The 99,480-nt window shown below is 71.1% G+C and carries 93 protein-coding genes and 5 pseudogenes; 65 read left to right on the top strand and 33 right to left on the bottom strand.

Annotated features, from left to right (window positions below; genetic code table 11):
• On the top strand, window positions 1-629 hold a 629-nt coding region (locus tag HF526_RS13320), incomplete at its 5' end, for a vWA domain-containing protein (protein WP_239028630.1).
• Window positions 630-1,283: 654 nt separating this feature from the next.
• On the opposite strand, the gene HF526_RS13315 is transcribed toward HF526_RS13320, so the two are convergent.
• Complete coding sequence (locus tag HF526_RS13315; RefSeq protein ID WP_420821615.1) at window positions 1,284-2,246, bottom strand: tyrosine-type recombinase/integrase; 963 nt, start codon at window positions 2,244-2,246, stop codon at window positions 1,284-1,286.
• A gap of 343 nt (window positions 2,247-2,589) precedes the next feature.
• On the opposite strand from HF526_RS13315, the gene HF526_RS13310 reads away from it, so the two are divergent.
• The 14 genes and pseudogenes from HF526_RS13310 (at window position 2,590) to HF526_RS13245 (ending at window position 17,160) form a co-directional block, all read left to right on the top strand.
• A complete protein-coding gene (locus HF526_RS13310; RefSeq protein ID WP_169381718.1) occupies window positions 2,590-3,483 on the top strand; it encodes an IS982 family transposase in 894 nt (297 codons plus the stop codon).
• 48 nt (window positions 3,484-3,531) lie between these two features.
• A pseudogene (locus HF526_RS13305) lies at window positions 3,532-3,845 on the top strand (IS3-like element IS987 family transposase); the annotation flags it as partial.
• Window positions 3,846-4,354: 509 nt separating this feature from the next.
• A complete protein-coding gene (locus tag HF526_RS36915; RefSeq protein WP_169381717.1) occupies window positions 4,355-5,077 on the top strand; it encodes a TetR/AcrR family transcriptional regulator in 723 nt (240 codons plus the stop codon).
• 543 nt (window positions 5,078-5,620) lie between these two features.
• The gene (locus HF526_RS13295) at window positions 5,621-6,340 is read left to right on the top strand and encodes an MlaE family ABC transporter permease (protein ID WP_239028629.1); all 720 of its coding nucleotides are present in this window, start codon (window positions 5,621-5,623) and stop codon (window positions 6,338-6,340) included.
• Between the two features lie 28 nt (window positions 6,341-6,368).
• Complete coding sequence (locus tag HF526_RS13290; RefSeq protein WP_169381715.1) at window positions 6,369-7,220, top strand: ABC transporter permease; 852 nt, start codon at window positions 6,369-6,371, stop codon at window positions 7,218-7,220.
• Window positions 7,221-7,227: 7 nt separating this feature from the next.
• Window positions 7,228-8,466, top strand: a complete 1,239-nt coding sequence (locus tag HF526_RS13285; protein WP_169381714.1) for an MCE family protein — start codon at window positions 7,228-7,230, stop codon at window positions 8,464-8,466.
• 3 nt (window positions 8,467-8,469) lie between these two features.
• Entirely contained in the window at window positions 8,470-9,618 is a 1,149-nt protein-coding gene (locus HF526_RS13280; protein WP_169381713.1) for an MCE family protein, read from the top strand.
• 3 nt (window positions 9,619-9,621) lie between these two features.
• Window positions 9,622-10,752 (top strand): MCE family protein, encoded by a 1,131-nt coding sequence (locus HF526_RS13275; RefSeq protein WP_169381712.1) that lies wholly within the window; start codon window positions 9,622-9,624, stop codon window positions 10,750-10,752.
• Complete coding sequence (locus tag HF526_RS13270) at window positions 10,752-12,056, top strand: MCE family protein (protein WP_169381711.1); 1,305 nt, start codon at window positions 10,752-10,754, stop codon at window positions 12,054-12,056. Before HF526_RS13275 ends, HF526_RS13270 begins: the two co-directional genes overlap by 1 nt.
• Complete coding sequence (locus HF526_RS13265; RefSeq protein ID WP_169381710.1) at window positions 12,053-13,336, top strand: MCE family protein; 1,284 nt, start codon at window positions 12,053-12,055, stop codon at window positions 13,334-13,336. The genes HF526_RS13270 and HF526_RS13265 overlap by 4 nt, the downstream gene beginning before the upstream one ends.
• The gene (locus HF526_RS13260; RefSeq protein WP_169381709.1) at window positions 13,333-14,721 is read left to right on the top strand and encodes an MCE family protein; all 1,389 of its coding nucleotides are present in this window, start codon (window positions 13,333-13,335) and stop codon (window positions 14,719-14,721) included. Before HF526_RS13265 ends, HF526_RS13260 begins: the two co-directional genes overlap by 4 nt.
• On the top strand, window positions 14,718-15,350 hold the full coding sequence (locus HF526_RS13255; RefSeq protein ID WP_169381708.1) for a hypothetical protein: 633 nt from the start codon (window positions 14,718-14,720) through the stop codon (window positions 15,348-15,350). The genes HF526_RS13260 and HF526_RS13255 overlap by 4 nt, the downstream gene beginning before the upstream one ends.
• The gene (locus tag HF526_RS13250) at window positions 15,347-16,048 is read left to right on the top strand and encodes a hypothetical protein (protein WP_169381707.1); all 702 of its coding nucleotides are present in this window, start codon (window positions 15,347-15,349) and stop codon (window positions 16,046-16,048) included. Before HF526_RS13255 ends, HF526_RS13250 begins: the two co-directional genes overlap by 4 nt.
• On the top strand, window positions 16,045-17,160 hold the full coding sequence (locus HF526_RS13245; protein WP_169381706.1) for an ABC transporter ATP-binding protein: 1,116 nt from the start codon (window positions 16,045-16,047) through the stop codon (window positions 17,158-17,160). Before HF526_RS13250 ends, HF526_RS13245 begins: the two co-directional genes overlap by 4 nt.
• Before the next feature lie 68 nt (window positions 17,161-17,228).
• Here the strand turns inward: HF526_RS13245 and HF526_RS13240 are convergent, their stop codons facing one another.
• The 3 genes from HF526_RS13240 to HF526_RS13230 form a co-directional block, all read right to left on the bottom strand.
• On the bottom strand, window positions 17,229-17,933 hold the full coding sequence (locus HF526_RS13240; RefSeq protein ID WP_169381705.1) for a hypothetical protein: 705 nt from the start codon (window positions 17,931-17,933) through the stop codon (window positions 17,229-17,231).
• Window positions 17,930-18,598 (bottom strand): hypothetical protein, encoded by a 669-nt coding sequence (locus HF526_RS13235; protein WP_169381704.1) that lies wholly within the window; start codon window positions 18,596-18,598, stop codon window positions 17,930-17,932. The genes HF526_RS13240 and HF526_RS13235 overlap by 4 nt, the downstream gene beginning before the upstream one ends.
• A 182-nt stretch (window positions 18,599-18,780) precedes the next feature.
• Window positions 18,781-20,148 (bottom strand): FAD-dependent oxidoreductase, encoded by a 1,368-nt coding sequence (locus tag HF526_RS13230; RefSeq protein ID WP_169381703.1) that lies wholly within the window; start codon window positions 20,146-20,148, stop codon window positions 18,781-18,783.
• A gap of 139 nt (window positions 20,149-20,287) precedes the next feature.
• On the opposite strand from HF526_RS13230, the gene HF526_RS36340 reads away from it, so the two are divergent.
• From HF526_RS36340 to HF526_RS13195, 7 genes are all read left to right on the top strand, one after another.
• Window positions 20,288-20,719, top strand: a complete 432-nt coding sequence (locus HF526_RS36340; RefSeq protein ID WP_169381702.1) for a limonene-1,2-epoxide hydrolase family protein — start codon at window positions 20,288-20,290, stop codon at window positions 20,717-20,719.
• 19 nt (window positions 20,720-20,738) lie between these two features.
• Window positions 20,739-21,200, top strand: a complete 462-nt coding sequence (locus HF526_RS13220) for a nuclear transport factor 2 family protein (protein WP_211177146.1) — start codon at window positions 20,739-20,741, stop codon at window positions 21,198-21,200.
• Between the two features lie 10 nt (window positions 21,201-21,210).
• Window positions 21,211-22,113, top strand: coding sequence for a TIGR03619 family F420-dependent LLM class oxidoreductase (locus HF526_RS13215; protein WP_169381701.1), 903 nt, complete (start codon window positions 21,211-21,213; stop codon window positions 22,111-22,113).
• On the top strand, window positions 22,110-23,078 hold the full coding sequence (locus HF526_RS13210) for a PDR/VanB family oxidoreductase (protein ID WP_169381700.1): 969 nt from the start codon (window positions 22,110-22,112) through the stop codon (window positions 23,076-23,078). Before HF526_RS13215 ends, HF526_RS13210 begins: the two co-directional genes overlap by 4 nt.
• A gap of 271 nt (window positions 23,079-23,349) precedes the next feature.
• Window positions 23,350-24,261 carry a hypothetical protein gene (locus HF526_RS13205; RefSeq protein ID WP_211177145.1) on the top strand — a complete coding sequence of 304 codons (912 nt, stop codon included), beginning with the start codon at window positions 23,350-23,352 and terminating at the stop codon, window positions 24,259-24,261.
• A gap of 339 nt (window positions 24,262-24,600) precedes the next feature.
• Entirely contained in the window at window positions 24,601-26,292 is a 1,692-nt protein-coding gene (locus HF526_RS13200) for a PEP-utilizing enzyme (protein WP_169381698.1), read from the top strand.
• Between the two features lie 111 nt (window positions 26,293-26,403).
• The gene (locus HF526_RS13195) at window positions 26,404-27,633 is read left to right on the top strand and encodes an acetyl-CoA C-acetyltransferase (RefSeq protein ID WP_169381697.1); all 1,230 of its coding nucleotides are present in this window, start codon (window positions 26,404-26,406) and stop codon (window positions 27,631-27,633) included.
• Window positions 27,634-27,878: 245 nt separating this feature from the next.
• Here the strand turns inward: HF526_RS13195 and HF526_RS13190 are convergent, their stop codons facing one another.
• Window positions 27,879-28,514 (bottom strand): TetR/AcrR family transcriptional regulator, encoded by a 636-nt coding sequence (locus HF526_RS13190; RefSeq protein WP_169381696.1) that lies wholly within the window; start codon window positions 28,512-28,514, stop codon window positions 27,879-27,881.
• Window positions 28,515-28,668: 154 nt separating this feature from the next.
• Here HF526_RS13190 and HF526_RS13185 point away from each other — a divergent pair, with 154 nt between their 5' ends.
• Window positions 28,669-29,505 (top strand): hypothetical protein, encoded by an 837-nt coding sequence (locus tag HF526_RS13185; protein WP_169381695.1) that lies wholly within the window; start codon window positions 28,669-28,671, stop codon window positions 29,503-29,505.
• On the opposite strand, the pseudogene HF526_RS37405 reads toward HF526_RS13185, so the two are convergent.
• Window positions 29,439-29,981: pseudogene (locus HF526_RS37405) on the bottom strand (transposase). The gene HF526_RS13185 and the pseudogene HF526_RS37405 overlap by 67 nt on opposite strands.
• 259 nt (window positions 29,982-30,240) lie before the next feature.
• Between HF526_RS37405 and HF526_RS13175 the strand changes: the two are divergent.
• Window positions 30,241-31,680 (top strand): ISNCY family transposase, encoded by a 1,440-nt coding sequence (locus HF526_RS13175; RefSeq protein ID WP_169381730.1) that lies wholly within the window; start codon window positions 30,241-30,243, stop codon window positions 31,678-31,680.
• A gap of 465 nt (window positions 31,681-32,145) precedes the next feature.
• Here the strand turns inward: HF526_RS13175 and HF526_RS13170 are convergent, their stop codons facing one another.
• Window positions 32,146-32,709, bottom strand: coding sequence for a MarR family winged helix-turn-helix transcriptional regulator (locus tag HF526_RS13170; RefSeq protein ID WP_169381694.1), 564 nt, complete (start codon window positions 32,707-32,709; stop codon window positions 32,146-32,148).
• A 251-nt stretch (window positions 32,710-32,960) separates the two neighbouring features.
• Between HF526_RS13170 and HF526_RS13165 the strand changes: the two genes are divergently transcribed.
• The 5 genes from HF526_RS13165 (at window position 32,961) to HF526_RS13145 (ending at window position 37,914) form a co-directional block, all read left to right on the top strand.
• On the top strand, window positions 32,961-33,536 hold the full coding sequence (locus HF526_RS13165; protein ID WP_169381693.1) for a nuclear transport factor 2 family protein: 576 nt from the start codon (window positions 32,961-32,963) through the stop codon (window positions 33,534-33,536).
• Window positions 33,533-34,276, top strand: coding sequence for an SDR family NAD(P)-dependent oxidoreductase (locus HF526_RS13160; RefSeq protein ID WP_169381692.1), 744 nt, complete (start codon window positions 33,533-33,535; stop codon window positions 34,274-34,276). The genes HF526_RS13165 and HF526_RS13160 overlap by 4 nt, the downstream gene beginning before the upstream one ends.
• Window positions 34,277-34,376: 100 nt before the next feature.
• Window positions 34,377-34,997 (top strand): hypothetical protein, encoded by a 621-nt coding sequence (locus tag HF526_RS13155; RefSeq protein WP_338051451.1) that lies wholly within the window; start codon window positions 34,377-34,379, stop codon window positions 34,995-34,997.
• 30 nt (window positions 34,998-35,027) lie between these two features.
• On the top strand, window positions 35,028-36,521 hold the full coding sequence (locus HF526_RS13150; RefSeq protein WP_169381690.1) for a pyruvate, phosphate dikinase: 1,494 nt from the start codon (window positions 35,028-35,030) through the stop codon (window positions 36,519-36,521).
• A 106-nt stretch (window positions 36,522-36,627) separates the two neighbouring features.
• Window positions 36,628-37,914 carry a cytochrome P450 gene (locus HF526_RS13145; RefSeq protein WP_169381689.1) on the top strand — a complete coding sequence of 429 codons (1,287 nt, stop codon included), beginning with the start codon at window positions 36,628-36,630 and terminating at the stop codon, window positions 37,912-37,914.
• A 111-nt stretch (window positions 37,915-38,025) separates the two neighbouring features.
• Here HF526_RS13145 and HF526_RS13140 read toward each other — a convergent pair whose 3' ends face one another.
• Window positions 38,026-38,766: a glucose 1-dehydrogenase gene (locus HF526_RS13140; protein WP_169381688.1), complete on the bottom strand. Its 741-nt coding sequence runs from the start codon at window positions 38,764-38,766 to the stop codon at window positions 38,026-38,028.
• A gap of 91 nt (window positions 38,767-38,857) precedes the next feature.
• Here HF526_RS13140 and HF526_RS13135 point away from each other — a divergent pair, with 91 nt between their 5' ends.
• Together HF526_RS13135 and HF526_RS36910 are read left to right on the top strand one after the other, a co-directional pair.
• Window positions 38,858-40,051 (top strand): CaiB/BaiF CoA transferase family protein, encoded by a 1,194-nt coding sequence (locus tag HF526_RS13135; RefSeq protein ID WP_169381687.1) that lies wholly within the window; start codon window positions 38,858-38,860, stop codon window positions 40,049-40,051.
• 62 nt (window positions 40,052-40,113) lie between these two features.
• Entirely contained in the window at window positions 40,114-41,844 is a 1,731-nt protein-coding gene (locus tag HF526_RS36910) for a PEP-utilizing enzyme (protein ID WP_169381686.1), read from the top strand.
• Window positions 41,845-41,889: 45 nt separating this feature from the next.
• On the opposite strand, the gene HF526_RS13125 is transcribed toward HF526_RS36910, so the two are convergent.
• Together HF526_RS13125 and HF526_RS13120 are read right to left on the bottom strand one after the other, a co-directional pair.
• Window positions 41,890-43,023, bottom strand: coding sequence for an Rv3169 family protein (locus tag HF526_RS13125; protein WP_169381685.1), 1,134 nt, complete (start codon window positions 43,021-43,023; stop codon window positions 41,890-41,892).
• Between the two features lie 7 nt (window positions 43,024-43,030).
• Entirely contained in the window at window positions 43,031-44,428 is a 1,398-nt protein-coding gene (locus tag HF526_RS13120; RefSeq protein WP_169381684.1) for a phosphotransferase family protein, read from the bottom strand.
• 68 nt (window positions 44,429-44,496) lie between these two features.
• Between HF526_RS13120 and HF526_RS13115 the strand changes: the two genes are divergently transcribed.
• The 4 genes from HF526_RS13115 to HF526_RS13100 are packed head-to-tail and all read left to right on the top strand — an operon-like array spanning window position 44,497 to window position 48,939.
• Window positions 44,497-46,236: a PEP-utilizing enzyme gene (locus HF526_RS13115; RefSeq protein ID WP_169381683.1), complete on the top strand. Its 1,740-nt coding sequence runs from the start codon at window positions 44,497-44,499 to the stop codon at window positions 46,234-46,236.
• Complete coding sequence (locus HF526_RS13110; RefSeq protein WP_211177144.1) at window positions 46,233-47,432, top strand: Rv3169 family protein; 1,200 nt, start codon at window positions 46,233-46,235, stop codon at window positions 47,430-47,432. The genes HF526_RS13115 and HF526_RS13110 overlap by 4 nt, the downstream gene beginning before the upstream one ends.
• Window positions 47,429-48,484 carry a phosphotransferase family protein gene (locus tag HF526_RS13105; protein WP_169381682.1) on the top strand — a complete coding sequence of 352 codons (1,056 nt, stop codon included), beginning with the start codon at window positions 47,429-47,431 and terminating at the stop codon, window positions 48,482-48,484. The genes HF526_RS13110 and HF526_RS13105 overlap by 4 nt, the downstream gene beginning before the upstream one ends.
• Window positions 48,481-48,939 carry a hypothetical protein gene (locus tag HF526_RS13100; protein ID WP_169381681.1) on the top strand — a complete coding sequence of 153 codons (459 nt, stop codon included), beginning with the start codon at window positions 48,481-48,483 and terminating at the stop codon, window positions 48,937-48,939. The genes HF526_RS13105 and HF526_RS13100 overlap by 4 nt, the downstream gene beginning before the upstream one ends.
• Window positions 48,940-48,946: 7 nt before the next feature.
• Here the strand turns inward: HF526_RS13100 and HF526_RS13095 are convergent, their stop codons facing one another.
• Both HF526_RS13095 and HF526_RS13090 read right to left on the bottom strand, forming a co-directional pair.
• Window positions 48,947-49,372, bottom strand: a complete 426-nt coding sequence (locus tag HF526_RS13095; protein ID WP_169381680.1) for a nuclear transport factor 2 family protein — start codon at window positions 49,370-49,372, stop codon at window positions 48,947-48,949.
• The gene (locus HF526_RS13090; RefSeq protein WP_169381679.1) at window positions 49,369-51,114 is read right to left on the bottom strand and encodes an AMP-dependent synthetase/ligase; all 1,746 of its coding nucleotides are present in this window, start codon (window positions 51,112-51,114) and stop codon (window positions 49,369-49,371) included. The genes HF526_RS13095 and HF526_RS13090 overlap by 4 nt, the downstream gene beginning before the upstream one ends.
• 319 nt (window positions 51,115-51,433) lie before the next feature.
• Here HF526_RS13090 and HF526_RS13085 point away from each other — a divergent pair, with 319 nt between their 5' ends.
• From HF526_RS13085 to HF526_RS13070, 4 genes are all read left to right on the top strand, one after another.
• Window positions 51,434-52,861: an FAD-dependent oxidoreductase gene (locus HF526_RS13085; RefSeq protein ID WP_169381678.1), complete on the top strand. Its 1,428-nt coding sequence runs from the start codon at window positions 51,434-51,436 to the stop codon at window positions 52,859-52,861.
• Between the two features lie 96 nt (window positions 52,862-52,957).
• Window positions 52,958-54,499, top strand: coding sequence for an AMP-binding protein (locus HF526_RS13080; protein WP_169381677.1), 1,542 nt, complete (start codon window positions 52,958-52,960; stop codon window positions 54,497-54,499).
• 91 nt (window positions 54,500-54,590) lie between these two features.
• Window positions 54,591-55,844, top strand: a complete 1,254-nt coding sequence (locus tag HF526_RS13075) for an acyl-CoA dehydrogenase family protein (RefSeq protein ID WP_169381676.1) — start codon at window positions 54,591-54,593, stop codon at window positions 55,842-55,844.
• Window positions 55,841-56,980, top strand: coding sequence for a Gfo/Idh/MocA family protein (locus HF526_RS13070; RefSeq protein ID WP_211177153.1), 1,140 nt, complete (start codon window positions 55,841-55,843; stop codon window positions 56,978-56,980). The genes HF526_RS13075 and HF526_RS13070 overlap by 4 nt, the downstream gene beginning before the upstream one ends.
• Before the next feature lie 76 nt (window positions 56,981-57,056).
• Here the strand turns inward: HF526_RS13070 and HF526_RS13065 are convergent, their stop codons facing one another.
• A complete protein-coding gene (locus HF526_RS13065) occupies window positions 57,057-57,629 on the bottom strand; it encodes a MarR family winged helix-turn-helix transcriptional regulator (protein ID WP_169381675.1) in 573 nt (190 codons plus the stop codon).
• Window positions 57,630-57,863: 234 nt separating this feature from the next.
• On the opposite strand from HF526_RS13065, the gene HF526_RS13060 reads away from it, so the two are divergent.
• The 5 genes from HF526_RS13060 to HF526_RS13040 all read left to right on the top strand — a co-directional run bounded on the left by HF526_RS13060 (window position 57,864) and on the right by HF526_RS13040 (window position 62,047).
• On the top strand, window positions 57,864-58,148 hold the full coding sequence (locus HF526_RS13060; protein ID WP_169381674.1) for a hypothetical protein: 285 nt from the start codon (window positions 57,864-57,866) through the stop codon (window positions 58,146-58,148).
• A complete protein-coding gene (locus tag HF526_RS13055) occupies window positions 58,145-59,506 on the top strand; it encodes an SRPBCC family protein (RefSeq protein WP_169381673.1) in 1,362 nt (453 codons plus the stop codon). Before HF526_RS13060 ends, HF526_RS13055 begins: the two co-directional genes overlap by 4 nt.
• Before the next feature lie 49 nt (window positions 59,507-59,555).
• A complete protein-coding gene (locus HF526_RS13050; RefSeq protein WP_211177143.1) occupies window positions 59,556-60,602 on the top strand; it encodes a thiamine pyrophosphate-dependent dehydrogenase E1 component subunit alpha in 1,047 nt (348 codons plus the stop codon).
• A complete protein-coding gene (locus HF526_RS13045) occupies window positions 60,599-61,606 on the top strand; it encodes an alpha-ketoacid dehydrogenase subunit beta (protein ID WP_239028627.1) in 1,008 nt (335 codons plus the stop codon). The genes HF526_RS13050 and HF526_RS13045 overlap by 4 nt, the downstream gene beginning before the upstream one ends.
• Before the next feature lie 129 nt (window positions 61,607-61,735).
• Window positions 61,736-62,047, top strand: coding sequence for an EthD domain-containing protein (locus HF526_RS13040; RefSeq protein WP_169381672.1), 312 nt, complete (start codon window positions 61,736-61,738; stop codon window positions 62,045-62,047).
• Between the two features lie 77 nt (window positions 62,048-62,124).
• On the opposite strand, the gene HF526_RS13035 is transcribed toward HF526_RS13040, so the two are convergent.
• From HF526_RS13035 to HF526_RS36330, 8 genes are all read right to left on the bottom strand, one after another.
• Window positions 62,125-62,586: a hypothetical protein gene (locus HF526_RS13035; RefSeq protein ID WP_169381671.1), complete on the bottom strand. Its 462-nt coding sequence runs from the start codon at window positions 62,584-62,586 to the stop codon at window positions 62,125-62,127.
• 2 nt (window positions 62,587-62,588) lie between these two features.
• Window positions 62,589-63,647: a phosphotransferase family protein gene (locus HF526_RS13030; RefSeq protein ID WP_211177142.1), complete on the bottom strand. Its 1,059-nt coding sequence runs from the start codon at window positions 63,645-63,647 to the stop codon at window positions 62,589-62,591.
• The gene (locus HF526_RS13025) at window positions 63,644-64,771 is read right to left on the bottom strand and encodes an Rv3169 family protein (protein ID WP_169381670.1); all 1,128 of its coding nucleotides are present in this window, start codon (window positions 64,769-64,771) and stop codon (window positions 63,644-63,646) included. The genes HF526_RS13030 and HF526_RS13025 overlap by 4 nt, the downstream gene beginning before the upstream one ends.
• Window positions 64,772-64,773: 2 nt before the next feature.
• The gene (locus HF526_RS13020; RefSeq protein WP_169381669.1) at window positions 64,774-66,420 is read right to left on the bottom strand and encodes a class I adenylate-forming enzyme family protein; all 1,647 of its coding nucleotides are present in this window, start codon (window positions 66,418-66,420) and stop codon (window positions 64,774-64,776) included.
• Complete coding sequence (locus HF526_RS13015) at window positions 66,417-67,208, bottom strand: enoyl-CoA hydratase/isomerase family protein (protein ID WP_169381668.1); 792 nt, start codon at window positions 67,206-67,208, stop codon at window positions 66,417-66,419. Before HF526_RS13015 ends, HF526_RS13020 begins: the two co-directional genes overlap by 4 nt.
• Window positions 67,209-67,300: 92 nt before the next feature.
• On the bottom strand, window positions 67,301-68,236 hold the full coding sequence (locus HF526_RS13010) for an alpha/beta fold hydrolase (RefSeq protein WP_211177141.1): 936 nt from the start codon (window positions 68,234-68,236) through the stop codon (window positions 67,301-67,303).
• A gap of 522 nt (window positions 68,237-68,758) precedes the next feature.
• Window positions 68,759-69,259, bottom strand: a complete 501-nt coding sequence (locus HF526_RS13005; protein WP_211177140.1) for a nuclear transport factor 2 family protein — start codon at window positions 69,257-69,259, stop codon at window positions 68,759-68,761.
• A gap of 29 nt (window positions 69,260-69,288) precedes the next feature.
• A complete protein-coding gene (locus HF526_RS36330; RefSeq protein WP_169381667.1) occupies window positions 69,289-69,843 on the bottom strand; it encodes a nuclear transport factor 2 family protein in 555 nt (184 codons plus the stop codon).
• Window positions 69,844-70,082: 239 nt separating this feature from the next.
• Between HF526_RS36330 and HF526_RS12995 the strand changes: the two genes are divergently transcribed.
• Window positions 70,083-71,321 carry an acyl-CoA dehydrogenase family protein gene (locus HF526_RS12995; RefSeq protein WP_169381666.1) on the top strand — a complete coding sequence of 413 codons (1,239 nt, stop codon included), beginning with the start codon at window positions 70,083-70,085 and terminating at the stop codon, window positions 71,319-71,321.
• An 11-nt stretch (window positions 71,322-71,332) separates the two neighbouring features.
• The gene (locus tag HF526_RS12990) at window positions 71,333-72,418 is read left to right on the top strand and encodes an acyl-CoA dehydrogenase family protein (protein ID WP_169381665.1); all 1,086 of its coding nucleotides are present in this window, start codon (window positions 71,333-71,335) and stop codon (window positions 72,416-72,418) included.
• Window positions 72,419-72,477: 59 nt separating this feature from the next.
• Here HF526_RS12990 and HF526_RS12985 read toward each other — a convergent pair whose 3' ends face one another.
• Window positions 72,478-73,683, bottom strand: coding sequence for a thiolase family protein (locus tag HF526_RS12985; protein WP_169381664.1), 1,206 nt, complete (start codon window positions 73,681-73,683; stop codon window positions 72,478-72,480).
• Window positions 73,680-74,081 carry a Zn-ribbon domain-containing OB-fold protein gene (locus tag HF526_RS12980; RefSeq protein ID WP_169381663.1) on the bottom strand — a complete coding sequence of 134 codons (402 nt, stop codon included), beginning with the start codon at window positions 74,079-74,081 and terminating at the stop codon, window positions 73,680-73,682. Before HF526_RS12980 ends, HF526_RS12985 begins: the two co-directional genes overlap by 4 nt.
• A 312-nt stretch (window positions 74,082-74,393) precedes the next feature.
• Here HF526_RS12980 and HF526_RS12975 point away from each other — a divergent pair, with 312 nt between their 5' ends.
• Genes HF526_RS12975 through HF526_RS12960 form a run of 4 tightly spaced genes read left to right on the top strand, consistent with a single transcriptional unit; the run spans window position 74,394 to window position 78,449 of the window.
• Complete coding sequence (locus tag HF526_RS12975; protein WP_169381662.1) at window positions 74,394-75,311, top strand: SDR family oxidoreductase; 918 nt, start codon at window positions 74,394-74,396, stop codon at window positions 75,309-75,311.
• On the top strand, window positions 75,308-76,534 hold the full coding sequence (locus HF526_RS35335) for an FAS1-like dehydratase domain-containing protein (RefSeq protein WP_338051450.1): 1,227 nt from the start codon (window positions 75,308-75,310) through the stop codon (window positions 76,532-76,534). Before HF526_RS12975 ends, HF526_RS35335 begins: the two co-directional genes overlap by 4 nt.
• Window positions 76,531-77,682: an acyl-CoA dehydrogenase family protein gene (locus tag HF526_RS12965; RefSeq protein ID WP_169381661.1), complete on the top strand. Its 1,152-nt coding sequence runs from the start codon at window positions 76,531-76,533 to the stop codon at window positions 77,680-77,682. The genes HF526_RS35335 and HF526_RS12965 overlap by 4 nt, the downstream gene beginning before the upstream one ends.
• Window positions 77,679-78,449 (top strand): enoyl-CoA hydratase-related protein, encoded by a 771-nt coding sequence (locus HF526_RS12960; protein WP_169381660.1) that lies wholly within the window; start codon window positions 77,679-77,681, stop codon window positions 78,447-78,449. The genes HF526_RS12965 and HF526_RS12960 overlap by 4 nt, the downstream gene beginning before the upstream one ends.
• Window positions 78,450-78,509: 60 nt before the next feature.
• Here the strand turns inward: HF526_RS12960 and HF526_RS37400 are convergent.
• A pseudogene (locus HF526_RS37400) lies at window positions 78,510-78,611 on the bottom strand (hypothetical protein); the annotation flags it as partial.
• Window positions 78,612-78,810: 199 nt separating this feature from the next.
• Here HF526_RS37400 and HF526_RS12950 point away from each other — a divergent pair.
• From HF526_RS12950 to HF526_RS12940, 3 genes are read left to right on the top strand one after another with little or no spacing between them, the layout of a single operon-like run.
• A complete protein-coding gene (locus HF526_RS12950) occupies window positions 78,811-79,449 on the top strand; it encodes a histidine phosphatase family protein (protein WP_169381659.1) in 639 nt (212 codons plus the stop codon).
• 22 nt (window positions 79,450-79,471) lie between these two features.
• On the top strand, window positions 79,472-79,663 hold the full coding sequence (locus HF526_RS12945) for a ferredoxin (RefSeq protein WP_169381658.1): 192 nt from the start codon (window positions 79,472-79,474) through the stop codon (window positions 79,661-79,663).
• 42 nt (window positions 79,664-79,705) lie between these two features.
• Entirely contained in the window at window positions 79,706-80,575 is an 870-nt protein-coding gene (locus HF526_RS12940; protein ID WP_169381657.1) for a MaoC family dehydratase, read from the top strand.
• A gap of 397 nt (window positions 80,576-80,972) precedes the next feature.
• Here the strand turns inward: HF526_RS12940 and HF526_RS37395 are convergent, their stop codons facing one another.
• Window positions 80,973-81,278, bottom strand: a complete 306-nt coding sequence (locus tag HF526_RS37395) for a hypothetical protein (RefSeq protein ID WP_420821614.1) — start codon at window positions 81,276-81,278, stop codon at window positions 80,973-80,975.
• Window positions 81,279-81,330: 52 nt separating this feature from the next.
• Window positions 81,331-81,609, bottom strand: a pseudogene (locus tag HF526_RS37390) (thiolase family protein); the annotation flags it as partial.
• 118 nt (window positions 81,610-81,727) lie between these two features.
• Here HF526_RS37390 and HF526_RS12930 point away from each other — a divergent pair.
• The 4 genes from HF526_RS12930 (at window position 81,728) to HF526_RS12915 (ending at window position 85,588) form a co-directional block, all read left to right on the top strand.
• On the top strand, window positions 81,728-82,294 hold the full coding sequence (locus HF526_RS12930) for a nuclear transport factor 2 family protein (protein WP_169381656.1): 567 nt from the start codon (window positions 81,728-81,730) through the stop codon (window positions 82,292-82,294).
• Window positions 82,295-82,320: 26 nt separating this feature from the next.
• Window positions 82,321-83,076: a 3-oxoacyl-ACP reductase FabG gene (gene fabG, locus HF526_RS12925; RefSeq protein WP_169381655.1), complete on the top strand. Its 756-nt coding sequence runs from the start codon at window positions 82,321-82,323 to the stop codon at window positions 83,074-83,076.
• A 99-nt stretch (window positions 83,077-83,175) separates the two neighbouring features.
• A complete protein-coding gene (locus HF526_RS12920; protein ID WP_338051449.1) occupies window positions 83,176-84,699 on the top strand; it encodes an AMP-binding protein in 1,524 nt (507 codons plus the stop codon).
• A gap of 46 nt (window positions 84,700-84,745) precedes the next feature.
• Window positions 84,746-85,588 carry an SDR family oxidoreductase gene (locus tag HF526_RS12915; RefSeq protein ID WP_169381653.1) on the top strand — a complete coding sequence of 281 codons (843 nt, stop codon included), beginning with the start codon at window positions 84,746-84,748 and terminating at the stop codon, window positions 85,586-85,588.
• A gap of 254 nt (window positions 85,589-85,842) precedes the next feature.
• Here the strand turns inward: HF526_RS12915 and HF526_RS35330 are convergent, their stop codons facing one another.
• From HF526_RS35330 to HF526_RS12890, 5 genes and pseudogenes are all read right to left on the bottom strand, one after another.
• Window positions 85,843-86,160, bottom strand: coding sequence for an SDR family oxidoreductase (locus HF526_RS35330; protein ID WP_211177136.1), 318 nt, complete (start codon window positions 86,158-86,160; stop codon window positions 85,843-85,845).
• The gene (locus HF526_RS12905; protein WP_169381651.1) at window positions 86,157-86,402 is read right to left on the bottom strand and encodes a zinc-binding dehydrogenase; all 246 of its coding nucleotides are present in this window, start codon (window positions 86,400-86,402) and stop codon (window positions 86,157-86,159) included. Before HF526_RS12905 ends, HF526_RS35330 begins: the two co-directional genes overlap by 4 nt.
• 536 nt (window positions 86,403-86,938) lie before the next feature.
• Window positions 86,939-87,380 (bottom strand): annotated as a pseudogene (locus HF526_RS12900) (CoA transferase); the annotation flags it as partial.
• A gap of 127 nt (window positions 87,381-87,507) precedes the next feature.
• Window positions 87,508-88,233: a tyrosine-protein phosphatase gene (locus HF526_RS12895; protein ID WP_169381650.1), complete on the bottom strand. Its 726-nt coding sequence runs from the start codon at window positions 88,231-88,233 to the stop codon at window positions 87,508-87,510.
• 632 nt (window positions 88,234-88,865) lie between these two features.
• On the bottom strand, window positions 88,866-89,456 hold the full coding sequence (locus tag HF526_RS12890) for a TetR family transcriptional regulator (protein WP_169381649.1): 591 nt from the start codon (window positions 89,454-89,456) through the stop codon (window positions 88,866-88,868).
• 42 nt (window positions 89,457-89,498) lie between these two features.
• Between HF526_RS12890 and HF526_RS12885 the strand changes: the two genes are divergently transcribed.
• The 3 genes from HF526_RS12885 to HF526_RS12875 all read left to right on the top strand — a co-directional run bounded on the left by HF526_RS12885 (window position 89,499) and on the right by HF526_RS12875 (window position 93,017).
• A complete protein-coding gene (locus HF526_RS12885; protein WP_169381648.1) occupies window positions 89,499-90,074 on the top strand; it encodes a TetR/AcrR family transcriptional regulator in 576 nt (191 codons plus the stop codon).
• Between the two features lie 269 nt (window positions 90,075-90,343).
• Entirely contained in the window at window positions 90,344-91,978 is a 1,635-nt protein-coding gene (locus tag HF526_RS36905) for a PEP-utilizing enzyme (RefSeq protein WP_169381647.1), read from the top strand.
• 34 nt (window positions 91,979-92,012) lie between these two features.
• Window positions 92,013-93,017 (top strand): hypothetical protein, encoded by a 1,005-nt coding sequence (locus tag HF526_RS12875; protein WP_169381646.1) that lies wholly within the window; start codon window positions 92,013-92,015, stop codon window positions 93,015-93,017.
• Window positions 93,018-93,156: 139 nt separating this feature from the next.
• Here HF526_RS12875 and HF526_RS12870 read toward each other — a convergent pair whose 3' ends face one another.
• Window positions 93,157-94,062, bottom strand: coding sequence for an alpha/beta fold hydrolase (locus tag HF526_RS12870; RefSeq protein WP_169381645.1), 906 nt, complete (start codon window positions 94,060-94,062; stop codon window positions 93,157-93,159).
• Between the two features lie 143 nt (window positions 94,063-94,205).
• Between HF526_RS12870 and HF526_RS12865 the strand changes: the two genes are divergently transcribed.
• Complete coding sequence (locus HF526_RS12865) at window positions 94,206-94,511, top strand: enoyl-CoA hydratase/isomerase family protein (RefSeq protein ID WP_211177135.1); 306 nt, start codon at window positions 94,206-94,208, stop codon at window positions 94,509-94,511.
• A gap of 148 nt (window positions 94,512-94,659) precedes the next feature.
• On the opposite strand, the gene HF526_RS12860 is transcribed toward HF526_RS12865, so the two are convergent.
• Window positions 94,660-95,793, bottom strand: a complete 1,134-nt coding sequence (locus HF526_RS12860; protein ID WP_169381644.1) for a thiolase family protein — start codon at window positions 95,791-95,793, stop codon at window positions 94,660-94,662.
• Between the two features lie 86 nt (window positions 95,794-95,879).
• Between HF526_RS12860 and HF526_RS34600 the strand changes: the two genes are divergently transcribed.
• The 4 genes from HF526_RS34600 to HF526_RS12845 all read left to right on the top strand — a co-directional run bounded on the left by HF526_RS34600 (window position 95,880) and on the right by HF526_RS12845 (window position 99,383).
• On the top strand, window positions 95,880-96,065 hold the full coding sequence (locus tag HF526_RS34600; RefSeq protein WP_211177134.1) for a hypothetical protein: 186 nt from the start codon (window positions 95,880-95,882) through the stop codon (window positions 96,063-96,065).
• Between the two features lie 70 nt (window positions 96,066-96,135).
• Window positions 96,136-96,348 (top strand): hypothetical protein, encoded by a 213-nt coding sequence (locus tag HF526_RS34595; RefSeq protein ID WP_211177133.1) that lies wholly within the window; start codon window positions 96,136-96,138, stop codon window positions 96,346-96,348.
• Complete coding sequence (gene fabG / locus HF526_RS12850; RefSeq protein ID WP_169381643.1) at window positions 96,345-97,100, top strand: 3-oxoacyl-ACP reductase FabG; 756 nt, start codon at window positions 96,345-96,347, stop codon at window positions 97,098-97,100. Before HF526_RS34595 ends, fabG (HF526_RS12850) begins: the two co-directional genes overlap by 4 nt.
• A gap of 399 nt (window positions 97,101-97,499) precedes the next feature.
• Window positions 97,500-99,383 carry a 2-oxoacid:acceptor oxidoreductase subunit alpha gene (locus HF526_RS12845; RefSeq protein ID WP_169381642.1) on the top strand — a complete coding sequence of 628 codons (1,884 nt, stop codon included), beginning with the start codon at window positions 97,500-97,502 and terminating at the stop codon, window positions 99,381-99,383.
• The last annotated feature ends 97 nt before the right edge of the window (window positions 99,384-99,480 follow it).

The raw sequence follows: 99,480 nt of genomic DNA, 5'->3' as shown, positions 1-99,480 counted from the left end.
TGCCCTACCGGTACCGCTCCGACGACATCGACCTGGACCGCACGATCGAGGTGCTCACCGAACGTCCGGTGCCCGAGGACACCGACATCGTGGTCCGGGAACGGATGCGTTCCCGGCGGGCCGCGGTTCTCATCGTCGACGTGTCCGGGTCGATGCGCGGGGAGAAAGTCAAGATCGCCGCGGCCACCGTCGCCGCGCTGTCCGCGGACCTGGGCGGGGCCGGCACCGGCGACCAGCTCGCGCTGGTGGCGTTCTGGTCCGATGCCGCGCTGCTCAAACCGCTGCAGGCCCGGGTGCCCGCCGCGCGGCTGCTCGACCAGCTGCTGCGCATCCCGGCCCGCGGCCTGACCAACGTGGGGTTCGGGCTCACCGTGGCCCACGCCGAGCTGGGCCGTTCGGCGGCGCGGCGGCGCACCGCGATCCTGCTCACCGACGCCGTGCACAACGCCGGCCCGGACCCGCGCCCCCTGGCCCGCCGGTTCGGTGAGCTGCACGTGCTGCTGCAGACCGACGGCGAACACGACACCCCGCTCGCCCACGACCTCGCCCGCCTCGGCCACGGCCGCCTCGCCCCGGTGCACACCCACCGCGACGTCGCCCCCGCCCTCAACCGCCTCCTCGCCCGCTGACACCCGGACCGGGCACACCCAGTCCGCAGGACCTGTGCCGTTGAGGTGAAAGACTCGCTTCTGGCGTTTCGTAGATTCGGTTTCGAATCAAGTATGCCCCTTCTGTCTTCGTCTCATGGGATCATTCTGCTGCGACCAATTTGTCGCTTTTGCCACACAAGGTGATCGGTGCGGGCTTGGATGCGGGTGAGATTGGCGGCGGTGAGGCGGAGGCAGCTCTCTGCAGCGCCGCAGTCGCGGTCACCGGCAAGGTCCGCCTCTCCGATTCCGGAGGTTCACTCCGGTCAGCGTGCTCGGGGAAGACCTACTGCGCGCAGGACATTCTCGGCGAAGACTGGCATGTGTCGTCGATGCCCGGAAGCTCCAGAGCGGGCATGTTCTGCGCGGCAGGACGCAGAAGGACTCGTTGAGAGGGAGCGGTTCGCCGAGGAGGCGGACTGGGCGTGCGTGCCGCGGAGGTCTGGACGCCCCGTCGGTCGCAGCCGTGCTGGACCACACCTCGCCGGGATGCGAAGACGCGGAGGACACGGAGACGTTTGTGGCGTCGCTGCCAGCGCTCCCCGGGGGCACTGCCCTCAAGTCGTTGATACATTGACGCTTCTATTTGTCAGCCTTAGGTTGACAATGTGGGTCCGGCGAGGGCGTCGTCGGTGGTTACGGACTGGTAGCCAGATCGGTAGCCAGTGACCCGCGCAGTCTTGTGCGAGGCGGGGAGAGCGGACGCGATGATTGAGACGTCGTCTCGCGATCCTTGCTGGTCAGGAACCGATTCCTGCGACCGGTCGACGCCGGTGCGACGCAGTCCGGCTTGTTCACACCGAAGAGGTCACTGGTTCGATCCCAGTATCGCCCACCGCCGAACGGCCTGGTCAGAGGCTCATTCCGAGCCAACCGACCAGGCCGTTCGTCGTTGTAGCGCCCCGAGAGGCAGCAGAAGGGCATCACGCGGGCACGAGCGCGTCGCCTGTGTCGTCGTCCGGGTTCTCGTCGTCGAGCGCCCGCAGGATGCGCGAGGAGTCTTCGGTGCGTCGCGTGTAGAGGTCTAGCGTCGTCGACGAGCGCTCGTGACCCATCACACGCTGCACCATGTTTCGGCGGGACCCCGTCGTCGACGAGCCACGTGGCGTAGGAGTGGCGCAGGTCGTGGAAGCGCAGCCCGCCGTCGTGGCTGCGGGCGACGTGCTTGACCGCTGCGGCCTCCGTCTTGAAGGCCTGCCGGTGCCGCTGGCCGTTGTTAGCGGTCCAGGCCGCCACGTACCCGGCGTCGGCGGGGGTGATCGTTCCGAGTAGCCCGGCGCGGACGAGCGCGGGTCGCCAGACGCGGGCCCGGAACAGTGTGCGTCGCAGCGCGCCGCCGACCTGGTTCGCGAACACGAGGTCCGCCGCACCGGGCGGGTAGCGGTCCAGATGCTGGCGAAGGATCGTCACCAGCCAGGCGGGCAGCGGCACGCTGCGGCGTCCGGCGTTGGACTTCGGGTAGGGCTTGAACGACGTGTGGCCGGCGACCTCGATCACGGTCCGGATCACGCGCAACCGGGCCCGGTCGAGGTCGAGCGCGTCCGTGCAGAGCCCGACGGCCTCACCCCAGCGCAGGCCGCACCCGCCCGCCACGGCCACGAGGCCCCGGTGAGCGTGGGGGACGGCGGGAAGCAGACGGCGACGGAACGTCGCGCGTTCGATGACCTGTTCGTCGGTGTCCCGGCGCCGCCGTTTCTGGACCTTCACGTCCTCGCACGGGTTGAAGGCGATGAGCCGGTTCCGCCCCTTGGCGATCTCACGCCAGAACAATCGCTGCACGTCCCGGCGATGCGAGGGCTTCCCCGGCGACTTCATTGGGGACCTGCCCGTCAGCTCCCGCATCCACCCAGCTGGCCTGCCCATCACACCTCCACGACTAGACGAGTAATTCCTAACGTCGGGGCGGCCGTAGACGTGGGCGGAGGGTGTTCAAGATCAGTTTGTGACGACCGACCTGAACACCCTCCTGACCGCACTCTACGTCAAGATCGACGACCATCTGGGCCGTCGCACCCGCACGGGTAGACCGCCCAGGCTCTCCGACGCCGAGTTGCTCACCCTCGCCGTGGCCCAGGTCCTGCTCGGGGTCCGCTCGGAGGCCCGCTGGCTGCGGTTCGTGCCCCGGCACCTGCCCGGCGCGTTTCCGTACCTGCCCGGCCAGTCCGGCTACAACAAGCGCCTGCGGGCGGCGGTGCCGCTGCTCAAGCGCCTGATCCGGGTGCTGGCCACCGACACCGACCTGTGGACCGACCCGGTCTGGGTGGTGGACTCCACCCCGGTGGAGTGCGCCCGCTCGCGCCCGACGGTGAAGCGGTCGAACCTGGCCGGCTGGGCCGGCTACGGCTACTGCGCCAGCCACTCGCGGTTCTTCTGGGGGCTGCGCCTGCACCTGGTCGCCACCCCGGCCGGGCTGCCGATCACCTGGGCGCTGGCCGACCCGAAACTCGACGAACGCCAGGTCCTGATGGCCATCCTGGACCACGACCCCACCCTCACCGGCGACCGGCCCGGGCTGACCATCATCGCCGACAAGGGCTACGTCTCCGCCGAGCTCGACCGCTACCTGTCCGAGCGCGGGGTGACGCTGCTGCGCCCGTCCTACCGCAACCGCACCCCGCGCCCCGGAGAGCACCTGCTCAAACCGATCCGCCAGCTCATCGAGTCGGTCAACGACACCCTCAAGGGCCAGCTCGACCTGGAGTTGCACGGCGGGCGCAGCACCGCCGGCGTCGGTGCCCGCGTCGCCCAGCGCCTGCTCGCACTCACCGCCGCGATCTGGCACAACCGCGCCACCGGCCAGCCCGTCACCCGATCCCTGATCGCCTACGACCACTGATCGAGTTCGGACTTACTCGTCTAGGTGTTGCGACGACCAGTTGAGTCCGCCCAATACACGTCCATCGCCTACGCCGAGCGTCTCGCCGTCGCCGGGCCGCACCGTCGGTCGGGACGGTCGGCGACGCCGATGACAACGCCCTGGCCGAGTCAACCATCGGGCTGTTCAAGACCGAGCTGATCAAACCGAGAGGGCCCTGGCGCAGCGTCGAGCAGGTCGAGATCGCCACCCTCGAGTACGTCGACCGGTTCACCACCGACGACTCCACAGCGCCGCCCGGGGACATCCCGCCCACCGAACTGGAGACGGCCCACTACCGTCAACGAGCACGTCAACCGGAGTCACAGCGCTCAAACCGATAGCCCTCCGGACACGCCGGGGCGGTTCAGTCTGCAGCACCGTCCGGGTCACCCCGGCCAACAGCCCGTTCGGGCCGACCAGTGACACGCCGGGCTGGCGGGCCTTCTCGATCAGCTCGTGGGCCAGTTGGACGTCCAGGCCCGCCGGCGGTGCCGACGGGCCTGCCTGCTCGACGGCCGACTCGCCCGTCGTGCCGATCTCGGTCAACGATGATCCTTCCCGGCCGGAGCTGCCGCTCCAGCCTGCCGGATCACCGCCTCACACACGATCTTGCTGACAGACCCGACCGGGAGGAAGCCGGGCGCGTCGCGGGCCAGGAGGTCTTCCAAGTCGTGGACCTCTAAGGTGCTCGAGCGACGATGTGGTAGGGACCGAAGGCCTCGGGAGCGGCAGCTCGACGAGCGCGGCCGTGACGAATTGCGGGACATAGTCACGGCTGGGGTGGGTCGCTTGGTATGACGACTGATCAGCTGGACCGGCTGGTACCTTCCGACCCGCTCGACACAGGGCCGTGGGGGCGCGGCGTCGGATCGAGGGGGCAGCCACGAGCGGGAGAGCCGAGGACCGCGCGGGCGGAGAGATCGGACGCCGGCGGCGCGCCGCACAGGAGGCCGGCGGCGAGGAGTACGTCACCAAGCGGCGGGAGGTTCTCGACGCCGCCGCAGTCGTCTTCCAGCGCAAGGGCTACCAGGCCGCCACCCTGCACGATGTCGCACGGGAGCTGGGATCGGACCGGGCGACGCTCTACTACTACTTCGCCGGGAAGCAGGAGCTGCTCCGTGGCGTCGTCGACGAGTCCGTCGACGAGATGGTGTCGGGGGTCCGCGAGATCGCGCGGTCGGACGCGACCGCGCGGGAGAAGCTCCGGAACCTCGCGGACCACCTCATGGAGGTCTACGAGTCCCACTTCCCGTACCCGTACGTCTTCATCCAGGAGAACCTGAAGGCGACGTGGCAGGAGAAGTCCGAGTGGGCAGAGCGGCTGACGGCCCGGGTGCGAGAGGTGCAGAGCCAGGTTCGGGGCATCGTCGAGCACGGGATCCGGGACGGCGAGTTCCGCAGCGACATCCCGGTCGAGCTCGTGGTCAACGGGCTCTTCGGGATGGTGAACTGGTCGCACCGCTGGTTCCGGCCGGGACAGCAGCACAGCGGCGCGGACGTGGGACGCGCGTTCGCAACTCTCCTGCTCGACGGTCTGGGCGAAGCCGAGCACCGTCTGAAGCCTCGCGACTGACCATCGCCCTTAGTGACCGGTGAGCGTGTCCCGAACGCCCGAACGAGTTGCTGTGATCGCGAGGATCCTCGGACGGCACCTGAGAGTTGCTCTGGTCGCAAATAGTCGCGTCATCTAGTTTATGCTCGTGAGCGCCACGCCCGACGCTTCGTAGAGCTTGCCGGAGTCGCGTGTCGCAACCGCACGGCCGACTGCGCTCCGTGTCCGCGCAAACCAGCCCGATCGCGTCACGACCAGCGCGTAACTCGCGTGTTGACGGCTCGTTGAGCGTGTCGAGCGACACTCGCGCGGCTTTCGTCACGACGACGTGTCCCTGTCCGTGCTCCACGCCAAAGGAGGCGTCGTGACCAGGCTTCACCTCGGTGACCGGCCCAGATGGTCGAGCGGCCATGTATCACCCTCCAGGGGCGTCGAGTGCAGCTCGACGATTCTGGAGGTCTGATGGTCGCCGAACAGAGTGACGCTCGGCCGAAGCCCATCCCTCGTGGTCATGTGCCGTCCCGCGCGGAGAGGATCGCCAAGCCCATCGGCGGATTCCTGGCGATGGCGGCGGACACCGTCGTCGCCACGTTCAAGCCGCCCTTCCAGTGGCGGGAGTACGTCCAGCAGTGCTGGTTCGTCACGAGCGTGGCGGTGGGCCCGACGATTCTGCTGGGCATCCCCTTTGTCGCCCTGGTGACCTTCCAGTTCAACCAGGTGCTCACCGAGCTCGGCGCGATCGACCTGGCCGGGACCGGCTCCGCCTTCGCCACGGTGACGCAGATCGGCCCGATCGCCACGACCTTCATCATCGCCGGCGCCGTCGCCACGGCGATCTCGGCGGACCTGGGCGCACGGCGCATCCGCGAGGAGATCGACGCGATGGAGGTGCTGGGCATCGACCCGATCCATCGTCTGGTCGTGCCCCGGGTGCTGGCCGCCGCGACGATGTCGATCTTCCTCAACGCGCTGCTGATCCTGATCGGGATCGGGGGCGGCTTCTTCTACTCCGTGTTCCTGCAGGGAGCGAGTCCCGGTGCCTTCATCGACACGATGAACGTGCTGGTGGGCAACGACAGCCTCGTGTCGGCGACCGTCCGCGCCTGCATCTACGGCTGGCTGGGCGCCATGATCGGCTCCTACCGCGGGCTCACCACGTCGGGTGGGCCGAAGGGCGTCGGCAACGCAGTCAACGAGACCGTGGTCTACGTCTTCCTGGCCCTGTTCCCGGTCAACACCTTGTTCACCCAGCTGTCCTACACGCTCGGGTTCGTGAGCAAGTGATCCACGAGACGAGCGAGAGGGAGGTCTGATGGCGAACGTCGCAACGCGCACCGGTGAGGCGCTCAAGCGCGGAGTGGGGGCGCCGTTCAAGGCCCTGGACGACCTGGGCCGCCAGGCCAGCTTCTATGGCGAGGCGGTCCGGTGGGTACCGAAGGCACTCAAGAGCTACAAGCGGGAGCAGATCAGGCTGATCGCCGAGGTCGGGATGAGCAACGGCGCCCTGGCGGTGATCGGCGGCTCCTCCGTGATCACCTTCTTCATCACGTTCTTCGCCGGCCTCAACGGCGGCGTCCAGGCCTACTACGGCCTCAAGAACCTCTCCCTCGAGGCCTTCGCCGGTTTCTCGGGGGCCATCATCGTGCCCCGGCTGTTGGTCCCGATCATCGGTGGCGCCGCGCTCGCGGCCACCGTCGGCACCGGGTTCACGGCACAGCTCGGCGCCATGCGGATCAGCGAGGAGATCGATGCGCTCGAGGTGATGAGTGTGCGATCCCTCCCGTACCTGGTGAGCACCCGCGTCGCCGCGGGCATGATCACGATCATTCCCATCTACGCCATGGCGATGGTCGGCGGCTGGCTCGCGTGGAAGCTGCCGTTCATCATGTTCTACGGGTTGTCGGATGGCACGTACGGCCACTATTTCGACACCTTCATGCAGCCCGAGGACATCTTGTACGCCCTGGTCCAGGCGGTCGGGATCGCGATCGTCGTGATCCTGATCCACACCTACTACGGGTACACCGCGAAGGGCGGGCCGGTCGGCGTCGGCGAGGCGGTTGGCAAGGCCGTCCGGGCCTCGCTGGTCGCCGTCATGGTCGTCTGTCTGCTCGTCGCGACGGCCCTGTACGGCAGCTCCGACACGATCCGGATCTCGGGGTGAGGCGGCCGTGAACTCCTCCGGCCTGTGGGGCCGTACCAAGTACAAGATCTACGCGCTGGTGCTGATCGCCGCGTTCGTCGGCCTGGCCGCCGTGTCGGTCGTCGCCTACAACAAGGGCTTCACCAGGTCTATCCCGGTCACGCTGCAGGCGGACCGGGCGGGCCTGCAAATGCGCCCGGGCAACATCGTCAAGATCCGGGGAGTCGACCTCGGCCGGGTCGAGAAGGTCGTCCCCGACCCCGACGGCAGCGGCGTCTCGATCGTCATGGATCTGGACCCGGAGCTGGCCAAGGTCGTGCCGGTGAACGCCGTCGCGAGCCTCGAGCAGCTGACGGCCTTCGGGAACAAGGCCGTGCAGCTCTCCTACCCGCCGAACCCCTCGTCCGAAACTCTCAAAGCGGGTTCGGTCATTACCGCAAACCATGTGACAACCGAGGTCAACGATCTCTTCGACAAGCTGACCCATGTGCTGAACGTGGCGCAGCCGGCGAAGCTGAACACGGTGCTGGGCGCCTTCGCCGAGACGCTGGACGGGAATGGTGACCGGCTCGGGGCGAGCCTGAGCAAGGCCAACGACTACCTGGGCAAGATCAACGGCGATCTCCCGCAGCTTCAGCGCGACTGGCAGGCCACGGCCGGCTTCGCCAACGTCTACGCAGACGCTGCCCCCGACATCGTGGCCTTCCTCAGCAACCTGGGCGTCACCTCCCAGACGCTCGCCGACCGGACGACCGACGTCCCCGGCCTGCTGCACGGCCTACAGAACATCGGCAACGAGGGCGACGTGTTCTTCGGGGAGAACGCCGAACCGCTGACGACCATGCTGGCGTCGCTGCGGCCGACCACGAGCCTGTTGAAGGAGTACTCGCCGGCGCTGACCTGCTTCCTGCAGGGCGCGGCCGTGTCCTGGGACAAGGTCTCCCGGGTCGGCTTCAACGAGACCGGCGCGATGTTCACCGCCACCCTGGCGCTGGGGGCGAACACCTACCAGTACCCGCGCGACCTGCCGCGGGTCGGGCCGGGTGCGATGAAGGGGCCGGACTGCCACGGGCTGCCGAACGTCGGTCAGCAGGATCTCACCAAGCTCGACGAGACTCCGGACCCGCCCAACCACTTCTCGCCGACCAACACGCCGCAGCCGTCGGACCCGCCGGTGCTCGTGCAGATGTTCGGCCCCGACGCGCTGCTGCCCGGCGCCACCGGGAACCAGGGCAAGCAGACCCCCGGCCAGACAGGGGGGCGCTGAGACATGGCACGCAGGGATAACGCTCTCGCGGTCGCCGGACCGCTGACGAAGAGCATCATCTTCGCGATCATCGGCTTCCTGATCCTCGCCGTGCTGTGGATCCAGTTCGGCCAGATCCGGTTCAACAGCCAGAAGACGTACTCGGCGATCTTCACCAGTGCCTCGCAGATCCTGCCGGCCTCGGCGGTCACGGCGGCGGGGGTCAACGTGGGGCGCGTCGACGACGTCGAGATCGTCGACAACGACAAGGCCAAGGTCACCTTCACGATCGACGCCTCCGTCGGGCTGACGGACGGCACCGAGGCCACGATCAAGTACAAGAACCTGACTGGTGACCAGTACCTGGACCTCACCCCCGGTGCGGGCTCGACGACGCCCCTCGCCGACGGCGCGACGATCCCGGATTCCCGAACCAAGCCGGCGCTGGACCTGGACGTGCTGCTCGGCGGCTTCAACCCGCTCTTCCAGGGTCTGCAGCCGGACCAGATCAACCAGCTGTCCAACGAGCTGGTGAACGTTCTGCAGGGCGAGGGCGGCACGATCAACTCCGTCTTTGAGCACGCCGCCTCGTTCACGGGCTCGCTGGCCCAGCAGGACCAGGTGATCGGCAGTGTGATCACCAACCTGAACACCGTCCTGGGCTCGCTCGACAAGCACCAGGCGGACCTGTCGGCCACGGTGGAGAAGGCGCAGACCCTGGTCAGCCAGCTGTCGACGGACCGCCAGCAGCTCGTGACGGGGCTGCAGAAGACCTCGGACCTCGCCCAGGGCATCGGCGACATCGCCAACGCGCTGCGCAGCGGACATGACACCTACACCGAGCTCGGTCGCGCGGCGAAGGTCTTCACCGACCAGACCCCCGAGTTCGACCGCATCCTGCGGCTCCTGCCCGGCGCCTACCTGCGCATGGGCCGGGCCAGCGTCGGTGGCGCGGCCTACAACCTCAACGTCTGCGCGGTCACGCTTCGGCTCACCGGTCCGGACGGCAAGCCCTACTTCACCCCGCAGATCGGTCCGAGCGACAACAGCCTGCGGTGCAGCCGTGACGACGTCGCACCGCTCGAGGGGTCCGACGGCACGCCGACCCAGTACGGCGGCCCGCCGAACCCCTGGGACGGCCAGGCCGTCGCTCGACCCGGGAACGGAGGCTGAGAGATGAAGATCCCCCGATTCCGCGAGATCAACCCGCTCCGCACCGCCATCGTCGGGGTCAGCGCCATGGCCGTGCTGATCGCGGGCGCGTTCGCGATCCCCTCGTTGCCCATCGTCGCCGGCCCGACGTACGAGGCGGACTTCAGCGAGGCGGGCGGCATGCAGGTCGGCGACTACGTGATGGTGGCCGGCACCAAGGTCGGCGAGGTCACCGACATGGAGCTCGACGGGGACAAGGTCCACGTCAGCTTCACGGCCAAGGGCGTCAACCTGGGTGACCAGACGTCCGCGCAGATCAAGACCGCGACGCTGCTCGGCAAGCGCTTCCTCGGCCTCACCCCGGCCGGGCCGGGAAAGCTGGACGGCACCATCCCGCTGTCCCGCACCACCTCGCCGTACAACATCTCGGACACCCTGAACACCTTCACCCAACAGGTGAAGGACTTCGACAAGCCGAAGATCGAGGAGGCCCTGAACGCGTTCTCCGACGCGTTCAAGGACACGCCGGTGAACTTCGCCGCGACGATGCAGAACGTCAGGGCGCTGTCGGACACCATCAGCTCCCGGGACGCGGCCCTTCGCGAGCTCCTGGCCCACGCCAACGCCGTGTCCGGAGTACTCAACGACCGCACGGCGCAGTTCCAGTCGCTGATCGTGGACGGCAACTCCCTGCTCGCGGAGCTCCAGGAGCGCCAGCAGGTGCTGGACGAGATGTTCGACAAGATCAACTATGTGGCCGAACAGGCTCGCCAGTTCGTCAACGAGAACAACCAGCAGCTCGGCCCGGTGCTCGACGAGCTGAACGGCATGCTGGGCACGATCCAGGACAACGACCAGAACATCTCGCTGGCCCTCGAGCGGCTGGGCAGCTTCGTCGGCGGCCTGGGCGAGGGCATCGCGACCGGGCCCCGGTTCAACGCCGAGGTCTACCTGGGCACCCAGGTCTTCAACTACACCGACCTGCTCCGTCAGGTCGAGAACCCGCAGGCCCCGCGCCTGCCGGGAACTCCGGGCCTGCCCGGGCTCGGCCCGCTCCCGAACCCCCTCGACGCCCCGCCGAGCGGCGCGGGTGCGAACCAGCCGAACCCGCAGCCCCCGACCCAGACCCCGCTGATCCCGTTGGGAGGCAACTGATGGCCGGCTCGACGACGGCGGCCCTGAAGAAGGTGCCGCGGCTGGTGGGCGTGCTCGCCGTGGTCGTGGTGCTGCTGGTCGCGGGTGCCGCGGCGTACATCCTGCTCGGCGGCGGGACGAAGACGGGCACGGCCTACTTCACGCAGGTGAAGAACGTCTACCCCGGCGACTTCATCCGCATCCTCGGCATGCAGGTCGGCAAGATCGACGCCGTCACCCCGGAGACGAACCAGGTGCGGGTCGACTTCCACTACGACAGCAAGTACACGCTGCCCGCGGACGTGAAGGCGGCCGTCGTGTCGCCCACGCTGGTCGCCACCCGCTACATCCAGCTCGCGCCGGCCTACACCGGCGGGCCGGAGTTCGAGGACGGTGGCGTCATCCCCATCGAGCGCACGGCGTCGCCCCTGGAGTTCGACGACCTCAAGAAGCAGCTCGGGGACCTGTCGGACGCCCTCGGCCCGAACGGGGTGAACAAGGACGGCGCACTGAACCGAGCGCTCGACACGATCGACGCAAACGGTCGGGGCCAGGGCCAGAACTTCCACGACATGATCGAGTCCCTCTCGAAGGCGGCCAAGACCGTCGCGGACGGGCGGGATGACCTGTTCGGGACGGTCCGCAACCTGGCGGCCTTCTCGGGTGTGCTCCGACAGTACGACTCGCAGATCGTGGAGTTCGACAACCGGCTCGACGACGTGTCCGGGATCCTCGACCGCAACAGCGACGCGCTCCGTGACCTGCTGCCGAAGCTCGACGACGCCGGCCACAAGGTGGACGACTTCCTTGCCCAGCACGGCGGCCAGCTCACCGACACGGTGAACAAGGCCGGGTCAATCACCCGGACGCTGGCGGACGAGCGCGACAACATCGCCAACGTCCTGCACATCGGCCCCAACGCGCTCACCAACTTCAACAACATCTGGGACCGGCGGCAGCAGGCCGTCGTCGGCAGCCTGGCGGTGAACAACTTCTCCGGTCTCGGCGGCCAGGGCGACCAGCTCTGCGCGATCATGACCCAGGCCGCTGCGGCGGACATGAAGAAGGGCCAGGAGATGTGTGTGCAATACCTGGGCCCGGTCTTCAAGTACCTCGCGGTCAACTCGCCGCCGGTCAACGTCAACGACCCGGTCGAGGTCACGGGCGGGACCAGCCCGACCTACGGCGACGTCGCGAACGGCACGGCGGACACGAACCAGTCCCCGAACGGGACAAACTCCGACCTGCCGCGCTCGTCGACCGCCAACGGCAACGACCGGACCTACTCGGGCGGCCTGCTCGGGATCCTCGGAGGGGGGCGATGAGCGTGCGGCAGACACCACGGCGGCCCCGGCGGGTGCTGCTGGCCGCCACGGCGGTCGCGACGACCCTGGTGATGAGCGGGTGCTCGTCCTACAAGGGCATCAACTCGGTGAGCCTGCCGGGCACCGTGGGGACGGGCAAGGACTCCTACCAGGTCACGATGAAGCTGGACAACGCGGCGAACCTGGTGCCGAACTCGCCGGTGATGCTGAACGACGTCAACGTCGGCACCGTCACCGACGTGTCGCTCGACGGCTGGACGCCAGTCGTGACCCTCAGCCTGAAGAACGACGTGAAGCTGCCCGCCAACGCGGTGGCGAAGCTGGGCCAGACGAGCCTTCTGGGCAGCCAGCACATCGACATCGGGCCGCCGACGGACGTCGCGCCGGAGGGGAACCTGCCCCCCGGCGGCCAGATCGAGGAGGACCGGTCCTCGCGCTACCCGCAGACCGAGGAGGTCCTCGCGGCCGTCGCGCTTCTACTCAACGGCGGCGGCCTGCAGCACGTGCAGACCATCACGACCGAGCTCAACCGCGCGTTGGGCGGACGCGAGCAGGACGTGCGCAACCTGCTCGGCCAGCTCGACACCTTCACCGGCGGGCTGGACAAGCAGAAGAGCGGCATCATCGCGGCCATCCAGGGCCTCGACCGCCTCGGCGGCACCCTCGGGCCCCAGATGGACCAGGTCGACCACGCCCTGCAGGTGCTCCCACAGGGTCTGCAGACCCTGAACGAGGAGGAGCCGGACCTGGTCAAGGCGCTCGACGCGCTCGGTCGGGCCTCCGACTCGATCGCCCCGTTCGCCAAGGACGGGTCCGAGCAGCTGCGCGGTGTTCTCAACGAGCTCCGCCCGGTCCTCAAGGGCACGGCCGACGCGCAGGGCGACGTCATCACGGCGCTGAAGCTGCTGCCCTTCGTCGTGTTCCCGCTCGACGAGATCCCGTACGCCTTCCGAGGTGACTACGTGAACATCCTTCTGACCCTGGACCTGACGACCGAGCAGCTGGACAAGATGCTGCTCGCGGGTACCCCCGCGGCCGGCGCGCTGGCCGGGGTGACCAAGGCCGTCGCAAACACGGACCTGCGGCAGAACCCGGCGATGCAGGCGAACAACCCGCTGCTCCCGCAGGCGCTGGGCGCCCCCGCCGCTCCGGCCCCGGCCGCCCCGGCTCCCGTCGGCCCGGCCCCGGCGCCCGCCCAGTCCAGCGGCACGCCGCCGACCGGCGACCAGGGCGGCGGCGAGCAGGGTGGCCTCCTCGGCGGGATCGGGGCTGACCGGTGATCACTCCCTACGTGCGCCGGCAGCTGATCGCGTTCGGCGCGCTCACCCTGGCCGCGGTGCTCGTGATCGTCTTCGTCTACGCGCAGGTGCCGACCCTGCTCGGGTACAAGCAGATGAACGTCACCGCGATCTTCCCGGACGGGGCGGGCATCTACCGCAACGCCAACGTGACCTCCCAGGGCGTCGGCATCGGCAAGATCACCGACATCCGACTCACGCCGGACGGCGTCGCGGTGACGATGCGCCTGGACTCGGACGTGAAGGTCGAGGCCGACGCACGCGCCGAGATCCACAGCGTGTCCGCGGTCGGCGAGCAGTACGTCGACCTCGTTTCCGACAAGCCGGACGGGCCCTATCTGACCGACGGTGCGGTCATCCCCATGAACCGGACCCAGGTGCCGGTGCAGATCGCGCCCGTCCTGGACAAGGCCCAGAACCTGCTGGCGTCCATCCCGGACCAGGGCCTGGAGACCTTCCTCGACGAGGGGGCCAAGGCCTTCCACAACCTGGGGCCGGACTTGCGCACCCTCTCGGACAGTGCCCAGCAGTTGCTGGACACCGCGGACGCGAACTACACCCAGACGTCGCAGCTGATCCGCGACATCGGGCCGCTGCTCGACACCCAGAACCAGGCCGCGGACCAGGTGCGCGGGTACTTCGCGAACCTCGCCCACTTCACGGGCGTGCTCCGCGACGGCGACCAGTACATCCGCTCCGGTTTCCCCGCCGTCGGCCATGCCGCGAACAGCGCTGCGGACTTCCTGCGGGAGAATGAGAACGGCGTGCCGATCCTGGCGTCGTCGACCACGACGCTGGGTCAGGTGCTCGGGGTGTACCGGCCGGGCATCGAGCAGGTCCTCGTGACCTACCCGGTGGTCATCGGCTGGGAGCAGCTCTTCGCCGCGGACACCCCGAACTACGGGTTCCACGTGGCGGCCGAGCTGGAGGTGCACCAGAACTGCTCCACCGGCTACCAGCCGCAGATGGCCCGCAACCCGCAGGACGTCAGCGACGCGGAGGCCGTGCCCGGGACCTATTGCAATGTCCCGCACGACGACCCCCGCGTCGTCCGGGGCGCGCGCAACATCCCGTGCCTCGAGGGCGACACCCGCAAGCGCGCGGCGTTCGTCCAGCAGTGCCTCGGCGAGGCGTCGGACGAGCCGGTGCCGGGCAGCGCGGGCAGCGTCATCGCGCCGGGCAACCCGCTCGGCTCGATCGACCTGCCGCAGCGCGGCCCGCTCACCCCGCCCGACACACAGGAGCCCAACCCCCTGGCCGGCACCCGGCGCGACGAGCCGCTGTCGATCTTCGGGGTCCGGGGTTCGCACGACGATGGAAGGGACCAGACATGGCAGTCGCTGCTGACCGCGCCCGTCGGTCGATGACAGCCCCGCACGACGACGTACCGACGGAGATCGCCCCCACGGTGGACGCGCCCTCGGACGGGCATCCGACCGAGGTGCTCCCCGTCGCCGACGGAGAGGGGACGGTCGCGAAGGAGGTGTCGGCCGACGAGTCGACGCCGGGGCGCCTGCGCTGGGTGCTCCCCACCGGCATCGCCCTGTCGGTCGCTCTGGTGGCCCTGCTGACGTTCGGCACGATCTTCGGGGCCCAGACCGTCCGCGGCTGGCGCCTGGAGAGCACCCGGTCGGACGTGGTGGCCGCGGCCAAGCAGGTCGCCGTGAACCTGACGACCTTCGACGCCGACACCGCCGAGGCGGACGTCAAGCGTCTCCAGGACTCGACGACGCCGGACTTCGAGAACGGGTTCGCCCAGGACGCCGACGCCTTCGTGAAGGTGATCAAGGACGGAAAGGTGAAGATGACGGGGCAGGGTGCCGAGGCGGGCCTGCTCACGTTGGACGGGGACAAGGCCACTGCGATCGTGGCGGTGAAGGCGCAGGTCTCGACGGCGCAGAACCCGCAGCCCGACCCGCGGGACTACCGGATGAGCATCAGCCTGGTGCACCAGGACGGCCGTTGGCTGGCGAACGGAGCGGAGTTCATCGCATGAGTGTCGGCGAGGACATCGACGTGCGCGCACCAGCGCGCGACCACGAGTCCGACGGCCCCGAGGCGGCGGACGAGGGAACCACCACGAAGGAGCGCCGCACCCGGCGGCGCAGTAGCCGCGAGGACGGGGCCGGAATCGCCCGCAGAGCGACCTGCGCGGTCACGGGGCTGCCGCGGCGGGCGACGGCCCTGGTGCGACGCATCGTCGCGGCCATCCGGCGACACCCGGTCCGCACCGTGCGGTTCCTGGGAATCGTCGTGGCCGTGGTCGCCGTCGCGGTCGGCGTGCTCGGCTACGAGGCCCACCAGTACTCGGCGACCGCCCAGGCCCGGGACGAAGCGTCGGCGAAGGCCGAGGACGCGGTGGTGAAGGTGCTGTCGTACAACTTCCGCACCATCGACCAGCAGGTCTCCGACACCGCGCCGCTGCTGACCGGGAAGTTCAAGGACGACTACGCCTCGCTGGTGCGGGACGTCGTCACCCAGCCGGCCAAGGACCAGCAGGTGGCGATCCACACGGCCGTGGTGCAGGACTCCGTGGTCTCGAGCTCGCCCGACCAGGTTGTGCTCCTGATGTTCGTGAACCAGCAGGCCGACTCCGGCGCCAAGGCGAACCCGGTGCTGACCGGAAGCCGGCTGCGGGTCACGATGGACCACGTCGACGGCAGCTGGCTGATCTCGGAGTTGACGCCGGTATGAGCGGGGGAGTCGAGGTCCGCGTCGAGGGGCTGACCAAGTCCTTCGGCATGGCGAACATCTGGTCGGACGTCAGTTTCACGATGCCGAAGGGCGAGATCAACGTTCTGCTCGGCCCGTCCGGCACGGGCAAGTCGGTGTTCCTCAAGTGCCTGATCGGGCTGCTCAAGCCCGAAGCCGGGTCCATCTTCATCCACGACATCGACCTGGTGCGCACCAGCGCCGAGAAGATGTACGAGATCCGCAAGCTCTTCGGCGTCCTGTTCCAGGACGGCGCGCTGTTCGGGTCGATGAATCTGTACGACAACATCGCCTTCCCGCTGCGTGAGCACACGAAGAAGTCCGAGCCGGAGATCCGTCGGATCGTCGCCGAGAAAATGGAGATGGTGGGGCTCGCCGGGGACGAGATGAAGCTGCCCGGGGAGATCTCCGGCGGCATGCGCAAGCGCGCGGGCCTGGCCCGGGCGTTGGTGCTCGACCCGGAGATCGTGCTCTTCGACGAGCCGGACTCCGGGCTGGACCCGGTGCGCACGGCGTACCTCAACCAGCTGATCGTCGACCTCAACGAGGCCACGGACGCGACGTTCCTCATCGTCACGCACGACATCAACACGGCTCAGACGCTGCCGGACAACATCGGCATCATGTACCACAAGCACCTGGCGATGTTCGGTCCGCGAGAGCTCCTGCTGACCAGTGAGGACCCGGTGGTGGCGCAGTTCCTCAACGGCCGTCGCGAGGGGCCGATCGGGATGTCGGAGGAGAAGGACGCGAGCGAGAAGGCGGCGGAGCAGGGAATCCGGATCACGGTGCCCCCGATGAAGCCGCAGCTGATGCCGTCGAACCGCCGCAGGCGGGCGGCCGAAGACCGCCGGCTGGAGAGGGTGATGGGCATGCTCCACGAGCTCCCGCCGCGCGCCCAGCAGGCGATCGTCGACAGCCTGGCCGATGCCGACCGGCAGCGCTACGGCCTGGTCGGCGCCGGTGCGCCGGCATCGGGAGGGCCTGCCGCTCCGAGCAGTGGGCGGCACCTGTTGCGTCCGCCGGCGCCGCCGATGCCTCCGCGACCGCCGAACGGAGGATGGCGCGGGCCGATGAGTGGGCCGCCGCGATAGCACCACGAGATATGACGAAGGGGCCCGGCCGGAGATCCGGCCGGGCCCCTCGTGGCTTTCCGGGTCCGTCAGATCGGACGGAAGTCGGAGACCAACCAATGGCCGTCGACGTGCTGCAGGTCCATGCGCATCCGGCTGCTCTGCGCACTCGGGTTCGGTTGCGCCGGTGTGGTGCGCCGGGTGTTCATGAACAACAACACCTGCGCGTGGTCGGAGTCCGAGGAGATGATCCCGGCCTCGGCGACGTCGGCTGTCATCGTCGCCTGGTCCTGCTTGACCATCGGTGCGACCGACTCTGTCGCAAGGCGCGTGAAGTCGTCCTTGAAGGAGCCCGTCAGACCGTTCCCGACCGTGGCCAGGTGCTGATCGACGGTGTCCGGGGCGTAGGACAGGAGTTCCGATGCCTCCCTCTTGGCCGTGTCGAGCGCCGCAGCGGTCGCGCTCTCCTGGGACGCCGTGGCCGAGGTGATCCAGAGGGCCGCACCGTCCGCGATCAGCAGGGCCACGGCGACACCGGCGAGACCGAGGCGGACCCTGCGCCCACCGGGAAGCCGTGGACGCCGCTTCCGCGGCAGCTCGACGACCGGTAGCTCGGCCGCGCCCGTTCCCGTCGGGCGCGTCTCGTCGGTGGTTGCGTCGTCCGGCCACCGCGCCGGCTCGGGCGTTTCGACATCGCCGGATTCGGTGCCGATGCTCTTGCCGGTGTCACCGGTCGTGCCGATGTTCTCGTCGGTGTCGGTCGTGTCGGTCGTGTCGGTCGTGTCGGTGCTCATGGGAGGAACTCCACGTCGGAAGTGAGCCAGCGACCGCCGACATGCTGGAGCTCGATGGCCATTCGGTAGTCGGCGGGGGACTGTTGTTGCGGCGACTGCGCCGACGTGATGTGTGCGCTGGCGGCGACGAGGACGCGGGCGCCGTCGTCGTCGACATGATCGGGCGCGACGGCGACGACCTCGCCGTTGCTGGTGACGCCACCCTGCTGCAGGAAGGCGATGAACGCCTGCTGGTCACGGGTCATCTGGTCGTGGAAGTCACCCGTGCTGCTGTCGACCAGGGCCTGGACGCCCTGGTCAGCCCGGTCGTGGCTCAGCGTGGTGAGGGCCGTGGCGGTGCGGGTGGCGGCGTCGACGGCCTGGGCCCGCAACGCCTCCTGATGGTTCTGGTCCGCCCAGCGGACACCGAGCCCGGCACCGCCCGCGGCCAGGAGGACCACCGCGGCGCCCAGTAGTGCCGTGCTGCGTCGCCCACGTGAGGACGGGCCGGAGCCGGCTGTGCGGTTCGCCGGCTCCGGGCCCGCCTCGCCCGCAGGAGAGGGGGATCCGGGCGAGGTCTCGGGTGCGTCGGTCGCCGCTGCGGTCGCCGCCTCGTCGGTTGCGTTGTCGGTCGTCGCGTCCTCGGGTGGGGAGTCGGTCGTCGTGGTCCCGTCTGCCGATGGCACGGGGTGCTCCTCTCGGGGCGACCCGGTCCCACGAGACCCCGCCCGGGAGCGGGGCGGGACGAGTCGCCGGTCGTGGCGACGTCACGGTCGCGGGGGCGGCCTCGTCGCGCTCCAAAACTGCCCGGGGGGCAGTTGCGTCTCCACTGGAGTCAACGAACGAGTTGTGTCCCGGGTGCGGGCAGCTAGCCGACCGGACCGGGAATCGTCGTCGGGTCGAGCTTCGAGGAGGTCCTGCCCTCAGTGATCCAGCGCTCGACCTTCTCGCGGATCGCGGGAGCGGTGAGGAGCTCGGGCTTGAAGTAGTGCCCGACGTACTTGACCGCGAGGCTGACCTCGGCGTCCTCGGTCGCGAGCTCGGACAGCGCTTTCTTGAACGCCGCCGCGTCGGCCGAGGGCGGCTCGATCCCGTCCAGCTCGGCACCCTCGTAGGCGGAGTCCGTGCCGACGACGATCCCGAACACGGTCTCGATGGTGGCCGTGAAGTTCCCCTGGATGCGGCCCGCCAGGCCCGGCTCGCGCAGGTCCGACACGTCGGCGAGGGTGTCCGCGAGCAGGACCGCCTCCACGGCGGCCAGCGACATGCCCTGCCCGTAAAGGGGGTTGAACGACATCACGGCGTCGCCGATCGCGACGAAACCCTCCGGGCGGCGCTCGAGCCGTTCCCAGAGCCGTCGGCGGCTGCCCGGCATGCGGTACGCGACGACGTCGCCGACGGGCTCGGCCGTCCGGGCGACCTGCCCGACGACGGGGCTCGCGGCCCGGTCGACGAACTCCAGTAGCGACGGCATGTCGCGTGGCGGGTCGACGTTCATCATGCTCAACGCCGACACCAGGTGAAGACCGTTGTCGCAGGGCACCACCGAACCGCCGCGGAGGTTGCGCGGGTGCGGGTGCGACAGCACGCCGGCGACACCGGTCGGCAGCGCGTCCTCCGGTAGCCGCACCGGCACGGTGGTGTACCCCACGTAGGAGCGGAGTTCCTGCTCGCCGGGGGCGTCGTAGCCGAGGTCGCTGATCCACGTCGGCGCCTTGGACGAGCGGCCGCTGGCGTCGATCACGAGGTCAGCCGGGACGTCGTCCGCCCCTCGGAGCGAGACGCCGACGACGCGGGTGCGGTCCTCGTTCGCGACCAGCCCGGTGACGTTGCCCTTGAGTACCGTGACGTTGGGGAGGGTGAGGACTCGCTTGCGGATCACCCACTCGATGAGCGGGCGCCGGGCGCACACGACCTTCGCGTCGCTGGGTGCCCGTCCGGTCCAGCCACTGGCGGTGTAGACGGCGAGATCGCCCGGCCCGTCGACCAGGGTCCCTCCGGCCTCCTGGAGCTCGGCGACGATCCCGGGAAGCAGCCGTTCCATGTTCTGCTGGCCCACGGCGAGCAGCGCGTGCACCTGCGTTCCCTGCGGCACGCCGCGTCGGTGCTCCGGGCCCGCCGGCAGGTCGTCCCGTTCGACGATCGTGACGGCCTCCGACGCGGGACTCGCGGCTGCTGCGGCGAGCAGTCCTGCGATGCTGCCGCCGACGATGACAGTGGTCTGGCTGGTGCCCACGCTGGCTTACCTCCGAGCGGCGCCGGCGCTGCGACGCGCCGATGGACGAGTTGTCAATCATTTACCGCGCGACTATCGTACGACGTCACCGGGGGCTCCCCGCAACCCACCCGATCAGTGCCAATGGAGGTCACGTCCGGTGAAGCTCAGTCCCGCCACCGAACCCCGGAACGAAGCCGAACGCGTGGTCGTCGGCTTCCTCGATGCCTGGGGTCCGGGGGCCTGGCCGCACATGCTCGAGTGCTACGACACCTGGATGACCGACGATGTGTCCTGGGAGAACACCGGTTCGCCGCCCTGCAAGGGCAAGGCCGAGGCCATGGAGTTCCTGAGTGTCCTGCACGAAACTCTGGAAATGGAGTACTGCACGGCGGAGCTCCACAACGTGGCCTCGCGCGGGAACATCGTCTTGACCGAGCGCACCGACCGCGTGCACCTCGCCGATGGCACCGTCGCCATCGAGATCCCGATCATGGGCACGTTCGAGGTCCGCGACGGCAAGATCGCCCGCTACGCCGACTACAACGCCGATTCCCCCATCAGGGAACGCTTCCCCCGGCACAACGTCTGAGGCGAGAGGACCCATCGACGTGGACGACAACCTGCGCGCGGCCGTCGAGCGGCTGGTCGCGATCGAGGAGATCCGGCAGCTCAAGGCCCGCTACTTCCGGTTCGTGGACACCAAGAAGTGGGACGAGTTCGCCGGCCTCTTCACTGACGACCTGAAGATCGACTTCGAGGAGTCGACGAGCAAGCCGCTGACGAAGGACCAGTTCGTCGCGTCCGCCGAGCGGCACTTCACCGGCGCCATGTCGGTGCATCACGGGCACGTCCCGGAGATCGAGATCATCGACGCCGAGCACGCGCGCGGCATCTGGCCGATGTTCGACCTCGTCGAGACCCCGCCGGAGAGCAGCTACGACTCGCACACCGGATGGGGGCACTACACCGAGGAGTACCGCAAGGTGGACGGGAAGTGGCTGATCTCCCGGACCCGGCTCTCGCGGCTCAAGCGGGTCGTCCTCGACAAGCAGCCGTCGCCGACCTCCTGAGGAGACCCAGATGACCACTGTCGGTCTCGCACTTCCGCAGCTCGGCCCGGTCGTGAGCGGACCGTTGCTGCGGGACTTCGCCCAGGAGGCGGAGCGGATGGGGTTCGCGCACCTGTGGGTGCAGGACCACTTCCTCTACGCGGTGGAACAGGAGGGCGACTACGCGGGCAGCGCGAGCAGCCAGCCCGCGGTCTACCAATCGGTGTTCGGGCCCACCGAGGTCCTCGCCGCCGTGGCGACCTGGACGAGCACGGTCGAGCTCGGGACGAGCATCCTGGTGGGCGGCAACCACTGGCCGGCGCAGCTGGCCCAGCAGCTGTCCACCGTGGACCAGCTCAGTGGCGGCCGGCTGACGACCGTCGGCCTCGGTGTCGGCTGGTCGCACGAGGAGCACCGCGCCGTCGGCGTCGACCCGACCACCCGTGGGCGCCGGATGGACGACTTCGTGCCGGTCCTGCTCGCCTGCTGGGGCGAGGACCCGGTCGAGCACCATGGCCCGTTCTTCGACGTGCCGCGCAGCATCATCCGCCCGAAGCCGGTCACCCCGCCCCGGTTGATGTCGGGCATGTGGTCGGCGAAGGGCCTGGCGCGCACGGCGGCTCAGTACGACCTCTGGAACCCGGGTTCGATGCCGGTCGCCCAGGCCGTCGACCTGCTGGGCTCGATCAACGCCCAGCGGCCCGCGGGCCGGGATCCGGTGGGCGTGTTCTACCGGGTGGGGCTGGAGTCGACCGCGGGCAAGCGGATGACCGTCGACGAGGTCGCGCAGCGGGTGTCCGAGTGCGCGGCGGCCGACTTCGAGGGCGTGATCGTGGAGACCAACTTCTGTCGCGAGATCGAGGCGCCGGAGGACTGGCTGAAGATCCTCGCGAGCCTCGGGCCGGTGCTGGAGGCCGGCGGGGTACCCGAATGAGCCCGGACGCGGCCGTGCTCACCGAGCGGCTCACCCTGACCGTCGAGGCGACCCGCACCGTCTCCGAGGACGTCCTGCTGGTGGAGCTGCGCCGTACCGACGGTGGCGACCTCCCGCCCTGGGATCCCGGGGCGCACGTCGAGGTCGAACTCCCCTCGGGCCTGCGCCGGCAGTACTCGCTGTGCGGTGACCCGGACCGGCGCGACCGGTACGAGATCGCCGTGTTGCGCGAGCCCGAGGGCCGGGGTGGCTCGATCGAGCTGCACGAGGTGGCGAGCCCCGGCGCGGAGCTGTGGATCGGCCTGCCCCGCAACAACTTCCCGCTCCGTCCGGCCGTGCACTACCTGTTCGTGGCCGGCGGTATCGGAGTGACCCCGATCCTGCCCATGGTGGCCGCGGCGGAGCGGGCCGGGGCGACGTGGCGGCTGGTCTACGGAGCGAGGACGAGTCGCAGGTTGAGCTTCCTCGACCGGCTGGAGCAGTACGGCACCGAGCGGGTCGATCTCTGGCCGGAGGACGAGCGCGGCCGGCCGAACTTGGTCGCCGAGCTGGACCGGACCGACCCGAGCACGCTCGTCTACGCGTGCGGCCCGGGCGGGATGCTCGACGCCGTCGCCCTCGCGTACGCGCAGCGCCCGGACGGTCGGGCCCTGCACGTCGAGCGCTTCGGCGTGGACCAGCCGGTCGACGTCACCGGCGACGAGATCGAGGTCGTGCTGGCCCGCTCCGGCCACACGCTCACCGTGCCGGGCGAGCAGAGCATCCTGAGCGCGGTGCGGGAGGTGCTGCCGCGTACCCCGTACTCGTGCGAGGAGGGATACTGCGGGGAGTGCGAGACCCCAGTCCTCGAGGGCACCCCCGATCACCGCGACACCTATCTCAGCGACGACGAGCGGGAGGGCGGGGAGACCATGATGCTCTGCGTCAGCCGATGCGCCGGCCGCCGCCTGGTACTCGATCTGTGACCACCGCCGGGACGAAAGTACTCCAATAATAGATGGTCTAGTGATTGACATCTTTTATGGTCGCGGTCATAGTCGACGCGCCGGGCCGGATCGGTCCACATAGGCTGGTCGCTCACCACGGCGGTGAGAAGGCGGCGCGCCCGGCGGGATGCCAGGAGGTTGCGGGTCAGTGACGACTACGGCGACGACGCAGACGGATCCGGGCGCCGGGCGCGCGACAGGGGGTGACGCCGGCAGCCGCGGACTCTCCCGACGGGCGACCCTCGTGGCCGTGGCCGCGGCCCTGCTGTTCGTGGCGGCGGCCCTGCTGATCACGGGGCTTCGCCAAGGGCCGGTGCTCGGCAGTCCGGACTTCACCATCGACCCGGATTTCGGCATCCCGACCCCGCCGCACGACACCCCCTACCGGTCCACCGCGAACATCGTCGCCACGGCGGCGATGACCCTGGTGGGCCTGACGGGCGTGCTGCTGGGCATCCGCGAGTGGGTGAAGACGCGGTCGTGGCTGCCGCTGATGATCGCGGTGAGCGGTGCCTTCATCGCGCTCCCCGAGGTCTTCTTCGACGTCATGGGCGCGGTGTACTTCCCGTGGAGCGAGACCAACCACGCGTACACCATCCTCGGGCGGGAGATGCCCTGGTGGATCGTGGCAGGGTGGTTCGGCTACGGCGCCTTCAACTTCTTCACCTTCAAGGTCCTGCTCTCGAACCCGAGGACGAAGGTCCTGTGGCTGATGTGGGGCGGGGCGGCCGCCGGCGACGTCGTCTTCGAGGAGATCCTGCTCGCCACCGGCGTCTACCACTACTACGGCAACCAGCCGCTGATGATCACCCCGCAGCTGCCGTGGTGGTGGATCCCGTGCAACTCGGTCGGCGTCTTCCTGGCCGCGTCGATCGCCTACCGCTACCGGGAGCAGATGCGCGGCTGGAAGGCGCTCGGGATGATCGTTGTCACCCCGATGTCGGTCGGGGCGGTGTACGGGTTCATCGCCCTGCCCTCCTGGATCGCGACCAACAGCACCCTGCCGTGGCTGCCGACGCAGCTCCTGGGCCTGCTGACCATCGCGCTCGGCGTGGTCGCCTATTGCCTGATCCTGCACAACGTGCTCGGCCGCCCGCCATTCGCGATGGACTTCGTGCCGGGTGAGCGCGAGGCGCCGGCCGTCGGGTCGGCGAACGCCTGAGTCTCCGGCCCGCCGGTCGTGTCGCCACGTGGGGTGGCGGGCGACGTCGGCGGCGCCGGACGGCCCGGGTCGACCTCCCGGTGGTCGATCCGGGCCTCGCCGTATCGGCGGCGGCCGTGCGCGGTGCGCAGGCCGTCGTCCTCGGCGAGCAGGTCATCCGGTCCGAATGGACCCTGGGGGAATGGCCGGCCGGCCGTATCCCCGGCGAGGGCGGGCAGTTGTACCCGATGCGTGCGTGCTCGTTAGTTTGTCGCTAGAGTAGCTGCCCACCCGGAGGGCGTGGCCCTCCTCACGGTTACCAGGTGATCCCGGTGCGGGACCCAGCATGGGAGTACATCGATGTCCACCCTTGTCACCGATCCGATCCGCGGGACGAGCGAGCCCGGTCGGTACTGGACGACCACGAACCTCGGCGAAGCCGTCCCGGACGTCATGACGCCGATGTGCTGGAGCGTCTGGGGTGAGTCGGCCGAGCTGGGCTGGCTCTACTCCATGTACGCCTTCGGCGTGCTGCCCTCGAGCAAGGTCGTCGTCTCGCCGGACACCAACGACCACGGCCTCGCCGTCTTCTACGGCCGTCAGGCCCTCAACGTCGACGCGATCCGCAAGATCATGGCCGACCTGCCGGGGGTGAACCCCGACGACTTCGAGCGGGACCTGATGGGGAGCGTCCGCGCGGACGCCCCGCAGTACAAGGGCAGCCTCAAGCGCCTGCCGGTCATCCTGGTCAAGGCGCCCAAGGCGCTGCGCAGCACCGGTGGCGAGCTGCGGCGCAAGCACGACGAGATCTACGCCTGGTGGCTCCGCGAGGTCTACGGGCCCTCCCGCGGGCAGGGCACGCCGTCGGGCCGCCCGATCGAGCGGCTGACCGAGGCCCGCGACCGGTTCGCCGACGTGTTCAAGACGCACTGCGTGTGGCGCTTCATCTTCCAGGGGGCGCAGAGCGCCATCACGGACGCCGCCGCGAAGGCCGGCGACCCCGCGCTCGCCACCCAGGTGATGTCCGGGGTCGGCGACGTCAACGAGACCCGCATGTCCGACGACCTGTGGCGGCTCGCCCATGGCGAGCTCGGCGAGGACGAGTTCCTGCGGACCTGGGGCTACCACGGCCCGAACGAGGGCAACCCCTACACGGTCGTCTGGCGCGAGGACCCCTCGCGCGTGCACTCTCTCGCGCGTTCGTACGCCAGCCGCAAGAGCGAGCGTCCGCGCGACCGCGAGGAGCGCGCGAAGCAGGCGGGCAAGGCCGCCGAGGCGAAGCTGCTCGCGGCCACCTCCGCCACCCAGCGGCCGGTCATGCGCTGGCTCGTCGCCCGGTCGCGCAACATCGTGCGGACCCTGCAGGTCGGCAAGGCCGGCTACCTGATGACCCTGGACGGCGCCCGTGCCGCGGCGCGGGCGTTCGGCGAGGAGCAGATCGCGAAGGGGAACTTCACCGACCGGGACGACGCCTTCTTCCTCACCGTCGAGGAGTGCGTGCAGCTCGACGCCGGGCAGCTCCCCGGGGTGGCCGAGATCGTCGCTGAGCGTCGCCGCACCCGCGAGGTCTACAAGGCGATGAAGCTGCCCGTCGCGTTCCGCGGCATGCCCGAGCAGGTCGCCGCCGACGAGCCCGAGGACGACCAGGAGAAGGCCGCGGCCGACCGCGCGGCCGGCCGGACCGTCGAGTTCTCGGGGGCGGCGTCCGGTGGCGGGCGCGTCGAGGGACGCGCGCGCGTCGTGCTCGACGCGTCGGCGGACGTCGAGCTCGAGGACGGCGACATCCTCGTCTGCCGTTTCACGGACCCGGGCTGGGCGCCCCTGATGTCGCTGGCCGACGCGCTCGTCATCGACATCGGCGGCTCGGCGAGCCACGGCGCGGTCGTCGCGCGGGAGCTCGGCATCCCGTACGTCATCGGCACCGAGATCGGGACCGCCGCGCTGCGCGACGGCGACCGCATCCTGGTGGACGGCATCGAGAACGTGGTCCGCGTGCTCGCGCCCGCCGGGGACCCGACGTCCGGCGAGCTGACGGGCAACGCGGCCGGGTGAACCGCGTCGGACGGTGATGCCCGGCCGGCCGCCCCTCGCGGAGGCCCTCGACCCACAAATAGTCGATAGTTAGACTACTGTTGTCGTCGACGACGTCGGAGGGAGCGGCCGGTGGCCGAGGCACTGATCATCGATGGGGTGCGGACCCCGCGCGGCAAGGGCAAGCCGACGGGCGGCCTGCACGAGGTCCACCCGCAGGAGCTCCTGGCCCAGATCCTGCGCGCCCTCGCCGACCGGACCGGCATCGAGCCGGCGGACGTCGAGGACGTCGTGGTCGGCAACGGGGACCAGCGGGACGACCACGGCGATGACATCGGCCGGCTGGCCGTGCTCGCGGCCGGCTGGCCGGTCACCGTTCCGGGTGTGAGCCTCAACCGGTTCTGCGGTTCGGGGCAGCAGGCGGTCAACTTCGCCGCCATGGGCATCGCGTCGGGGTTCCAGCACCTCGTCGTCGCCGGTGGGGTCGAGTCGATGTCCCGCTACCAGCCGCGGCGCGGCGGGGGAGTCCTCGACGGCGGCAACCCGGCGATCGGCGCGAAGTACCCGCTGGTCCCGCAGGGTGTCTCCGCCGACCTCATCGCGACGATCGAGGGCTTCGGCCGCGTGGACGTGGACGCCTTCGCGCTGCGCAGCCAGGAGCGGGCGGCCAAGGCGATCGCCGAGGACCGGTTCGCCGGCAGCCTGGTCCCCGTGCGCGACCCGGACGGCACGGTCCTGCTCGACCACGACGAGCACCCGCGCCCGCAGACGACCGCGGAGTCGCTCGCGGCGCTGGAGCCGGTGTTCGCGCGCGCCGCGGCCAAGGTCCGCGAACCCTCCGGGCTGTCCTACGACCAGATGTGCATGCAGGTGTACCCCCAGGTCACCGAGGTCGCTCACGTCCACCACGCCGGCAACTCGTCGGGCGTGGTCGACGGCGCCGGCGCCCTCCTGCTCGCCTCGGCGGACTATGTGAAGGCGCACGGGCTGAAGGCGCGCGCCCGGGTGCGCAACGTCGCCGTCGCCGCGGCCGAGCCCGTCATCATGCTGACGGCGCCGACGCCGGCGTCGCAGGCGGTGCTGGCCAAGGCTGGGATGACGGCGGCCGACATCGACCTCTGGGAGATCAACGAGGCCTTCGCGGCCGTCCCGCTGAAGGTGATCCGGGACCTCGGGGTGGACGAGGACAAGGTCAATGTCAACGGCGGGGCGATCGCTCTCGGCCATCCGATCGGTGCGTCCGGGCCGATGCTCCTGCAGACCGCGCTCGACGAGCTCGAGCGCCGCGACCTCGCGACCGCGCTCGTCACGATGTGCACGGGCGGGGGCATGGGCACAGCCACGATCATCGAGCGGGTCTAGCTAGCCTAGTCCTCACCGAGTTTGGCCGCCAGGTGCATGGCTGCGCGGAGGTCGGTACACCGTCGATGACGGCCGGTCGATCACTCGAGAAAGTCCGCGCATCGACTGTCCGACACTTGGGTTTGGCCTTGTCGGCGTTTCGCTGGTCCGGAATCTGGCCGGTGCTCACCGCCGGCACTTCGCTCGGCAGCCGTCCACGGCCCAGGTGGCTGGCGGTCCGGGCGGCTGGCCAGTCCTTCTCGTCCTCACCCGGCCGGACCGGTGTGCGCGCGGAGGGACTCCCGTAGCCGCTCGCCCCAACTGCGCAGCTCCACGGAGAAGTCGACCGCCTCCGGCTCCAGGGTCCAGCGGAAGCCGAGGCCCAGCCCGTAGGTGACGATCCGATCCGCCTCCCGGTCGGGGTCGAGATCGAGGCGGATCGAGCCGTCTGCTTGGCCTGCGCGGAGGGCCTCGGCGACGGCACCGCGTTGGTAGGCGATCCACTCGCGTACCCAGCCGCTCAGTCCCTGGATGGCGCCGACGGTCTCGAAGCACACGACGAAGAGTGCCCGGAGAAGCTCGGGCTGCTCCTTCGACTCCCTGGCGAGGTGGTCCCACAGGTCCAGCAGCCGCCCCAGTGCGGTCTCGGACGAGCCGGTTCCACTGCCGAGGAACATCGGCTCGAACTCGTCGCGCATCAACGACTCCAACAGGGCCTCCTTGGAGCCGTAACGCGCGCGGACCATCTCTCGGCTGAACCCCGCGCGCTCCCCGATCTCCGCCGCCGTGGTGCGCCCGAATCCCTTCTCGGCGATCAGTGCGACCGCGGCGTCGAGTAGGCGCCGGGAGGACTCCGCGGAGCGCTCCGCCTGCGACCGACCACGGGACCGTTTCGCGACCATGACCCCATCCTCCCAGGCAAAAGTGTTGTTTGCGAACAAACATATGCGCTACCGTTCCCGGAACCGGCGTGCTGATCATCACTGTGGACGGACCTCACCAGTCGTCCGCGGCAGCCGCGGGGGCGTTCTCGTCAATGCAGACAGGGAGAGTCCGATGCAGCCTCCGTATCAACCCCCGATCCCGTATGGCCTCACCCCCGCGCCCAGCGCCTCGAACATCGTGATGATCATCTTTGGCGTCCTCGCCCTCGGGCTGATCGTGGAGGCTGTGCGTGACTGGCGCCGCCGCGGCCAGCCGCTCATGCTGGTGCTGGTGGTCGCGGCCGTCGTCACCAATCTCGACGAGGGCATCGCCGACCACCTCGGCTTCGTCTGGTACAGCGACATCGACCAGGACGTCTGGTACCGGTCCTTCGTGCCGATGCCGCTGTGGATGGTGCCCGCCTACATCGTGTTCTTCGCCGGCCTGACCACGGTCGTGATGCGGTCAATCGACGCGCGGGTCACGCGCAAGTCCTTCGTGCTGACCGCGGTCGTCTGCTGGGCCGTCAACCTGGCCATCGAGGTCCCGTTGATGTCCACGGGCGTCTACACCTACTACGGGGACAACCAGCCGTTCTCGGTCAACGGCTTCCCGCTGTACTGGCTGGTGCTCAACGCCACCGGCCCGCTGATCGCCGCGGCCGTCCTGTGCCGGTTCCGGGCGTTCTTCACCGGTGCCCGACTGCTCCTGGTGATCCCGCTGCTGCCCATGTGCTACGCCGCGTCGCTGGGTGCGATCGGGTTCCCGATCTTCAACCTCCTGCACTCGGCCGCGCCGCAGTGGGCCGTCGAGGTGGGCGCCCTGATCACCATCCTCCTCGGGCTGAGCGTCTGGTGGTTCGTGATGGAGCTCGCCGCGCGTGACGGTCGGTTCAACGCCTACTACGCGCCCGCCGGCTCGCAGGCGCAGGCCGTGGAGGTCGAGCCCCGCACGCACGCCGCCGCCTGACGGACCGCCCGACGGTGCGGCCCGGTGTCCCGCACGCGGGCGCCGGGCCGCGCGGCGCTGTCCGGCTTCGGCTCGAGCGGTCGGACATCTCCCTGATCCTCGTGGCGCGACGCCCACCGGCGGGTGACTCGCCGCGCCGTGGGAAGCGCGGGATCGCGACCGGGGTGACGTGTGCCTCCGCAGATCAGGCCCGTCACGTCGCCGAGCTGCTGCAGCCGCGCCAGGATCCGGGCCCAGGTGCCCTCACGCTGCCAGCGCCGGAACAGCCCGTAGACCGATTGCCAGGACCCGTACCGCTCGGGTACGTCCCGCTACGGAGTACCGGCACGGGTCCGCCACCGGATCCCGTCGATCAACTGTCGCCTGGTCAACGTCGGGGGCCGCCCACGCCCACTCACTGCAGGTAGGAGCGGCTCGAGCAGCTGCCACTGCGCGTCGGTGAGGTCATGACGAGCACCCGCGGGTACGGTGCCCACGAGGTCTCCGGATGGATGGTCTCCTTGGTCGTTGATCCACTTACCGGAGACCTCACTCGTCTCCGCTCGCCGACACGCCACCCGCGGCTGGCAGTGATCGACTTCCTAAACACGGCCTAGCTACTTCGACCTGAAGAAGTAGCGGTCTGTGGGGCTTCTGACCTGCGTGGATGTGTCGGCGCGCCTCCCGCGATCACCATCGAGTGAACGGACGGGAGAATCGGTCTCGTAGGGCGGTGAGCTGGGGAAACGGGGTGTGATGCTGCGGACGCGGGCACTCGAGGTGAGTCTGTGGGAGGCGGTGCTGCCCGCGGAGGTGCTGCGGCTGCCCGAGGAGCTGGCCCGGGTCGACGCGCTGCTGGACGACCCGGCGTTCTTCGCCCCGTTCGTACCGTTGTTCGATCCGCGGCTGGGTCGGCCGTCCACGCCGATGGAGGTCTACCTGCGGCTGATGTTCCTCAAGTTCCGCTACCGGCTCGGCTACGAGTCCCTGTGCCGCGAGGTCGCCAATTCGATCACCTGGCGGCGGTGCTGCCGGATCCCGCTGGACGGGCGGGTGCCGCACCCGACCACGCTGATGAAACTGACCACCCGCTGCGGGGCCGCCGCGGTGGATGGCTGCAACGACGCGCTGCCGGCCAAGGCCGCCGAGGCGAAACTGCTGCGCACCTCGCGGCTGCGCGCGGACACCACCGTGGTCCCGGCCGACGTGGCCTACCCGACCGACTCTGGGCTGCTGGCCAAGGCGGTGCGCCGAATCGCCGCGGCCGGGCGCCGGGTGCAGGCCGCGGGCGGCGCCACCGGACCAGGGGTCCGCGACCGTAGCCGCGCCGCCGGGCGGCGGGCCCGGGAGATCGGGGCGAAGCTACGGCTGCGCGGCGCGCAGACCCGCGACGAGGCCCAGGCTGTGGTCCGCCGGATCACTGGTGAGCTGGCCGGGCTGGCCGAGCGCGCCGCCGCCGACGCCGAACTGTTGCTGGTCAACGCCCGCCGAGCGCTGCGCCGAGCCCAGGCCAAAGCCGCCGAGCTCGCCGCGGCGGGGCTCCATGATGCGGCCGGTGGGCGCCGCCGCGGCCGGCTGCGGCGGGCGGTGAACGACCTGACCGGCCTGCTGGCCGCGACGCGGCGGATCGCCGACCAGACCCGCCAACGCCTGTCCGGCACCACCCCAGAGGGGGCGGCCCGGCGGGTCAGCCTGCACGACGCCGACGCCCGCCCGATCGCCAAGGGCCGGCTCGGGAAGCCGGTCGAGTTCGGCTACAAAGCCCAGGTCGTCGACAACGACGACGGGATCGTGCTCGACCACACCGTCGAGCTCGGCAACCCCGCCGACCCGCCGCAGCTGGTGCCCGCGATCGGCCGGGTCATCGCCCGCACCGGGCGGCGTCCGCGCACGGTCACCGCCGACCGTGGCTACGGCGAAGCCCGAGTCGAGAACGACCTGCACGACCTCGGGGTGCGCACCGTGGTCATCCTCCGCAAAGGCAGACCCGGCAAGGCCCGCCAAGCCCACGAACACCGCCGCGCGTTCCGCAGAACGGTCAAATGGCGAACCGGCAGCGAGGCCCGGATCAGCACCCGCAAACGAGGCTACGGGTGGGACCGCACCCGCCTGGATGACCTCGAAGGGGCCCGGGTCTGGACCGGACACGGGGTCCTGGCCCACAACCTGGTCAAGATCTCGGTCATCGCCGCATGATCGACCCCTGAACAGAGACCGACATCCTCCGGCGGCCACCCCGCCTCGTCCTGAATCAGAGCGATCGGCCTTCTTCAGGGCGAAGTAGCTAGCCACCGGGCACCCCGCAGCTTCCGCGGCGACGTGGCGCGACCGGCCGGCGATGGTCGTGGTCCCCGTCGGGCCGGGAGCCGTCCTGCGCGGAGCTGGACGACCGGTCGATCCGGCTGAAGACCGGCTTGCCGGGCACGCGGGCGTCGCGGACGGGGCCGTCATCGGGGTCGACGACCCGATCTGGGTCGGCGGGTCCATGCCTCGTGGTGCCGACCGCGGGCGTCGAACCGGGACCCGGCCTGGCGGCGGAGCTGCTCGTCCACGTCAGGGCGGTGCTGCCGGGCCCGCAGGCCCCGGCACCCTCGGGTTCGTGACGGAGCTGCCAGGGGGCGAGAACGGCAAGCTCTACACGAGGGAGATCGCCCGCCGGGCCTAGCGACCGCGGCCCACCTTGGCGGGGGTGTCGGTGTCGCCGGCCGCGAGCCGGAGCTTGGCGAGCACGTCGACCAGGTCCTGCTGCTCGTCGACGGTGCTGCCGGAGAAGCCGAAGTCGCATTCGCGCAGCGAGTCGGTCGCCTCGCCGATCAGGGCCCGCCCGGCGCTGGTGATCGACACGAGGGTGGCGCGGCGGTCGGTGGGGTGAGGGCTGCGCTCGATCAGGCCGCGGTTCTCCAGGCGGTCGGTGGCCAGGGTGGCGGTGGTCGCGTGCACGATGAGGCTGCGGGCGAGCTGGCTGATCAGCCGGGTGCCGGTCTCGCTGAGCTGCAGGGTCATGAGCAGCATGTAGTCGGTCAGGTTGAGTTTGTGCGGCCGGAGCGCGGCCTCGACCGCGTCGACCATGATCCGGTGGAACCGCAGGACGGAGCTCATCGCGATGAACGCGTCCTCGTGGTCGCCGAGCCCGTGCCGGCGCCAGAAGTGACGTGCCCAGTCGACCGGATCGGTGGGCGAGCTGGTCTGCGCACGGCCCTGGCTCGCCTTCTGGCGGGGTGGCATCACGACTCCCGTGGTTCCTGTGGTGACACGACGGAAGCCGCGTCATGGACAGTCTAGATCCCGACGATGACGGGAGACCGGCAGCGAAGCGGGCTGGCGAGTTGCGCGGCATCTCAGTGGTCCGGCGCGGTGCGGATGAGGTCGTGTGACAAATAGTTGACAACTCGGGTTTCGCCTCGACACCCTGTCGAGGACGCGGTCCCGACGGGGACGCGCTCCGATCGGACGACGTCGTCAGGGGTGTCGAGAGCATGACGTTCGTGGAGGGTGCCGGCCCGGATCGCTCGGGTTCTGGGGACCACGCGGTCTCTCCGGAGGAGTACCAGGCGGTGGTGCAGGTGCTGCATCGTTACTGCCGCGGGGTCGACCGGATGGACGCCGGCCTGACGCGCTCGTGCTTCACGCCGGACGCCGAGCTGGTGTACGGCGGGGTGTACCGGGGCGAGCCCGCGGGGTTCGTCGACTGGCTGTGGCCGGTCCACGCCGCGATGATCGCCCACAGCCACGACGTCACCAATGTGATCGTCGACCGGCGTCCGGACGGATCACTCGGGAGCGAGGCCTACGTCGTCGTGACCCTGCGGATCGACGATGGCGGCGAGGTCGTGGACCTCGTCAGCCACGGCCGGTATCTCGACGAGTGGACTCTCGGACGGGATCCGCGTATCACCCGGCGGCGCTACGTGTCGACGCTGTCCGCGGCCCGGCCCGTCACGCCGCGGGACCTCTCCCGGCACTTCCGGGTCGGGCCGGGTGCCCCCGTTCTGCGGGCGGCCCGGGACGCCGCCGACCCGTCCTACGATCTGTTCGCGGGGGAGGCGCAGTGAGCGGGGACCTGGCAGGCCGCCGTATCGCGGTGACCGGGGGGTCCTCCGGAATCGGTGCGGCAGTGGCAGCCGAGCTACGGGCGCGCGGGGCCCGCGTCGGCATCATCGGCCGCAACGCCGAACGCCTGGCAGCCGTGGCCGACGCCACCGGGGCGGTACCCAGAGCGGCCGACGTCGCCGATCACGGCGCCGTCCGTAGCGCCGTGGAGGGGCTGGCCGAGGAGCTCGACGGCCTCGACGGCCTCGTGAACAACGCCGGCGCGATGTTGCACAGCCGGGTCTCGGAGGGCCGGGTCGACGACTGGTCCGCCGTCGTCGGGGCCAACGTCCTGGGCGTGCTGCACGCCTCCTCGGCCGCCATACCCTTCCTGCGCAAGGCGGCACGGCAGGGTCCGGCGGACCTGATGACCGTGACGTCGGCCGGCGCGGACCGGGTGACGAGGCCCGAGTTCGCGGTGTACATGGGCTCCAAGGCCGCGGCGCGCCACATCACGGAGGGCCTGCGGCTGGAGCTCGCCGGCGACCTCGTGCGGGTCTCGATGGTGAGCCCGGGGACGACCGACACGGAGGGGCACGGGCCCGGTATCGCCGACCCCGAACTGCGGCAGCGCGTGATGGCCCAGAAGGCCTCGCTGGGGCTGCGGCCGACCGCGGTCGCCGCGCAGGTCGCCGCGGTGCTGGCGCTGCCTCCCGGGGTCAGCATCCGGCACCTCGAGGTGCGCCCGTTCCCGGGGGATTGACCGTGGTCGCGCCGTGCCGGGAGACCCCGTGGACACCGCGTGACCGACCTACTACTCTAGTTCACGACAATTGTGCGATGGAGCATCAATGGAGGGTCGCGTGTCCGAGCTGGCCGAGCTGAGCCTACTGCAGGCGTTGCGACTCAAGGGGCGTGTGGCGCCGGAGGCGGCGGCGGCCGCGACGGGTGTGAGCGAGGCCGAGGCCGAGGCCGCCTTGCAGGGGCTGACGGCCCGGGATCTGGCCTCCCAGGCGAAGGCGTCGTTCCGTATCACTGCGGCGGGCAAGGAGAGGCTCGCGGAGTTGCTCGACGCGGAGCGGGTCGCGGTCGACCAGGGGGCGCTCGAGCCGGCCTACGAGGACTTCGACGAGGTCAACTCCGACCTCAAGGCGGTGGTCACGGCCTGGCAGCTCAAGGACGGCGACACCCCGAACGACCACACCGACGCCACGTACGACGCCGGGGTCATCGAGCGCCTGGCGGCGCTGCACGAGCGCTTCCAGCCGCTGCTGGGGCGGATCGTCGAGATCGCGCCCCGACTGGAGCCCTACCGCACCCGGTTCGCCTCGGCGATCGAGAAGGTGCAGGCCGGCGAGCACTCGTTCGTCGCCCGCCCCATCGCCGACAGCTATCACACGGTCTGGTTCGAGTTCCACGAGGAGCTCATCGGCCTGCTCGGGCGCACCCGCGCCGAGGAGGCAGCCGCCGGTCGGGCCGTCTGAGCCGGACGGGCGTGAAGGAGGGAATCACAGATGTCGCTGCTGTGGACGGGCGAGCACCCCGATCTCGACCGTGAGGTCGTGGGGGGCAAGGCCTACAGCCTCAACTGCATGCACGTCCTCGGGCTGCCGGTCCCGCCGGCGTTCGTCCTCACGACGGACGAGTGCACCCGGTACGCCGCGAACGGCGGACTCCATGATGATGCGGTGGACAGTGTCCGGGCGGCGGTCGCCGAACTCGAGTCACGCACGAGTCGCAAGCTCGGTGGCACCGAGAACCCGCTGCTGGTCTCGGTGCGGTCCGGAGCAGCGCGGAGCATGCCCGGGATGATGGACACGATCCTGAACCTCGGCGTGAACGACGAGGTCGAGCACGCCTTGGCGCGGCTCACCGGGGACTCCGCCTACGCCGCGGACACGCATCGCCGCTTCCGCGAGCAGTTCGAGCGGGTCGTCGGGATGGCGGCGCCGGCCGATCCGTGGGAGCAGTTGCTCGCCGCCATCGGAGCGGTGTTCGCCTCGTGGCGGTCGCCCCGCGCCGTCTCCTACCGCAGGCACCACGGGATCTCCGACGACGGTGGCACTGCCGTGACCGTCCAGGCCATGGTCTTCGGCAATCTCGACGACCGGTCCGGCACCGGCGTGCTGTTCTCCAGGGACCCGCTGACGGGCCACCCCGAGCCGTACGGCGAGTGGCTGCCGCGGGGACAGGGCGAGGACGTTGTGTCGGGGCGCTTCGACCCGCTCCCGCTGGCCTCCCTCGCCGAGGGCATGCCGAGCGTGCACGACCAGCTCCTCGAGGCCGCCCGCGCCCTGGAGGAGCACGGCCGGGACGTCCAGGACATCGAGTTCACCGTCGAGGCCGGCAAGCTCTGGCTGCTGCAGGCGCGCGCCGCCAAGCGGTCACCCGACGCCGCCGTCAAGCTGGCCGTCGCGCTGCACGACGCCGGCGTCGTCGACACCGACGAGGCGCTGGCCAGGGTGACGCCGGCCCAGGTCGCCGCCGTCTGCAAGCCGCGGGTCGCCGCGGAGGCGAAGGCGGGCGCCACGCTGCTCGTCAAGGGTGAGGCTGCCTGCCCGGGCGTCGGGGTCGGCCGGGTGGTCCTCGACGTCGAGGAGGCTGAGGAGCTCGCCGACGACGGGATCGAGGTGGTCCTCGCCCGTCCGACGACGGATCCCGACGACGTCGCGGGCATGATCGTGTCCAGCGCCATTGTGACGGAGATCGGCGGCTCCACCTCACACGCCGCCGTGGTGAGTCGCGAGCTCGGCACACCCTGCGTCGTCGGGGTCGGCGCGGGCAAGCTGGCTGCGCTCGCCGGCAAGGAAGTGACCGTCGACGGCTCGTCGGGGGAGGTCTTCGAGGGCAGGCTGCCGATGGCGCCCTGCGGTGAGGCGGACAACCCCGATCTGGCCAGGCTCCTCGCCTGGGCCCGGGAGCGGGTCCCGGGCCACGAGGGCACGCCGGCGGAGATCGTCGCCGCTGCGCAGCAGGCGCGCCTCGAACCGGTCTCCGCGACCGGCTGAGGGGCCGGCGACGTCCGGGGTGCGGACCCGCCCCTGCCCCGGGCGTCATCTTCAGGCACGACCGAGAGACGACCCGCGCCGCGGTGCGCGGTCACGGAGGATGACCATGACAGTGGCCGAGTCGACCTTCGACGAGGTGTTCGCGCTCGAGCCCCGGGCCGTGCGGTGCCCGTTCGGGGCCTACCAGCAGACGCGGGCGGAGAACCCGGTTTTCTGGTCCGACCGGGTCCAGGCGTTCGTGGTGTCGCGGTACGAGGACATCGCCGAGGTGCTGCGCGCACCGGAGAAGTACTCGTCCTCGGTCGCCAGCGGACCCCGCTCGGTGACCCCGCTGGCCGCGCAGCTGCTCGAGAACCCCGACACCCCCGCCAAGCTGCGCGCCCAGGCGGAGCGCCGGATGCAGATCAGCAAGGCGACCGTACTGCTCTTCTCGGATCCGCCCAACCACGTCCGGCAGCGCAAGCTCGTCAACAAGGGGTTCACCGCGCGTCGCATCAACGGCATGGAGGAGGAGATCCGGGGCGTGGCGCGTGGCCTGGTCGACCGCTTCGCTGCCGACGGCCGTGTCGAGCTGGTCTCCCAGTTCTCGATCGGGCTGCCGATGACGGTGATCGCCGATCTCGTCGGCGTGCCGCAGGACATGCACGACACGTTCAAGCGCTGGTCGGACAACTTCACCGCGGGCACCGGGAACTTCGGCCTCACCTCGGACGAGGTGGCGGACATGTTCGACTCGGTCGACCAGTTCTACGACTTCTTCACCGAGCAGGTCGAGGCCCGCCGTGCGGAACCGCGCGACGACCTGCTGTCCGACCTGGTGGCCGCCCGGATCGGCGGGGAGGAGCCGCTGCAGGTCAACGAGATCCTGCAGATGCTCGTCCAGTTCCTGGTGGCGGGCAACGAGACCACGACCAACCTGGTCACCTCGATCGTCTATCGGCTGGTGACCGACGCCGCCCTGATGGCGAAGGTCCGCGAAGACCTGTCGCTGGTGCAGCCGCTGGTCGAGGAGGTGCTGCGGGTCGAGTCGCCGGTCCAGGGCATGTTCCGGCGGGCCACCGAGGACAGCGTGATCGGCGGGGTCGAGATCCCGGAGGGCAGCATCCTGTGGCTGTCGTACGGCTCGGCCAACCGCGACGAGTCGCAGTTCCGGGACAGCGAGCAGATCACTCTCGGGCGCTCCGACCCGCAGCCGCATCTGGCGTTCGGCCGTGGCGAGCACTTCTGCCTCGGCGCCGGCCTCGCCCGGCTGGAGGCTCGCGTGGGCGTGCAGACCCTCCTCGAGAGGCTGGACGACATCGCGCTCGACGGCTCCGACGAGGACCTCGCCTACCTGCCCAACTTCATGCTGCGCGGGATCCGGAAGCTACCGCTGACCTTCACCGCCCGCTGATCATCCGGTGTGTCCTGCCGCCCCCCGTCGGGAGGGCACACCGGAGTCCAGCGCCTCCTGGTGAGGAGCACCCGGTCCGGTCGGCCTCGCCGACCGGACCGGTCGCCGTTCTCAGCCCTGCGCCTTCTGGAAGTACGGGATGGTCCCGATCGTCAGGCCGCCGTCGACGAGGAGGGTCTGGCCTGTGACGTAGCGCGAATCGGAGCGGGCGAAGAAGGAGACCGCCGCGGCGATGTCGTCCGGGTAACCGAGCCTGCCCGCGGGCAGTAGTTCGGCGGTGCGGCGCTCCCGCTCGGGGTCGCTCTGCCGCGCGGCCGAGCCCTCGGTGGTGATCCGGCCGGGGGCCACGGCGTTGACCCGGATCCGGAGCGGGGCGTACTCCACCGCCGCCAGCTCCGTGAGCGACCGGACGGCTGCCTTCGAGGGCGAGTACATCCCGGTCCCGGGTACCGGGAGGGTGGCCGACATCGAGGCGATGTTCACCACCGAGCCGCCCTCGCCGCGGGACAGCGGCTCCGCGAGCGCCTGGATGCACAGCAGCGAGCCCAGGACGTTCACGTCCATGACCTTGCGGAACGACTCCGGGGTCACCCGGGCGAGCGGTTCGAAGAGGTAGATCCCGGCGTTGTTGACCAGGACGTCCAGGTCGTCGAGCCGCTCGGCGAGCGCACCCACCGAGGCGGGGTCGGTCACGTCGCACACCGCGGCGGTGCCGCCGACCTCGGCCGCGACCTTCTCAGCCGCCGCCTCGTCCCGGTCCGCGACGACGACCGTGAAGCCGTCGTGCGCGAGCCGCTGCGCGATGCCGCGCCCGATGCCCTGTCCTGCTCCGGTGACCACTGCCTGGGGCACGATCGCACCTCTCGTCGTCGAGTCGTTCTGGCCGCCGAATCATCGCATAATCTACTATCGCTTCGTAGATGTTCTGGGGAGCGGAGTGCACATGGCGGAGCTCGACGACGCGCAGCGCGGCCAGGGATCGGGGCCGCTGTGCGGACTGCGAGTGGTGGAGATCGGTGGGATCGGCCCCGGGCCGTTCGCCGCGATGCTGTTGGCGGACATGGGGGCGGACGTCATCCGCATCGACCGGCCGGGCCCACCGGCCGACGACCGGACGACGGTGGCCGACGTGCTCCAACGCGGACGCCGGTCCGTGGTCCTGGACCTCCGCCGTCCCGAGGGAGTGGCCGCGCTGCTGGACCTCGCGGCGTCCGCCGACGTGCTCATCGAGGGCTTCCGGCCCGGGGTGATGGAACGCCTCGGTGTGGGGCCCGAGGAATGCCGAGCCCGTAACCCGAGGCTCGTCTACGGACGGATGACGGGGTGGGGCCAGGAGGGCCCGTGGGCCGGAATGGCCGGGCACGACGTGAACTACATCGCCCTTGCCGGTGCCCTGCACCCGCTCGGCCGCGAGGGCGAGGCCCCCGCCGTCCCGGTCAACCTCCTCGGCGACTTCGGCGGCGGATCCCTCTACCTGGTCGCCGGCGTACTGGCGGCCCTGTGGGAAACGGCCCGGTCGGGGACGGGGCAGGTCGTCGATGCCGCTGTGGTGGACGGCGCGGCATCGTTGACCACGATGCTGCACGGGATGCTCGCGGTCGGCTCGTGGCGCGACGAGCGAGGGGTGAACCTGCTGGACACCGGACGCCCGTGGTACGACGTCTACGAGACCTCGGACGGCGGCTGGATGTCGGTCGGCCCGCTCGAAGTCCGCTTCTACAACGAATTCGCCACTCTCCTCGGGCTCCCCGAGGACCTGGTGCGCAGGCCCCGGGCGGACGAGTGGCCGCGGCTACGCGCCGCGATCGCCGAGGCGTTCGCCGCCCACACGCGCGACCACTGGGAGGCCGTGTTCGCCGGCACCGATGCCTGCGTGGCGCCGGTGCTCGGGCTGAAGGAGGCCGCGGAGCATCCGCACCTGGCCGCGCGCGGGACGTTCGTCGAGATCGAGGGCGTGCGGCAGCCCGCACCCGCCCCCCGGTTCGACCGGACACCCGGTGCGGTCCAACGCCCGCCCGCACGCCGTGGCGCGCACACCCGCGAGGTCCTGGAGGGCTGGGGTGTCGGCGGCGTCGAGGGCCTGCTGGCGGCCGGGGTGGCGGTGCAGGAGGACGCCACAGTGGAATCCTCCGCTTAGTCTATTGCTCGATAGTGCATGAGTAGAGCACGGTGATGCCTCTCAAAGAGGAGGAATGACCCGTGGTCGACATCTCTCGTCCCTGGGTGGTGGACTCGCCGCTCAGCACCCGGTTCCCCGTCTACACGCGCGCGAACGTCGGTGAGGTCTCGCCCAACGTCGCCACACCGCTGTTCTGGAGCATGATCGGCGGGCTGCCGTCCGAGCGGGAGTGGAAGAAGGCACTGGCCGAGTTCGGCGCTTTCGACGAGGACGAGTTCCGCCGGGACGTCATCGACATCCAGGGCATGGTGCACGGGTACGTGTACCTGAACCTGTCGAACCTGCGGGTCTTCGGGGTGCGGATGCCCGGGGCCAGCGCCGAGCTGATGGACCGGACGTACCTGGGTGCTCCCTCGCAGGAGGCCCCGTACGTCCCGCACCCGGACGACGCCGCCCCGCAGTTCACCGACCGCATCCTCAAGACCGTCGGCGAGGTGTTCGCCGTCGAGTCGCGGCCGGACGTCGAGGAGGGGACGCGGGTGGCCGCCCGGCTCCGGGCCGAGCGCCCCGAGCTGGCGTCGTTGTCGGAAGCAGAGCTGGTCGCGCGGCAGCGGGCGATCATGGCCGACCCCTACGCGGGGCAGCTGCGCACCCACCTGAAGATGGTCTACGAGTCCTCGCTGGTCACCGGGGCGTTCGACGAGGCCCTGGCCCCGCTGAACGACCCGACGATCGCGGTGCGCCTGTACGGGGGCCTCGGCAACATCGCATCGGCGGCCCCCACCCAGGCGCTGTGGAATCTCAGCCGGATGGTGGCGGGGTCGCCCGAGTGGACGGCGGCGTTCGACGAGGGGGCCGACGGGCTGCTGGAGCGGCTGCGCAGGGGCTCCGACGCCGGGTTCCTCACGGCGTTCGACGAGTTCCTCTACGAGTACGGGTCACGGTCGACCAACGAGTGGGAGGCGGCGCCGGCGACCTGGGAGACGCATCCCGCGATCCCGCTTGCGCTGATCGACCGCATGCGCCTGCAGCCCGCCGACCGTGAGCCGCGGCAGCAGGCCGAACGTCTGCGCGCCGAGCGCGAGCGCACCACCGCGGCGGTGCGCGAGCGGCTCGCCGAGGAGCCCGGACAGCTCGGCCGGTTCGACGCGGCGCTGCGGTCGGTTTCGGTGTTCATGCCCGCGAGGGAGCAGAGCAAGACCAACGTCATCCGGATCCTGCACGAGGCGCGCCTGCCGATGTGGGAGCTGGGCCACCGCTACGTGGCGACGGGGCACTTCGACCGCCCCGAGGACGTCACGATGGTCCGCGAGGACGAGCTGGACGCCTTGGTCGCGGACCCGGCCTCGTTCCGGCCGGTGATCGCGGAGCGCTGGGAGTGGTACCACGCGCTGAGCGAGCTCGAGCCGCCCTTCCTGATCAACGGGGAGGTCCCGCCCGTCACGACCTGGCCGCGCAAGAAGGATCCGGCGGTCACCGTGGTTCGCCCGGGTGACGTGCTGACCGGCCTGGCGGCCTGCCCCGGTGCGGCCACCGGTCCGGCCCGGATCATCGAGGATCCGGCGGACGCGGCGGAGCTCGAGCCGGGGGAGATCCTGGTCGCGCCGATGACGGACCCGGGGTGGACGCCGCTGTTCACCTCGGCCGCCGCGGTCGTCGTGAACGTGGGCGCGCAGCTGAGTCACGCCGCGATCGTCAGCCGGGAGCTGGGCATCCCGTGCGTGCTGGCCGTGCAGCACGCCACGAAACGGATCAGGACCGGGACGATGCTGACCGTCGACGGGACCGCGGGCACCGTCACGGTGCACTGAGCGGCACCGGATCCGGCGCGGGCGCCCAGCGCCCGCGCCGACCGGTCAGGCCAGCCCGTGCCGGGGCAGCGCGCCTCGGGTGATCACAGGCAGGTGGCCCATGCCGGGGCGGCCGTCGACCGTCAGGGTCACCGGCTGCTCGCGGTGTCCCGGGGGGACGGACACCCCGTCCTGCTGCACGTCGTCGGGCGGCACGAAGGTGTACACGTCGTGCTCGGCGACCTCGCCCCGCCAGGCGCCGAGGCCGCGCCGGTCGAGGTACCCGCCGTCGTAGCCGGTGCCGGAGTAGGCCCAGGCGTGCAGCCGGGGACGGGCCGTCACCTTCAGCGCGCCGCCGTCGGCGAGCCCGACCGCGAGCCGGACCTCGGAGTACGCCCGGCTGCCGGCGACGAAGTCCACCTCGGCCTCGACGTCGATCACCGGGATGCGCACTCCGGTCGGCTCGATGAGCTCGCCGTCCGTGGCCAGCCTGTGGCCGTCGGCGTCCTCCCGGTACTGCAGGGCGAGGAATCGGCCGTCGACCTCGCCGAACAGCACCAGGTGCAGCATCGCCGCACGGGGCGCGGTGGGCATCTGGGCCTGCGTGCTGGGGTCGCCCTGGGACCGCTCGAAGCCGCCGACGCCGGGGCGCAGGCCCCAGGAGTGGTCCCGCGCGCCCCACCAGTCCTCGACCGCGATCCGCCCGCCGCCGTGGTCGATCCACCCGTTCCACCGCCCCACCTGGTCGTAGCGGGTCATGTCCTGCAGCACCCGCCCCGCCGGCGCGTCGAAGTGGTGGGCCTCGAGGTGCGGCGCCGACGCGGAGGTCCAGGTCAACTCGGCGGCGAGCGGGGAGTGCTCGGGCCGGACGACGAGCTCGATCCGCTCGAAGGGCTCGGCGACCCGGACATCCAGGTCGCCGACCCCCATGCGCTCCACGTCGGAGTCGAGGGCGCGCGCGAAGCGGGCGTTGTGCTGGCGGTCGCCGGCCTGGATCGCGACGTATCCGTCGCAGCTGCCGGTGTTCTTGTAGAAGGCGACGCCGGCGATCAGGCCGGCCGAACCCGCCGGATCGGCGGCGCAGAGCCAGTAGCGGTCGAAGAACCGCACGTCGGAGCTGGCGGCGTGGCGGACCGGCCACGGGGTCTGGTGAAGCAGGGCCTCGTCGGCGGCGGCGAGGGCGTGATGGCGGTGGGTCATGAGGTCCTCAGCGCTCTCCGAAGGCGGTGGTCAGGGCGTTGTCGAGGAAGCGGGTGCCGAGCAGGAGCCCGGAGACCCCGTCGGAGAGGCGGCTCGGGTCGAGCACGAACTTGGTGCGCAGGCGCAAGCAGCTGGTGGCGCGCCAGAAGTCCTGCCACACGGTGAAGAACCGCAGCTCCTCCTCGTCGACCGGGCGCCCCCCGGCGGCGAGGTAGATCTCGAGGAACTCCGGCCAGTCGAGTAGCTGCCGCACGCTGGGCCGGACGTAGGCGAGGTCCTCCGCGGGTTGCCCCCGGTGCGCCATCTCCCAGTCCAGCAGCGCGGTCACGGCCCCGTCCGAGACGAGGACGTTGTGGAATCCGACGTCACCGTGCACGAGGACCGGCGGCCTGCCCAGATCGGGGATGTGGGTGCGCAACCAGGTCAGCAACGCCCGGTGGAGCACGATCCCGGGGGTCACCGGCACCGCCTCCGCCGCGCCGTCCACGATCGCCTCTCGCTGGTCGAGTGCGGCCCGGACGTCGTCACGGGAGGCCATGGGGGGCCGCGGGGTTCCGCCGAGCCCTGCGACGTCGAGGGAGTGCAGGTGACCGAGCAGCCGGGCGAGCTCGCGGGCGCTCTCGGCGGTCGCGCCCGACGTCGGGCCGGTCACGGTCCCCACGGTCTTCCCGGTCAAGCGCTCGGTCGCGAACAGCGGCCCCCCTAGCGGGTTGTCCGCGGGATCGATCCAGAGGGGACGCGGGGCGGGGATGCCCCCGTCGGCGGCGAAGCGCACCACCTCGTACTCGCCGGGCAGGGTGTCGGCGGCGCGGCCGGCGGCCACCTTGCGGACGACGATCTCGGAGGTGCCGTCGGCTCCGCGTAGCTGCACCAGCAGCGTCTCCTTCGAGAAGCCGCCGGTGAGCACGCGGACGGCGGTCACCTCCCGGGAGTCGCCGCGTGCCCGCAGGTACCGCTCCATCGCTGCGGGGTCGACCGTGCCCGACTGCTGCGGCTCGGGGAGCTCGATCCGGTCACGGTCGGGGAGCTCGCCCAGCTCGGTGCGCCGGGCCTCGTTGACCGCCCGGCGGGTGTCCTCCCCGTCGGGATCGTCCGCGACGAGCGCGGCCACCGCCGTCGGTAGCATCGTGACGCTCCCGGGTGGACAGTACGGGCCGGGTGCGTCGTCCGGGGTCCACGATCCGGCTGCAGCGGCGGCGCGGTGCCGGCGGGCCGCCACCTCGTCGTCGAGCGCGGCGCGGTGCAGCAGGGCGTCGGCCACCTCGAGCAGCAGACCCAGATCGTGGGGAGTGTTCGCGTCGGCCGGGCGGCGCGCGGCCACCTCGTTGCGCACCGCGCGCACGACGGCCGCGGAGGCGGATCCGGGTGCGGCCGCCGGCGCGGCGGCGCTGGACCTCGCCGTCATTTGTCTAAATCTAGACTATAGATCGCGCGATCAGTAGGCTTCCGAGCTCCGGAAACAAGGGAGTTCCGATGGTGGACATCACGAAGCCGTGGGTCGTCGACACGCCGCTCAGCGAGCAGTACCCGATCTACACGCGGTCCAATGTGGCCGAGGTCGCGCCGAACCCGGCCACCCCGCTGATGTGGACGTGTATCGGCGGGCTGCCCGGCGAGCATGAGTGGCGACGCGCGCTCGTCGAGTTCGGCGCCTTCGACCTCGACGAGTTCGACCCCGACAGGATCGAGATCCAGGGCCTGGTGCACGGGTACCTGTACCTGAACGTCTCGATCCAGCGGATCTTCGGCGTGCGCATGCCGGGCGCCAGCCCGGACCTGATCGACCGGACCTACTTCGGCAATCGCCACGTCGTGCGGCCCTACGACCCGCGGCCCCAGGACTCGGACCCGAAGTACACCGAGCGGATCATGGCGAGCATCGGCCGGCTGCTCTCCGGCGAGGGCGTCAGCGGCTTCGACGACGACGCGGCCGCCGCGGCCCGCGTCCGTGAGGAGCGCCCCGACCTCGCGTCGGCCTCCGAGCGGGAGCTGCTGGAGCGCTTCTCCACCGTGCTCGACGGACCCTACCGGCCGGTGGCGCGCAAGCACTACTCGCTGGTCTACGAGTCCTCGGTGGCCACCGGGATGCTCACCCAGGCGCTCGCGCCGCTCGAGGACCCGTCGCTCGAGGTCCGGCTGATCAGCGGCTACGGCGGCGTCGACTCCGCCGCGCCGTCCTACGCGTTGTGGGACCTCTCGCGGCTCGTCGCCGCATCGCCCGACCTGACCGCCGAGTTCGCGGCCGGCGCGAAGGGCGTCGCGGAGCGACTCCGCTCGCTGGGCACGCCCGAGGCGGACCGCTTTCTGGAGGAGTTCGCCACCTTCCAACGGCGGTTCGGCTCCCGCGGCACCGACGAGTGGGAGATCTGCCCGCAGACCTGGGAGACCCATCCCGAGCTGCCGCTGGGCATGGTCGACCGGATGCGCCTGCAGCCCGACGACCGGGCTCCCGGTCTGCGGGCCGCGCAGCTGCGCGCGGAGCGGGAGGAGCTCGAGGCACAGGTCCGCGAGCGGCTGGCCGGCACGCCCGAGGCGCTCGCCGCCTTCGACACGGCCGCCGCGCTCGTCGCGCGGATCATGCTGACCCGGGAGCGGAGCAAGACCACGGCGGTCCGGCTGATGCACGAGGCTCGGATGGCCGTGCAGGAGCTCGGCCGCCGGTACGCCGCGGCGGGGCACTTCAGCCGGCTCGAGGACATCAGCATGGTCCGCCGGGACGAGTTGGAGGCCCTGGTGGCCGACCCGGCGTCGTTCCGGGACGCGGTGGCCGAGCGTCGCGCCTGGTACGAGCAGCTCGACGAGCTCGACCCCCCGTTCATCGTCGACGGCACCCCGCCGCCGGTGTCGACCTGGCCGAAGAAGAAGGAGCCCGCGGTCGAGGTGGCGCGCAGCGGGGACATCCTCGCGGGCCTGGCCGCGTGCCCCGGCGTCGTCACGGGGCCGGCGCGGATCGTGCACGACCCGGAGGACGCGGCGGAGCTGCAGCCCGGGGAGATCCTGGTCGCGCGGATGACGGACCCGGGGTGGACGCCGCTGTTCGTGTCGGCGGCGGCCGTCGTGGTCAGCGTCGGCGCCACCCTCTCGCACGCCGCGATCGTCAGCCGGGAGCTCGGCATCCCCTGCGTGGTCGGCGTCGAGCACGCGCAGAAGCGGATCGCGGACGGCACGATCCTCACGGTGGACGGGACGGCGGGGCTGGTGACGGTGGCATGAGCGGCGGCATCTACGACACGAACGACGTGCTGGGCCCCTACGACGAGCTCCCGGTCCACCAGACCTCGCAGCCGCTGTCGGTGCTGTCGAACACCGATCCGGGCTTCGACGACGGCTACTTCTTCGGGGTCTTCTCCGCCGATGCCCGCACGTTCCTCTATCAGGGCCTGCGGATCAACCCGAACACCGACGTGGTCGGCGGGTACGTCGGCGTGATGCGCGACGGCATCCAGCGGACGGTGCGCTTCAGCCGGACCTGGCGTGAGCTCTGCGACACCACCGTGGGCCCGTACTCGCTGCGCGTGCTCAAGCCCTACCGCGACATCCACTTGCGGCTCGACGACAACGAGTCCGGGCTCGCGATGGACCTGCACTGGCTGGGGTCCTCGCCCGCCTTCCTCGAGGCCCACCACCTGGCGACGAACCGGGGCCGGCCGACCACGGACCAGAGCCGGTACGCGCAGGCGGGCACGGCCCGCGGCTGGATCTCGATCGACGGTGAGCGGATCGAGGTCGAGCCGGGCTCCTGGTACGCGAGCCGGGACCACTCGTGGGGGCTCTACCACGAGCGCCCGCCGCTGGCTGCGGACCCGCGCTGGCTCCCGCCGAAGCAGGCCGCCGGGCGCCGCCGGGCGCTGCGCTTCTGGACGCTCTTCGGGGCGGGCGAGCTGTCGGGCTTCTACGGCATCCACGAGGCGTCCGACGGCTCGCAGGCGATGATGAACGACACCTTCGGCACCCCGTTCGAGGGCCGGCTGCACGTGGGCTGGGACCGCGAGGTGATCGACCTCGTCGCGGGCTCCCACGAGCTGGAGCTGGTGCCGGGGACCCGCCGGCTGCGCGCCGGCCGGGTGCACCTGATCGCCGCCGACGGGGGCAAATGGACCCAGGAAGTCGAGCCCGTCGGACCGCCGTGGGTCACGGCGACCATCGGCTACCAGGCCGGCAGCTGGCGCGACGGCGGCTCGATGCGCACCTACCACGGGCCCGGCGTGTCGCTGGAGTGGGACGAGTTCGACTTCGCCGAGCAGCCCTTAGACCACACGATGTACGACGGCACCGAGTACAAGGGCCTGCACGGCAAGGAGTACCTGTCCCGGATCACCACCACCGCGCCGGACGGCCGGCAGTGGGTCGGCGCGGGGCACACCGAGCTGTTCCTCGACGGGCCGTTCGCGCCCCTCGGCCTGACGTGAACCGGCTCGACGATGTCGGGTTCGTCGACCGCTGGTTCCGGCACCGGGCGTCGGAGCTCGGCGAGCGGGAACCGCGGGTCGTGGCGGTCCGGCGGCTCTCCCGCGGGGTCTCCCGGCAGACCTGGGAGGTGCGCGCCGAGACGGCCGGCGGGATCCGGACCTTCGCGGTGCGCCGCGACCACCGGGACGGCAGCATCATCCCGACCACGCTGCGGACGGAGTACGAGGTCTACCGGCTGCTCGGGCCCACCCCGGTGCCGACCACGGACGCGCTGTGGTTCGAGGACGACTCCGCCTGGCAGCCCGACGGCCGCCCGGCCTACGTCCGGACCATGGTGGACGGTGACTGGCGGCTGCCCTTCCTCGCCTCCGACGATCCGGCGCACGACGATGTGAAGATCGCCGCGTCGAAGGAGCACCTGGCCAGGCTGGCCCAGGTGCACGCCCTGGACTGGGCGGACCTCGGCTTCGGCGAGCTCTTCCCGGTGCCGGAGTCACCCGCGGACTGCGCGGAGAACCTGATCCGCACCTGCCTCAGGCAGCTGGCCGAGTTCGGCGCCGAGCCGAGCCCCGTCCTGGCCGAGGCCGTCGCGCGGCTGCGCGCCCTGGCCCCGCGCCGCGACGAGGTCCCGGTGCGGCTGTGCAAGGGCACGAACGGGCACGGCGAGGAGGTCTGGCGGGACGGGCGGATCGTGGCGCTGAGCGACTGGGAGCTGGCCGCGATCGGGGACCCGGCCTACGACTTCGCGCAGATCCAGGAGATGGTGCCGGAGATCGTCCGCGACGGCCGCCGGGTCTGGGGCTGGCCGGAGGCCCTGGAGCACTACCGCGCCTGCGGCGGGGCCGACGTCACGACGGACCGGATCGACTTCTACCGGCAGTGCTACGGGCTCCTGCAGTTCGTCTACACGCAGCACGCGGCCGCGCAGGTGCGCCGGATGGACCATCCCGACCTGCGGTTCGTGTGGAACGCCGTGGAGGTGGGCTTCCGCAGCGAGCTGCGCCTGGCCCGGCTGTTCGGGATCGAGCTGATGACGGAGGCGATCGCGTGATCCACCCGACCTCGGACGACATCCTGGGGGCGATCGTCGACGCCGTGGAGGGGACCATCGCGCCGGCCTGCGCGGGCGACGACTACGCGTCGAGCTTCTGCCGGACCGTCGCCCAGATGCTCAGGTCGGTCCGGGTGCGCGCGGCGGCGGAGCAGGCCGCGCTCTCCGAGGACAACGCCGAGTTGCGGGCGCTGCTGGCCGGGCAACGGGAGCTCCCGGACGAGGTCACCGACCTCGTCCGGGCTGCTGTCGAGGCCCTGCCGGAGCCGGTGTACCCGCCGTTGCCTGAGCTGCAGGCGGATGCACTGCGGCTGCGCCGCGCCCTGGCCGCCGTGATCGACGCGGTGCCGGACGAGGACCACCCCGTCCACAAGACGGCGCGCGAGCACCTCGCCCGCCGGCTCGAACGCGAGCGGGAGTGGCAGCAGGACGCCTACACCGGCCCGCGCCGCTGAGACCGGGTCAGCCCTCGGAAGGAGCGCCGGTCGCGGCCGCCTTGCGCTCCTTCCAGGCACCCAGGTCGGCGTAGTCGCGGATCTCGGCGATCAGCCCGTCGGCGAGCCGGAGGACGCCCACGCACTCGATGGGGGCCTCGTTCTCGCCGAACCAGAACCGGTCGACGCGCTCGAGGAAGACCAGGTCCCCGTCGACGGAACTGGTCACGATGTCCCAGCGGACCCGGTCGGCCTCGCCCAGGACCCGCTCGAACACGGCCTGCAGTTTCTCCCGGCCCTCGACCGCCGGGTGCGGCATCGCGAGGAAGTAGCGGGCGTCCGGGGTGAAGCAGCGGGCCACCGCGTTGGCGTCGCGGCCGGCGACGGCCTGCAGGAAGTCGCGCACGACCTGGGGGAGGGTGTCCGGGGCGGCGGGGGAGAGGATCTCGGTCATCGGGTCTGCTCCTTCACGTACATCTGGTCGATCTGGTCGGCATAGCGCCTGCCGACGCCCTGGCGGCGCATCTTCCCCGTAGCGGTCAGCAGGTCGGAGGCGAGCGGCCAGGGCTCGCCGACGACCAGGTGCGCCCGGATCCGTTCGGCACCCGGCAGCGCGGCGTTGATCTCGTCGATCGCGCGGTCGATCTCGGCGCGCACCTCGGGCAGCGCCGCGATCTCCGCCACCCCGGCACCGGGCCTGCCGTGCTCCGCGGCCCAGGCCGCGGCCGCCTCGGGGTCGAGGCTCAACACGGCCGACAGGTGCGGCCGCCCATGCCCGACGACCATCGCGTACCCGACGAGCGGGATGCGGTTCAGCCGCTCCTCCAGCGCCCCGGGGCTCACGTTGTGCCCCGACGTGGGGATGATGACGTCGTTCATCCGGCCGCCGAGCACGAGGTTCCCGCCCTCGTCGAGCAGGCCGAGGTCACCGGTGTGGTACCAGCCCTCCGCGTCGAGCACCGCGGCCGTCGCGTCCGGCCGCCCGTAGTAGCCGCCGAACACCGCGGGCCCGCGGACGAGGATCTCCCGGTCGTCGGTGAACCCGATCTCCATGCCGGGGAACGGCGTGCCGCAGGTGCCCAGCACGATCTCGTGCGGGTTCCAGGCGCCCATTCCGCAGGTCTCCGTCTGGCCGTAGCAGTCGGCGAGCGGGAAGTCGTGGTCGAGCCAGAACTGCTGGACGTACCGGGGGAGCGGTGCGGACCCGACGATCGCCACCTCGATCTCGGCGAGGCCGAACTCGCCGAATACCCCGGCGAGCAGCGCTCGCCGCTCGGCCGGGCGCAGGGCGGGATCGGCCGCCTTGTCGCGCAGCGCGGGTTCCCGCTCGAGGCGGGCCTGCACGCCCTCGTAGAGCCGCTCCCACATCCGCGGCGCGCCGAACAGCATGTGCGGGGAGGTCTCCGCCAGCACCGCCGGCATCGCGGTGAAGACCGGGCAGCAGTGCACGACGCTGCCCTGGGTCATGTGCAGGTAGTGCGTGGCCAGCCGCTCCCCGATGTGCGCCATCGGCAGGTAGGAGAGCTGCCGGCGCCCGGCGAGCGAGACGCCCATCCGCTCGCCGAGGGTCCAGGCCGCGAACGTCAGGTTGGCGTGGGTGAGCGGCACGCCCTTCGGGTTGCCGGTCGTTCCCGACGTGTAGAGCATCGTCGCGGTGTCGTGCGGGCGCGCCCGTGCGTCGTCGAGTGTCACCCCCGGGCCGTCGAGCGTGTCGAAGGCGATCACGCGGGGCTGCCGGGTGTCGTCGTCGACGCCGATCAGCCGAACCGCCGGAGTGTCCGGCCGGGCGAGCGCCTCGCGGGCGCGGACGAGGTCGGCTTCGTTCTCGGCGATGCAGGCGACGGCGGAGCAGTCCCGCAGCACGTGGGCGAGCGCGTCGACGTCGGGGGAGAGGTAGACCGACACCGGGATCGCGCCGAGCAGCAGGCATGCGACGTCGGCCAGGTAGAACTCGGGCCGGTTGCGCAGCAGGAGCAGGACGTGGTCACCGCGTCCCACCCCGAGCGCGGCCAGGCCGCCGGCGACCCGCCCGGCGCGCCGGGCGTACTGCTCCCAGGTCATCTCATGGCGGTCGGCTTCCGAGCCCCAGCGCAGGGCAGAACCCGTGCCCTGCTCGCCCACGGTGCGCCGTAGCGCGGTCAGCAGGGTGTCGTCCGGCGAGCGTTCCGGGTGGGTGAGCGCATTTGACGTCGGCATCGCTGCCCTCTCTGACGTGCGGGCCACCGGCCACGATCGCGGAAGTGACCGGACACGGTAATGAATCGAGGCCTGAACGGCGCAGGTGGTCAGGGTGGCGGATCCGCTGTCCATGCAGAGCCGCCACAGATCGTCGTTGTGGAACATGGGGGCGTTGATGCCACTGGGCAGCACGGCGCCGACCCGCAGGTGATGCGGGCCGAGTTCACGAGCCGTGGTGTGCATCGGCACGAGCCGGCCTCCTTGCCGCACCGGATCCTAAGCTCTATCAATAAACTATCGATAGATCTACAGTGCCGGTGCTGAGAGGAGCAAGGGGATGGCTGACGATACCGACGTCGACGTCGTCGTGATCGGGTCCGGCGGGGCCGGCCTGTGCGCGGCCCTGATGGCCTACGAGAACGGCGCGAGGGCGATCCTCGTCGCCGAGGCCGAGGATGTGGTGGGCGGCTCCTCACGGCTCTCCGGCGGGGTCGTCATGGGCAGTGGCAGCCGGCTGCAGAAGGCCGCCGGGATCGAGGACCACCCGGACGACCTGCTGCACGACTACATGCAGCTCAACCAGTGGGACGTCCACCACGGGCCCGTCTCGACCTTCACCCGGCGCAGCGGGGAGACCGTCGACTGGCTCGCCGACCACGGTGTCCGCTTCTTCGACCGCCTGATCTTCGGCGGCGACGAGCGCAAGCCCCGCTCGCACTGTGTCGACGGCGCCGGACAGGCCGTCATCGACGTCCTGCATTCCCGGTGCCGCGAGCTCGGCATCGACATCGCGCTGCGCCGCCGGGTCGACCGGCTGATCGTGGAGGACGGGCGCGTCATCGGGGCACAGGTCGGGGAGGATCGGATCACCGCAGGGGCGGTCGTGGTCGCCTCGGGCGGATTCGGGGCGAACCCGGAGCTGCTGGCGAGCCATTTCCCGGCGGCCTGGCACGAGGGCTTCACCTGGTACATCGGCTCGGACGGGGCCCAGGGCGACGCGCTGGGGTTCGCCGAGCAGGTCGGTGCGCAGGTCGTCGGCCGAGACCGGGGGCTGCGCACGCTCACGCCCGCGTTCGGCCGTCTCAACGAGGCCTTCCTGCCCGGCTGGACGGTGCTCCTCGACCCCAGCGGCCGCCGGTTCGCGGACGAGACCGCGCCCTACGGGATCCTCGACGGTCTCGTCGGCGCGCACGGCAACGCCGGGTTCGTCGTGTTCGACGACGCGGCGCTGCGACCCCCGCCGGAACTCGCCGAGCGCTACCGGGACTCCTACAAGCAGGTGTGGCCCAACCACCCGCCGTTCCGTTCGCGCAACTACAACGCCGACATCGTCGACGAGATGGTGGGCAAGCAGCGGATCGCCACCAGCGACACGCTCGAAGGCCTCGCGGACCTCATCGGCGTCGACCCGGCCGTTCTCGTGGGCGAGATCGAGCGCTACAACGGCCACGTCGAGGCGGGCGAGGACCGTGACTTCGGCAAGTCCGGCAAGTTCCTGATGCCGATCGGCACCCCGCCCTTCTATGCCGCGGCGGTGCGTCCGGCGACGGTCAACCTCACGGGCTGCGGGCTGCGGATCGACGGCCGCGGCCGCGTCCTCGACGCGCACGGCGGGGAGATTCCCGGCCTGTTCGCCGCCGGCGAGTGCACCGGCGGGGTGCTCGGCACGCGGTACATGGGCAGCGGCAACGGCATGGCGAACGCGCTCACCATGGGCCGGGTGGCCGGCGAGAGCGCAGCGTTGAGCCTCGGCTCCTCCTGCTGAGCCACGTGTGCCTGATCGGACATTGTCGTCTCGATAGTCGATGTCTAGAGTATTTGCGGACGGGGTTCCCGCCCGCCCGAGCGACGAGGGGGTCTGATGACGTTCGCGGCAGAGCTCGCGGCCGCCCGGCCGCAGGAGACGGCCCTGCGCGATGCGGACACCGCACTGACCTGGGCGGAGGTCGACGAGCGCCTGCGTCCCGCGGTGAACGCGTTGCTCGCGGCCGATCTCGGCCCGGAGCGCAGGATCGCCGTGTTCGCCGAGAACTCGGTCGAGACGGTGCTCGCCTACGCCGCCGCGACGCTCGCGGGAGCCTCGGCGGTGCCGGTGAACTTCCACCTCACGGCTGAGGAGGCGGCGTACATCCTGGAGGACTCGGGCGCCCGGGCCGTCCTCGTCGACGCGCGGACGGCTCGGTCGGGACTGGAGGCGGCCCGCCGGGCCGGGATCGACCTCGTCACCGGATGGTCCGGCGCCGCTGAGGTCGAGGGGGTCGCGGACTGGCTCGCGCTCGGCGCGGCGGCGGGGTCGGACGAGCCGCCCACGGACATGGCGCCCCTGCCGACGTTGGTCTACACGTCGGGAACGACCGGGCGGCCGAAGGGCACGGAACTGCCACCGACGTCGTTCGTGGGCGGGGCCGACGTCGCCGAGCACGTGCACCGGCTCGCCGGAGCCGGGCTCGCCGGCTACGGCCGCCACCTCGCCGTCGGTCCGCTGTACCACAGCGGACCGCTGACTGCGACGCGCCTCTTCCTCGGCGGCGCCCCTGTCACCGTCCTGGGCCGCTTCGACGCCGAGGCCGTGCTGGCGGCGATCGACCGCGACCGGGTTGCGTCGGCGATCATGGTGCCCACGCACTTCCAGCGGCTGCTCGCGCTGCCCCCCGAGGTCCGGTCGCGGTACGACCTGTCCTCGCTGCGCTACGTGCTGCAGGTCGGCGCCGCGTGCCCGGCCGAGGTGAAGCGCGCCATGATCGAGTGGTGGGGGCCCCTCCTCTGGGAGAGCTACGGCGCCAGCGAGGTCGGCTCGACCTGCCGGATCAGCTCGACCGAGTGGCTCGAGCACCCGGGGTCCGTGGGTCGTCCGGTGGATCCCTTCGATGTCTTCGTGGTCGACGAGTCCGGCGCGCCGGTCCCGGCGGGGGTCGAGGGGCGGCTCTACTTCCGGGACGGTTCGGGCCGCGGCATCGTGTACCACCGGTCCGGCGCTGCCGACCCGGGTCTGCCGGCCGGCCTCGCGGCGCCCGGGACCTTCACTCTCGGCGAGGTCGGCTACGTCGACGAGGCGGGCTACGTCTACATCACCGACCGCTTCTCCGACACGGTGGTCTCGGGTGGGGTGAACATCTACCCGGCCGAGGCCGAGCAGGTCCTGGCCACCCACCCCGCCGTCGCCGAGGTGGCGTGCATCGGGGTCCCGCACGGGGAGATGGGCGAGCAGCTCAAGGCGCTCGTCGTGCCGTCCGATCCGGCCGCGCGGCCGGACGGGGCCGAGCTCGTCGCGTTCTGCCGCGAGCGGTTGACGCACTACAAGTGCCCCCGGTCGGTGGAGATCGTCGAGACCCTGCCGCGCAGCGCCATGGGCAAGCTGGACAAGAAGGCGTTGCGCGTGCGGTACGCGGCCGCGTCCGTCTGAGGTGCGGGGCGGCGGCATCGGTCGCCACCGAGTATTGTCTAGTACTTGATTATCGGGTCGGCGACCACCGGCCCCGACGGGAAGGTCGTTGATGACCGAGGACGTGCTGCAGAACCCCCGAGAGGCGGCCGCCCCGGCGCCGCCGTCCCTGGAGGAGTTCGAGGCCGAGGCCGTCGCGTTCCTGGAGCGCTCGGCCCGCCGCCGTTCCGGAGGCGGCATTCCGGAGTGGGGCGAGGGCGACGATCGCGTCTCGCTGTTCCGCGGTGCCACCGCGGCCGAGGCCGAGGAAGCCCGCGACTGGCGGCGGACCGCCTTCGACGCCGGTTTCGGTTGGATCACCGGTCCGGTCGAGTGGGGCGGCCGCGGGCTGCCCGGCCGCTACGAACGGGCCTACCTGAGGCTCGAGCGCGCCTACGAGGTGCCCTCCCGCTCGCCGCTGGGCGTGAGCCTGGGCATGGTCGGTCCGACGCTCACCGCGTTCGGCGGCCAGGTGGCCAAGGAACGCTGGCTGCGGGCGATCTACCGGGGCGACTCCGTGGGCTGCCAGCTCTTCAGCGAACCGGGCGCCGGGTCGGACCTGGCCGCGGTCAGCACGCGGGCCAGGCGCGACGGCGAGGAGTGGGTCGTCAGCGGGCAGAAGGTCTGGACGTCTGGCGCCCACTTCTCCGACGTCGGCCTGCTGATGACGCGCACCTCCCCGGGGCCCCGGCACGGCAACCTCACGGCTTTCATGATCGACATGCACGCGCCCGGGGTGGACGTGCGGCCGCTGCGCCAGATGACGGGCGGCGCGGACTTCAACGAGGTCTACCTCGACGAGGTCCGGGTGCCCGACGCCTACCGGCTGGGCGAGGTCGACGGCGGCTGGAAGGTGGCGCTCGCGACGCTGATGGCCGAGCGCGGCGCGATCGGCGGCTCGGCGGGCGGCGGCAGCGGTCTGTTCAAGCTCGAACGGATCGTCACGATGCTGCGCCAGCTCGAGCGCTCCGACGATCCCGAGGTGCGCCAGGCCTACGCCAAGGTCCACTGCGGGGTCGTCGCGGCCAAGCAGATGCGGGCCCGCGCCGAGGCCGCGGCCAAGGCGGGGCAGGTCGGCGCCGAGATGTCGCTGTCCAAGCTCGCGCTGACCGAGAACCTCGCCGCGCTCGCCCACCTGGTGAGCGTGGCGCTCGGTCCGAAGCTGCTCGCCGACACCGGGGAGTGGGGCACCTTCGCCTGGGCGGAGTTCGTCCTCGGGGTCCCCGGCTTCCGGCTGGGCGGCGGGACGGACGAAATCCAGCGCAACATCGTCGCCGAGCGTGTCCTGGGTCTGCCGAAGGAACCGGCGGCGAAGGGGCGCTCGTGACCGGGCCGGACGTGACGCGAACCCTCGGCGTCGGGATCGTCGGGCTCAGCGCGAGCGGTGGCTGGGCCGCGGGCGCCCACGTGCCCGCGCTGGCCGCGGTACCGGGTTACGAGCTCCGGGCGCTGTCCGCGAGCTCGGCGGACACGGCGCGTGTGGCGGGGGAGAGGCACGGGGTCGGGCGCACGTTCGGCTCCGCAGCCGAGCTTGCCGCCTGCGAGGACGTCGACCTGGTCGTCGTCACCGTGCAGGCGGCCCGGCACCGCGAGCTCGTCCTGCCGGCGCTCGAGGCGGGCAAAGCCGTCTACTGCGAGTGGCCGCTCGCCACCTCCGAGGAGGAGGCGGCGGAGCTGACCGACCTCGCGGCGGCGAGGCGGGTCCGCACCGCCGTCGGGCTGCAGGCCCGCTCGTCCCCGACCATCCGCTACGTCCGTGACCTCGTCGCCGACGGCTGGCTCGGCGAGGTGCTCTCCACCAGCGTCGTCGCGTCGGGCATGTCCTGGGGTGCGGAGTACGACCCGCGGACCTCCTACCTGCTCGACCGCACCGGCGGCTCCACGATGCTCGCGATCCCTTTCGGTCACCTGGTCGACGCGCTGTGCGCCTGCCTCGGGGAGTTCACCGAGGTCAGCGCGCTCTCCGCGGTCAGGAGGCCCGAGGTGCGCGAGGCGGGTACCGGCGCGCGGGCCGCCATGACGAGCGAGGACCAGGTCGCCGTGCACGGGTTGCTCGAGTCGGGAGCCGTGGCGTCGTTGCATTTCCGGGGCGGCCGCTCCCACGGGACGAACCTGCACTGGGAGATCAACGGGACCGAGGGAGACCTGATCGTGTCCGGGCCGCACGGGCATCTGCAGCTCGCACCGGTCGCGCTGCGCGGCGCCCGGGCCGGGGAGGAGCTCCACGAGCTCACCGTTCCCGCGCGCTACTTCACGGTGGCGGGCTTCCGGGAGCGGGCCGGACACCCGGCCGCGAACCTCGCCGCCGCCTACGCCACCCTGCGCGCCGAGCTCGACGGTGTGCCGGTCGAGCCGAAGGACGCGGTGCCGGATTTCGCCCACGGCCGCCGGCGGCACCGTCTGCTCGACGTGATCACCCGCTCCGCCGCCACCGGCCGCCGCCTCCGCATGGACGAGGACTGAGCGTCCGCGCTCCGCAACCCGCCACGATCCGCCAACCCGACGACGACGTGTCGGCGGCCATGAGGGGCCCCGGGAATCAGCGGGGTGGGGGGATGGGCTCGGCGGGGATCGACCCGAGCTCCCCGTCACCGGCGCCGGACCGCAGCCGGGCGAGCAACTCGGTCAGCGTCCGCTGGTCCGCCTCGGCCTCCTCGTCGTCTCCCTCCCCCACGCCGAAGCCGATGGTGCGCAAGGTGTCCGTCGCGTCGCACGCCAACGCCCGCCCGGCCTCGGTGATCGTCACGAGGGTCGCCCGCCGGTCATCGGGGTGCGCTTCGCGCGTGATCAGCCCACGCCGGGCGAGCCGGTCGGTGGCCAGCGTCGCGGTGGTCGCATGTACGAGCAGGCTGCGGGCGAGGTGACTGATCAGCCGCGTGCCGCTGTTGCTGAGCAGGAGCGTCATCAGAAGCATGTAGTCGGTGAGGTTGAGCTCGTGCGCGCGCAGGCGGGGTTCGATGCGGTCGACCATGATCCGGTGGAAGCGCAACGTCGAGCTCATCGCGAGGAACGGGCTCCCGTCGCCGAGGCCCTGGCGCACCCAGAAGTGTCGCGCCCAGTCGATCGGGTCCGCCGGTGGGTCGTCGGTCGCCCTCGGCCGCTGAATCACCATCACTGCTCCTGTCGTCACCGGCTTCGCGCCGGACTCCGGCGTCCCGACGTCCCTCGCGGGTGGCGAACACAACTCTAGAGCAATACTGTTGAGTGAACGAGTTTCCGTGCGGCGTCCCCCATGGGTCTCGCATCGCCGGGTCGAGGAAGCTCGCATCCATGATGGTCGCGTACTAGAGTATCGTCTGAGTGCGGAGCGCACGAGGGTGCCGAGGTCGCGCACACGGAGGAAGCCATGGTCTACCGCTTGCGGCATCCGTTCAGCGGGCACATCTACGCCGCGATCGGGGACGGCCTCGTCGAGGTCGACAAGGCGGGGAAGCGCGGGGTCTTCGACCGCTACGGCTGCTGGCAGTCCGGCGAGGTGCGCAGCGCCGACGTCGAGATGTGCCGGTGGCTCGGCACGCACGAGAACGCCGTCACCTCGCGGCATGCCGCGGGGTTCACCGAGGAACGGGACGGCGAGGCCGCCGTGGAGGCCGACCCGTCCTCCCACACGAAGGAAGGGGAGGCGCTGTGACAGGCACGCTGCCGCAGGCCCGCGAGGACCGCTCGCCGGGCGCCAGCTACCAGGACCTGGTCGCGGCCGACACCCGCGAGGTGCCGAAGTTCCTGACGATCGAGACCGAGCCCGACTACGGGGTCGCCGACATCCCGGCGCACTTCTACTGGTCGCGGGAGATCGCCGCGCTGGAGAAGGAGAAGATCTGGCTGCGCACCTGGCAGTTCGCCTGCCGGGAGGAGCTGATCCCGAACATCGGCGACACCGAGGTCTACGACATCGCGGGCATCTCCGTGCTGATCGTGCGCACCGCCCCCGATGAGATCAAGGCCTACTACAACGCCTGCCTGCACCGCGGACGCCAGCTCCGCGAGGAGGCCGGCAACGTCCACGAGCTCCGCTGCCCGTTCCACGGCTTCTGCTGGAGCCTGGAGGGCGAGCTCGCCCACGTCCCCGCGGCCTGGGACTTCCCACACGTCAACGGCGAGAACTTCCGCCTGCCCGAGGTCGCGGTGGGCACCTGGGGCGGGTTCGTGTTCGTCAACCTCGACCCCGAGCCCGAGCCGCTGATGGACTACCTGGGCGTGCTTCCCGAGCAGCTCGACCGGTGGGACTTCGAGGGCCGTTACACCCAGGCGCACGTCGCCAAGGTCCTGCCGTGCAACTGGAAGGTTGCGCAGGAGGCCTTCATGGAGTCGTTCCACGTCGTGACGACCCACCCGCAGCTGCTCCAGGGCATCGGCGACGCCAACTCGCAGTACGACGCCTGGGACAACGTCAGCCGGGCGATCACACCGCGCGGCACGCCCAGCCCGCACCTGACGGTCCAGCCCACCGAGCAGGAGATCTTCGACGCCATGATGGGACTGGGGCTCGACGACGCCCCCGTCATGACCCTGCCGGACGACGCCCGCGCCCGGTCCGTGATCGGTGCCGCGACACGCAAGAAGATGCACGACAGCGTCGGCGACTTCGCCGAGGAGCTGTCCGACACCGAGTGCGTGGACACGTTCTTCTACACGGTGTTCCCGAACTTCCACCCGTGGGGCGCGTACAACCGCACCTGCTACCGCTTCCGGCCGCACGGAGACGACCCCGAGCAGTCGGTGATGGAATGCCTGGTCCTCTCGCCGTTCCTCGGCGAGCGTCCCGAGCCCGCACGGGTGCGCTGGCTCTCGCTCGAGGAGTCGTTCGTCGACGCCCACGATCTCGGCCCGCTGGCCCGCGTCTTCTTCCAGGACGAGTACAACATCGGCTGGGTGCAGAAGGGCCTGCACACGATGGCCCAGAACAAGCCGGGTGTGACGTTCGGGCGCTACCAGGAGACCAAGATCCGGCACTTCTACCACGTCTACCGCCGGCGGCTCGGCGTCTGACGCCGCTTCCCGCGAGTGCGCCCCGACCCAGCAACGAAGGAGATCCGCAGTGTCAGAGTCGACCCTGGAAGCGACGCGCGCGGCGGAGGGGGGTGAACGGCCCGACGCCGACGCCCTCGAACGCATGTACCGGCTGATGGTGGTGACCACCCTGGCCGACGAGCGCTCGGTGAAGGAGGCGAAGGCCGGCAAGCTGCAGGCAGCGTTCTACCCGGTCCGCGGCATGGAGGCGGTCTGCGCCGCCTACGGCGAGGCCCTCCGCGCCGACGACCGGATCGTGTCCACGTACCGCAACCTGGGCGACGCGCTCGCCAAGGGCGCCACGCTGCGGTCGATCATGGCCGAGTTGTACGGGCGCGTGGACGGGATGAGCAAGGGAAAGGGCGGCCCGATGCACCTGCACGACGCCTCGGTCGGCTTCATGGCCACCACCGGGATCGTCGGGTCGGGCCTGCCCATCGCGGTCGGCCTGGGGCTCGCTGCGCAGCTCGACGCGAGCAGCGAGGGCGCCGAGAGCAGGGTCGTCGGGGTGACCTTCGGCGACGGCGCGACCTCGATCGGCACCACGCACGAGGCGCTGAACCTGGCCGCCCTGTGGAGCCTCCCGGTGGTGTTCGTATGCCAGAACAACCAATGGGGCGAGCACACGCCGATCGCGGAGTACACCGCGTCGACCGAGCTCGCGGACCGTGCCCGGGCGTACGGCATGAAGGCGGTCAAGGTCGACGGCTTCGACGCGATCGCCACCTGGCGTGCGCTGCGTGACGCCGTGGAACACGCCCGTAGCGGTGCCGGCCCCGTCTTCGTCGAGGCCGTGACCTACCGGCTCACCGGGCACAGCGGCACCGCCGACTACAGCTACGTCCCGCGTGAGGAGCTCGACGCCGCCCTGGCCCGGGACCCTGCGCCGACCTTCCGGCGCTGGCTGGCCGAGGAGGGGCTGGTGACGAACGAGCGGCTCGACGAGCTCGACGCGGAGGCCGCCGAGTACGTCGACGACGCGTTCGCATACGCCGAGGCCAGCCCCGCACCGGGTCCTGACGAGCTGATGGCCGACGTGTTCGCCGACAACACCTGGGTGAGGGGGCTCGCATGACCGCGACCATGGATGCCGCGACCGGGACAACCGAGACGGCCGAGATGACCCTGGTCGCCGCCGAGAACTCGGCGCTGGACCTGGAGATGGCGCGCGACCCGAAGGTCGTCCTCCTCGGCGAGGACATCGCGGACCCGGCCGGCGGGGTCTTCAAGGTCTCCAAGGGCCTCTCCACCAAGTACGGCACCGCACGGGTCCGCGCGACGCCGATCGTGGAGCAGAGCATCGTCGGTACTTCGGTGGGCCTGGCTCTGGGCGGGTACCGGCCGGTCGCCGAGATCATGTTCTTCGACTTCATCACGATGGCGATGGACCAGCTGGTCAACCACGCGGCCAAGTTCCGCTACATGTCCGGCGGCGCGACCCCGACTCCGATCACGGTCCGCACCGTGGTGGGCAGCAGCCGCTTCGGCGCGCAGCACGCGCAGTCGCTCGAGGCGTGGTTCATGCACACGCCGGGCGTCAAGGTGGTGATGCCGTCCTCGGCCGCCGACGCCAAGGGGCTGCTCACCGCGGCCATCCGGGACGACGACCCGGTGCTGTTCATCGAGCACATCAACCTGGCGTACGGCCGTAAGGGCCAGGTTCCCGTCGGCGAGCACGTCGTGCCGATCGGTAAGGCCAACATGCTGCGCAGCGGCGACGCCGTCACGCTGGTGACCTACGGAGCCCAGGTGCCGATCGTGCTCGACGCAGCCGAGCAGCTGGCGGCCGACGGCATCGAGGCCGAGGTCATCGATCTGCGCAGCCTGGTCCCCCTCGACATCGAGACCGTTCTCGAGTCCGTCGAGCGCACGCGGCGCGCGGTGGTCGTCCACGAGGCGACCCGGTTCGCCGGCCCCGGGGCGGAGATCGCGGCCCAGGTCAACGAGCACCTGTTCGGCGAGCTCCTGGCGCCGGTACAGAGGCTCGGAGCAGGCTTCGTGCCGATTCCGTTCTCGCCGAGCCTGTCGAACTTCCCGACCGCGGCGGTCGTGGTCGAGTCCGTGAAGTCCATCCTTTGAGCTGATCGGCGTGAGGACGCCCGCCCGGCCCGGGACGCAGGGGGCCGACCCTCCCTGTCCCGGGCCGTTCCGCTATGTCGCCCGGACCGGGCTCGTGCTGCGGTCCGCCGTCACCGTCAGGAGTCCCGCATGGCCCGTCATGTCCTGGTCGTCCACACCCGCCCCGTCGAGGGCAAGGACGCCGAGTTCAACGAGTGGTACGACACCGTCCACCTGCCCGATGTGCTGAAGGTCGACGGGTTCGTCGCCGCGCAGCGCTACCGGGCCGAGCCGTCGGTCCACGGTGAGCTGCCGGAGTTCCCGTACCTCGCGATCTACCAGGTCGAGGCGGACTCCCTGCCGGACGCGCTCGCGGCGCTGAGCACCGCGGCGAAGTCCATGGACATGGGGGACTCCCTCGATCGCAGCGGGATGGCCACCTACGCCTACACCGCCATCTGAACGCACACGGGAGAGGGGCCGGGATCTCGTCGATCCCGGCCCCTCTCCGCTGCGTTCTCCGCCCCGCGGAAGGCTCCTCAGCTCCCCAACCGCTGCAGGATGTGCATCCGCAGCTCGCGGCCGGACTCCTCGGGCCCGGCGTCCGGATGGTCGCGGCCCCAGCGGGCCAGCGCCTCGCCGGCCTCGACGAGCAGGGCGGCGTCGGCGTCGTGGCAGGCGTTCAGCTCGGCGAAGGTCTCTGCTGAATCGTCCTGGGCCGAACCGTCGCGGGCCGCGCCGATCCGCGCGGCCAGGTCCGCGAACCGGTCCGCCCGCTCGGGGTCCGCCTCGATCCATTCCCGGACCTCGGTGAGCAGACCCCTGATCTCCCGGTCGCGGCGGCGGACGTGCGCCCACGCGTCGTTCCAGTCGATCTGCGCGAGCACCGCACGGATCTCGCGGAGCCGGCTGCGGGCGTACTCCGAGCCCACCTCCGGCTCGACGACGTCCTTCAGGATCGCGCGGATTCCGGCGATCGTCTCCGACGGCGTCGGGCGCATCGCTACCTCCCCCCCGTGGCGAGGATCCCCGCCAGCACCTGGCGGATCACGCCGTCGGCCGGCGCGGCCGGCCGGTCCGTCGCCCCCGTGCAGTAGTTGCGCACCCCCGTCAGGGCGATCACCGCGAGCCGGAAGGCCGACATGACCTGCCAGAACACCAGCGCGTCGCGGTCGACCTCGATGCCGGTGCGCTCCGTGTAGCGACGCAGGAAGTCCTCGACCTCCCAGCTGCCCGGGATGAAGTGCTCGCGGGCGTACAGCGGGGTCGTGTACCAGCCCAGGTCGTCGAGCGGGTCGCCGAGGTGGGCGAGCTCCCAGTCGAGCAGCAGCGCCAGCTCGCCGGAGTGCACGAGCACGTTGGCGGGCCGGAAGTCGCCGTGCACGACCACCGTGCGCGCGGGGCGCGGGGGCAGGTGGTCGCGTAGCCAGGCCGCCGCCGCGCGCAGGGCGGGTTGCGGCTCGAGCTCCTGAGCGTCCAGCTCCCGTTCCCAGCGGGTCAGCTCGTGATCGGCCGGGTCGGGGCCGGGATCCTCGAGGTCGCCGCGGATGCCCGTCGCGTCGACGTCGACGAGGTGCAGGGTGGCGAGCACCTCGCACAGGCGCTCGGCGAGGGCCCGCTGGCGGTCCGCGCCGAGCCTCAGCGGATCCGCCGAACGCAGCACCGCCCGGTGCGCGGCCCCCTCGTAGCGCTCCACGATCATGGTGGGGCGCAGGAGGTGCTCGCCGCTGTCGTCGAGCCAGTGCACGACGGGGGAGGGGACGGGGGTGTCCACGAGGCGTCGCAGGAGCCCGAACTCCGTGGCCCGCTGCGTGTCGACGACTCCGGCCGGGGGGTCGCGCCGCATCAGGAGCTGATGCACCGAGCGCGTCCCGTTCGTGACCCAGGCGGCGTCGAAGGGCCAGTTCTCCCGTGAGCTCCCGGTCCCGGAGCGCCGCAGACCCCAGACCTGTGGCTTGGCATGGGGCGGCAGGTTGCGGCGCAGGAAGGCTTCGAGCGCACCCGACACCTCGCCCACACCCGGCTCGGCCGGACGCGTGCCCTCCGCGGTCCCGCGGGTCACGCCCGTCCCTCGCGTCGCGGCGGGATGGCCTCCTGGTAGCGGGGATAGCCAGGGAGCACCATGTACTCCATGATCCCGTAGCCGACCTGGCCCTCGTGCCGCACCTCGACGAGGTGGTCGCTCCCGGCCTTGGCGTAGCGGTAGAACTGGTCGCGGTCGGTCAGGTCCCAGGTCTCGTGCTCGAGGCTGTCGTCGCCCTTCCAGTGCCCCTGGTACCAGCCGTTCCAGCCCTCGTACCCGCCGCCGCGCAGGTGGGCGCGGCCGACCTGGGCGGTCAGGTCGAAGTCGAGCTTGCGGCCGGAGCCGAGGCTGAGCGTGATCCGGCCGCCCTCCAGCGTGGGCGCCGCCGCACCCTCCACCCAGCGCAGATCGTGGTCGAGGCCGACGATCATCTCCTCCTCGTCCGGGGCGCCGAACGGGCGGGAGATGCCGGCGGAGAGGTGCAGCGGGCGGCCGGGCTCGGCCTCTTTGAGGTAGAAGTGCAGCCCGAACTCCGGGAGCTGCAACGGGCAGAACATCAGCATCGTCCACTCGGGACGGGCCCCGGGCGGGGCGCCCTGGGCGCGGGGGAGGGGCCGGGTGCCCCACGAGTGGTCCCGCTCACCCCACCACGTCTCGGGGGTGAGCGTGCGCTCGCCGCCGGGCCCGGTGAGCGTGCCGGAGGCGCGACCGAGCTGGACGTAGCGGATCGCGTCGTGCGTCACGCGGGTCCGGCTGACCTCGAAGTGCCGGCCCTCCAGGACCGGTTCCAGGCGGCTGGACCAGGTGATGTCGAAGGCGAGGCCCGACGGGTTGTCGTCGAGGATGAGGCGCAGCTCCTCGAACGGCTTGACCACTTCCACGCGCAGCGGGCCGATGTGCATCACGTCGTTGCGCGGCGAGAGGGCCCGCGCGACCCGCACGTTGGTCTGGGTTCTGCCGTCGGACAGGACCGCGAAACCCTCCTGCACGTCCTGGTTGGGGTACTGGCCGAGGCCGACCGACAGCACGGTGTCCTTCGCCGCAATGTCCTGCAGGCTGATCCAGTACCGCTCCCGCCAGCTGGGGTCGCTCGACCCGACCATCGCGTGCGGGTAGGCGACCTGGTGGGTGAAGTACTCGTCCGGGGGGCTCAGGCGCACCATCGTCAGCCTCGCTTCATCGCGTCAGGATCGGAACCGGCGCCGGCTGCGGCCGCGAACTCGGCCTTCAGCGCCTTCTTGTCGGTCTTCTCTCCGGCCAGGGTGGGCAGCCGCTCGGTCCGGATCGACCATCGGGTCGGGATGGCGAAGTAGGCGAGCGTGCCCTTCAGGAACTCGCGCAGGCCCTCCGGGCTCGGCGCCACGCTGCCCTCCCGGTGCACGACCACCGCGGCGAGCTCCTCGCCGAGGTCCGGGTGCGGCGTCCCGAACACCGCGACCTCCACGACGTCGGGGTGCTGGGCCAGGGCCAGCTCGACGTGGGCGCAGGCGATGTTCTCGCCTCCCCGGATCACGATCTCCTTGCTGCGCCCGTCGAGGTAGAGGTAGCCGTCGGAGTCGAGGTGACCGAGGTCGCCGGTGTGCAGCCAGCCGTCGGCGTCGACCGTGCCGTCGTCGATGCCGAGGTAACCGAGCATGACGGTGGGGCTGCGGACGAGGATCTCGCCGGTACCCGCCTCGTCCGGTTCGTGGATGCGCAGCTCGGCCACCGGGTAGGGCCGGCCCACGGTACTCGGCCGCTGGGCGAGGTCGCGGTTCCCGGCGACGGTCAGGAAGCCGCCGGACTCGCTCATCCCCCAGGTGTTGCCGAGGCCGCGGCGCTCGAGCTGGGGGAGCTGGCGCGCCATGCGTTCCAGCAGGCTCGCCGGGACCGGCGCCCCACCGAGCGGCCACGAGCGCAGGCTGGAGAGGTCGTAGGACTCGAAGTCCGGGTGCTCGAGCACCCGGATCGCCATCGTCGGCACGCCGCCGAAGCTCTGCACCTTCTCGGTCTCGATCAGCCGCAGGATCTGGGCGGGGTCGAACCTGCCCTCGTTGAGCACCAGCTTGCCGCCGATGATCAGGTTGGTGAGCAGGTTCGAGATGCCGCCGATGTGGAACAGCGGGGTGCAGACGAGTGTCACCGGCTCCGGCGCGTCGCCGTCGAGGTCGGTGGGCAGGCGCCGCGAGCGCGCCAGCAGGTTGTGCTGGTTGGCCACCACCGAGCGGTGCGAGAGCACCACGCCCTTGGGGGCTCCGGAGCTACCGGAGGTGAAGATGACGACCGCGGGCGCGTCCTCGTCCGGGACCGGCAGGCCCCGCGGGACGGACTCCAGGTCCGCCAGGGGCTCGCCCGCGTAGGCGGCGGCCAGGTCGGAGATCGGGACGGCGCCGTCGAGGCCGTGCGCGGCGGGGTCTGGGAAGTCCGAGAGGACGAGGGCGGGCCCGCTGACGTCGAGCGCGTGCCGGATCTCGCCGTCGCCCCACCAGCGGTTGCCGAGGATCGGCACCGCGCCGAGCTGCCAGCAGCCCCACAACGCCAGCACCCAGTCCGGGCTGTTGTAGCCGATGACGAGCACGTGGTCGCCCGGCCCGACGCCGTGTCCGGCCAGGATCTCGCCGGCCCGGGGGATCGCGGCGAGGAACTCCGCGAAGGAGATTCGTCGCTCGCCCTGTACGAGGTAGGTGCGCTCCGCCCAGCGCGACGTGCCGGACAGCATCTCGCCCAGCGAGCCGGGCCGCGGCTCGAGGACAAGCCCGGGATGCCCGGCGTACTCGGCCTCGACCGCCGTCGAGCCCCAGATCTCGGAGAGGGCCTTGGCAGGCGCCGTCATCGTCCACTCCAGACTCCGGGCCGCTTCTCCTTGAACGCCGCGACCGCCTCGCGCAGGTCGCCGGTCGAGGCGCTGATCGCCTCGAGGTAGAACGCGGTGTCGAAGGCCTCGTCGACCCGGGCGCCGAGGACCTTGTTCAACGCGCGCTTGGTCAGCTGCACCGCGACCGGGGGCAGGGCGGCGACCCGCCCGGCCAGCTCCAGCGCGGTGGCCCGCACCGTGTCCGCGGAGTCGACGAGCTCGGTGACCAGGCCGAGCGCGTGCGCGTCCTCCGCGAGCAGCGGCTCACCCCAGAGCAGATGGCGCTTGGCACGGATCAGCGGGAGGTTGGTGGGCCAGGTGACCACGCCGCCGTCCCCGGCGACCAGGCCGAGGTGGACGTGCGGGTCGGAGATCCGGACGCCGGGGGTGGACACGACGGCGTCACCGGTGAAGGCGATGCTCGTGGAGACCCCGAAGGTGTGCCCGTGCAGGGCCACGACCAGCGGCTTCGGAAAGTCGGCGAAGGCGCGGAAGGCCTGGCGTCCCTCGTCGACCTGGTGCAGCAGGACCTGCAGGTCGGAGTTGGCGTCCAGCATGGACTGCATGTCGCCGCCCGCGGAGAAGGTCCTGCCGGTCGACGACAGGACCACCGCCCGGACCTCCTGGTCGGAGCGCAGCTCGTCGAGCGCGGGGACGATCTCGGCGAAGAGATCGTGGTCGAACCGGTTCTGCAGGTCCGGTCGGCAGAGCCGCAGCTCGCCGACCGGCCCGTCCTTGCTCAACTCGACTGTCGTGTAGCGCGTCATCGCGTCTCGAGGCCCTTCGACTCACCCTGCGGCAACCAGGCCGCCGCTCTCACCAGGTCACCCTAGACACCTTCGACCTGGATAGTCTAGTTCTAGAGTACATGCCTCGACGTGGCGGCGGACCTGACCGCGGCGGTCGCCGCCTCCTGCGCGGACAGCACCGCGCGCAGCGCCCTGACGAGCTCCAGGGGGCGGTCGAGCATCGGGTGGTGTCCCGCGGCGGGCAGCTCCACCAGATGGACCTCGCCGGGTGCGGCCCGCACGAGCGCGGCGACCATCTCCTCGTCGACCACGCCCTCGGAGCTGCGCAGGAAGGCCAGCGGCAGCGTCGGGTCGATCCCGGCCACGAGCTCGCGCAGCGTCGGGGGCAGGCCGAAGGTGCCGTCACCGGACTTCCAGGTCCATCCGCCCTCGACGGCACGGAGCGACTGGGCTGCGACGTGCGCCCGGACGTAGGGCAGGGACTCCTGCGGGGGGATCGTCCGGAACCGGTCGACGGCGGCCTGCGCGGTCGCGTGCACGCGCGGTGCGCGCCGGGGCGAGCGGGCCTCGCGGATGTTCGCCGACACGGGGTAGACCTGTGAGTCGATGCACGTGACGCCGGCGGCCGGGCCGAGGGCGGAGGCGGCGACCGCCACCCGCCCGCCCATGCTGTGGCCCACGAGGTGCGGGGCCCGGAGGTCCTCCGCGGCGGCGACCGCCCGGATCTCGCGGGCCCACTGCGCGATGCTGTAGACGGGGCGACGGCCGCTGTCACCGTGCCCGGTCAGATCCACCGCGACCACCCGGCCGCCGAGCTGTGGCGCGACGTGATCCCACCATGCCGAGTGGCCGCCCGCACCGTGCACGAGGATGACGCCCGGCCAGGAGTCCCCCCAGACGCGGTAGTGGACGGTCGCCCCCTCCAGTGCGACCTCGTGACGGCACGGTCGCTGCGCGAGGGCCGCCTCGAACCAGGCGGGGGGCTGCGAGGTCAAGGTCTCCTCCTTCAGGTTGCGCAACGGGACGTCGTGCACTGGAAAGTCCACTTTTAGATTATAAAATTCCGGGGCTGGAGATCGTTGGCCGTCGCGCAATCAGCGGCCTCGGCGGCGTGGACTCGGCCGAACGGGCCGACGGGTGCCAACGCGTCAGACCTCGCCGGGCCCGGCTGGGAGACCGATCCGGCCGTCCCTCTCACCGTCGTCGACCGGTTGCGCACCCGCCTCGACGCGGACGGCCCGGAGGTCGCCGGCAGGCGCCAGGCAACGAAACGCGCCCGCGCACAGCACGAGCTGCCCGCCGCGGCGGGCCCGGAACGGGACGTCGTGGCGGCGGCGCTGCGCAGTGCGCAGGTGTTCCTGGTGGGCCGCGACCGAACGAAGCTGAACACCGGCGATCGTCAGTCGCGAGCCGGGCTCGCTCTGCCTCGTCTCGGCCCCGGACGCCGGCTGACGGATACCCGACGGCGCCTGCGTCGAGGCCGACGGCGGGCGGGGACGGTGCGGGTGTTGGCGCTGCCCTGACTGCATCTGCACCGCGGGCCCAGGCCCGCGTCCGGGCGGGTGTCGTCAGGCGTAGCCGGGGTCGGTGCGGTCCCGGCGGCCGGTCAGCATCCCGGATGGGAGCCCCACCATCCGGCCCTGGTGCTCCACCTGCCATTCGGCCACGACTCTGCGGTGGGCGATCCGCCAGCCCACGGGCGGGCGGTTCTCGAACTTGTCGACGTAGCGGCAGCCGAAGACCCGCAGCGAAGGGCCCGCGTCGGTGTCCAGTGTGTGGTAGGCGATGCAGTAGGCCTCGGACCGTGCGGTGTCGCCGTCGACGTCCACGCTCAGATTGGTGATCGTGTGCATCGTCGAGGTGAAGCGGTCGCGCAGCAGCCCGAGGACCCAGGGGACGTACTCCGCCACCGTCCCGCGGAACAGTTCACCGTGGTCGTCGTGGCCGTCGTCGTGGTAGGCCGAGCGCACCAGGTCGCCGTCGCAGCGGTCCACCCCGCGGCAGTAGCGGAGGATCGCGTCCTCGATCTCCCGGCGCGCATGCAGCGCATCGTTGCCGTCGTCACCCACCGGGGGCCTCCTTCGTCGCGAATGCGTGGTCAGTTGGGCAGGCCGAGGTGGGGGAGCTCGCCAGGCCCGAGCCGGCGGACCAGGCGGGTCGGCTCGGCCTTGTAGGTGTCCTCGCCCATGACCAGGCTGTCCGGGGTCATCACCCACACCACCAGGGCTCGGTACTCGACGAGGTAGCGGGCCTCCGGTTCCAGGTCCCGTGCCACCCCGTCCGCGACCAGGGCCGCGCCCCGGTAGGCGTGCCGGAACACGCCCTCGGTGACCACGGCCTCGTCGTCGACCATGACTCGGTCGATCGCGAACTCCAGCCGGTTCTTGCCCTTGGCGAAGGAGGCCTGGTACATCGTCCGGACCGCCTCCTGGCCCTTTGGACCGTCATGGTCCGTGGCGCCCCAGACGCGGTAGTCGGGCTCGGGGACGAGGGTGGCCATCGTCGCGTCGAGATCGCCAGCGACCTCCACGACGAGATGGCGCAGGACCGTCTGCAGGTGCGCGCGCCGGCGCGGGTCGGGCTCCTCGGCTGCCCGCGTGGTGAGCAGGTCCCAGCTGGCCGCAGCGTCGGCCCTGACGGTCGGGGTGTCCATGTAGATCACCCTAGGCATCGGGATGGTCTAGGCATAGAGTTCACCGGTTGGCGCCGGTGGGCGCATCGGCGGGCCGACGGAGGTGGCCCAGGCCTCGAGGATAGTCTACTGTTCGAGTATTCGGCGGCCGAGCCCTGCCGTCGGGCGCGTGGACGCGGTGCAGCATCCTGGCCGGTCTGCGGACCCTGTGCCGGTGGCTCGTCCGCACCGTGCCGGTCCTGGGAGTCGAGGGGCGAAACGTGGATCTGAACGACAGCGCCGAGGCAGCGGAGTTCCGCGCGGAGGTGCGCGACTTCCTGGCGGAGGTGCTCCCCGCGGGATGGCAGGGGGTGGGCGCGCTGGGGGAGACCGAGCGTGCCGAGTGGCTGCCCACCTGGCGGTCCGCCCTCCTCGACCGCGGCCTGCTCGTGCCGAGCTGGCCGAAGGAGTACGGAGGCAGTGGGCGCGGGCTGGTCGAGGAGTCGATCCTCGCCGAGGAGCTCGCCCGGGTGGGAGCCCCGCGGTTCCCGCTGCCGACGGACCCGTCCGGCTTCGTGCTGATCGGCCCCACGATCCTGCACTGGGGCACGCCGGAGCAGAAGGACTTCTTCCTGCGCCGCACTGTCTCCGGTGAGATCCGGTGGGCCCAGGGCTACTCCGAGCCCGAGGCGGGCTCGGACCTGTTCAACGTCCGTACCCGGGCGGTGCTCGACGGCGACGAGTTCGTGGTCAACGGGCAGAAGATCTGGCAGACCGCGGGCATCCACGCGAACTGGATCTTCGCGATCGTCCGCACGGGGACGCGCGAGGAACGCGCCAAGGGGCTGTCGTTCCTGCTCGTCGACATCGACCAGCCGGGCGTCGAGGTCCGGGGCATTCGCTCGATGGCGGACGACACGGAGCTGAGCGAGGTCTACTTCACCGACGCGCGCACCCCGGCGACGAACGTCGTCGGCGAGGTGGGCAAGGGTGCCATGGTGGCGTTGACCCTGCTCGGGTACGAGCGCGGCGCGGGTGGCGTCGCCGCGGCACTCGAGGCTCGGCTGGAGCTGGAGCGCCTCGTGGAGCTGGCGCGGTCGACCGGGAAGCACACCGACTCCGCAATCCGGCGCCGGATCGCAGCTTGCTGGAGCACCGTGCACGCCCTGCGCTGCCTCGCGCTGCGCACCCTGACGACCGGCGCCGCGGGCGACCCGCCCGGCCCCGAGTCGTCGATCACCAAGCTGGTGATGTCCGAGTACCGCAAGCGGGTCACCGAGCTCGCGCTCGACGTGGTGGGCGGCGCGGCGCTGACCCTGACCGGCGCCCCCTCCGCCGCCTCGCTCGGCCCGCAGCCCCGCGGAGCGGACCCGCTGTCCTCCGCGGGCTGGGTCGGTGACTTCCTGCACGCGCGGCCCGGGACCGTCTATGGCGGGTCCTCGGAGATCCAGCGCAACACCATCGGCGAACAGGTCCTGCGGCTCCCGCGCGAGCCCCGCGTCACGATCGCCCCGGCCTGAGAGGAACCACTGTGGATCTCGCGCTCTCCGAGGAGCAGAACGACTTCCGCGGCGTCGTCGCGGAGTTCCTCGCCGACCGGCTGGGGGACGGGCACGCTCGCGAGTTCGTCGACCACGGCGGGCAGTACGACGCCGGGCTCTGGAAGTCCATGGCCGGCGAGCTCGGCCTGGCGGGTCTCGCCGTCGAGGAGGAGCTGGGTGGCTCCGGGGCCGGGCTCGTCGAACTGGCCCTGGTGTTGGAGGAGGCGGGCCGAGCCCAGCTCTGCGCGCCGCTGTTCGCCACCACGGCGCTGGCGCTGCCCGTGCTGCTTGCCGCCCCGGCGGGCGAGGCTCGGTCGGAGCTGCTCACGCAGATCGCGTCCGGTGAGACCACCGCGACCGCCGTGTTCGACGCCGTTGCGCCCGCGTTCGCGGACGGGCGCCTCGACGGCACCGTCTCGCCGGTGGTCGACGGCGCCACCGCGGACCTGATCGTTCTGCCCGCCCGGAACGGGGACGAGACCGTGCTGGTCGCGGTCCGACGGGCCGCGGACACGGTGCGGGCCACGACGCTCGAGGCGCTCGACCCCACCCGCCCGCTCGCCGAGGTGACGTTCGCCTCCGCCGCCGCCCATGTCCTCGCCCGTGGGGCTGAGGCCGAGACCGCGCTGCGCCGGGCCCGGGCGACCGCGATCGCCCTGCTCGCCGCCGAGCAGCTGGGCGGGCTGCAGGGCACCCTCGACCTCGCCGCGGAGTACGCCCGCTCGCGGGTCCAGTTCGACCGGCCGATCGGCGGGTTCCAGGCGGTCAAGCACAGGCTCGCCGACATGTACGTCGACCTCGAGCTCAGCCGCTGGACCGTCTACGTCGCGGCAGGCGCGTTCGCCTCGGGACCGGAGGACCCGGCCGAGGCGGAGGAGCTCGCGGCCACCACCCGGGCCGTGGTGTCCGAGGCCTTCCAGCGGTCCACGGCCTCCCTGCTGCAGGTGCTGGGCGGCATCGGCTACACCTGGGAGCACCCCGCTCACCTGCAGTTCAAGCGCGCTGCCGCCTCCGCTCGGCTGTTGGGCACGATCGACGAAGTCCTCGACGCCGTGGCGGACCGCATCGGGCTCTGACGCCCGCCGACGAGAAAGGGGCCGCCGGAGAGATCTCCGGCGGCCCCTTCGTCGTCGTCCTAGCGGGCCGGGGCCTCCAGGATGTGCACCGCACAGGCGGAGGCGAGCCCGATGACGTGGGTCAGGCCGACCCGGGCGCCCTCCACCTGTCGGTCACCCGCCTCGCCGCGCAGGTGGGTGACGACCTCGAAGAGGTTCGCAACGCCCGTCGCGCCGAGCGGGTGCCCCTTGGACAGCAGCCCGCCGGAGACGTTGACGGGCAGCTTGCCGTCCCGCCACGGGGCGCCGGAGTCGATGAAGTCGCCCGCCCCGCCCGGCTCGCACAGCCGCAGGTTGTCGTAGTGCAGCAGCTCCGCGGTGGCGAAGCAGTCGTGCAGCTCGACGAGGTCGAGGTCGTCCGGTCCGATGCCCGCCTTCTCGTACGCCGCGTCGGCGGCCATCCGGGTCAGCGTGTTGACGTCGGGCTGTACCTGGTCGGTCTCGGTCCACGGGTCCGACGTCATGATCGACGCCGAGATCTTGACCGCTCGCCGCCGGATGTCCGGGTCGAGGGTGCGCAGCTTCTCGTCGGAGACGAGCACGACCGCGGCGGCGCCGTCGCCGGTGGGGCAGCACATCGGCAGGGTGTTCGGGTACGAGATCATCTCGGCGCCGGTGATCTCCTCGAGGGAGAACTCCTTGCGGTACTGGGCCAGGGGGTTCAGCACCGAGTGTGCGTGATTCTTCTGCGCGACCTTCGCGAACTGGGTGGCGGTCACGCCGTGGGCGAGCGCGTACTCGGTGCCGGCCTGCGCGAAGACGCCGGGCATGAGCCCGGTGCCCAGCACGCCCTCGGTCTTGAGGACCGAGCCGTAGCGGCCCTTCGGCTCGTAGACCTTCTTCTCGGCGCGCGGCTTGGCCGCACCGCCGATCATGCCCATCTTGCCCATCTTCTCGACGCCGACGGCGAGGCCGATGTCGGTCTCGCCCGCCTTGATCGCCATCATCGCGATGCGCACCGCGCTCGCGCCCGTCGCGCAGGCGTTGACGACGTTGAAGACCGGGATGCCGGTCTGGCCGATCTGCTTCTGCAGCCGCTGGCCGTTGTGCGAGTTCGCCTCGTACACGTTGCCGAGGGCGAGGACGCCCATGTCGGCCATGGTCATGCCCGCGTCGTCAAGTGCGCCCAGCGTCGCGTCGGCGGCGAGGTCGAGGAGGTCCTTGTCGGCGAAGCGCCCGAAGGGCGTCATCGACGTGCCGATGATCCAGACGTCACCGCTGCTCATGCCTGTGCTCCCTGCTCCTCGCGCGGGCGATACCCGAAGGCGACCGCCTCCGTCCCCTCGTCGTCGGTCCCGGCGACGTAGGTCTCCAGCTCGACCGGCATCCGCGGGGTGACTGCGTCCGGGTCATCGACGCCGCGCAGGTTCGCCTTGACCACGCCGCCGCCATCGAGGTCGACGATCACGGAGACGTAGGGCCGCTTCACCCGGTGCACGAACGTGAACGCGCGCACGGTGCCCTGGTTGGACAGGTCCTTGCGACCGAACTCGCGGCCGAAGCACTTCGCGCACGCGTTGCGGCGGTCGAAGTACAGGGCGCCGCAGGAGCTGCACGCGCGGCTCGTCAGGTGCGGCGTGTCGCCGAGCTCGAGATAGTCGACGACGGGGATCTGTTTCGGCATCCTTGCCCGTCCGTTCTGGTGGTGAAGTCCGTGGTGCCGGGTGCCACTCCCGTCGACACTCGACGCCTGAATGGTAGAGGACTAGAGTATATCGGGAAAGTAGCCCTCCCGAGGTGCGTGGGAGTCACCGTCGTTGCAGGATCCAGCGCGGCGCGGCTCCCCGAAACTCTAGAGGGCTACTGTCAAGGCAACGAGCAACGAGCACGTAGATCCCGCTGCACGGCCGGCATCCGTCGCGCTGGGCGGGCCCGCGTCAGGCAGCGACGACGCCGCCGGTGTCGCCGCCTCGCGGAATGACGACGAGGAGTTCGAATGGGGAGTCTGGACCAGCTGGTCGCCGTGGTGACGGGCGCAGGGCGCGGCATCGGGCGCGAGCACGCGCTGTTGCTGGCCGCCGAGGGCGCAGCCGTCGTCGTCAACGACCTGGGCGGTGCGAAGGACGGCACCGGCGCCGAGGGCAGCCCTGCCGAGCAGGTCGCCCAGGAGATCCGCGACGCGGGCGGCCGGGCGGTCGCCAACGGCGACGACGTGTCGGACCCCGCCGGCGCACAGCGCATCATCGACGCCGCGGTGACCGAGTTCGGCAAGCTCGACATCCTGGTCAACAACGCCGGCATCCTGCGCGACCGGGTTCTCGTGAACCTCGCCGAGGAGGACTGGGACGTCGTGGTGAAGGTCAACCTCAAGGGGACCTTCCTGCTCACCAAGGCCGCCGGCAACCACTGGCGCGAGCGCAGCAAGGGCGGCGAGCAGGTGCAGGCCGCGGTGGTCAACACCACCAGCGAGTCCGGCGTGTTCGGCAACCCCGGCCAGGCCAACTACGCGGCCGCCAAGGCCGCCGTCGCGTCGCTGACCCAGGTCGCGTCCAAGGAGCTGGGCCGGTACGGCGTGCGCGTCAACGCCATCGCGCCGCAGGCGCGCACCCGCCTCACCGAGGGTGCGTTCGGCGACGCCCTGGCCGCGAAGGAGGGCGCCTTCGACCGGTGGGACCCGGCCAACGTCTCGCCGTTCGTCGCCTTCCTGGCGAGCCCGGCGTGCGAGCTGACGGGCGAGGTCTTCATCGTGGGCGGCAGCCGCGTCCAGCGCGTGCGGCCGTGGGAGCGTGACCCGGAGTGGAAGTTGCAGACTGAGGGTCGGTGGACGGTCGAGGGCCTGGCGAAGGCCGCTGCCGACGCCGGTGTGCCGCAGGGCGACAAGTGGACCGCCAACCCGGGCAAGGCCGCCAAGTGACCACGACCGAGGAGAAGACCGACCGCTCGCCGGAGCCTGCCGGCCCCGCCGAGGCGCGCATGCCGGAGGCGGTGATCGACGACGCGATGATGGAGTCGATGCGCGCCAAGATCGGCGTCGACCTGCGCATCGCGCACTCGGTGAACAACGAGGAGGCCACCCGCATCGCGGTGGCCAAGTTCGCCGGCGGTATCGGCGACATCAACGAGCTGTGGACCGACGCCGAGCGCGGCCGGGCGTCGGACTACCGCGGCCCGGTGGCGCCACCGTCGTTCGTGATCGGCTGCTTCTCCGGGATCCAGTTCGGCTGGCCGGGCCTGGGGTCGTTCCACTCGTCCACCGACATGGACCTGCTCGCGCCGATCTACTGGGGCGACACGATCACCGCGGCCTGCCGCTACGACGGCTTCACGGGCCCGCGTCCGTCGAAGTTCGCCGGGCGGATGGTGACCGACCACTTCACCAACACCTACCGCAACCAGCACGGCGAGACGGTCGCGGAGATCCGCTGGCAGGTGGTCAACTACGAGCGGGCCACCGCCCGCAGCACCAAGGGCAACCGCAAGCCGCTGACCATCCCGCACCCCTGGACGCCGGAGGAGATCGAGAGGGTCGAAGCGCAGGTCCTGGCGGAGAAGCCACGCGGCGCCGAGCCCCGCTACTACGAGGACGTCCAGGTCGGCGACGCGCTGTCGAGCCTGACCAAGGGCCCGATCGGGCTGACCGACGAGGTGGCGTTCATCGCCGGCGGCGGGACCCCGATCCCGCGGCTGAAGGCGCACGCGTCGTCGTTGGTCGACTACGCGGCGCACCCGGCATGGTCCTTCCGCGACCCGGTGACCGGGGCGCAGGAGCCGATCTACGCCGTGCACTACAACCAGGCCGCAGCCAACGCGATGGGCGTCGCCTACCAGTACGACGTCGGCTTCCAGCGACAGTGCTGGCAGATCCAGCTGATGACGCACTGGGTGGGCGACGCCGGCTGGGTGAAGCACCTCGAGTCGCAGTACCGCGGGTTCGTCTACCTGTCCGACGTGGTCGAGCTGGGTGGCGAGGTCATCGGCAAGGAGGTGTCGCAGGACGGGGAGCACCTCGTGCACGTCACGACGTTCGCCCGCAACCAGCGCGGCGACGACGTGATGCCGGGCAAGGCCACTGTCGCGCTGCCCTCGCGCGAGTCCACGCTCACCCCCGTCGCGCGCCGGGCCCGGGACACGTCGTGAGCCTGCTGAGCGAGGAGCAGGTCGAACTGCGCGCCGCGGTGGCCCGCTGCGTCGAGCGCAGCGACGGCCCCCGCCCGTACCTGGTGGGCGAACCGGGCACCGAACAGCCGTGGGACGCCGAGCTGTGGCGCGTCCTCGGCACCGAGGTCGGCGTCGCGGGGCTGGTCGTACCCGAGGAGCTCGGCGGATCGGGCGCGCGGATCGCCGATCTGGCGGTCGTCGCCGAGGCGCTGGGCGGCGGGCTCGCACCGGTGCCGTTCTTCGGCACGGTGGCGCTCGCCACCTCGGCGCTGCTCGTGCACGCCGGGGACGAGGTCGCGCGCGAGGTGCTCGGCCGCATCGCCGCGGGCGACACGACCGCCACGCTCGCCTACTGCGAGGACCCCGGCTCCTGGGAGATCGACGAGGCCGCGGCCGCCGCGGCCACCGTCGCGACCCGCGAGGGTGACGCGTGGCGGGTCACCGGGCGAGGCGCGTTCGTCGTCGACGCGGCGACCGCGGACGTGGTCCTCGTGCCGGCGCGCACCGAGGCGGGCATCGGGCTGTTCGAGGTGGACGGCTCCGCGGACGGGGTCACCCGCCGCCAGTCGGCCTCGCTGGACCTGACCCGGCCGCTGGGCTCGATCGAGCTCGACGGCGCCCCGGCCCGACTGATCGGGGCGGAGTCGGGCGCGGAGGCCCGGTTGCGCACGGCGCTCGACCTCGCCCTGGTCGTGCTGGCCGCCGAGCAGGTCGGCGGCATGCAGCGTTGCCTGGACGGCGCGGTGGAGTACGCGAAGCAGCGGGTGCAGTTCGACCGGCCGATCGGCAGCTTCCAGGCGATCAAGCACAACCTGGTCGACGTGCTGCTGAAGGTCGAGATGGCCCGCTCGGCGGCCGAGGCGGCGACCGCCGCGGCCGACGCGTACCTCGCCGAGCCGGGGGAGGAGACCGCGCGTCGGCTCTCTGTCGCCGCCAGCCTCGCCAAGTCGACCTGCTCCGACGCGTTCATGCACACCGCGGAGGAGACCCTGCACGTCTACGGCGGCACCGGCTTCACCTGGGAGCACGACGCGCACCTGCACTACCGCCGGGCGAAGGCGTCGGAGCTGTTCCTCGGCACCGCGGTCCAGCACCGCGAGCGGCTCGCCGTGGGGGCCGGGCTGTGAGCGAGGCCGAGGAACTGGTCCTGGTCGAGCGGGCCGAGGGTGTCGTGACGGTCACGCTGAACCGGCCGAAGCGGAAGAACGCGATCACCCGCGGGCTCGTCGAGCAGCTGATCGCCGCTCTGGAGGAAATCGCCCGGACCCCCGAGGACCGGGCCCTCGTTCTGACGGGCAGTGGCGGCGCGTTCTGCTCCGGAATGGACCTCGCCTCCCCGCTGGAGCCGGACGTGCTGACCTTCATGCAGCGGATCGGGTACCTGTGCGGCCTGCTGCACGACCTGCCGCGGCCTACGATCGCGAAGGTCGCGGGCCCGGCGATGGGGTTCGGCTGCAACCTCGCCTTCTGCTGCGACCTGGTCGTGGCGGGGGAGGGGGCCGTCTTCGGCGAGATCTTCGCCCAGCGCGGCATCGCACTGGACGGGGGCGCGTCGTGGTCGCTGCCGCGGCTGATCGGTCTGCAGAAGGCGAAGGAGCTGGTCTTCTTCGGCGAGCAGGTCACGGCTCCGGAGGCGGAGCGGATCGGGCTGGTCAACCGGGTCGTGCCGGACTCCGCGCTCGACGAGGCGGTGGCGGAGTGGGCCCAGCGCCTGGCCGACGGCCCGACGTTGGCGCTGTCGATGATGAAGGCCTCGCTGAACAGCTCGTTCGAGACCGACTTCCGCCGGGCGCTCGAGGGCGAGGCGCTCAACCAGTCGGTGGCGTTCCGCACTGCGGAGGCCAAGGAGGCGGGCAAGGCGTTCATGGAGCGCCGCGAGCCCCGCTTCCGCTGACACCCACGACCCAGGCTCCGGGCCCGCGGGTCCGGAGCCTGTGTCGTCTCGTACGGCGGCTCAGCCGACGGTGACCGTCCCGGTGCTCCCGCCGACCGTGATGACGGTGCCGGAGGCCGGCCGCTGGGTGGCTCCCGTGCAGGACAGCACGCATGGGATCCCGAGCTCGCGGCTGCGATGCCATTTAGTCCATGACTGGACTGTCTACGCATGGAGGCCCTCGATATCCGCGAGCCGCACGTGCGGCGGGGCGTGAAGGTCGTCCACGGGATGGTGCGGGCCTGATATAGTCTAGAAGTCGAGTATTCGGCCGCGGTGTCCGGCCGGCTCGGCGCCCATCCCGGTGACCGGAGAGGACGACATGGAACTCACCCTGGTGCGGCACGGCGAGCCTGTCCGCGGGGCGGATGCGCAGGCCCGGTTCGACCCGGGGCTCAGCGAGCGCGGCCGGGCCGAGGTCCGACGCGTGGCGGAGTTCCTCGCCGGCGAGCACCACGACGCGGTCTACGTGTCACCGCTGCGGCGCGCCCGGGAGACCGCGGAACCGATCGCCGAGCTCACGGGGCTGCAGCCCGTCGTCGAGGACGGTCTCGCCGAGTTCGACCGCAAGGTCGGCTACACGCACTTCGAGGACCTGCGGGACAGCGGCGACCCCCGGTACGCGGCCTACCTCGCCGCGGACCTCAGCCCCTGGGAGACGGACGCCGAGACCTTCCGCCGGGAGATCCTGGCCGCGGTCGACGGCATCGTCGAGCGGCACCCCGGGCAGCGCGTCCTGCTCGTCACGCACGGCGGCGTGGAGAACGTGTTCCTCGCCGCCCTGCTCGACATTCCCGGGATGGCCTTCCACGCGCCGGCCTACGCCTCGATCAGCCGTGTGCTGGCCGGTTCGGGCGGCCGCCGCACCCTCATCAGCATCAACGAGACCGGGCACCTGCGCGGCATCCGCGCCGAAGGCTCCGGCGAACAGCCCGCGCCAGCCGGCTCGGTGTCCCGGTGACCCCGTCGAAGGAAGGACGACCATGAAGGTCAGCTCCGTTCCGGACCGCTGCTGCGGGTCCGGGGTGTGCGTCGAGATCGCCCCCGAGGTCTTCGACCTCGACGACGACGGCTTCGTCCAGGTGCTGGCGGAGGCGCCGGCACCAGAGCACGAGTCCGCGACGCGCGACGCGGCCACCAGGTGCCCGACCATGGCGATCGTCGTCGACGACTGATCCTCGCATTCCAGCCATCCGCACGACCACGACGAGGTGACCATGGGCATCAAGGCGGACAGTCTCGGCGCCACCGCCGGACCGAAGGACGTCAGCTGGACCGACCGGGAGACCCTGCTCTACGCGCTGGGTCTGGGAGCGGGCCCCGAGGACCTGGCGTTCGTCACCGAGAACTCGCACGACCTGCCGCAGCAGGTGCTGCCGACGTTCGCGGTCATCGTCGCCGCCGGATTCGACGCCCTGCCGAAGATCGGCCGGCCGAACTGGGGTCGGATGCTGCACGGCTCGCAGGAGATTCGGGTGCACCGGCCGCTGCCGGCCGCCGGCTCGCTGGCGGTGACCTCCGAGATCGGCGAGCTTCAGGACAAGGGCGAGGGCAAGAACGCCGTCGCGTCACTGATCGGCCGCGGTGTCGACCCGGAGACGGGCGAGCTCGTCGTGGAGACCGTGACCACGCTGGTGTTCCGCGGCGAGGGCGGGTTCGGCGGCGAGCCGGGGGCGAAGGCCGATCCGGTCGTCATCCCGGACCGCGCGCCCGACGCCCGGCGCTCCCAGGAGACGGACGCGCGGCTCCCGCTGATCTACCGGCTCTCCGGGGACCGGAACCCGCTGCACAGCGACCCGTGGTTCGCGCGCGAGAAGGCCGGTTTCCCCGGTCCGATCCTGCACGGGCTGTGCACCTACGGGATCGCGGGGCGTGCCCTGGTGGCGGATTTCGCCGACGGCGACCCGGACCGGATCGGTTCCATCGCGGCCCGGTTCACCTCGCCCGCCTTCCCCGGCGACACCCTCACCACGCTGATCTGGAAGCTGGACGACGGGACCGCCGTCTTCCGCACCGAGGCGACCGGCCCGGACGGGGCCGAGCCGCGCGTGGTGCTGGACGGCGGCCGGGCCACCCTGCGCGGCTGACCCCGGCCGGGGGTGGGGCTTGGCGGTCCCGCCCCCTTCGATCAACCGCCCGGCTCGCGGAGCAGGTCCCGGATCGTGGCTGCCTGCTCGGCGCAGCCCAGGTGCGCCACGTAGGCCGTCCCCCTTCCGGATCGACCCGCTAGTCACTCTAAGCCTGGATGGTCGGGTGCGCGTGTATCGGTTCTCGCGCTCGACGTCGCCCGGTCCCGAGGCGGCTGTCTGCGCACAGCCGGATCGTGCCGGAGACGTTCAACGCCTGTGGCGTGGCGGTCGATGTGGCGGAGAGGTGCTGCGGGTACGGACGTGCTCCTCCTGCAGTGCCAGTGGGCCTCGTCGCCCGTGGACGGGCGGCGCCTCAGTGCCGCGTCACGGCGCCGGGCACCGGGCTGCCTGGGCGTCATGATGACGACGAGCCGGTCCTGTGCGCTCTGTGCATCCGCCTGCACATCGGCCTCCGACTTCCGGTGGCCCCTCGGCCCGTCCACGCCCTCCCGAGCTGTCGCCGCCGGAAAGTGAAGGAATGGCTGGTGGAGCCGGGGTCCCGGCTCCGACCCGGGGTCGCTCGGAGCAGCTCGAGGATGGTCGCGTCGGCTATCCCGCCGCCCTCGCACATCGTCTGGAGGCCGTACCGGATGCCGCTGTCCGGCATGTGATGGACGAGCCGCGTGGCCAGCACGGCACCCGACCCGCCGAGCGGGTGCACGACGGCGATCGCCCCGCCGAGCGGGTTGGTGCGCTTCGGGTCGGCGCCGGTCTCGGCTGGAGCCGCACTGCCGGTCGACGATCGTGGCCGGGGTCGACGCGGGCCAGCCGGCGGCGAGGACGGCCGTGCGGCCGATGTTGTTGGTCTGCTCGCCCGTCTGCGTGACGCAACCCCGTGCCACGTCGTCGATCACGCCGGGCTCCACGCCGGTGCGCTCGACCAGCTTGCGCAGGACGAATGCGGAGAGCTCGGCGGGGTGGACGTCGGCCAGCCCACCTTTGCGGCGACCCACCGGGGTCCTGACCGCACCGACGATCACTGCAACACGCATCGCTCGTACCTCCGTGGGTCCTGACGTCCCGCAGGTCGTTCACCCAGGAAGTAGGTAGCTGGATTGTTTGCGACTAGAATATTGGCGGCACCCGGTCGACGACGAGGTGAGGTGTGACATGACCACGGCCACCGAGCTGCATCCCGCGGCGAAGGCGAGCTGGAAGCTGCTCGCGGACCGCGTCGAGCAGGAGCGCGACCCCCGGCACCGAGCCAACCTCGAGGTCGTCGCCAGGCACGTCGAGGAGGAGGTGCGAGGCGACATGGACGCACTCATGGCCACGCTCGTGCCCGAGCCGCAGTACCGGATCTGGGGCGCGTCGTCGTCGACCGGACCCAAGGGACACGCCGAGGTGGTCGCCCATTACCAGGCGATGTTCGACAGCGGCAAGAGCAGGCTGGAGTACGAGGTGACCCGCGTGGTCGTCGATGACGACACCGTCGTCACTGAGGGCATCTTCCGGCACGCCTACACCGGCGCCACCCTGGCCGGCCGGGTCGTTGCGGCGGACGAGGTCGACCTCGAGCGGTGGTACCTCGTCGAGTACCACGCCCTCGTCGTCTGGCCGATCGGTGCGGACGGGCTGATCGAGGGCGAGGAGATCTACGCCGGCGAGCCCCCGCGCATCGTCCGGGCCCTCGAACCGGGCGAGTGCCCGCACCTGGGACCGGTGGACCGGTCCTGACACCACTCGACCAGGAGGGAACCCTCATGAGCGTTGCCCGCGTAGGGATCGTCACCGGCGCCGCCCGCGGAATCGGAGCGGCGACCGCGCACCGCCTGGCGTCCGACAGGGTGGCCGTGGCGGTCGTCGACCTCGACGAGCAGGCCGCCAAGGCGACGGTCGACGCGATCGCCGCCGCCGGCGGGCGGGCGCTCGCCGTGCAGGCGGACATCTCCGACGCGGCGCAGGTCGAGGCGGCCGTCGCACGCGTGGCCGAGGAGCTCGGTGCCCCGACGATCCTGGTCAACAACGCCGGGATCACCCGGGACAACCTGCTGTTCAAGATGACCGAGTCGGACTGGGACCAGGTCATGGGCGTGCACCTCAAGGGTGCGTTCCTGATGACCAAGGCCGTGCAGAAGCACATGGTCGACCAGCAGTGGGGCCGGGTCGTGAACATCTCATCCATCGCCGCGCTCGGAAACCGCGGGCAGGCGAACTACTCCACGGCCAAGGCGGGTCTGCAGGGGTTCACCAAGACGCTGGCCATCGAGCTCGGCAAGTTCGGCGTGACGGCGAACTGCATCGCTCCCGGCTTCATCGCGAGCGAGATGACCAAGTCGACGGCGGAGCGGCTCGGCGTGGACTGGGAGAAGTTCGTGGCGGCCAACGCGAAGCAGACGCCCGTGCAGCGGGTGGGCGAGCCGGACGACATCGCCAACGCGGTCTCGTTCCTGGTGGCGGAGGCATCCGGCTTCGTGTCCGGGCAGGTCCTCTACGTGGCCGGCGGCCCGGTGTCCTGAGCGCGGCCCGTCGAGATCCGGGCCCCGTCATCGAGCGGACTTGAATTCTCGACTTCCCGACCATCCCCGACAGCGACGAGCGACAGCGAGGTTGCCGACGTGTACCCCGGTACGCACGCCCGGACACGACCGAATCACCCTGCCATGATCATGGCCGGTTCCGGTGTGACGATTACCTACACCGAGCTCGACCGGCGGTCGAATCAGCTGGTCCACGCCCTGCGCGATGCCGGCTTGACCCTCGACGACACCGTGGCCGTGGTCGCGGAGAACCGGCTTGAATGGGCGGAGCTGATCTGGGCCGCACAGCGGTCGGGCCTCTGCCTGGCTCCCGTTCAGCGCCATCTCCGGGCGGATGACCTGGCCGCTGTTCTGGCCGAGGCCGGTGCCCGGGCCGTGGTCACCACACCGGTGCATGCGGATGCAGTGCGCGCCGCCCTCGACCAGCTGCCCGGCGTCACGGTCCGGCTGTGCATCGGTGGCGCACCGGGTTTCGACGACTACGCAACCACGATCGACCCGTACCCGGACGGCCCCGTGTCCGACGAACGGCTCGGCAGCCGGATGATGTTCAGTTCCGGTACGACCGGCCGCCCCAAGGGCATCCGGCACCCGCGGCTGGACGTCCATCCCGCCGACGCGCCACCCCACCTGGGCGGCTACACCGAGCTGTTCGGATTCGACGCCGACACGGTCTACCTGTCGCCCGCCCCGACCTACCACACGGCGCCGTTCCGCTTCGTGCTCGCCGTCCAGCAGCTGGGCGGCACCGTCGTGTGCCAGGAGTCCTTCGACCCCGAGGGCGCCCTCGCCGCGATCGAGCGGTACCGCGTCACGCACGCACAGTTCGTCCCGACGATGCTGACCCGGATGGTACGGCTGCCGGCCCTCGCGCGGGCGTCGTTCGATCTCTCGTCACTGCAGGTGGCCATCACCGGGGCGGCGCCGTGTCCGGCTGAGCTGAAACGGCAGATCATGGAGTGGTGGGGTCCGGTTCTGCACGAGCTCTACGGGGCGTCGGAGAGCTACGGCAACTGCCACATCGGCCCGCGGGACGGGATCGATCGGCCGGGGTCGGTCGGCCGGGCGCTCGTGGGACGGATCCACATCCTCGACCCGGACGACGCCGACGGTCCGGATCTGCAGGTCGGCGAGGTCGGGCAGATCTGGTTCGAGGGGACCCAGCCGTTCCACTACCGGGGTGACGAGGACAAGAACCGTATGGCACGCAACGACCGGGGCTGGTCCACCGTCGGCGACCTCGGCCGGACCGACGCCGACGGTTACCTGTACCTCGTCGGCCGGCGCGATCATGTGATCATCTCCGGTGGGGTGAACGTGCATCCGCAGCAGGCGGAGGAGCGCCTGGCGGAGCACCCGGCCGTGGCCGATGTCGCGGTGATCGGTGTGCCCGATGACGATCTCGGACAGCGGGTCCATGCGCTCGTCGTACCGTCCCTGGACGCGGTCGCGGGCCATGAGCTCGGTGCCGCGCTGCTGGGGTTCGCCCGGGCCGGCCTCCCGCGCCCGATGTGCCCCCGGTCGATCGAGTTCGTGAACACCCTGCCCCGAGGTGAGAACGGCAAGCTCTACAAGCGCGCGCTGAACAGTGCGACGCGCTGAGGACCGACGGCCGCCCCTCCGGAGGCCGCCGAACAGCGGAGGAACGATGCAGGACCTGGCAGGTAGAACGATCATCATGTCCGGCGGGAGCCGCGGCATCGGCCTCGCGATCGCGCTGCGCGCGGCCCGCGACGGAGCCAACGTCGCGATCCTGGCGAAGACCGCCGAGCCGCACCCGAAGCTGGAGGGCACGATCTACTCCGCCGCGGAGGAGATCGAGGCGGCCGGTGGCAAGGCGCTGCCGGTGGTCGGCGACGTTCGCGAGGAGGCCGACGTGCAGCGCGCGGTCGACGCCACCGTCGAAGCCTTCGGCGGGATCGACATCGTGGTCAACAACGCCTCGGCGTTGAACCTGGCTCGTACGACCGAGCTGTCGATGAAGGCCTATGACCTGATGCAGTCGATCAACACCCGGGGCACGTTCCTGTTGTCGAAGACGGCTATCCCGTATCTGGCGCAGGGTACGAACCCGCACATCCTGACCCTGTCCCCGCCGCTGGACCTGCGCCCCAAGTGGGCCGGGCAGTACCTCGGCTACACGCTGTCGAAGTACGGGATGAGCCTGTGCACCATCGGGCTCGCCGAGGAGTTGGCCGATCGGGGCATCGCGGCGAACTCGCTGTGGCCGCGCACGCTGATCGCGACAGCGGCGGTGCGCAATCTGCTGTCGGATGCGGCCGACCGCACGCGGAGCCCGCAGATCGTGGCCGATGCGGCGCACGCGATCCTCGTGCGGGACAGCCGCACCTGCACCGGCAACACGTTCATCGATGACGAGGTGCTCGCGGCCGAGGGCATCACGGACCTGTCGCGCTACCGGTCGGTCGAGCGCGACGAGGACCTCGAACTCGACCTGTTCGTGGACTCGGCCGCTCCCGCGGCCCACTGAACCCGATCGCTGCTGCCGGGGCTACTTGGCCCGCGCCGGTTTCGGCGGCGTGTCCGTGTCGCCAGCGGTGTTGGCGGTGTCGTCGCCAGTTGGCCCCAGATCAGCGGGCTGGTGAGGCGGCGGGCGGGTTCGATGGCCAGCCGGTTGAGTAGGCGGTGGATCTCGTTGCAGGTCAGGGCGATCAGCCCGGACGGTGTCGGATGGCGGGCGCCGCCACGAGATCCACCGGCGGGTTTGGTGCTCATCGAGCCCGGTCAGGCCTTCGCGGCGGGGGAGACCAGGTACCGTACGGCCTGCGCGACGTCCTCCGGTTGCCCGGGGGCGGCCCTGCGGTCCGTCGAGCCGGTGCGCAGGTCCGTGCGTTCGAGGTCACCCACCAGCTTGTCCCCGCCACCGTGGTCGACCTGGATGCTGCCGACCCGGATCGCGTTGCAGTGGACGCCGAGGTGGGCGTAGCCCCACGCGACCGAGCGGGTGAACGCCTCGAGCCCCACCCTTGCCGGCCGCGTAGGTGTCGAACCCGGGCATGGCCAGCAGCCGGTGATCGGGAGATCGGGCGTTCGCGTGGTCACGAACTCTCCTCGGGGATCAGGACGACCTTGCCGCGGATGCGACGGCCCTCGAGCAACCGGTGCGCCTCGGCTGCATCGACCAGGGGCAGGGTGCGTTCGACGTGCGGAGTGAGCCTGCCCGCGTCCACCTCGGACACGAGGGTGCGCAGGTCCTCGGATGAGGAGTGCAGGCCGAAGAAGGCGTAGCGCAGCCCGCGGGCGACGACCTGCGCGCCGCGGGCCACCGCCAGCTGCACCGCCATGTGTCCCACCCCGCCTGGACCCGCTCGACCTGCTCCGGCATTGCGCGGCGGAGCCGCCCCCGGTTCATGGTGCCGCGCTATCTCGAGTTCGTCGCCGAGCTGCCACGGACCCGACCCAGAAGATCCAGAAGAGCGTGTTGCGGCAGCGGTGTGGGGCCGGGCACCTGGGACCGTCGGGCGGCGGGGGTCGAGCTGCGGCGGCTCGTCCCCCGACCCCGGGAGGACGCGGCAGCGCTCGCCGACTGAGGACACCTTGCCTGCGCCCGCTGCCGGACGAGGCCCTGAGCGTACATGGAATACGTGAGAATCGGCATTACGTAGAGCCGTCGAATTCTTTTACTCTCGACTCTGGATCCGTCGAGAACTGTTTGTCGCCCTCTGTGATGCAAGTCATGCACGGAACAATTCTCCACGAGCATCGCGGCAATTCTCGGAGATCGCCGAAAAGAGTCGATCGATCATGACCGAACTGCTGAACTTCGTGGTTCTCGGCGTGGGCGTCGGGGCGATCTACGCCCTGATCGCGCTGCCCGGGCCGGGACCGTGGGGCGCTGACCCGTGAGTCCCACCACGTCCAGGGCGCCGGACAGGCCGATGAGTTGACGTCGTGCCCGGCCCGGTCGGCGAGCGGGCCGTCCTGGCCCCACCCGGTCATGCGGCCGTACGCGAGGCCAGGGTTGACGCGACGGCAGTCCTCGGGCCCGATGCCGAGCCGCTCGGCCACCCCGGGCCGGTTGCTCTCGACCAGCGCGTCCGCCCGCTCGACCAGCCGCAGCACCGTCGCGGCGCCGCGCGGAGCCTTGAGGTCCACGATCACGGACCGGCGCCCCGCGCGAGCGGCAACGGCGTCTCGAGACCACGGACCGGGCGGTCGACCCGCACCACGTCCGCACCCATGTCGGCGAGCATCATGCATGCGAACGGCGCCGGTGCCAGCCCCGCGATCTCGAGCACCCGAATTCCATCGAGTGGGCCCAAAAAGGCACCTCCGAACGCCGATTTTCCGGACGCGCGCCGTGCATTGTGGGGAACCGGGGCAGAGGTCCGAGCGTAACTTTCCGAGGCGATCACGACAATGTGCGGAATCGTCGGCGTGAACGGTCAATCAGCCGAGCTTGGCCCGCAGTCTCTTGACGGTCTCCTCCGAGAGTCCGGCGGCCCGGAGCGGAGCGAGCGGGGACCCGTGCTTGCGCGCCATGACGTCGAGGAAACCGGACATCGCCGCGGGCGGCGCCTCGAGCATCACGCCGTGGATCCGCGACAGCCCGATCGACACGCCGACCTCCTTGGCGATGCGGTGCATCGTGGGGAGGTTATCGTTGGTGCGGCCGAAGTCCTCGACGATCGCCGCGGGCTCGGCGCCGATCGCGGTCAGCACGAGGGCGATGACGATCCCCGTCCGGTCCTTGCCGTGGCTGCAGTGCACCAGCACGGGCGCGTCCGCGTCGGCGATGATCCGCAGCGCGTCGACGTAGGCGGCGGTCGAGGCGGCGACGCTGCGCGAGTACAGCCGGCCCATGCCGGCCGCGTCCGTGGGCAGGCCCTCGTCACCGAGCGCGTCGTAGAGGGTCAGGGGTACGGGGTGGTGGACGACGTCCTCCCGGACGACGAACGTGCCGAGTGTCCCCGCCCGCTCCAGCTCGTCGGCGTGGCGCAGGTCGATGACGTGCCGGATCCCGAACTCGGAGGTCAACCGGTCGCCCGAGACCCGGTCCCCACGGCCTGGGTCGTCGCTGCGGTAGAGCAGGCCGGGATGCACCGTGCCGCCCCCGACGAGGGGGAGACCGCCGAGGTCCCGCACGTTGCAGGGGAAGGTGAGGGGCGCGGTCATCCGGCGTTCCCGGCAGGCCTCGACATGGGCGTTCCCTTCGGTTCGCGGGTGCTCCCAAGTCTAGCCGCGATGGTCAAGGACACGAGTAGTAGCGCTCGTCTATGCCTGCGCCGCGGCCCTTCCGGGAGGCAGGATCCTGTCTCCTGAATCGAAGGTGCGGACCACGAAGGCACAGCTCACAGCCGTTCTGTCAGGCGCTCAGTCGCAAGTGTTGACTCTCGCCAACGGCCGTCACTACGTTGCTGAGCACTCGACCGATCGAGCCCTCTGACGCAGGGTCGAGGTCACGTACCGGTCCGCTTCGGACCTTTCGCGGTGAAGAAGCGACGACGCTCATGACAGCGGTTGACGACACCACGACCCGGCGGGACGCACGGGCCCCCGCCGAGGACTGGCTGGTCCGTTCGGACGCGCGCTCACGGCTGGCGGCGACCCGGAGGCCGCCGCCGCCCTGTTCGCCCTCGCCGCGAGCTGGCGGGACCTCCCAGGGTCCGGTGGCGGTGGAGAGGACGCCGACGATCGAGTCCGTGCGCGACGCCTGGGCGGCGATCTCCGCCGCGGAGCCGCTGGAGATCCTGGCCGACGTGCCTTCGGCGGGCCGGAGCCTGCAGCGCGCCCTGGGAATCTGACGGTCACACCTCGGCGGTCAGCAGCCTCTCCATCATGGAGGCCACGGCCTCGGTCATCTCCTCCGGCGTCGCCTCGGGGTAGAGGTCGCCCGCCAGCCAGTGCAGGGCGGCCACGTTGCCCGCGAGCACCGCCGTGCGTGCCGCGATCCGCTCCGTCGGGTCCGGCTCGCCCGCGTCGGCACGGTACCGGGCCGTGCCCGCCACGTGGCGGGCCACGAACTCGTCCCAGAGGCGCGCGATCGTCGGTGTGGTGCCCACGCTGAAGAGCCACAGCAGCCGGGCCCGTTCGGGGTGGGCCCGCGCCCAGGAGAACACGGTGCCGAGGATCTCCCGCAGTCCGCCCACGGGTGGGCCGTGCCGGTCGACCGCTGCGTCGACCTCGTCGCGTACCCGGCGGAACGCGGCGTGGAAGAGATCGTCCTTGCCGGGGAAGTGGTAGTAGAGCGCGCTGACCGCGAGCCCGCACTCCTCGGCGACGTCCTCCATGGTGACCGCGGCGTACCCGTCCCGACCGAAGCGTCGCACGGCCGCCTCGACCACCTCGTCCACCCGGGACGGACGGTTGGCGGGTCGGGCGCCGGGGGCCGCGGTCACGCGCCGACCGCCGTCCCTGGCCCTCGGGGCACAATGCGGCCCATGCGGAGTCCTAGTGGTCGCGGGGCGCACCGCCCGTCGCGGCGGGAGTCCGTCCTCGCTGCCGGCCTGGCCGAGTTCACGCAGCGAGGCTACTCGGCCACCGCCATGGGTTCGATCGCCGAGCGGGCCGGCATGTCGACGTCGTCGATCTACTACCACTTCCCGTCGAAGGACACGATCCTGCTCGAGCTGCTCAATCGGGCGGCCACATCGCTCCGGGAGACCGTCGCCGCCGTCGACCCGGGAGTGAACCGGACGGACACCGCGCGCCGGACGGCCGCCGCGTACGTCGGGTGGCTGATGCCGGACCCGCGGCGAGCCCTGCTGCTGCTCGGCAACGGTGTCGGCGGCACCGCGACGGTGGAGGCCGACCGTCGCGCGCACGACGTCGCGCTGACGCGGGCGGTCGCCGACCTGCTGCGGCGCGCCACCCCCACGGATGTCGACCTGCTCGTCGCCGCCACGGCGCTCGTGGTGCTCTTCGGCGAGCTGGCTCGCACCCAGGTCGACGACCCCGTGCCCGAGCCGCGGCTGAGGGCCGTCGCCGAGCGACTTGCGGCGCGTCTGGTCCCCTGATCCGGGTCCCTTCTTGCTTCGGCGTGGCGGGCGCCCTATCATCGGCCGCAGCACTTACTGGAGAAGAAATTCAGTAACTATCTCCGGCCGGTCTGGATGAGTCGTCGATGCCGCTGAGCTGCGGCATCGATCGGATCGCTGCGCGGTAATCGATTTTCCGTCCAATTCCGTCTTTTCCGAATCCGCTGCTCGGCACTTCTCAACGTGGAGGAGAAACGTGAACCGATACCGTTCCGGCCGCAGGCCGGGCCTCCTGGACGGCCCCCGGCGTGGGTGATCTCGACGCGGTCCCCGATCCCGTCCTGGCCGACACCGTGCGCGGCTCGTCCGAGCCCGACCGGTTCTGGACGCTGGCCAACACTGGTGAGGTGACCCCGGGCATCCTCTCGCCGCTGGACTGGAGCGTCTGGGACAACTTCGAGCTCGCCGTCCGGCAGGCGTGGTGCGACCTGGGGATCATGGCGCGGTCCGAGGTCTTCCTGCCCACCGATCCGAACATCCGCCAGACTGCGACCTTCTACGGCAGGCACGCGCTCAACGTCGACTACGTCCGCCGGCGGATGGGGTCGATCCCGGGTGCGTCACCGGACGACTTCGAGCGGGACACCTGTGGCAGCGTCCGCACCGGGCTGGCCACGGAGAAGCAGTCGAACCGCAGGCTGCCGTTCATGCTGGCGAAGCTGCCCGGCGCGTACCGCCGCTTGGACAGCGAGCTGCGCGCGCTGCACGTCGAGACGAAGTCCTGGTGGACCCGGGAGGTGCTGCACGGGCGCGCCGCGGGCGACCCCGTCGCCGACCTGCGGGCCGCCGGAGACCGCTTCCGCGCCACGATGCGCCTGCACATCCGGGTGCGGACGTTCATCACCGCGGTGCAGGGAGCCCTGGTGGACCTCGCGGCGTCAGCCGGTCACCCGGAGCTGGCGCTACCCCTGTTCGCGGGGTACGGGGACGTCACGGAGCTGTCGCTGGCCCGGGACATGCGCAGGCTGGGCCTGGGCGAGATCACCCCCGCGGACTTCGTCGCCGACTACGGCTACTACGGCCCCAACGAGGGCATGGTCTGGACGACCCCGTGGCGGGAGAACCCGGACGCCCTCCTCCCGAGGGCCCGCGCTCTTGCCGCCCGAGAGGACCCCGAGGCCCGGGAGCGCGCCGCCGTCGCCGCCAGAGTGGACGCCGAACGGCAGATCCTCGCCGCGATCGGGGCCGCGCGCCGCCCGCTCGCCCGGATCCTGTTCCGCCAGGCCGCCCGCCAGGTGCGCAACCTGGAGCTGGGCAAGAGCACCTACCACATGGCGATCGACGGCTGCCGGGCTGCGGCCCGCCGCGCGGGCGCCCGACTCGCGGCCGATGGCGTGGTGGACGACCCCGAGGACGTCTTCTTCTTCACCCTTTCCGAACTCGAGCAGCGCCCACCCGCGCGGGCCCGCGAGATCGTCGAGTACCGGCGGGCGTGCCGGAAGGAGTACGAGGCAATCGAGCTGCCGATGACGTTCACCGGTATGCCGGAGCCGCTCCTCGTCCCGGCGGACGCGGAGGATGTGGACGAGATCGTCGGCATCCCGGGCAGCGCCGGCGTCGTCGAGGGCCGGGTGCGGGTGGTCCACGACGCCGATGAGGGCGATGACCTGCTCGAGCCGGGGGAGATCCTGGTCTGCCGGGTGACGAACCCGAGCTGGACCCCGCTGTTCGCGCTGGTCGACGGCATCGTCATCGACATCGGCGGCCCCAACAGCCACGGCCCGATCATCGCCCGCGAGCTCGGCGTGCCGTGCGTGATCAACGTCGGGACGGGGACGACCGCGCTGCGCGACGGCGATCTCGTCCGCGTCGACGGCTCCGCAGGCCGGGTCACCCTGCTGTCCCGCGCCGGCCGGCCGGTGCAGCCCGCGACCTCTGTCTGAACCACCCATCCATCCATCTCAGGAGGACACACCCGTGCCACTGTTCGGCGATTTCGACCATCGAGTGGTCGTCGGCTCGTTCACACCCGATCCGGAGCGGATGCAGGTGGATCAGGAGCAGCACGGCCTCGGCCTTCAGGCGACCTGGCTCTATGGCTTCTTCCACGACGAGGACGGCCTGACCTACTGTTGCGAGCGCAAGTTCGTCGGGTCCTTGACCAGTGGGTGCTTCGTCATGACCCAGAACGGCGACCCGAGCCGCGAACTCGACGTGCACCCGGACTCCGGGCGCAGCGCCCGAGGCGAGCTCCGACGCGTGCTCGGCGGCGTCGAGCGGAAGTGGTCCGACCCGGTCTTCCAGCGGCTGCCGAAGGGCACCCTGCCCGAAGGCGAGCAGCCGATGACCCTGCACTGGACCGGCGACCGGCTCACCTACGACGAGGGTGACATCCTGCAGCTCGAGGGCGAGAGCGCGGGCAACGGCGTGCAGTTCTTCGTCCCGTCCCGGAAGCTGCCCCTGCTCTACACCTCGACCTGCTACTGGATGACCGGCGAGTTCCAGGGAAAGCGGGTCCAGGGTCCGATCTGGTTCGACAACGGCTACTGGCGGCACGGCATGGAGTGGAAGGAGTACGGCTACTTCAACGACCTGCAGATCATGTGGGGCGTGTTCTGCAACAAGTTCGCCGACGGCGGCTACGAGTGGGGCCACCTGGTGATGGGCCGCGAAGGCTTCACCCCGGGCGTGGTCGTCGAGGGCGACCAGGTGGCCGCCATGACACCGACCCTCGACGCCCGTTTCGACATGGACGGCGACGACTGGCCCAACTCCGCGACCTACGACGTCGCGGGCACCCAGTACGAGTTCGTCGGTCCGCAGACCGGGCGGATGACTGAGTTCTCCGAGTCCCGGTGGGCCAACTATCGGGCGCAGTACGGGCAGATCCGCCGGATCGGCGACGAGCGCGAGCTCGTCGACGGCCTGACCTGGCTCGAGGGCTTCGGCAACCGGGTGACCGAGGACGGCCTGCGCAAGTAGCGCTCAGCCGGCCGCGACGAGTCTCCGCCGCCAGTGACGAGGAGGGCGGCGGAGACTCCCGGTCCATCGGGAACTTGGACCGTGAACCGGATCGTCGCGCCTCCGCTCGTCCGGGTTCATTCTGTAGGCCGCGGCGAGGTCAGTGACGCAGCGCACTCGGCAGGGCAGCGACCCGCTCCTCGAGGAACCGCCGCAGGCCCCCGCTGAACACGTCGTTGTCGTCGCCCGCGACCATGTGTCCTGCCCCGCTGACGTCGATCTGCTCGGAGTGCGGGATCAGCGCACGGAGTTCGGCCGCGGACGCCTCGCTGACCACCCTGGACCGCACGCCACGGACGAGCAGCGTGGGAACGGAGATCCGGCGTGCCGCCTCTCGGGCCCGTCTGGACCGGTGCTCGTCGTCCGGCCGCTCCCGGCTCGGTTCGTCCCTGCCGTCGACGAACCGGGGGTCCCAGTGCCAGTACCAGCGCCCCTCGCGCAGGCGCAGGTTCTTGCGCAGGCCGTCGGTGGAGGCGGGCCGGGGTCGGTGCGGGTTGTAGGCGGCGACGGCGTCCGCGGCGTCCTCGAGCGAGGCGAACCCACCCAGACCACTGCGCATGAACGCCATGATCTCGGCGACGCCCTCCGGCTCGATCCGCGGCGTGACGTCGACCAGGACGATCCCGCGGGCGAGTCCGCAACCCTCACCCTCGGCGAGGAGCGCGGTGCTCCCGCCGAGCGAGGCGCCGACGAGGACCGGCTGGACGTCGAGCGCGGTGACGACCGCGCGCAGGTCGGCGACCAACGCGTCCATGGAGTAGTCGCCGTCGGCCGCCCAGCCGCTGTCGCCGTGCCCGCGGGCGTCGAGGGCGTAGGTGCTCCACCCCGCTCCGGCGAGTGCGCGGCCCGTCGTCCGCCAGGAGTGCCGGGTCTGGCCGCCGCCGTGCAGCAGGAGGACCGTGCCGTTCGATGGCGTACCGGAGGGCGGGTCCCAGCGGTCCGCTGCGAGGGTGATTCCGCCCGCGCCGGGGAAGGCGACCGGGTCGGCTGTGGTGGAGTCCGGCATGGAAGAAAGTCTAGAAGTAGATGGTCGTGGGCCCGGCCGGTACGTGACGAGGTCGTCGCCGATGGGTGCGTCCATACAGCGTGGGTGCTGGTCAGCATCGAGAGGCGTTCCATCAGAGAAAAGTCGTGAGTTAGAGTTTCGACGTGACGGACGACGACCGACCCGCGGTGAGCACGTCCCAGGACGAATCCGGGCTGCTGACGATCACCCTGGACCGCCCGCGGCGTCGCAACGCCCTGTCGCCCGCCGGCGTGCGGGATCTGTGCGCAGCCCTCGACGAGACCGACGATCGGGACGAGGTCCGCGCTGTCGTCCTCACCGGTGCGGGGTCGGCGTTCTCGGTCGGTGCCGACCTCAGCGGCGGCGGGGGCACGTTCGGATCGCGCGGCGGGAGCGGTGGCGCGCGGGACTGGCCTGCATCTGGTGGGCGGGCGAGTCCCAGGGACTGATCCGGGACATCCCGACCTGCGGCGAGCTGATCCCCCGCATCGTGCCGGACGCCGAGGAGATCATCGTCGGGCGGCTGGGCGGGATGGTCGGCGCCACTGTGTAGGCGGCCGGCGGGCCGGTGGGGAACACCCGCCGGCCCGTCGTGCATCACACGAGCTCGAGGATGGTCGCGTTCGCCATCCCGCCGCCCTCGCACATCGTCTGCAGGCCGTAGCGGATTCCGTTGTCCCGCATGTGGTGCACGAGCCGGCTGGCCAGCACGGCGCCCGAGCCGCCGAGCGGGTGGCCCACGGCGATGGCGCCCCCCAACGGGTTGGTGCGCTTCGGGTCCGCACCGGTCTCCGCCAGCCAGGCCAGCGGGACGGAGGCGAACGCCTCGTTCACCTCGAACGCGCCGATCTCGTCGATCCCGAGCCCGGACCTCGCGAGCGCCTTCGCCGTCGCGGGGATCGGCCCGGTCAGCATCATCACCGGGTCGCTGCCGACCACGACGGAGGTGTGCACCCGCACCAGCGGAGTCAGCCCCAGCTCGGCGGCCTTGTCGCTGGTGGTGACCAGCAGCGCCGCCGAGCCGTCCGAGATCTGGGACGAGTTCCCCGCGGTGATGAGGCCGTCCTCGGTGAAGGCCGGCTTCAGTCCGGCCAGCTTCTCCACGGTGGAGCCGCGGCGGATCCCCTCGTCGGAGGTCACGGACTCCCAGGTGGCGATCTGGGCGCTCAGGGCGCCGGAGTCGGTGGCGGCCGCGGCCCGCTCGTGCGACTCGACGGCGTACTCGTCGAGCTGGGTCCGGGAGAAGCCCCACCGTGTGGCGATCTGCTCGGCCCCGATGCCCTGGTTGAAGTCGACGCCGTAGCGCTCCTTCACCGACGGTGGCACCGGAAAGCCGGGGCCCTGCCGGACCGTCGTGCCCATCGGGACCCGGGTCATCGACTCGACACCGCCCGCGATCGCAACGTCGTAGTGCCCGGCGACCACGCCCGCAGCGGCAAAGTGAAGGGCCTGCTGGCTCGACCCACACTGGCGGTCGACCGTCGTGCCCGGAATGTGCTCGGGCCAGCCCGCCGCCAGCACCGCGGTACGGGCGATGTTGTTCGTCTGCTCACCGGTCTGGGTGACGCAGCCCCAGATCACGTCGTCCACGGTGCCGGGCTCGATCCCGGCCCGTGTGACGAGCTCGCGGAGCACGAAGGCGGACAGCTCGGCCGGGTGGACCTCGGAGAGGCCGCCCTTGCGCTTCCCGATGGGTGTCCGCACCGCTGCGGCGATCACCGCGTCTCGCATCGCTTCTCCTTGGGGCAAAGGTAGGCAACTGGAATATCTATGACTAGAATAAACTGAGCACGAGCCACGACAAGGTGAGGTGCGACATGACGGCTGCCACCGACCTGCATCCGGACGCGCGGGCGAGCTGGCGACTTCTCGCCAAGCGCATCACACAGGAGCAGGATCCCCGCCGTCGGGCCCACATCGAGGTCGTCGCGCGGCACGTCGAGGAGGAGGTCCGGGGTGACCTGGACGCCCTCATGGCAATGCTCGTGCCCGAGCCGCGCTAACGATCTGGGGCGCATCGTCCTCGTCGGTCGGGCCCCAGGCCACGCCGAGGTCGTCGCCCACTACGAGGCGATGTCCGCCAGCGGCAAGAGCCGGTTGGAGTACGAGGTCACCCGCGTCACCGTGGACGACGACAGCGTGGTCACCGACGGCGATTTCCGGCACGCCTACCAGGGATCTTCTCGGGCGAGCCGCCCCGTGTCGTCCGGGCCCTGGCCCCGGGTGAGCACCCCCACCTCGGCCCGGTCGACCGGGCCTGAGCACTGCGAACAGGAGAACGAGTGACCATGAGCGCTCCCCGTACCGCGATCGTGACCGGCGCGGCCCGCGGCATCGGCGCGGCCACCGCGACCCGGCTGGCCGCCGACGGCTTCGCCGTCGCCGTCGTCGACCTGGACGAGACCGCCGCGAAGGCGACCGTCGACGGCTTCGACGGCGGACCCGGCTTGGCCGTACAGGCCGACGTCTCGGATGCGGCGGCGGTGGATGCCGCGGTGGCTCGGGTGGCCGAGGAGCTGGGCGCTCCGACGGTGCTGGTCAACAACGCCGGCATCACCCGGGACAACCTGCTGTTCAAGATGACCGAGTCGGACTGGGACGCGGTGATGGGAGTGCACCTGAAGGGCGCGTTCCTGATGACCAAGGCCGTGCAGAAGCACATGGTGGAGCAGCAGTTCGGCCGCGTCGTGAACATCTCCTCCATCGCCGCCCTCGGCAACCGTGGCCAGTCGAACTACTCCACGGCGAAGGTGGGGCTGCAAGGCTTCACCAAGACCCTCGCCATCGAGCTCGGCAAGTTCGGGGTCACCGCGAACTGCATCGCTCCTGGCTTCATCGCCAGCGAGATGACCAAGGCGACTGCCGAGCGGATCGGTGTGGACTGGGAGAAGTTCGTCGAGGCGAATGCGAAGCAGACCCCCGTGCAGCGGGTCGGGGAGCCGGCCGACATCGCCAACGCCGTGTCGTTCCTGGTCGCGGAGGCGTCCGGCTTCGTGTCGGGGCAGGTGCTCTACGTCGCCGGGGGCCCGGTCAACTGACCTGGACATGAACGAAACGGGCCCGGGTGGCTGGAATCGCTCCGGATGGAGGTGCCGGACCTGGAGTACTGGATCCGGATCTTCGAACCGTTGCTGCCTCCGCCCGGCTTCGAGCGCCGTACGGGCTTCGACGGCGAGAGCACGTGTGCCATGGCCTTGCACCACGCAGGACTTGTCGTCATGGGGGTCGACCGGCCCCGGCGGAGCCCGCCGCGGCCGGACCGGGACGAGCGCTCGGCCCGTGGGATCGCGCAGGCCCTGACCGAAGTCCGGCCGGAGCGAGGCCCAGGCTCTGCCTGAGGCGGGGCCCTCGTTCCGCACGACTCCCTCGGTCGCCTCGTCCCATGAGATCGGATCGCCGCTGAGCGCCTGCTCACGGCCGCAGGAAGGAACACAACGATGCCGCCCACGACGTCGTCGCCAGAGGTCCTCGCGAAGGACCGGGTGGTCATTCGGTTCGCGGGTGACTCCGGTGACGGGATGCAGCTCACCGGTGACAGGTTCACCTCCGAGACCGCGACCTTCGGCAACGACCTCTCGACGCTGCCGAACTTCCCCGCCGAGATCCGGGCGCCTGCCGGGACGTTGCCGGGGGTGTCGTCGTTCCAGTTGCATTTCGCGAACTATGACATCCTGACCCCCGGCGACCGCCCGGACGTGCTGGTGGCGATGAACCCCGCGGCGCTCAAGGCGAACATCTCAGACCTGCCCAAGGGCGGGGTGATCATCGTCAACACCGACGAGTTCACCAAGCGGAACCTGACCAAGGTCGGGTACGGGTCCAACCCGCTCGAGGATGACTCCCTCGCCGACTTCGCGGTGCACCAGGTCGCCATGGCCACGCTGACCAAGGGGGCGCTGGAGTCCACCGGGCTGAGCAAGAAGGACGCCGAGCGGGCCAAGAACATGTTCGCTCTGGGCCTGCTGTCCTGGATGTATCACCGACCGCACGAGGGCACCGAACGGTTCCTGCGGGAGAAGTTCTCGAGGAAGCCCGACATCGCCGAGGCGAACATCCTGGCCTTCCGCGCCGGACACGCCTACGGCGAGACCACCGAGGCGTTCGCGGTCACCTACGAGGTCGCCCCGGCCAAGCTCGTCCCGGGCAGCTACCGGCAGATCACCGGGAACATCGCGCTGGCCTACGGGATCGTGGCGGCCGGGCGGACCACCGGGCTGCCGGTGTTTCTGGGCTCGTACCCGATCACCCCGGCCTCGGACATCCTCCACGAACTGTCGCGTCACAAGGCCTTCGGCGTCACCACGTTCCAGGCCGAGGACGAGATCGCCGGCGTCGGCGCCGCCCTCGGCGCCTCGTTCGGTGGGGCGCTCGGGGTGACCACCACCAGCGGTCCTGGTGTCGCGCTCAAGGCCGAAACCGTGGGTCTGGCGGTGGCCCTGGAACTGCCGCTGCTGGTGATCGACGTCCAGCGTGGTGGCCCGTCCACCGGGCTGCCGACCAAGACCGAGCAGGCCGACCTGCTGCAGGCGATGTTCGGGCGCAACGGCGAAGCCCCGGTGCCGATCATCGCGCCCCGGTCCCCGGGGGACTGTTTCCACGCCGCGATCGAGGCGGCCGCGATCAGCGTCAAGTACCGGACCCCCGTGATGGTCCTCTCCGACGGGGCGCTGGCCAACGGCTCCGAACCGTGGAAGATCCCCGACGCCGACACCCTCGAGTCGGTCGATCCCGGCTTCGCGACCGGACCCAACGCCCCGAATGGGTCCGGGGAGTTCTGGCCGTATCTGCGTGACGCCGACACCCTGGCCCGGCCGTGGGCGGTGCCCGGCACCCCGGGGTTGGAGCATCGCATCGGGGGCCTGGAGAAGGCCGACGGGCGCGGTTCGATCTCCTACGACCCGGACAACCACGACCGGATGGTCCGGCTGCGCCAGGCCAAGATCGACGGCATCCCGGTGCCGGACCTGACGGTCTCCGACCCCTCCGGCGAGGCGGACGTGCTCGTCGTCGGCTGGGGGTCGACCTACGGGCCCATCGAGGCGGGCGCGCGGCGCGTGCGGAACCTGGGCCACAAGATCGCCACCGCACACATCCGGCACCTCAACCCGCTGCCCGCCAACCTCGCCGACGTGCTCGCCCGGTACCGCACGGTGCTGGTGCCGGAGATGAACCTGGGCCAGCTGGCGCTGCTGCTGCGCGCCCGCTACCTGGTCGACGTCAAGTCCTACACCAAGGTTTCCGGCCTGCCGTTCAAGGCCGAGGAGCTCCAGGACGTGTTCCTGGACTATCTAAACGCAGCTGAGCAAGGGGTGCTCGCATGACCGACGACGCACTCGTTCCCGCGGAGGAGACATCATGACCGCGCTGGATCTGGGGCTGCCCACGATCGGTGGCCTGGACGGGGTTCCGACCACCACC

The organism is Pseudonocardia acidicola, from assembly GCF_012911935.1.
Classification (GTDB): domain Bacteria; phylum Actinomycetota; class Actinomycetes; order Mycobacteriales; family Pseudonocardiaceae; genus Pseudonocardia; species Pseudonocardia acidicola.
The sequence above is the reverse complement of the archived record's forward strand: the minus strand, read 5'-3'. Positions and strand labels throughout refer to the sequence as shown.

Coding starts and splice junctions, on each gene's coding strand:
- HF526_RS13060 (WP_169381674.1), top strand. CDS start 57,864: ATGGTCTACCGCTTGCGGCATCCGTTCAGCGGGCACATCTACGCCGCG.
- HF526_RS13210 (WP_169381700.1), top strand. CDS start 22,110: ATGAGCCCGGACGCGGCCGTGCTCACCGAGCGGCTCACCCTGACCGTC.
- HF526_RS13145 (WP_169381689.1), top strand. CDS start 36,628: ATGACAGTGGCCGAGTCGACCTTCGACGAGGTGTTCGCGCTCGAGCCC.
- HF526_RS13215 (WP_169381701.1), top strand. CDS start 21,211: ATGACCACTGTCGGTCTCGCACTTCCGCAGCTCGGCCCGGTCGTGAGC.
- HF526_RS12980 (WP_169381663.1), bottom strand. CDS start 74,081: ATGCCGAAACAGATCCCCGTCGTCGACTATCTCGAGCTCGGCGACACG.
- HF526_RS12950 (WP_169381659.1), top strand. CDS start 78,811: ATGGAACTCACCCTGGTGCGGCACGGCGAGCCTGTCCGCGGGGCGGAT.
- HF526_RS34595 (WP_211177133.1), top strand. CDS start 96,136: ATGTCCGCCAGCGGCAAGAGCCGGTTGGAGTACGAGGTCACCCGCGTC.
- HF526_RS13065 (WP_169381675.1), bottom strand. CDS start 57,629: ATGGTGATTCAGCGGCCGAGGGCGACCGACGACCCACCGGCGGACCCG.
- HF526_RS12895 (WP_169381650.1), bottom strand. CDS start 88,233: ATGACCGCGCCCCTCACCTTCCCCTGCAACGTGCGGGACCTCGGCGGT.
- HF526_RS13035 (WP_169381671.1), bottom strand. CDS start 62,586: ATGCGCCCGACGCCGTCGGAGACGATCGCCGGAATCCGCGCGATCCTG.
- HF526_RS12915 (WP_169381653.1), top strand. CDS start 84,746: ATGCAGGACCTGGCAGGTAGAACGATCATCATGTCCGGCGGGAGCCGC.
- HF526_RS13255 (WP_169381708.1), top strand. CDS start 14,718: ATGACAGCCCCGCACGACGACGTACCGACGGAGATCGCCCCCACGGTG.
- HF526_RS13120 (WP_169381684.1), bottom strand. CDS start 44,428: ATGACGGCGAGGTCCAGCGCCGCCGCGCCGGCGGCCGCACCCGGATCC.
- HF526_RS12905 (WP_169381651.1), bottom strand. CDS start 86,402: ATGGCGGTGCAGCTGGCGGTGGCCCGCGGCGCGCAGGTCGTCGCCCGC.
- HF526_RS12940 (WP_169381657.1), top strand. CDS start 79,706: ATGGGCATCAAGGCGGACAGTCTCGGCGCCACCGCCGGACCGAAGGAC.
- HF526_RS12870 (WP_169381645.1), bottom strand. CDS start 94,062: ATGCCGGACTCCACCACAGCCGACCCGGTCGCCTTCCCCGGCGCGGGC.
- HF526_RS13125 (WP_169381685.1), bottom strand. CDS start 43,023: ATGACCCACCGCCATCACGCCCTCGCCGCCGCCGACGAGGCCCTGCTT.
- HF526_RS13095 (WP_169381680.1), bottom strand. CDS start 49,372: ATGACCGAGATCCTCTCCCCCGCCGCCCCGGACACCCTCCCCCAGGTC.
- HF526_RS36330 (WP_169381667.1), bottom strand. CDS start 69,843: ATGGACACCCCGACCGTCAGGGCCGACGCTGCGGCCAGCTGGGACCTG.
- HF526_RS13295 (WP_239028629.1), top strand. CDS start 5,621: ATGGCGGCGGACACCGTCGTCGCCACGTTCAAGCCGCCCTTCCAGTGG.
- HF526_RS13110 (WP_211177144.1), top strand. CDS start 46,233: ATGAGCGGCGGCATCTACGACACGAACGACGTGCTGGGCCCCTACGAC.
- HF526_RS13020 (WP_169381669.1), bottom strand. CDS start 66,420: ATGACGGCGCCTGCCAAGGCCCTCTCCGAGATCTGGGGCTCGACGGCG.
- HF526_RS13015 (WP_169381668.1), bottom strand. CDS start 67,208: ATGACGCGCTACACGACAGTCGAGTTGAGCAAGGACGGGCCGGTCGGC.
- HF526_RS13190 (WP_169381696.1), bottom strand. CDS start 28,514: ATGGTCGCGAAACGGTCCCGTGGTCGGTCGCAGGCGGAGCGCTCCGCG.
- HF526_RS13175 (WP_169381730.1), top strand. CDS start 30,241: ATGCTGCGGACGCGGGCACTCGAGGTGAGTCTGTGGGAGGCGGTGCTG.
- HF526_RS13250 (WP_169381707.1), top strand. CDS start 15,347: ATGAGTGTCGGCGAGGACATCGACGTGCGCGCACCAGCGCGCGACCAC.
- HF526_RS12885 (WP_169381648.1), top strand. CDS start 89,499: ATGCGGAGTCCTAGTGGTCGCGGGGCGCACCGCCCGTCGCGGCGGGAG.
- HF526_RS34600 (WP_211177134.1), top strand. CDS start 95,880: ATGACGGCTGCCACCGACCTGCATCCGGACGCGCGGGCGAGCTGGCGA.
- HF526_RS13290 (WP_169381715.1), top strand. CDS start 6,369: ATGGCGAACGTCGCAACGCGCACCGGTGAGGCGCTCAAGCGCGGAGTG.
- HF526_RS13040 (WP_169381672.1), top strand. CDS start 61,736: ATGGCCCGTCATGTCCTGGTCGTCCACACCCGCCCCGTCGAGGGCAAG.
- HF526_RS13185 (WP_169381695.1), top strand. CDS start 28,669: ATGCAGCCTCCGTATCAACCCCCGATCCCGTATGGCCTCACCCCCGCG.
- HF526_RS13150 (WP_169381690.1), top strand. CDS start 35,028: ATGTCGCTGCTGTGGACGGGCGAGCACCCCGATCTCGACCGTGAGGTC.
- HF526_RS12975 (WP_169381662.1), top strand. CDS start 74,394: ATGGGGAGTCTGGACCAGCTGGTCGCCGTGGTGACGGGCGCAGGGCGC.
- HF526_RS13270 (WP_169381711.1), top strand. CDS start 10,752: ATGGCCGGCTCGACGACGGCGGCCCTGAAGAAGGTGCCGCGGCTGGTG.
- HF526_RS13170 (WP_169381694.1), bottom strand. CDS start 32,709: ATGCCACCCCGCCAGAAGGCGAGCCAGGGCCGTGCGCAGACCAGCTCG.
- HF526_RS13085 (WP_169381678.1), top strand. CDS start 51,434: ATGGCTGACGATACCGACGTCGACGTCGTCGTGATCGGGTCCGGCGGG.
- HF526_RS13280 (WP_169381713.1), top strand. CDS start 8,470: ATGGCACGCAGGGATAACGCTCTCGCGGTCGCCGGACCGCTGACGAAG.
- HF526_RS12845 (WP_169381642.1), top strand. CDS start 97,500: ATGCCGCCCACGACGTCGTCGCCAGAGGTCCTCGCGAAGGACCGGGTG.
- HF526_RS13200 (WP_169381698.1), top strand. CDS start 24,601: ATGTCCACCCTTGTCACCGATCCGATCCGCGGGACGAGCGAGCCCGGT.
- fabG (WP_169381655.1), top strand. CDS start 82,321: ATGAGCGTTGCCCGCGTAGGGATCGTCACCGGCGCCGCCCGCGGAATC.
- HF526_RS13275 (WP_169381712.1), top strand. CDS start 9,622: ATGAAGATCCCCCGATTCCGCGAGATCAACCCGCTCCGCACCGCCATC.
- HF526_RS12985 (WP_169381664.1), bottom strand. CDS start 73,683: ATGAGCAGCGGTGACGTCTGGATCATCGGCACGTCGATGACGCCCTTC.
- HF526_RS13135 (WP_169381687.1), top strand. CDS start 38,858: ATGGCGGAGCTCGACGACGCGCAGCGCGGCCAGGGATCGGGGCCGCTG.
- HF526_RS12945 (WP_169381658.1), top strand. CDS start 79,472: ATGAAGGTCAGCTCCGTTCCGGACCGCTGCTGCGGGTCCGGGGTGTGC.
- HF526_RS13240 (WP_169381705.1), bottom strand. CDS start 17,933: ATGAGCACCGACACGACCGACACGACCGACACGACCGACACCGACGAG.
- HF526_RS12930 (WP_169381656.1), top strand. CDS start 81,728: ATGACCACGGCCACCGAGCTGCATCCCGCGGCGAAGGCGAGCTGGAAG.
- HF526_RS13075 (WP_169381676.1), top strand. CDS start 54,591: ATGACCGAGGACGTGCTGCAGAACCCCCGAGAGGCGGCCGCCCCGGCG.
- HF526_RS13265 (WP_169381710.1), top strand. CDS start 12,053: ATGAGCGTGCGGCAGACACCACGGCGGCCCCGGCGGGTGCTGCTGGCC.
- HF526_RS13165 (WP_169381693.1), top strand. CDS start 32,961: ATGACGTTCGTGGAGGGTGCCGGCCCGGATCGCTCGGGTTCTGGGGAC.
- HF526_RS13090 (WP_169381679.1), bottom strand. CDS start 51,114: ATGCCGACGTCAAATGCGCTCACCCACCCGGAACGCTCGCCGGACGAC.
- HF526_RS12860 (WP_169381644.1), bottom strand. CDS start 95,793: ATGCGAGACGCGGTGATCGCCGCAGCGGTGCGGACACCCATCGGGAAG.
- HF526_RS13025 (WP_169381670.1), bottom strand. CDS start 64,771: ATGGTGCGCCTGAGCCCCCCGGACGAGTACTTCACCCACCAGGTCGCC.
- HF526_RS13245 (WP_169381706.1), top strand. CDS start 16,045: ATGAGCGGGGGAGTCGAGGTCCGCGTCGAGGGGCTGACCAAGTCCTTC.
- HF526_RS13080 (WP_169381677.1), top strand. CDS start 52,958: ATGACGTTCGCGGCAGAGCTCGCGGCCGCCCGGCCGCAGGAGACGGCC.
- HF526_RS13115 (WP_169381683.1), top strand. CDS start 44,497: ATGGTGGACATCACGAAGCCGTGGGTCGTCGACACGCCGCTCAGCGAG.
- HF526_RS13045 (WP_239028627.1), top strand. CDS start 60,599: ATGACCGCGACCATGGATGCCGCGACCGGGACAACCGAGACGGCCGAG.